Genomic DNA, 115,343 nt, shown 5'->3' with positions numbered 1-115,343 from the left:
GGGAGCCGGGCTGCGGCAGCGGTCAGGCCACGCGCGGACTGGCCGCGCGTTTCGCCTGGGTCCACGCCAGCGATCCCAGCGCCCAGCAGATCGCCCAGCACTGGGCGCAGGCCGGCGACGCGCGCGTAGAACTCGCGGTCGAACCCGGCGAGCGCACCGCCTTGGCCGATGGCAGCGTGCAACTGATCGCGGTCGCCCAGGCCCTGCATTGGTTCGACCGCGCGGCCTTCTTCCGCGAATGCGAGCGCGTGCTCGCGCCCGGCGGCGTGCTCGCGGCCTGGGGCTACGGCGACTTCCTGGCCCCAGAAGGCATGCTGGAACCGGTGGCCGCGTTCCGCGCCCAGATCGAGGCCTACTGGCCGCCGGAGCGCGCCCAGGTCGACGCCGCCTATGCCGGTTACGACTGGCCGTTCCCCGCGCTGCCCGCCCCCAGCCTGTGGCTGGAGGCCGAATGGTCGCTGGCGCGTTTCCTGGGGTATCTGGGCAGCATGTCGGCGACCGCGCGCTGCCGCGCCGACAGCGGCGACGACCCGGTCGCGCGGCATGCGCCGGCGCTGGCGGCCGCCTGGGGCGATGCGGGCGACCTGCGCTCGCTGCAGTGGCCGCTGTTTTTGCATTTGCGGCGTAAGGCTTGAAAGCAAATCCCCCCTAGGCCCCCTTTTTCAAAGGGGGAACAGCGCTCGTCTTCCCCTTTGAAAAAGGGGGATTGAGGGGGATTTGCTTTAGGCCGCGAACCCCCACCACCCCCGGAACACTGCATCCGGCCGGCCGGCCCCACCCCCGGTGCTAGAATGCCCGCGCCGGTTTCCGGCACCACAACGTAACGTCTTCAGGGCGGGGTGAGATTCCCCACCGGCGGTAGGCGCGGGCCAGTCCCCGCGCGAGCCCGCGAGCGCCTCCGGCCACGCCGGAGGGTCAGCAGATCCGGTCGGATGCCGGAGCCGACGGTCACAGTCCGGATGAAAGAAGACGGCTTTCGCATGGCGCGCGTCGCCGTGCGCTTGCCTCGTGCCTTGAGGCGTTTTTCGCTCACCATCATGCGGGAAACGTTTCATGTCCAAGTTCCACCTTAGCCACCGCGCGCTTGCTGTCCGGGAGACGCGCTGATGTTCACCGGCATCATCGAAGGCGTCGGCGCGCTCGCCGATCGCCAGAGCCTGGGCGGCGACGTACGCCTGCGCGTGGCCACCGGCAGTCTCGACTTCGCCGAACCCAAGCTGGGCGAGAGCATCGCGGTCAACGGCGTCTGCCTGACCGTGATCGCCTTCGGCGGCGACTGGTTCGAGGCCGACGCCTCCACCGAAACCCTGGGCCTGACCACCCTGGGCGGCCTGCGCGACGGCGCCATGCTCAATCTGGAACGCGCGATGCGCCCCAGCGACCGCCTCGGCGGGCACCTGGTCAGCGGCCACGTCGACGGCGTGGGTCGCGTGCTGGAAGTGCGCGAGGACGCGCGCGCGCAGCGCTGGCGCTTCGCCGCGCCGGCCGCGCTCACGCGCTACATCGCCAAGAAGGGCTCGATCTGCGTGGACGGCGTCAGCCTCACCGTCAACGAAGCCGACGCGCAGGGCTTCGAGGTCGCGCTGATTCCGCACACCGTCGCCCACACCGCGTTCGCGCAGACCTCGGTCGGCGATGCGGTCAATCTCGAAATCGACCTGGTCGCCCGTTACGTCGAGCGCCTGCTGGGCCACGCACAGGAGACCGGCGCATGAGTTTCGCCAGCATTCCCGAACTGTTGGAAGAGATCCGCAACGGTCGCATGGTGGTCATCGTCGACGACGAGGACCGCGAGAACGAAGGCGACCTGATCATGGCCGCCGAACTGGTGCGTCCGTCCGACATCAACTTCATGGTCACCCACGCGCGCGGCCTAGTCTGCCTGTCGCTGATGCGCGAGCGTTGCCTGCAGCTGGGCCTGGGCCCGATGGTGCGCGACAACACTTCCTCGCACCACACCAACTTCACCGTCAGCATCGAGGCGGCCGAGGGCGTCACCACCGGCATCTCCGCCTACGACCGCGCCCACACCGTGCGCACCGCGGTGCGTCCGGACGCCAAGCCTTCCGACCTCGCCCAGCCCGGCCACATCTTCCCGCTGATGTCGCAGCCCGGCGGCGTGCTCAATCGCGCCGGCCATACCGAGGCCGCCAGCGACCTGGCCATGCTCGCGGGCCTGGAGCCGGCGGGCGTGCTGGTGGAGATCCTCAACCCCGACGGCAGCATGGCGCGGCGCCCGCAGCTGGAATCGTTCGCGGCCGAGCACGGGCTCAAGATCGGTTCGATCGAGGAACTGATCCGCTACCGCCTGGCCACCGAGCACACCGTCGAGCGCGTCGACGAGCGCGAGATCGAGACCGAGTACGGTCCGTTCCGTTTGATCAGCTACCGCGACCGCCTCAGCCACGCGCTGCACTTCGCGATGCTGCGCGGCCAACCCGATCCGACCCTGCCCACCCTGGTGCGCGTGCACGTGCAGAACCCGTTGGCCGATGCGCTGCACTGGCGGCGCGCCGACTTCGGTCCCGCGGTCGGCGACGTGCTGGCGGCGATCGCGCGCGAGGAGCGCGGCGCGCTGGTGCTGCTGGGCGACGCTTCCGGCGCCGATGCGCTGCTGGCGCGGGTGCGCGAGCAGCCGGCCGTGCACGAGGCCGACCCGGTGGTCGCGCCCAGCCAGGGCCATACGCTGGCCGAATGGCGCCGCAACGGCGCCGGCGGCCAGATCCTGGCCGATCTCGGTCTGGCTCGCCTGCGCGTGCTCGGCACGCCCCGGCGTCAGATCGGCCTGGCCGGTTTCGGGCTGGAGGTCGTCGAATACGTCGATCCGGCCGCGCTGGGCTGAGCCCGGCCGAACCGCGCGTGCGCCCGTTCGCGGTCGCATGCGCGTACCGCGGCGGCTACGGCCTGGCCGATTCGTCGGCACGGGCCGCCCCAGCCGCTAAACTACCTCTTTCGTCCAGACGGTCCCCCCATGTCCCATTACGAAGGCGATCTGCGCAGCCCCGAAGGCGCGCGCTACGCCGTCATCGCCAGCCGCTGGAACCCGCGCATCACCGATACGCTGGTCGCCGGCGCGCGCCGCACCTTCGCCGAACACGGCGTCGCCGAGGACGCGATCGACGTGATCCGCGTGCCGGGCGCCTGGGAACTGCCGGTGGTGGCCGCGCGCCTGGCCCGCGCCGGCGCGCATGCCGCGGTGGTCGCGCTGGGCTGCGTGGTGCGCGGCGACACCCGCCACTACGAACAGGTCGCCGACGGTTGTTCCGAGGGCCTGATGCGGGTATCGCTGGACTACGGCCTGCCGATCGCCAACGGCGTGCTGGCGGTGGAACGCCACGAAGACGCCGAGGCCCGCGCCGGCGGCAGCCACGGCAACAAGGGCGAGGAGTGCGCATTGGCCGCATTGGAGATGGCGCACCTGCTCGCGCAGGCGCCGTTCGAGCAAGCATCACAGGAGCACAGCCGATGAACCGCCGCCGCCACGATGGAATCGATCCGGTCGCGCGCTCGCGCGCCCGTCGCCGCGCGCTGCAGGCGGTCTACGCCTGGCAGTTGTCGGGCGCGCGCGTCGAGGACGTGATCGCGCAATTCGCGCACGAACAGGCCCATGAAGTCGCCGACCTGATGTACTTCGAGGATCTGGTGCGCGGCGTCGACAAGTACCAGGAGGAGCTGGACGTCGCGCTGGCGCCGTTCCTGGACCGCGATATCGAGCAGGTCGATCCGATCGAGCGCGCGGTGCTGCGCATCGCCGCCTACGAGCTGCGCCGCCGCCCGGACGTGCCGTATCGCGTGGTCCTCAACGAGGCCATCGAAACCGTGAAGCGCTTCGGCGCCGAGCACGGGCACACCTACGTCAACGGCGTGCTCGACCATGCCGCCGCCGACTGGCGCCCGGTGGAAACGCAGGCGCCGCGCGCCAAGTAAGGCGCGACCTGCCGCGATGGCCGAATTCGACCTGATCGCGCGCATCCGCCAACGCGTGGCCGCGCGCGACGACGTCGCGCTCGGCATCGGCGACGACGCGGCGGTGCTGCGCGTGCCGGCCGGGCGCGAGCTGGTGGTGGCGATGGACACGCTCAACGCGGGCGTGCATTTCCCCGACGAGACCGCGCCGGCCGATATCGGCTGGAAGGCCCTGGCCGTGAATCTGTCGGACCTGGCCGCGATGGCGGCCGAGCCGGCCTGGTGCACCCTGTCGCTGTCCTTGCCGCAGGCGGATGCGGGCTGGCTGGACGCGTTTCTGGACGGCTTCCTCGGCCTGGCCGCGCAGCATGGCGTGGCCTTGGTCGGCGGCGACACCACCCGCGGCCCGCTGTCGGTGTGCGTGACCGTGCATGGGCTGATCGAACCGGGCCGAGCGCTGCGCCGCGACGCTGCGCGCGTCGGCGACACGGTCTGGGTCAGCGGCAGTCTCGGCGATGCCGCGGGCGCCTTGGCGCAGTGGCGAGCGGGTGCGGCGATGGAGGCCTTTCTGCGCGAGCGCCTGAACCGGCCGACGCCACGCCTGGCGTTGCTGCCCGTGTTGCGTCACGCCCACGCCGGTATCGACGTATCGGACGGTCTGTTGGCCGATCTGGGCCATGTGTGCGCGGCCAGCGGCGTTGGAGCGCGGATCGAACTGCCGACGCTGCCGGCTTCGGCCGCCTTGCGCACCTGCTTCGACGACGCGGACCGATATCGCTTGCAGGCCACGGGCGGCGACGACTACGAACTGTGCTTCACGGCGCCGCAGGCCGCGCGCGAGGCGATCCTTCACGACGCGGCCGAGGCGGGCGTGGCGGTGACGGCGATCGGACGCGTGGTGGCGGGCGAGGGCTTGTCGGCGTTCGATGCCGAGGGTTCGCCTTGGCAGGATGCGCGCAAGGGCTACGACCACTTCGCCGCGTAAGCGGTCGTGGTTCGCATCGGGCATCGCCGTCGCGCACCTGTGCGCGCTTACGCGACGATGCGGGTCGCCTGCGGTTCACCGCATCCTACGGCGCTGGAAGCCGCGATGCCCTCGCTCTTCTTCCCCCTTTGGAAAAGGGGGATTGAGGGGGATTTGCTTCTGCGCGATGAAAATCGCTCGCGCACGGCCCGACACCCTCGCTACCAGCGTCTCCCACGACCCCTCAATCCGGCAACAACTTCCCCGGATTGAGTATCCCCTCCGGATCGAACACCGCCTTGAGCTGCCGCATCAGCGCCAGCGTCGGCGCATCGATCGCCTGCGCCATGAACTCCCGCTTGGCCAGGCCGATGCCATGCTCGCCCGACAGCGTGCCGCCCAAGCCCAACGCGAGTGCGAACACGCGCGCCATCGCCGCGTTCGCGCGCAGGCTCTGATCGGCATCGGCGGGGTCGTAGAGCAGGTTGACGTGCAGATTGCCGTTGCCGGCATGCCCGAAACACACGATGGGCAGCGCGAACTCGCGCGCCAGCGCCTGCACGCCGTCGACCAGTTCCGGGATGCGCGACACCGGCACCACCACGTCTTCGTTGATCTTGCCCGGCGCGAGCGTGCGCAGCGCCGGCGACAGCGCCTTGCGCGCGGCCCAGAGCTTTTCGCGCGCGGCCTCGTCGGCCGCATCGTCCAGCGCCAGCAGGCCTTCGCCGGCGGCCGCGCGCTTGAGCGCCTCGATCGCCTGCGGCAAGGTGTCCGCATCGCCGTCGGCCTCGACCATCAGCAGCGCGCCGGCCTCGTGCGGCAGATCCGCGCCGCCGACGTCGCGCGCCAGGCGCAAGGCGTCGCCGTCCATGAATTCCAGCATCGAGGGCGTGACCGGCTGCGCCATCAGGCGCGCCACCGCCAGCGCCGCCGACGAGACATCGCGGTAGATCGCGCGCAGCGCGCGCCGCTGCGGCGCCGACGGCGTAAGCCGCAGGCTCGCCTCGACGATCAGCGCCAGGGTGCCCTCGCTGCCGACCAACAAGCGATGCAGGTCGTAGCCGGTCGAACCCTTGGTGGTCGCGGTGCCGCAGACGATGAGCTCGCCCGTGCCGGCAACCGCGGTGATCGCGAGCACGTTGTCGCGACTGGCGCCGTACTTGACCGCGCGCGGCCCGCCGGCGTTGCAGGCCAGGTTGCCGCCGACGGTGCTGAAGGCGGCGCTGGTCGGATCCGGCGGCCAGAACAGACCGTGCGGCTTGAGCGCGCTCTGCAGCTCGCCGTTGAGTACGCCGGGCTCGACCACCGCGCAGCGGTCGCCGGGGCGGATCGCGAGGATGCGGTCCATGCGTTCGAACGAGACCACCACGCCCGCCGCGACCGGCACCGAGGCGCCGGTGGTGTTGGTGCCGCGCCCGCGCGCGACCACCGGCACCCGATGCGCGCGGCAGGCGCGCACCAGCGCCTGCACCTGCTCGCGCGTGCGCGGCAGCGCGACCGCGTCGGGCAGCGCCTCGCGGCGCGAATTGTCGTAGGCGTAGGCCAGGCGTTCGCCCGGATCGGTGAGCCAGCCCTCGCCGAGCAGCTCGGCCAGCGTGCGCGCGAGCTCGGCCGGCAGCGCGCTCATGCGCGCGCACCCGCACGCCGGCGCGCGAGCCAGGCCAGCGGCGCGGCCGACAGCAGGGTCGGCAGCCACACCCATTGGATCTCCGACCACAGCACATGCAGGCCGCGCAGACTGAAGAAGCCCGCGCCGATCGGCGAGACCTCGATCGGCCGCCATGGCGCGAAGATGCGCGCGTCCGACCACGGCCACCACAGGGCGACGCCGAGCCCGCCGTCGGTGAACGCGTCCAGCACGGGATGCGAGGCCACGCACGCCGCCAGCCACAGCGCCGCCCACAACGGCGGCGTGCGCAACCAGCGGCTGGCGAGCGCAGCCAGCGCGCCGACCGCGGCGGCGAATACGAAGGAATGGCTGGCGCCGCGATGGCCGAAATCGTCGGCGTAGGCGATGCCCAACTTGAACGCGACCACGTCGGCGTCGGGCAGCATGGCGGCGAGCGCGCCGGCCACCAGCAAACGCCGGTCGATCCGGCGCGGTCCCAGGGCCCAGCCCAGTGCCAGCGGTACTACGGCGTGGCTGATGACGGTCGGCATGCGGGTCTAGATCTCGTCGGCGCGGAAGGCGTCGCGCAGCCAATGCAGGCGCGGCGCGTCGGGGTCGCCGTCGGCTTCGATCACGTCGAAGCGGCAGGGCGCGTTGCGGTAGGCACGGTGCGCGGCGAGGAAGGCTTGCGCGGCCTGGACCAGGCGCCGGCGTTTGCCGCGGTCGATCGAGGCCGCGCCGCCGCCGAAGGCCGCACTGCGGCGGTAACGCACTTCCACGAACACCACGCAGTCCTCGCTTGCGCGGGTGTCCAGCATCACCAGGTCGAGTTCGCCGAAACGGAAGTTGGCGTTGGCGGCGATGTCGCGCAGGCCCTGCGCGAGCAAGTGCGTGCGCGCGGCGGCCTCGACCGCCGCACCGCGGCTGCGTCGGTCGGTCGGCGCGGACATGCGGGCCGGTTTACTGGCGCGCCACGTCGCTCAGCGACACCGCGACGCCGCTGCTGAAGGTCGACCAGGCCGGCGTGCGCATCACGTTGCCGAAGCCGTCGATGCGCAGGGTGCCGGTGGCGCCGGTGACCTGGCCGTCGCTGGCGGTCGCCATGCGTTCCAGGTAGGCCGACAGCAGCCAGGCGTCGTAGCCGAACGCGAACAGGCGCGCGGCCGGCCCGCGCGCGGTCGGCAGGGTCTGGCCGGCGGAGGCCGCCGCCGGGAGTCCGCGCACACCGCGCGTGGTCCAGGCTTCGGACGGGAACACGATGCCGTCCAGCACGCGGTCCTGCTCCGGCTTGCCGGTACCCGACAGCACATAGGACGTCGCCACGCGCGGCTTGCCGCCCAGACCGGCCAGGGCCAGCTTGGGCATCAGGGTGCGCGCCGAGGCGCCTTTGACGGCGAGGAAGATCGCATCGACGCCGCCGTCCTTGTTGGCGAACGGCGCGAAATCCGCGGTGCCTTCGCCGACCACGTCGCTGACCGCGGCGCCGCGCTCGTTCAGGCGCGCGCGCAGCGCGGCCACCGCGCGGTTCTGGCCGTCGTCGCCGCCGCCCACCACCAACACGCGGCGCGCGCCGCGGCCGAGCAGGTAGTCGGCCGCCGCGATGCCTTCGTCTTCCGGCGACAGCGAGAAGCTGGCGTTGCCGGACGGCGGCGCGACCGTGCCGCGGTTGAGCGCGAGCACTGGCACCGGCAGCTCGCCCTTGCCGAACAGCGCGCTGACCTCGTCGCGGCCGAGCGGGCCGACCACGAAATCGTTGCCCTCGGCGGCGGCCTTGTCGTAGGCGGCGAGGGTGCCGCCGGCGGTGCCGAGGGTGTCGTAGAAGACCACGTCCGGGCGGCGGCGGTTCTCGCCGTAGTAGCCGGCCAGGAAGCCGTCGCGCACGGGCGAGGCGGCGGTGGCCAGGCCGCCGGACAGCGGCAGCAGCACCGCGATCTTGTTCGGCGGACGGTAGCCGTCGCTGTCGGCCGGCGGGCGGCTGGGATCGAGGCGCAGATTGCGATCGAACGGGCGCGGCAGCGGCAGACCGCGGCGCAGCAGGGCGCGGCCGGCGTAGTTGTAGAGCGGGTCGCCGGCCGGCAGGGCGGCGGCTTCGCGGGCCAGGCTGTCGTTGTCGAGCTGGTTGAGCAGGCGCTCGATCTGGCTGTCGTTCTCGCTGCGCGCCGCGCCGCTGAGGGCGGCGCCGTTGCGCGCCAGCTCGCCGGCCTGGACGACCAGCGGATGGCCGGCGGTGCGTGCCGGCGCCGGGCCGGTATGGGTGGTCACCGTGCCGCAGCCCGCCAGCGCGAGGCCCAACGCCAGGGCGGCGAAGGCGTACCGCGCACCGCGCCAGCCGACCCGGCCGGCAGCGGTAGGCGTAAGGGTGGATCCTGCGATCTCGAGCTGAAGGCGCATCGGCTTGCTTCCCGCCGCGACGCGGCGTTCCTTGGGGGACCGGTTAGGATTCTACCCGGCCCCGACACGGAAGCACGATGCACAGCCCCGGTACCCTACACATCGTTGCGACCCCGATCGGCAACCTCGGCGACCTTTCGCCGCGCGCGCTGGAGACCCTGCGCAACGTCGCCGCGATCTGCGCCGAGGACACCCGCCACACCCGTCAGCTGCTGTCCCACTTCGGCCTGGAGCGGCCGCTGCTGGCCCTGCACCAGCACAACGAGGACGCCCAGGCCGCGCAATTGGTCGCGCGCCTGCAGGCCGGCGACTCGCTGGCGCTGGTGTCCGACGCCGGCACGCCCCTGGTCAGCGACCCCGGTTTCCGCCTGGTACGCGCCGCGCGCGCGGCCGGCATCCGGGTCTCGCCGGTGCCCGGCGCCTGCGCCGCGATCGCCGCGCTCAGCGTGGCCGGGCTGGCCTCTGACCGGTTCGCGTTCGAAGGCTTCCTGCCGGCCAAGGCCTCCGCGCGCCGCGAGCGCCTGAGCCGGCTGGCGGCCGAGCCGCGCACCCTGCTGTTCTACGAATCCGCGCACCGCATCGAAGAAGCCTTGGCCGACATGGCGGCCGCGTTCGGCGACGAGCGCCCGGCGGTGCTCGCGCGCGAACTGACCAAGCTGTTCGAGACCGTGCTCGACGGCAGCCTGGCGCAATTGCGCGAACGCGTCGCGGCCGACCCCAATCAGCGCAAGGGCGAGTTCGTGGTGATGATCGAAGGCGCGGGCGAAGACGCCGATGCGCAAGTCGTCGAAGGGCGGCGGCTGTATGCGAAGCTGGTCGAGTATCTGAAGCCGTCGCAGGCGGCCAAGGTCGCCGCCGAGCTCAGCGGGGCGCCGCGCAAGGCGCTGTACGGCGGCGATTGAACCAAGGGCGTCCAAGGCGGCGCGAAGGGCGGGGCGATGGGGGCGAGGCGGAGGTTGCGCTGGCGTGCGGGCCTGGGCATGGCCGTGCTCGTGGCCGGCGTGGTGGTGGCCGCGCCGCAGGAGCGGCCCGACCGTGCGCAGGCGGCGGCCGAAACGGCGGCGGCGCTGGCCCACCGAGCCGAGCGCGAGCAAGCCAGGCAGCATGCGGCCCGCATCGCCGCGGACGCCTGCGAGCGCGGTGCGCGCTACGTGCAAGCGAGCGTGGCGATGTTGCACGAGAAGCCCGATCCGGCCAGCCAGGCGCGCGCGCAGCTTCCGATCGGAACCCAGCTCGAGGGCGGTTGCGACGAGGACGGCTGGACGCGGGTATGGGCGCAACACCACTCCGGCGTGATCGGTTGGGTGCGCAGCGATCTGCTCGGCGCGGCCGCACCGACCGTGGAGGCATTACGTAAGGACTACCTCGCGCTGCCGGCCGCCGATCGCGCTGGCCGCCGTCTGCTCGGCGCGCGCGCGCTGGCGCTGGCGCCATTCGACGAGCGCGCACACCGTCTGCATATCGACGCGTTGCGCGAGGCCGGCGATACCGAAGCGTTGGCGCAGGCCGAACTGGCCTTGGCGACCTTGCGCAAACCCCAGGTAAGCCGCGAGGCGGGCGAGCCGCGCCTGATTTTCGCCTATGACGGCCAATTGCTCAGTCCGCTGGCGGAGCTCAGCGAAGGCGGCTTGCAGGATGGGCCGTACACGGCCGGCGACGACAGCTTGCCGGTCGGCGACCCGCGTCGCGTGCCGGCGTATTTCCGGCCCGGCCGCGTCTATCACTATTACCGCCGCGGCATCGATGCCGGCCTGCTGCGCGTGCTCGGCAAGACCGAGCCCAGTTGCGAGTCGGACGTGGCCTTGGCGCAGCGCGTGGGCGCCGCCGCCGACACGCCGCTGGGCGCCGGCATCGTGGCCAATTTCCCGCTGCGGCCGCTGACGGCGAAGGCCGAGGCCGAACCCGATGCCAAGGAACGGGCCCTGCTGGAGCGACTGTTGCGCAAGGAACTGCGCGGACAGGGCCTGCCGCCGGCGAAGGTCGAGGCGGCGATGGTCGCGGCGCGCGCCGAGGCCGCGAGCGGCCTGCAGTTCGCCGCGGCGCGATCGCAAGGGCAAGGGCCGCGCGTGCTGATCGCCACGTTGTACGCCTATCTCGCTGGTGCCGACGACCGCGGCGACGATCCGCAAGCCGAGGTCTACGCGATGCTGATCGTGGAGTCGGACGGCAAGGGCGGGCACCGCGTCGCCCATCGCGATGCGGCGGTCGGCGAGGGCGGGGAAAGTTCGCGCTCGCACAGTTACCTGGACCACCTGGACCTGGACGGCGACGGTCGCAGCGAGCTGATCTTCATCGGCCGCGGTTACGAGAGCTGGCGTTATCAGGTGTGGCGGCGCGGCGAGCGCGATTGGAGCGTGGTCGCCAGCGGCGGTGGCGGCGGTTGCTGAATCGCGTTTGCGACAGGGCGGGGCAGGCAGAAGTGCCGAAGCGTGGACCGTTGAGCGGGCGGCTGTGCGCGAAGGCGGTGGTGTGGCCGCAGCCGCACCGATGACCTGCTTTTGGACTGGCGTTCGCGGGCCGCTAGTCGGTTTGCGTTGCGCGTGAGGGCGCGAGCGCCGCGACCAATCGATCCATGAGCGCTGGGCCGGCCAGCACCTGGAAGTTCCAGCTGTCCTCGGAAACGAAGATCGGCTGGCCGTTGAGCGCCAGCACTCGCTCGCCGCCGTCGATGCCCGACGAACGTTCCAGCTCGGTTTCGGTTTCGCGGATGGCGCGATACGCCGGCCAGAAGGCGTCGCGTAGTTGTTGCTCGGTCCAGTCGGGCAGGCGCTGGGCCAGGTCCTGGGCGCCGATCAGGCCGTGACGGCGCAACATGCCCAGCGGATACAGCGGGTAATGGTCTTCCGGGTCGTCGCTATGCATGGGTTCCAACCGATCCTTACCTGAGCGCGCGCTTTGTGCCTGTTCGCCAATTTAGCCCTGCCGCGTCGGCGTGGCGTCCCACGTGCGACAATACGCGCGGCGGAGTCGGCCAGGCAGTCGCGTCATCGGATCGCAGGATCGGGTGCCGAGGAAAGTCCGGGCTCCACAGGGCACGGTGCCAGGTAACCCCTGGGCGGCGCGAGCCGACGGAAAGTGCAACAGAGAGCAAACCGCCGAACGGCGTCGCAAGACGCGCGTGGTAAGGGTGAAACGGTGCGGTAAGAGCGCACCGCGAGTCCGGTAACGGACCGGCACGGCAAACCCCACCGGGAGCAAGGCCAAATAGGGAGACTATGCCGCGGCCCGCGGTGTCTCCGGGTAGGCTGCTTGAGCGTAACGGTGACGTTGCGCCTAGAGGAATGACTGCTCACGACAGAACCCGGCTTACGGCCGGCTCCGCCGCTTTTTTAGACGCCGAGGGCGTCTAAAAAAGCCCCAAAGTTTTCGTAGAAAACTTTGGGCCCCAGGCTATCGCTTCCAATCCCCGCGGCTGTCGCCGCGCCCCCTTACTAAGGGGGGCATTTCGTGCTGCGCACGAAATCCCAAACTTGCTGCGCAAGTTCGAGCCCCGCTATGTGCTTCCAATCCCCGCGGCTGTCGCCGCGCCCCCTTACTAAGGGGGCTCTTCACATCGTGGCGATGTCGGGGGGCATCTGTGCTTTGTATGGCTTGCGCTTTTGCTCCCTCTCCCGTTTACGGGAGAGGGCTGGGGTGAGGGCACGCGGGGCATCGGATTCGCGCCGAAATTCTCGTTTCGCGCGCTCTTTGTTTCGCGCATGCGCAGCAAAAAAATCGGCGTGCGGACTACTTCGCCAAACCGATCTGCTTCATGAAAGCCTGGTTGTCCCAGAACAGCCACTCTTCGACCATCACGCCGTTTTCCCAGCGGCCGACGGTGGCCATGTCGAGTTTGAAGGCCTTGCCGGTGGGGGCGAGGGTTTTGCCGCCGGCGATCGGCATCGGCTGAGTGAAGCTGCCTTCCATCACGCCGATGACCGCGGTCAGGTTGCCTTGCGCGACCTTGACCGGATGCACCTTGATGCGGGTGTCGGGCGCGAACACGAACTGCGGTTTGAGTTCGGCCAAGTGCGCGTCCAGGCCGGTGGTGGTGTGGCCGTCGGGGTAGTGGACCAGGATGTTGGCCGCATGGCTGCGGTGGAACTCCTCCCACTTGCGGCCGCTGTACACGTTGAAGTCCAGATCGTCGAAGTTTTCCAGGTGCTTTTGTTCCTGGGCTTGCTCGGCGCGCAACTGCGCGAGCGCGGCGCGGTCGGCGTCGTTCGCGGGCGTAGGCGTGGCGGCGGTGGGGGCCTGGCGGGGCGCGCAGGCGGCGGCGCCCAGGCACAGAAGCAGTGCGGTCAACGCGGGTCGCAGGGCGGTCATGGGCGGTTCCTGGGGTGGGCGGAACGCCAGCGTGGGCCCGGTTTGGTTAAGCCGGCGTTCGGTTACCTGGCTCACCGTTTGATGAGACGAAATGCTGCGACGCAGCACGACGGCGCAAATTCGGCTCCGGACTGCGACGACGGTCAAACTAATCGCCAGAATCTCAAAATATGAGACGAAACAAAGGTTAGTGGATAAGTCTTGAATAAAGTTCTGAAGATTGCCGCAAGCCATTGATGCGCCTAGCGAAATTCCGTCTCAAAAGTTGTTGACAACCTTGTGCGCAGTGCTAAGGTGGGCATCCGAGGGAAAACCGGGTTTTTTGTGGTTTTTTCGGAGGTCTTGGCCGCCGGTTGGCGGCCAGTACGCAGGTGATCCGTCGCGAGGCGGACCTAACCAGGCGACCCGTCCGGTAGAGAGGGGCGCCGCACAAGGTGGGCAATGTTCCAGGGCGAAACCGCCATCACGATCGACGACAAGGGCCGGCTAGCGGTGCCCACCGCTTACCGGGACCTCGTCGCGCGCGATTGCGGCAACCGTCTGGTCATCACCTACAACCCGTTCGAGGCCGGCAGCCTCTATCTCTATCCGCTGGCGATCTGGGAGCGCGTGCGCGACCAGGTCAACGCCCTGCCCAAGGCCAAGAAGGTCAACCGCAACATCCAGCTCAAGCTGGTCGGCGCGGCCTCCTTCGTCGAGCTCGACGGCAACGGCCGCATCACCGTGCCGGCCAGCCATCGCGCCGCCGTGGGCATAGAGAAGAAGGCCGTGCTGCTGGGCATGGGCGACAAATTCGAGTTGTGGAGCGAGCAGGCGCATCACGCCCAGATCCGTCAGACCATTACCGACGACGATCTGAGCGACGAGCTGCTCGACCTGCAGCTGTGACGGGCGGTGGCATGGAGCGCCCGGGTGCGCGGTCCGGCCACCTCCCCGTGATGTATCGGCAGGTCCTGGACGGCCTGCGCATCGACGGGAGTGGGACGTACCTGGATGGCACGTTCGGCCGTGGCGGTCACGCGCGCGGCGTACTCGATCAACTCGGCGCCGGAGGCCGGCTGCTGCTGATGGACAAGGATCCCGAAGCGATCGCGGTCGCCGAACGCGAGTTCGGCGCCGATCCGCGCGTGGCGATCTTCCGCGGCAGCTTCGCCGAGCTCGCCCATTGGGACGCGGCCGAGGCCGGCCTGGACGGCGTGCTGCTGGACCTGGGCGTGTCCTCGCCGCAGTTGGACGTGGCCGAGCGCGGTTTCAGCTTCGGCAAGGACGGCCCGCTGGACATGCGCATGGACCCCGACAGCGGCCAGAGCGCGGCGCAGTGGCTGGCCGAGGCCTCCGACCGCGAGATTGCCGACGTGCTGTGGACCTACGGCGAAGAGCGCCAGAGCCGCCGCATCGCGCGCGCCATCGTCGCCCGCCGCGGCGAGCAGCCGCTGACCCGCACCGCCCAGCTGGCCGACCTGATCGCCTCGGTGGTGCCGCGCGGCGGCGACAAGATCCATCCGGCCACGCGCAGCTTCCAGGCCATCCGCATCCACATCAACCGCGAGCTGGCCGATCTGGAGGCCGGGCTCGACGGCGCGCTGGCGCGGCTCAAGCCCGGCGGCCGGTTAGCGGTGATCAGCTTCCATTCGCTGGAAGACCGCATCGTCAAGCAGTTCATCCTGCGCCACAGCAAGGCTCCGCCGGCCAACCGGCGCATGCCGATCGAGCTGGCGTTCACGCCGACCTTGTTGGCGGTAGGCGGCGCCCAGAAGGCGCTGGACGACGAGACCGCCGACAACCCGCGCGCGCGCAGCGCGGTGCTGCGCGTGGCCGAGAAGCTGGGAGAGGCGGCATGACCCTGCGCCTACTCCTGACCGTGCTGGTGGTGGCCAACCTGGCCTCGGCCCTGGCCGTGGTCTACGCGCGCCATCAGCACCGCCAGTACTTCGTGCAGATCAACAAGCTCGACCGCGAGCGCGACGAGCTCAACATCGAATTCGGCCGCCTGCAGCTGGAGCAGGCGACCTGGGCCGAGAGCAACCGCATCGATCAGGTCGCGCGCGACCGCCTGGGCATGAAGTTTCCAGAAGGCGTCGAAACCGTGGTGATCAAGCCATGAGCGGCCGGCGCGACGACCACCGCAGCGGCCCGCTGGACCGTCTGCTCGGCGAGCGCGGCAAGCGCCAGGGCCCGTATTCGCGCGGTCCCTCCGATCGCGGCGCCGGCAAGCCGCGCGGGCGCGCGCGTTTCGATCTGCGCAACCGCCTGCTGATCGTCGGCGGCGCCCTGGGCCTGTGCGCGATGGCGCTGGTCGGGCGCGCGTTCTATCTGCAGGTGATCGGCAACGACTTCTACCGCCAGCAGGGCGATGCGCGCGCGCTGCGCGAGATTCCGATCCCGACCTCGCGCGGCATGATCACCGACCGCAACGGCGAGCCGTTGGCGGTGTCCACGCCGGTCGAGTCGATCTGGGGCAATCCCAAGGAACTGCTGAAGAATCCGGCGCGTCTGCCCGAGCTGGCGGCGGCGCTGGGCGTGCCCACCGATTACCTGACCCGCAAGCTCAGCCAGCGCTCGGGCAAGGAATTCCTGTACCTCAAGCGCCGGATCAATCCGGACGAAGCCCACCGCATCCTCGCGCGCAAGATTCCCGGCGTGTTCTCGCAGCGCGAGTTCCGTCGCTTCTACCCGCAGGGCGAAGCGATGGCGCATGTGCTGGGCTTCACCAATATCGACGACCGCGGCCAGGAAGGGCTGGAGCTGGCCTTCGACGATTGGTTGCGCGGCAAGCCGGGCGCCAAGCGCGTGATCCGCGACGGCGCCGGCCGCATCATCGAGAACGTCGATCTGGTCAAGTCGGCCGAGCCTGGTCACGACCTGACCCTGACCATCGACCGCCGCATCCAGTACCTGACCTATCGCGAACTGCGCCGCGCCCTGCTCGAAACCGGGGCCAGCAGCGGTTCGGCGGTGGTGCTGGACGTCGACACCGGCGAGGTGCTGGCGATGGCCAACCTGCCGACCTACAACCCGAATCTGCTGGGGTCCGGCAATCCGGACACCCACCGCAACCGCGCCGTCACCGACGTGGTCGAGCCCGGCTCGACCATGAAGCCGATCACCATCGCCGCGGCCCTGCAGGCGGGCCGGGTCACGCCCAACACCATCGTCGATACCCGGCCGGGCTCGATGCCCAATGGCCGTTACCGCATCAACGACACGCACAACTACGGCGTGCTGACGGTCACCGGCGTGATCACCAAGAGTTCCAACGTCGGCGCCGCCAAACTCGCGCTGCCGCTGCCGAACGACTACTACTATCAGTTCGTGAAGGGCTTCGGTTACGGCAGCAAGCCCGAAAGCGGCTTCCCCGGCGAGTCCTCGGGCGTGCTGATGCCGCCGGACCGCTGGAGCGGCACCACCAAGGCGACCATGTCCTACGGCTACGGCCTGTCGGCGACGCCCCTGCAGATCGCGATGGCCTACGCGGCGATGGCCAACGGCGGCAAGCTGATCGCGCCGACCTTCGTGCGCGGCCAGCGCAACGAACCGCACCAGGCGATGGATCCGAAGGTCTCGGCCGAGATCATGCGCATGATGCAGACCGTGACCGAACCCGGCGGCACCGCCAAGGCCGCGGCGATCCTGGGCTACCACGTCGCCGGCAAGACCGGCACCGCGCGCAAGTTCAGCGGCACCGGCGGTTATTCCAACAAGTACATCTCGCTGTTCGCCGGCGTGGTGCCGGTCAAGCGCCCGCGTTTCGCCATGACCGTGGTCATCAGCGAGCCGGATCCGTCGATGCGCGGCTATTACGGCGGCTCGGTGTCCGGCCCGGTGTTCCGCAATGTCATGGACGGCGCCCTGCGCCTGATGGACGTGGCGCCCGACGACATCGACACCTGGCTGGCGGCGCAGTCGGCGGCCGAAGCCAAGCGGCTCAAGGCCAACGGCGGCAAGCCCAGCGGCCCGGTGCTGCCGATCGACGCCGACAGCGTGAGCGAGAACATCGAAGAACTGCCCGCCGATCTGCCGCCGGTGGCGGCGGGCGCGGTGGCGCCGATCGGAGCCGGGCGATGAACGCCGCGCGCCGCGCCATGCCCTTGACCGAACTGCTGCCCGACGTGGCGGCGGTGCCGGCCGGCCTGAGCATCTCCGGGCTCACCCTGGACAGCCGCGCGGTGCGCGCAGGCGATGCCTTCGTCGCGATCGCCGGTTTCGGCGCGCACGGGCTGAAATTCGTCGCCCAGGCGCGTGCCGCCGGTGCCAGCGCGATCCTGTTCGAACCGCCCGCGCCGCAAGACCTGCCGGCGCCCGACGACGCCATCGCCGTGCCGGGCTTGCGCGCGCGCTTGGGCGAGATGGGCGACCGATTCCACGGCCGCGCCAGCGCCGCGATGACCATGGTCGGGGTGACCGGCACCAACGGCAAAACCTCGACCGTGCAGTTGCTGGCGCAGGCCTGGCACCTGCGCGGCCTGCGTTGCGGCACCATCGGCACGCTCGGCGCCGGGCTCTACGGCGAGATCGTGCCGACCGGATTCACCACTCCGCTGGTGCTGCAGCTGCACGAGCTGCTGGCCGACATGCACGACGCCGGCGCCCAGGCGGTGGCGATGGAGGTCAGCTCGCACGCGCTCGATCAAGGGCGCGTCGACGGCGTGCATTTCGATGTCGGCGTGTTCACCAACCTGACCCGCGACCACCTCGATTATCACGGCGACATGGCCAGCTACGGCGCGGCCAAGGCGCGGCTGTTCGCGTGGCCGGGCTTGCGCGCGGGCGCGATCAATCTCGACGACGCGTTCGGGCGCGAGCTGCACGCCGGCTTGTCGGCCGACGTGCGCGCGATCGGCCTGAGCTCGCGCGGCGCCGAGGGCGCGCAGCTGCGCGCCGAGCGCCTGAGCCTGGACAATCGCGGCATCGGCTTCGACCTGGTGGTCGACGGCCAGGCGCACGCGGTGGCCTCGCCGCTGCTGGGCCGTTTCAACGTCGACAACCTGCTGGCGGTCGCCGGCGCGCTGTACGCGCTGGGCGATGCGCCCGCGCAGATCGCCGCGACGCTGTCGCAACTGCAGCCGATCCATGGCCGCATGAACCGCCTCGGCGGCGACGGCCGCCCGCTGGTGGTGATCGATTACGCGCACACGCCCGACGCACTGGATCAGGCCCTGAGCTCGCTGCGCGGCCACGCGCGCGCGCGCCTGATCTGCGTGTTCGGCTGCGGCGGCGAACGCGACCGCGGCAAGCGCCCGCAGATGGCCGCGATCGCCGAGGCGCGCGCGGACACGGTCGTGGTTACCGACGACAACCCGCGCGGCGAGAGCGGCGACGCCATCGTCGCCGACATCGTCGCCGGCTTCGCCCATCCCGAACGCGCGATCGTGCTGCGCGACCGCGCCGCCGCGATCGCCCGCGCGATAGCCGCTGCCGGCGCCGACGACATCGTGCTGGTGGCCGGCAAGGGCCACGAGCCTTATCAGGAAATCGACGGCGTGAAGCACCCCTTCGACGACACCGACGTCGCGCGCGCGGCGCTGGAGGTGCGGGCATGAAGCCGCTGCGCCTGTCCGAGATCGCGCGCATGACCGCCGGCCGCCTGCATGGCGAGGACGCCGTGGTCGCGTCCGTGGTCACCGACACCCGTGCCCTGGCCGAGGCGCGCGAGGCGCTGTTCGTCGCGCTCAAGGGCGAGCGTTTCGACGGCCACGACCATGTCGCCGCCGCGGCCGCCGCCGGCGTGGCCGGCGCGCTGGTCTCGCGCCCGCTCGAGGTCGCGCTGCCGCAGGTGGTGGTCGCCGACACCGAGCGCGCGCTCGCCGCATTCGCCACCGCCGTGCAGCGCGAGCGCAGCGCCACGATCACCCTGGCGATCACCGGCAGCAGCGGCAAGACCAGCGTCAAGAACCTGACCATCGCGATCCTGGAGCGCGCCGGCCGCGCCTACGCCACGCCCGGCAACCGCAACAACGAGATCGGCATGCCGTTGGCGGTGCTGGCGGCACCCGAGGACGCGCAGTACGCGGTCTACGAGATGGGCACCGGTGCGCCGGGCGACATCGCCTACCTGACCGCGATCGCGCCCGCGCGCGTGGCCCTGGTCAACAACGTCGCGCCCGCGCATTTGGAGCGCATGGGCAGCCTGCTCGCGATCGCCGACACCAAGGCCGCCGTCTACGACTCGCTGCCGCCGGACGGCGTGGCGGTGATCAACGCCGACGACGCCTTCGCGCCGTATTTCGCCGAGCGCGCGCACGGCCGCCGCCTGATCCGCTTCGGCCTGGACGCGAGCGCCGACGTGAGCGCGCGCGACATTCGCCTGGGCGAGGAAGGCTCGCAGTTCGTGCTGACCTCGCCGCAGGGCGAGGCCGCGATCGCGCTGGCCATCCCGGGCCGCCACAACGTGCGCAATGCGCTCGCCGCGGCCTCGCTGGCGCTGGGCGCCGGGGTCGCGCTGGACATCACCGCGGCCGGGCTCAACGCCGCGCGTCCGGTGTCCGGGCGTCTGGTCACCCATCGCCTGCGCAACGGCGCGGTGCTGATCGACGACAGCTACAACGCCAATCCGGGCTCGGTCGCCGCGGCCATCGACACGCTCGCCGACGCCACCGCGCATGGCCGCGCGGGCGAGGGCTGGCTGGTGCTGGGCGACATGCGCGAACTCGGCCCGGACGGCGCGGCGATGCACGCCGAGGCCGGCCGTCGCGCCAAGGGCGCCGGGCTTAAGCGTCTGTTCGCGCTGGGCACGCTCAGCGCCGAAGCGGCGCGCGCGTTCGGCGACGGCGCCACCCATTACGACAGTCACGAGGCGCTGGCACAGGCGCTCGCGGCGGAGCTGCGCGAGGGTGTGCGCGCGCTGGTGAAAGGTTCGCGCGGTAGCGCGATGGATCGAATCGTGACAGCGCTGCTGGCCAGCGACGCGTCGCCGAACGGGGAGGAACCGACGCATGCTGCTTGAACTGACGCGCTGGCTGGAACAACTGCAGAGCCTGTTCGGCCTGTTCGGCTATCTGACCTTCCGCGGCATCCTCAGCGCCCTGACCGCGCTGGGCCTGTCGTTGTGGTGGGGGCCGGCGGTGATCCGCAAGCTCGCCCAGTACAAGGGCGGCCAGCCGATCCGCCAGGACGGCCCGCAGACGCATTTCTCCAAGGCCGGCACGCCGACCATGGGCGGCGCCCTGATCATCATGACCGTGCTGGCCTCGGTGCTGCTGTGGGGCGACCTGCGCAACCGCTATGTCTGGCTGGTGCTGGCGGTGATGCTGGCGTTCGGCGCGATCGGCTGGTACGACGACTGGATCAAGATCGTGCACCGCGACCCGAACGGTCTGAAGTCGCGTTGGAAGTACCTGCTGCAGTCCATCTTCGGCCTGGCCGCGGGCATCTTCCTGTACTACACCGCCGATGCGCCGGCCGCGACCACCTTCTATATCCCGATGCTGAAGTCGATCGCGCTGCCGCTGGTGGGCGTGACCTTCATCGCGATCGCCTATTTCTGGATCGTCGGCTTCTCCAACGCGGTCAACCTGACCGACGGCCTCGACGGTCTGGCGATCATGCCGACGGTGCTGGTGGCCTGCGCGCTGGGCGTGTTCGCCTACGCCTCGGGCAATGCGGTGTTCTCCAACTATCTGCAGATTCCGCAGGTGCCGGGGGCGGGCGAGCTGGTGATCATCTGCGCGGCCATCGCCGGCGCGGGATTGGGCTTCCTGTGGTTCAACACTTATCCGGCGATGGTGTTCATGGGCGACATCGGCGCGCTGGCGCTGGGCGCGGTGCTGGGCACGGTCGCGGTGATCGTGCGCCAGGAACTGGTGCTGGTGGTCATGGGCGGCGTGTTCGTGATCGAAACCCTGTCGGTGATGATCCAGGTCGCCTCGTTCAAGCTGACCGGCAAGCGCGTGTTCCGGATGGCGCCCATCCACCACCACTTCGAGCTCAAGGGCTGGCCCGAGCCGCGCGTGATCGTGCGCTTCTGGATCATCTCGGTGGTGCTGGTCCTCGTCGGCCTGGCGACCTTGAAGGTGCGCTGATGAACGACACCGCCGCACGCCAGGCAACACGACTGGACGCCATCCACGGACGTTACGATCCGTGGCTGCTGGCGGTGTCGTGCGCGCTGGCCTGCGTCGGTCTGGTCATGGTCGGCTCGGCCTCGATCGGCATCGCCGACGGGCTCGACGTCGGCCCGTTCTACTTCCTGGTCAAGCACGCGATCTTCCTGGCCGTGGGCCTGGTGGCGGCGGTGTGGCTGATGCGCACCGAGCTCAAGACCCTGGAGCAGTACAACCAGGTGCTGCTGCTGGTGTGCCTGGTGCTGCTGCTGGCGGTGTTCGTACCCGGCATCGGCAAAAGCGTCAACGGCGCGCGTCGCTGGTTGAACCTGGGCGTGTCGAATTTCCAGGCGGTGGAGGCGGTCAAGCTGCTCTACATCCTGTGGCTGGCGAGTTACCTCAAGCGCTTCAGCGAAGACATCTCGGCGACCTGGATGGCGATGCTGAAGCCGATCGGCGTGGCGGTGGTGCTGGTGGCCCTGCTGCTGCTGCAGCCCGACTTCGGCTCCTCCTCGCTGATTCTGGCGATCACCGCCGGCATGCTGGTGCTGGGCGGCGTGAACATGCCGCGCATGTTCGGCCCCGTCCTGATCGGTCTGCCGGTGCTGGCGATCGTCGCGATCGCCGAACCCTACCGCGTGAGCCGACTGACCTCGTTCCTGGATCCGTGGTCGGACCCGTTCAAGACCGGCTACCAGCTGACCAACGCGCTGATGGCGGTCGGGCGCGGCGAGTGGCTGGGCGTGGGCCTGGGCGCGTCGGTGCAGAAGCTGTCCTATCTGCCCGAGGCGCATACCGACTTCATCCTGGCGGTGATCGCCGAGGAATTCGGTTTCGTCGGCGTGTGCGCCGTGGTCGGCATGTATGCCCTGCTGACCGGGCGCGCGCTGTGGATCGGTCTGAAGTGCGTGGAGATGCGCCGCCATTTCTCCGGCTACGTCGCCTTCGGCATCGCCTTGTGGGTCGGCCTGCAGAGTTTCGTCTCGATCGGCGTGAACCTGGGCCTGTTGCCGACCAAGGGCCTGACCCTGCCGATGATTTCCTCGGGCGGTTCCAGCGTGATCATGACCTGCGCCGCCCTGGGCGTGCTGCTGCGCGTGTCCTACGAACTCGACCGCGCCCAGCGCCAGGTCGCGCGCCTGCGCACCGAGGCGGTGCAGCCCTCCGCCGGCGTGCCGGCGACCGCGAATCCGCTGCCGGCCGGCGTCGCCGCCGAGCCGGTGCGCGGCACCAGCCGCCTGCGCCAGCGCATCGAACCCAGCCTGGGGAGGACGGCATGAGCGCCAACCGCGCCGCCACCGACTCCGACCTGCGTCCGGTGATGATCCTCGCTGGCGGCACCGGCGGGCACATCTTCCCGGGCCTGGCGGTCGCGCGCGCGCTGATCGCGCGCGGCGCGCCGGTGTTGTGGCTGGGCGCCGATGGCGGCATGGAAACGCGTCTGGTGCCGCAGCACGGCATCGCGATCGACACCATCGCCGTGCGCGGCATCCGCGGCAAGGGCGCGGCCGCGCTGCTGGCGGCGCCGTTCAAGGTGCTGGGCGCGGTGCGCGCCGCGGCGCAGGTGCTGCGCCAGCGCCAGCCGCGCGCGGTGATCAGCTTCGGCGGCTACGCGGCCGGGCCGGGCGGCATCGCCGCGCGCCTGACCGGCATTCCGCTGATCGTGCACGAGCAGAACCGCGCCCCGGGCCTGACCAATCGCGTGCTCGCCAGGTTCGCGCGGCAGGTGCTGACCGGCTTTCCGGACACCTTCGCCAACGGCAAGGAAGAGGTCGTCGGCAACCCGGTGCGCGCCGAGATCGCCGCGCTGGCGCCGCCGGCCGAACGCTATGCCGGCCGCAGCGGTCCGCTGCGCCTACTGGTGCTGGGCGGCAGCCAGGGCGCGCGCGCGCTCAACGCGGCGGTGCCCAAGGCGATCGCCGGCCTGCGCGGGCGCCTGAGCTATGAAGTGCGCCATCAGTGCGGCGAGAAGCTGCGCGAGGACGCGGTGCGCGCCTATGCCGAGGCCGGCGTGGCCGCATCGGTGGAGCCCTTCATCGCCGACATGGCCGCGGCCTATGCCTGGGCCGACCTGGTGATCTGCCGTTCCGGCGCGCTGACCCTGGCCGAGCTGTGCGCGGCCGGCGTGGGCAGCGTGCTGGTGCCGTTCCCGCAGGCGGTCGACGACCACCAGACCAAGAACGCGCAGTTCCTGGTCGACCGCGGCGCGGCCCAGCTGCTGCCGCAAAGCAGCGACCTGGCCGAGCGCATCTCGGCCACGATCGAAATTCTCGGCGAGCGCGAGGGCCTGTTGCAGATGGCGCTGGCCGCGCGCGCGCTGGCCAAACCCGACGCGGCCGAACGGGTCGCGGACATCGTCCTGGAGCAATCGAACATGAGGAAGCCGGCATGAGTACGGCCCTGCGCCGCCGGCTGCAGCACACGGGCGATCTCGCCAAGGCCTTCCCGCGCGTGCATTTCGTCGGCATCGGCGGCACCGGCATGAGCGGCATCGCCGAGGTCATGTGCACGCTGGGCTATCAGGTGTCCGGCTCGGACATGGCCGACAACGCGGTGACCCGCCGCCTGGCGTCGCTGGGCATCGCCGTGCATCGCGGCCACGCCGCCGCCAACGTGCTGGGCAGCGACTGCGTGGTCGTGTCCAGCGCGATCAGGCGCGACAACCCGGAGCTGATGGAAGCGCGCGCGCAGCGCATTCCGATCGTGCCGCGCGCGGAGATGCTGGCCGAACTGATGCGCTTCCGCCGCGGCATCGCGGTCGCCGGCACCCACGGCAAGACCACCACCACCTCGCTGGCCGCCAGCGTGCTTGGCGAGGGCGGCATCGATCCGACCTTCGTGATCGGCGGCCAGTTGCTCGCCGCCGGCGCCAACGCGCGCCTGGGCGGCGGCCAGTGGCTGGTGGCCGAGGCCGACGAGAGCGACGGCAGCTTCCTGCGCCTGAATCCGCAGATCGCGATCGTCACCAATATCGACGCCGATCACCTGGAAAACTACGGCGGCGACTTCGCCAAGGTTCTGGCCGCGTTCGAGGAATTCCTGCACCGCCTGCCGTTCTACGGCCTGGCGGTGTTGTGCATCGACGACCCCAAGGTCGCCGCGCTGGCCGCGGAAACCCCGCGCCACGTCATGACCTACGGCTTCGACGAGGCCGCCGACGTACGCGCCGAGGACGTCGAGCAGCACGGCCCGAACATGCGCTTCACCCTGTGCCTGCCGGACGCGACCCGCACCCCGGTGACCCTCGCCTTGCCCGGCCGCCACAACGTGCAGAACGCGCTGGCCGCGGCCGCGGTGGGCTGGCAGCTGGGCGTGCAACCCGACGCGATCGCGCGCGCGCTGCAGAACTTCGCCGGTATCGGCCGTCGCTTCAACCTGCTCGCGCAATTGCGCACCGCCAAGGGCGCGAACGTGCAGCTGGTCGACGACTACGGCCACCACCCCAAGGAACTCGAGGCCGTGTTCGCCGCCGCGCGCGGCGGCTGGCCGGACAAGCGTCTGGTGGTGGCGTTCCAGCCGCATCGCTACAGCCGCACCCGCGACCTCTTCGACGAATTCGCAGCGGTGCTGTCCAGCGTCGACGCGCTGGTGCTGACCGAGATCTATCCGGCCGGCGAAGCGCCGATCGCCGGCGCCGACGCCAAGTCGCTGGCGCGCGCGATCCGCGCGCGCGGCCGCATCGATCCGGTGGTGGTCGGCGGCGCGGCCGAACTGGCCGCGGTGCTGCCCGACGTCCTCAACGACGGCGACCTGCTGCTGATGATGGGGGCCGGCGACATCGGCCACGCCGCGCAGCAGATCGCCAGCCAAGGTTTCCAGGGAGAATCCAAGTGAGTTCGCAGTTCGCACCGCTCCGCGTCACCGATCCTGTCGTGTTCGGACGGGTCGCCGTGCTCATGGGCGGCACCAGCGCCGAGCGCGAGGTGTCGCTGGATTCCGGCCGCGGGGTGCTCGAGGCGCTGCGCTCGCGCGGCGTCGACGCGTTCGCGATCGACGGCATTCCCGCGTTGATCGAGGCGATCCAGGCCGGCCGCGTCGATCGCGTGTTCAATATCCTGCACGGCAACAAGGGCGGCGGCGAAGACGGCGTGCTGCAAGGCGTGCTGGAAGCGCTGGGCGTGCCCTACACCGGCTCGGACGTGCTCGGCTCGGCGCTGGCGATGGACAAGATCCGCACCAAGCAGGTGTGGATGGCCGAAGGCCTGCCGACCCCGCGCTACAAGCGCATCGCCAAGGGCGAGGACGTGCACGCGGCGGCGCGCGAGATCGGCCTGCCGGTGATCATCAAACCGTCCAGCGAAGGTTCCAGCGTGGGCGTGTCGCGCGTGCTGGCCGACGCCGACATCGACGAGGCCGTGGCCCTGGCCGCGCGCTACCCGGGCGAGATGCTGATGGAGCAGATGGTGATCGGCGACGAGCTCACCGTCGCGGTGCTGATCGATGGCGACGGCTACACCGCGCTGCCGTCGATCCGGATCGTGCCCAAGGGCCCCTGGTACGACTACCACGCCAAGTACATCGCCGACGACACCCAATACCTGTGCCCGGGCCTGGAAGGCGAGGTCGAGGACGAGATCCGCCGCATCGCGATGCGCGCCTTCGTCGCCGCCGGCTGCAAGGGCTGGGGCCGGGTCGATGTGATGCGCGATCGCGTCAGCGGCCAGCTGTATCTGATCGAGGTCAACACCGCGCCGGGCATGACCAGCCATTCGCTGGTGCCCAAGGCGGCGCGTCAGGTCGGGATCGAGTACGACGAGCTGTGCTGGCGCGTGCTCGAGGCGACCGTGCAAGGAGGTGCCACGGCGTGAACGCCATGCTGCGCCTCATCGGTTGGCTGCTCGCGCTGGCGCTGGTCGCGCTGCCGGTGGTCGCCGTGCTCAACGGCTGGATCGGCGCGGGCCAATGGCCCTTGCGCAAGCTGCGCGTGACCGGGCAGTTCGATCGCGTCGACGAGGCGCTGTTGCGGCGCACGCTGCTGCCTTACGCGCAGCGCGGCTTCTTCGCGGTCGATCTGGCCTCGGCGCAGGCCGCGGTGGCCAAGCTGCCGTGGGTCGAGCACGCCGAGGTGCGCAAGCGCTGGCCGGACGTGCTGGAGGTGAGCGTGGCCGAGCACCGGCCGTTCGCGCGCTGGGGCACCGACCGCCTGCTGTCCGAGCAGGGCCGGCTGTTCCCGGCCCAGGGCATCGAGGTGCCCAAGGGCCTGCCGCAGTTCGCCGGCCCGGAAGCGCGGGTGGCCGAGGTGGTGGCTTTGTACAACGAGTCGCGCGCGATGTTCGCGCCGATCGGGATGGAGGTGCAGCGGGTCGAGATCGACCAGCGCGGCAGTTGCACCCTCGGCCTGGTCAACGGCGCCGCCCCAGGCGGTACCGAAGTCGTGGTCGGACGCGAGCAGGCGCGCGCGCGGCTGTCGCGCTTCGTGCGGCTGATGCCGCGCTTGCTGGCGCAACGGGTGCAGATCCTGGCCCGCGCCGACCTTCGCTACACCAATGGTTTCGCGCTGTCGTGGGCGCCGGTCACGGCGCCTTCGGCCGCAACGCAACAGCAGCAGGAAAAGTCATGAATCGCAAAGGCGACAAATCGCTGATCGTCGGCCTCGACATCGGCACCTCGAAAGTGGTCGCGCTGGTGGGCGAGTACTCGCCCGGCAACCCGATCGAGGTCATCGGCATCGGATCGCACGAATCGCGCGGGCTCAAGCGCGGCGTGGTGGTCGATATCGAGTCGACGGTGCAGTCGATCCAGCGCGCGATCGAGGAAGCCGAACTGATGGCCGGCTGCGAGATCCGCTCGGTCTACGCCTCCATTTCCGGCAACCACGTGCAGTGCCGCAATTCGCAGGGCATCGCGCCGATCCGCGATGGCGAGGTCACCTACGGCGATCTCGACCGCGTGCTGGAGGCGGCCAAGGCGGTCGCGATCCCGGCCGACCAGAAGATCCTGCACGCGATCCCGCGCGACTACGTGCTCGACGATTCGCAGGAAGGCATCCGCAACCCGGTCGGCATGAGCGGCGTGCGCCTGGAAGTGCACGCCCATCTGGTGGTGTGCGCGCAGTCGGCCGCGGCCAACATCAGCAAGTGCGTGCAGCGCTGCGGCCTGCAGGTCGACGACCTGGTGCTGAGCGTGCTGGCCTCCAGCACCGCGGTGCTGACCATCGACGAGCGCGAACTGGGCGTGGTCCTGGTCGACATCGGCGCCGGCACCACCGACATCGCGGTGTTCGTGCAGGGCGCGATCGCGCACAGCGCCAGCCTGGCGATCGCCGGCGACAAGGTCACCGAGGACATCGCCCACATGCTGCGCACGCCCACGCCCGAGGCCGAGCAGATCAAGGTCCGCTACGCCTGCGCGCTGGCGCAGATGGCCACCGCCGAGGAATCGATCCAGGTGCCCAGCGTCGGCGACCGGCCGCCGCGGCGCATGCCGCGCCACTCGCTGGCGCAGGCGGTGCAGGCGCGCTACGAGGAGATCTTCGAAATGATCCAGGCCGAGCTGCGCCGTTCGGGTTTCGAACAGCACGTGCGCGCGGGCATGGTCCTGACCGGCGGCGCCGCGAAGATGGAAGGCGTGGTCGAGCTGGCCGAGGAAATGCTGCAGATGCCGGTGCGCGTGGGCATTCCGCAGCACGTGACCGGCTTGGGCGAAGTGGTCGGCAACCCGGTCCACGCCACCGGCGTCGGCCTGTTGCTGATGGGCAGCCAGATCGAACACCCGCGGCGCAGCTCGGTGATTCCGACCGGCCGCGCCGGCAGCTTCTTCAACAAGATCAAGAACTGGTATCGCGGCGAATTCTGACCGGGCGAACGGTCGTGAGCGACGTGGGTTTCAAGGAATCGAGCCGGATGCGATCGGCGCCGATTCCGGATCCGGGCTGGGGCCCGGATCGCGCGGGCAGGCGAGGCGGCGGCGAAGGTTTTCATGCGGCACCAGCGATGTATCCATAACTAGCAATACATAACGAGGACGAGGACATGGCACATTTCGAATTGGTTGAAAAAATGGCCCCGAACGCGGTCATCAAGGTCGTCGGCGTGGGCGGCGGCGGCGGCAACGCCGTGGCGCACATGGTCAGCGGCAACGTCGACGGCGTGGAGTTCATCACCGCCAACACCGACGCCCAGGCGATCAAGAACTGCGGCGCCAAGCTGCAGCTGCAGCTGGGCAGCAACGTCACCAAGGGCCTGGGCGCGGGCGCGAATCCGGAAGTCGGCCGTCAGGCCGCGCTGGAAGACCGCGAACGCATCATGGACGCGCTGACCGGCGCCGACATGGTCTTCATCACCGCCGGCATGGGCGGCGGCACCGGCACCGGCGCCGCGCCGGTGGTGGCGCAGCTGGCCAAGGAGATGGGCATCCTGACCGTCGCCGTGGTCACCAAGCCGTTCCCGTTCGAAGGCCGTCGCCGCATGCAGGTCGCGCTCAAGGGCATCGAGGAGCTGTCGCACCACTGCGACTCGCTGATCACGATCCCGAACGAGAAGCTGATCACCGTGCTCGGCCGCAACGCGACCATGATCCAGGCCTTCCGCGCCGCCAACGACGTGCTGCTGGGCGCCGTGCAGGGCATCGCCGACCTGATCGTGCGTCCGGGCCTGATCAACGTCGACTTCGCCGACGTGCGCACCGTGATGAGCGAGATGGGCCTGGCGATGATGGGCACCGGCTCGGCGCGCGGCGACGATCGCGCCCAGGCCGCGGCCGAATCGGCGATCCAGAACCCGCTGCTGGACGACGTCAACCTGTCCGGCGCCAACGGCATCCTGGTCAACATCACCGCCGGTCCGGACTTCACCATGGCCGAGTTCGACGAGGTCGGCCGCACCATCGAGGGCTTCGCCTCTGAGGATGCGACTGTGGTCATCGGCACCGTGCTCGATCCGGACATGCAGGACGAGGTCAAGGTCACCGTGGTCGCCACCGGCCTCAACCGCGTCGCCGCCAAGCAGTCGGTGCGCGGCCAGGGCTACGAGCGCGAATCGCAGCGCGCCCCGATCCAGCTGGTGCGCAATGCGACCACCGGCCAGCCGGAGTTCTCGGCCATGGACGAAATGCCGTCCTCGCCGATGCCCAGCTTCGGCGGCAGCCTGCGCGGCGGTTCGCGCCCGGTCGAGACCTCGGCCCCGGCCGTGGCCGACTTCGGCAACGACAGCAGCTACCTGGACATCCCGGCGTTCCTGCGCCGGCAGGCGGACTGAGTAACGAGTAGTGAGCGCAGAGGAGTGAGGCGCGAGTAAGCGCAGCTTTCGCTCACTTCTCACTTCTCTCAGCTCGCTCCTGCAGTACACCCCCGGGCCGGACTCGTCCCCTGGCCCGGGGGGCAGCACTCCGCCGCACGCTCAGGCGCACGGCGTTTGGACCGGTCGACCCGTCCCTAGGCGGGTCGACCGGTCGGTTTCTCCGCGCGGGAATCCGGTATGGGAACCCGGGTAGGACACTGCGTCCTTTCCGTTCAGGTTCAGGGTCCTGCGTGCTACCCTTGCGCGGTTTCGACCCCGTCCCGATAGTGATGGCGTCGGCCGCAGAACCAGAATCCACGACCGGCCGCCGTTCCCCAGCAGCCCAGGCAGATCCTCCCCAGAACCATGTTGCGTCAGCGCACCCTCAAGAACGTGATCCGCGCCACCGGCGTGGGCCTGCACAGCGGCGAGAAGGTCTTTCTCACCCTGCGCCCGGCCCCGGTGGACAGCGGCATCGTGTTCCGGCGCGTCGACCTGGATCCGGTGGTGGAGATCCCCGCGGCCGCCCAGCTGGTCACCGAGACCGTGCTGTGCACCGGCCTGACCCAGGGCGCCGGCAAGGTCATGACCGTCGAGCACCTGTTGTCGGCCCTGGCCGGCCTGGGCATCGACAACATCTTCATCGAACTGTCCGCGGCCGAAGTGCCGATCATGGACGGTTCGGCCGGCCCCTTCGTGTTCCTGCTGCAGTCGGCGGGCATCGCCGAGCAGGAGGCGCCCAAGCGCTTCATCCGGATCAAGCGTCCGGTCGAAGTCCGCCACGGCGACAAGGTCGCGCGCTTCGAGCCCTACGACGGCTTCCGCCTGGGCTTCACGGTGGTGTTCGACCATCCGGCGATCCCGGCCTCGCAGTCGCGCGCGGAAGTGGAGTTCTCCACCGAGAACTACATCCGCGAGGTCAGCCGCGCCCGCACCTTCGGCTTCATGCGCGACCTGGAGTACATGCGCGAGCGCAACCTCGGCCTGGGCGGCTCGATGGACAACGCGATCGTGCTGGACGAGTTCCGGGTGCTCAACGACGACGGCCTGCGCTACGCCGACGAATTCGTGCGCCACAAGATCCTCGACGCGGTCGGCGACCTGTACCTGGCCGGGCACCCGATCATCGGCGCCTACGAGGGCTACAAGTCCGGTCACGCGCTCAACAATCAGCTGGTGCGCGCCCTGCTGGCCGAGCGTTCGGCCTGGGAAGAAGTCACCTACACCGACGTCGACGCGCCGCCGGTGGCCTACGGCGAGCCGGTCACGGCCTGAGCCTCGCGCCCGACCCGGCACAGCCCGGGAACACAGGGTGCACAAAGCATGACCCCAACGTGCGACGGATCACAGACGTGAACGTCCGGTGACGCTTTAACTAAATTTTAACGGATTTTTTCCGTTTCTTTAGTGCGTTCTTAACAAATTCAAGGGTTTAGGCCGTTAGCATGCCCCGACCCGGCCTCATAGCCGGCGGCGGCACGGACCGTGCCAGCCGTCGAACGGTGGTCAGGCGGCATCATCCGAACCCGATGGATCGGGTTCCTTGAGCGATGCCAGGGCGTCCGCCAAAGCTTTTTGCGCGTACGCCGACATGGGTAAGGCTTTCCGGGCCGGTTGCACAGGCGCAGCCGCCGGCGCTGTCGTTTTGACGATCAGTTCAGCTGCATCCAGCCCGACGGAACGGGCCGCGTCGAGTAGTTCAGGAGCCGCGAGCCGCAGCTTGGCCCGCCACACCGGAGCATCGACGACAAATACGAGCTTGCCGTTCTCGAAGTTAGCCAGTCGCGCGTGCGCGGCCAGCGAAGGCGGCAAGAGGGGGCGTAACCGTCGGTCCAGACCGTCCAGCCAGAGCGCTCGACGGATCGGGTTCCCCGCCGGCTCCGCGAGCAGCGCTTCGAGCGCGTCGCGAGGGGTCGAGGGGGGGCGCGTTGGTGGTTTGGACTTGGAATCAGACATAGAACAAATGACCTATCAATCCATCGTAAACAAATCGCGGGCGCAGCTGGGTACGTTCTTCCAGCACGTCGGCCACTTCGGCGGACGTCGCCCCGCGGTCGCGGTAGCCCTGCTGCTGGGCACCGGCGTGGCGCTGGGCGCCGGCGCCGGCATCGCCGACAACGCCATGCTGCGCGCCCAGGTGCGCGATCAGCAGGCCCAGATCGACGCCACCCGCCGCGACGCCCAGCGCGAGATCAACGCCCTGGCCGCGCGCATGGGCGAGCTGCAGGCCGAGGCCAACCGCCTCAACGCGCTCGGCGAGCGCCTGACCCGCATCGGTCAGCTGCAGGACGGCGAGTTCGACTTCAACAAGCCGGTCGGCCAAGGTGGTGCCGGCCCGGTCCGGGACATGCCCAAGGCCGAGTTATCGGTGGGTATGGCCAAGCTGGACGGCCAGTTCAAGGCCTCCGGCGAGCAGCTGTCGGTGCTGGAGTCGCTGCTGTTCAATCGTCAGCTCGACATGAACGCCGTGCCGTCGCGCGCGCCGATCGCCAACAGCTATATCACGTCGGGCTTCGGCGGTCGCGCCGATCCGTTCAACGGCGGTAGCGCCTTCCACAAGGGCATCGACTTCGAAGCCGACGTCGGCGATCCGGTGCTGGCCGTGGCCGACGGCGTGGTCAGCTATTCCGGCGTGCGTTCGGGCTACGGCAATGTGGTCGAGGTCGACCACGGCAACGGCTACGTGACCCGCTACGCGCACAACTCGCGCCTGCTGCTGAAGGTCGGCGAGCTGGTCCGCGCGGGCCAGGAAGTGGCCAAGGCCGGCTCCACCGGCCGCTCCACCGGCGCCCACGTGCACTTCGAGGTATGGGAGAACGGTCGGGTCGTGAACCCGGTCAAGTTCTTGAACCAGCAGTCGCCGCTGCGCGGCTGAGGCCGAGGCGGGCCTGCCTGCGAGCCACTGGCCCGCGGCCCGCCTAACGTCCGCCGCGCCGGACGCGCACTCAGGGCCCGGCGTCGGTTTCGAGCACCACACCGCTGCGGCGCCCTCGGGCGCCGTTCGCGTTTTCGGGCCGGTGCGCATGAATGCGCGACCCGTCGTCGGCCGGCCTTGCCCCTTGCAAGCGCGGGGGCGCGGCCCAAGCTAGAATGAGCGTTGGCTTAAGACCAGGCTCGATGCGATCGGGGCGCCACGCGCTCCGATTCCGTCTCTGGACCTTCCTCAATCGGGAACTCGCCGGCGGTTAAGCGTTCTTAACGCGTTCCGTCCCCGGATTCCTGTTTCGCTTCACGGACCCGTTCATGCTCAACAGCCTGCTTACCCGCGTTTTCGGCAGCCGCAACGATCGCCTGCTGCGCCAACTGCAACGCTCCGTCGTCAAGATCAACGCGCTCGAACCGGAGATGGAAAAGCTCTCCGACAGCGAGCTGCAGGCCAAGACTCCCGAATTCCAGCAGCGCATCGCCGCCGGCGAGAGCCTGGACAAGCTGCTGCCGGAAGCGTTCGCGGTCTGCCGCGAAGCGTCCAAGCGCGTGCTCGGCATGCGCCATTACGACGTGCAGCTGATCGGCGGCATGGTCCTGCACCTGGGCAAGATCGCCGAAATGCGCACCGGCGAGGGCAAGACCCTGGTCGGCACGCTGCCGGTCTACCTCAACGCGCTCGAGGGTAAGGGCGTGCACGTGGTCACCGTCAACGACTACCTGGCGCGTCGCGACTCGGCCTGGATGGGCCGTCTGTACAACTGGCTGGGCCTGAGCGTCGACGTGGTCTATCCGGGCATGGCGCATAGCGACAAGCATGCCGCCTACGCCGCCGACATCACCTACGGCACCAACAACGAATTCGGCTTCGACTACCTGCGCGACAACATGGCGCTGTCGAAGGAAGACCGCTTCCAGCGCGGCCTGCATTACGCGATCGTCGACGAGGTCGACTCGATCCTGATCGACGAGGCGCGCACGCCGCTGATCATCTCCGGCCCCGCCGACGAGTCGCCGGAGCTGTACATCAAGGTCAACCGCGTGGTGCCGTCGCTGATCCGCCAGGAGAAGGAAGACGGCGAGGGCGATTACTGGGTCGACGAGAAGGGCAAGCAGGTGCACCTGTCCGAGTCCGGTCAGGAACACGCCGAGGACCTGCTGCGCCGCGCCGGCATCCTGCAGGGCGACGAAGACAGCCTGTACGGCGCCAACAACCTCAGCGTCGTGCATCACCTCAATGCTGCGCTGCGCGCGCACGCGATCTACCAGCGCGACGTCGACTACATCGTGCGCGACGGCGAGGTCGTGATCGTCGACGAGTTCACCGGCCGCACCCTGGCCGGCCGTCGCTGGTCGGACGGTCTGCACCAGGCGGTGGAGGCGAAGGAAGGCGTGCCGGTCCAGCGCGAGAACCAGACGCTGGCGTCGATCACCTTCCAGAACCTGTTCCGCATGTACAAGAAGCTGGCCGGCATGACCGGTACGGCGGACACCGAGGCCTACGAATTCCAGAGCATCTACGGCCTGGAAGTGATCGTGATCCCGACCCATCGCACCATGGTGCGCAAGGATCACCCGGACCAGGTGTTCCTCAACCGCGCCGGCAAGTACCGCGCGGTGCTCAACGAAATCAAGGACGCGTACAGCCGCGGCCAGCCGGTGCTGGTCGGCACGACCTCGATCGAAGTCTCGGAAATGCTCAGCCAGCAGCTGCGCGAGGCCGGCGTGACCCACGAGGTGCTCAACGCCAAGCAGCACGAGCGCGAAGCCAACATCGTCGCCCAGGCCGGACGTCCCGGCGCGATCACCATCGCCACCAACATGGCCGGCCGCGGCACCGACATCGTGCTCGGCGGTTCGCTGGAGAGCGAGCTGGCCGAACTGGCGGCGCAGAACGAAGGCCAGCCGGTCGACGAAGTCACCCATGCGCGCCTGAAGGCCGAGTGGCAGCGTCGTCACGACGCGGTCAAGGCTTCCGGCGGCCTGCATATCGTCGGCACCGAGCGCCACGAATCGCGCCGTATCGACAACCAGCTGCGCGGCCGTGCCGGTCGCCAGGGCGATCCGGGTTCCTCGCGCTTCTACCTGTCGCTCGAAGACAATCTGATGCGCATCTTCGCGGCCGACTGGGTGCAGCGCGTGATGGCGCGCATGGGCCTGAAGGAAGACGACATCATCGAAAGCCCGCTGGTGACCAAGCAGATCGCCAACGCGCAGCGCAAGGTCGAGGCCCATAACTTCGACATCCGCAAGAACCTGCTCGACTTCGACGACGTCAACAACGATCAGCGCAAGGTGATCTACGGCCAGCGCGACGAGCTGCTGGAAGCCGAGAGCGTGCAGGACAACGTCGACGGCATCCGCGAGGACGTGGTCGCCGACCTGGTCGCGCGCTACGTGCCGCCGAATTCGGTCGACGAGCAGTGGGACCTGCCGGGCCTGGAAGCCGGCATCGCCGAGGAGTTCGGCGTGCAGGTGGAGATGGTCGATTTCGCCCGCAGCCACGACGAGCTCGACGCCGACGGCGTCGCCGCGCGCGTGGTCGAGGCGGTCAACCAGCACTTCGCCGATCGCGAAGTCCAGCTCGGCGCCGAGACCATGCGCATGCTGGAGAAGCACATCATGCTCAACGTGCTCGACCAGAACTGGAAGGAGCATCTGGCGCGCATGGACTACCTGCGCCAGGGCATCCATCTGCGCGGCTATGCCCAGAAGCAGCCGAAGCAGGAGTACAAGAAGGAAGCCTTCGAGCTGTTCTCGGACATGCTGGAGAAGGTCAAGCGCGAAGTGGTCACGCTGCTGTCGCGCGTGCGCATCCGCAACGAGGAAGAGATCGCGGCGATGGAAGCGCAGGAACGCGCGCAGGCCGAGGCACAGGCCCGGCAGATGCAGTTCCAGCACGCCAGCGCCGGCGGCTTCGGCGCCGACGAGGAGGCCGCGCAGGTGTCCGAGGAAGCCTTCGCCAACGTCGGCCGCAACGATCCCTGCCCCTGCGGCAGCGGCAAGAAGTACAAGCACTGCCATGGGCAGTTGGCCTGATACTCGACGCCCTCTCCCGTCCGCGGGAGAGGGTGGGCCGAGGTCCGAGCCCCCGCGACCGTCGCCGAAGCCGCGCCGGTCGCCGCAAGCCGCATGTCCATGAGCGATCCGATCGCCGCACCGTCGCCGCGGTCCGAACGCGTGGTCGAAGTGGTGGCCGGTGTGATCCGCGACGCGCGCGGCCGCATCCTGTTGACCCGCCGCACCGAGGGTCGCGATCTGGCCGGGCTGTGGGAGTTCCCGGGCGGCAAGCGCGAAGCCGGCGAATCGCCCGAGGCCGCGTTGCAACGCGAACTGCACGAAGAGCTGGGCATCGACTGCGAGGTCGGCGCGGCCCTGATCGATGTGCCGCAGGCCTATCCCGACAAGCGCCTGCGCCTGGACGTGCGCGAGCTCAAGCACTGGCGCGGCAGCGTGCGCGGCCGTGAAGGGCAGGCCCTGGTCTGGGTACCGCCGGCCAAGCTGGCCCGCTACCAGATGCCGCCGGCCGATCGACCGGTGGTCGCGGCGCTGCTGCAGCCCGATCGCTATCTGGTCACGCCCGCGCCCGGTGGTGCCGACGATGCGCGTTGGCTGGCGGCGCTGGAGCGTGCGCTGGCCGCCGGTGCGCGCCGGATCCAGCTGCGCGCGCCCGACACCGCGCCCGAGCGCTGGCGTGCGCTGGTGGCCGCGGCGGTGCAGCGTTGCCGCGCGGCGGGCGCCGAGGTCCTGATCAACGGCGACGTCGAGCTGGCCCTGGCCCTGTCGGTGGGTCTGCACCTGCGTGCCGCGCAACTGCGCGAGCACACCCGGCGCCCGCTGCCCGCGGAGTTGCCGCTGGCCGCGTCCTGCCACGACGCCGACGAACTGCGCAGCGCGCAGGCGTTGGCTTGCGATTTCGCCGTCGTCGGCGCGATCCGCGCCACGCCCAGCCATCCCGGTGCGGCCGGGATCGGCTGGGACGGCTTTGCGGCCCTGCGCGAGGCGGTGTCCCTGCCGATCTATGCGATCGGCGGGCTAGGTCCGGGCGACATCGCCGCCGCGCGTGCGCACGGCGCCCAAGGCGTGGCCGCGATCCGCGGCCTGTGGCCCGACGCGGTCGCCGAAGCGGCGGCCTGAAAGCATCGGCGGTACGGGCCGCCGCCTGCGAGCGGATACCGCTGAGGCGCTGCCTGATTCACAAGCCGCGATTCTTGAACGGTCGGTGCCGGCCTCGGCGCGATTCCGGCGACTGTGAAAGCGCCGCGATTAGCGCGCTTTGATGGCAAGCGCAGAGAAGCGATCGCGGCTCACGCCGCTCCCACACAACGCGGTGCCCCGGCTCAGCCGGCGGCCAAGGCCCGATAGCGTCGGTCCAGGGCCGCGACCTGGCGGTCCAGCGCGTCCAGCGGGCCGTCGTTGACGATCACGTCGTCGGCGATCGCCAGGCGCGCCGCGCGCGTGGCCTGGGCCGCGATCATGCGTTCGGCCAGCTCGGCCTCGACGCGGTCGCGCGCCATCACGCGCGCACGCTGGACCTCGACCGGCACGTCGACCAGCAGGATGCGCTGCAGCCAGGGGTAGGCCTCGCGGCCGCCGCCTTCGGTGAGCAGGGGAATGGCCGCGATCGCATAGGCGCCGGGCGCGCGTTCGCATTGTTCGCGCAGCAGGGCGCGCACGCGCGGATGGACGATCGCTTCCAGGCGCCGGCGCGCGTCGGGGTCGGCGAACACGCGGCGGCGCATCGCGGCGCGGTCCAGGCCGCCCTGGGCGTCCAGCACCTGCGCGCCGAACGCGGCCACGACCTCGGCCAGCCCCGCGGAGCCGGCTTCGACCGCCGCGCGGGCGGCCAGATCGGCATCGGCCACGCTCACGCCCAGCGCTTCGAAACGCCGGGTCACTTCGCTCTTGCCCGAGGCCACGCCGCCGGTCACCCCGACGCAGAACGCGGCCATGGCGGTCAGCGCAGCCCGGCGTAGCGCATGTACGCGCCGACCAGTTGCTCGCCCCAGAAGAACACGACCCAGCCGGCGATCGCGAGATAGGGCCCGAACGGTATCGGGGTGGCCTTGTCGCGTCCGCGCGCGGTCAGCCAGATCGAGCCGATGATGGCGCCGACCAGCGAGGACAGCAGGATGGTCGGCAGAATGCCCTTGAGCCCGACCCAGGCGCCGATCGCGGCCAGCAGCTTGAAGTCGCCGTGGCCCATGCCTTCCTTGCCGGTCAGCTGTTTGAACACCCACCACACCGACCACAGGCTCAGATAACCGGCGATCGCGCCGAGCAGCGCCGGCTTGGTGGTGAAGTACAGATTGTCGGAACTGGCGATCAGGCCCAGCCACATCAGCGGCAAGGTGAGCTGGTCGGGCAGCAGCTTGGTGCGGAAGTCGATGCCGGACAGCGCGATCAGGAAGGTGCTGAACACGATCGCGCCGAAGCCCTGCCAGCCGAAGCCGAAGCGCCACACGCAGGCCAGCACGGCCAGCATGGTCACCAGTTCGACCAGCGGGTACTGCGGCGAGATCGGGGTCTTGCAGCTGCGGCAGCGGCCGCGCAGGAACAGGTAGCTGAAGACCGGGATGTTCTCGTACCAGCTCAGCTGGTGCTTGCAGTGCGGGCAGTGCGAGCGCTCGACCACGATGCCGGGCGGCGGCGGGTCGTAGAGCTCGGGCAGCTCCAGGATCTCGCGGGCGTCGCGGTTCCACTGCCATTCCAGCCGCTTGGGCAGGCGCAGGATGACCACGTTGAGAAAACTGCCGACCAACAGCCCGAAACCGGCCGCGAGCGGAAAGCCGAGGCCGGGGTTCTGATCCAGGAATGCCATGCGTGAAGGATAACCCCGGGGCGGTCAGATCGTCGCGGCGAGCTTGAAGATCGGCAGGTACATGCCGATGACCATGCTGCCGACCACGACGCCCAACACCACCATGATCAGCGGCTCGAGCAGGCTGGACAGTGCGTCGACCGCGTTGTTGACCTCTTCCTCGTAGAACTCCGCGACCTTGAACAGCATGGTGTCGAGCGCGCCGGCCTCTTCGCCGATCGCGGTCATCTGGATCACCATGTGCGGGAACAGGTTGACCTGCTTCATCGACATGTTGAGCTGGTAGCCCACCGAGACGTCGTCGCGAATGCGGCGCACGGCTTGCTCGTAGACCACGTTGCCGGTGGCGCCGGCGACGGTGTCCAGCGCCTCCACCAGCGGCACGCCGGCCTTGAAGGTCACCGCCAGGGTGCGCGCGAAACGCGCGATCGCCGAGTTGTGCAGGATCTGCCCGACCACCGGGATCTTCAGCATCATGCGGTCGAGGAAGTGGGCGAAGGCCGGGGATCGGTTCTTGGCCATGATGAAGCCGACGATGGTGCCGACTATGATGAACAATACCGCCCACCAGTATTTGATCATGAAGTCGCTGGCGCCGATGATCATCAGGGTGAACGCCGGCAGCTCGGCGCCGAAGCTCTGGAAGGTCTTCTGGAACTGCGGGACCACGAAGATCAGCAGGATCGCGCTGACCAGGATCGCCACCGCGACCACCGTGGCCGGGTAGAACAGCGCCTTCTTGATCTTGCCCTTCAGGCTTTCGATGTTCTCCTTGTAGCTGGCGACGGTGTCGAGCACCGTTTCCAGCACGCCCGCCGATTCGCCGGCCTTGACCAGGTTGCGGTAGAGCTCGTCGAACTGGACCGGATGCTTGCTCAGCGCCTCGTGCATCGAGGAGCCGCCTTCGAGATCGGCGCGGATGGTATTGATCAGCGTCTTCATCTTCTGGTTCTTCTGGCCACCGGCCATGATCTCCAGCGAGGTCACGATCGGCACGCCCGACTTCATCATCGTCGCGATCTGGCGGCTGAAGATGGCGATGTCGCGAGGCGTGATGCGCTTGCCGGCGCCGCCCAGGAACGGCTTGCCCTTGGGCTTGACCGTGCCGGGCGTGATGCCCTGGCGACGCAGTTCGGCGCGCAGCATGTTGGCGTTCTTCGCCGACTGCTCGCCCTTCATGACGACGCCGCGCTTGTCCTTGCCTTCCCAGACAAAGATCTCGAGCGGATTGGGGCGGCGGACGGTCGGCTGCTGCTTGGTCGCGGTGCGGGTCGCGGACATGGTTTAGTCCTTGGTAACGCGGTTGATTTCGGAGAGGCTGGTGACGCCGTTCCTGACCTTCATTAACGCCGACTGGCGCAGGTCGCGGACGCCGGACTTCAAAGCGGCGGTCGCGATCTGCATCGCATTGCCGCCTTCCAGCACGATGGCCTGGATCTGTTCGGTCATGGGCATGACCTGATAGATGCCGGTACGGCCCTTGTAACCTTCGGTGCAGTCCGGGCAGCCGGCGGCTTCGTAGATCTTCAGGCCGCCGACGATCTCGTCGTGGCTGAAGCCTTCGGCCAGCAGCGCGTGTTCGGGCAGGTGGACCTCGCGCTTGCAGTCGTGCAGGCGGCGGGCCAGGCGCTGGGCGATGACCAGGGTCACCGAGGAAGTGATGTTGTACGGCGCGACGCCCATGTTCATCAGGCGCGCGATGGTCTGCGGCGCGTCGTTGGTGTGCAGGGTCGAGAGCACCATATGGCCGGTCTGGGCGGCCTTGATCGCGATCTCGGCGGTCTCGAGGTCGCGGATTTCGCCGACCATGATCACGTCCGGATCCTGACGCAGGAAGCTGCGCAACGCGGCGGCGAAGGTCATGCCGCGCTTCACGTTCATCTGCACCTGGTTGATGCCCGGCACGCGGATTTCGACCGGGTCCTCGACCGTGGAGATGTTGCGCATGTCGTCGTTGAGGATGTTCAGCGCGGTGTACAGCGACACCGTCTTGCCCGAGCCGGTCGGGCCGGTCACCAGGACCATGCCGTAGGGCTTGACCACGGCGCCGACGAACAGCTCCTTCTGGTCTTCCTCGTAGCCGAGCTTGTCCACGCCCAGGCGCGCGGCGCTGCCGTCGAGGATACGCAGCACGATCTTCTCGCCGAACAGGGTCGGCAGGGTGCTGACGCGGAAGTCGATCTGCTTGGTCTTGGACAGGTTGAGCTTGATGCGGCCGTCCTGCGGCACGCGCTTCTCGGCGATGTCCAGCTGCGCCATGACCTTCAGGCGCGCGGCGATGCGCGGGCTGAGCTTGACCGGTACCTTGGCGACCTGTTTGAGCAGGCCGTCGATGCGCAGGCGCACGCGATAATCGGTTTCGTAAGGCTCGAAGTGGATGTCCGAGGCGCCGCGGCGGATCGCGTCCACCAGCACCTTGTTGACGAACTTCACCACCGGGGTGTCGTCGCCCTTGGCGTCGACGCCGCTGTCGCCGGCGGCGGTCAGGTCGTCGTCGCCGCTACCGACGTCGAGCGTTTCCAGGCCCTCCTCGTTGACGCCTTCGCCGAGCGCGTCGGCCGACTCCAGCCACTGGTCCAGGCTGCGCCGGATCGTGTCCTCGTCGACCAGGATGGCCTCGATCACCAGGTTGGTCTGGAACTTGATCTCGTCCAGGGCGCGGGTGTTGGTTGGATCGGCCAGGCCCACGAACAGCTTGTTGCCGCGCTTGAACAGCGGCAGCACGCTGTGCTTGCGCACCAGTTCCTCGCTGACCAGCTTGATCGCCGATTGCGAGGCGTCGAGCGTGGCGGCGTCGAACAGCGGCACGCCGAACTCGATCGAGTTGGCGGCAGCCAGCTGCCCGGCCGAGACCAGGCGCTTTTCGGACAGGTAGGTCGCGATCGGCTTGCGTTCGCTGCTGGCCGTGGCCATGGCTTCGCGGGCCGCGGTCTCTTCCAGGGCGCCGTCCAGCACCAGGCGCCGGGCAATGCCGGTGATCCCCACCAAGTTGGCGGTAGCGACGCTAGACATCGCAGTCCTCGGTTTTTCCCCGGTCCGACTTTACCCCAATCCGTGGGCCACGCGAGCGGACAGATGTCGCCTTTTTGCTAGTCAGGGCTCGATTTTGGCCATTAACGTAGGCGTCTGGAATGATAGGACAGCCATTGCAGGCGACGGTTCAATGTTGCTCGATCAGACCTCGCAGCTGCCCCAGCAGGTGCTGACCGGCACGATCATAGGGCCGGACCCGGGCCTGCAGTTCGCGCCAGGTCCGCTCGGCCGCGTCGCGGTCGCCGTTGGCCAGATAGGCGCGGACCAGGATGTCGGCGGTCTCCAGGGGTGCTTGCGCGGCCCAGGCGCGCTCGGCCTGCTGTTGCGCCTCCGGCCAGCGCTGCGCGCGCGCAAGCAGCAGGGAGGCGATCAGGCGCATCTGGCGCTTGGGTTCGGCGGTGTCCGGCTGCTTCGAGGCGGCGGCCAGCAGGCTCAGGACCGTGTCGATGGTCCGTTCGGAGGTGATCCGCGGGCAACGGCCGACACTGGTGGCCTGGGACAGCAGATCGGCGACCAGGACTTCGTCCAGCGTGATTTGAGCCTGGGTGTCGGTCAAGGCCTGCTCGAGCGAAGCCGGGTCGGGGTCGCGTTCGCCTAGGCAGGCGATGGACACCGAATCGATTCGAGCCAACAGGCGCCGACGCGGTATCGGGCCGTCGGCCATCTGCGCCATCTGCGCGAGCGCCGCATCGATCCGATCGGCGCTGACGTCGATAAAGGCCTGGGTCTGGCGCGCCCGTAGCGAGTCCGGGTGGTGCAGCAAGGCATTCGACACGATCCCCTGTTTGCTACGCCAAGTCTGAACACGGCCCCAGGTGGAGGTGGCCAGCAAGGCGCACAGTCCGGCCGCGGCCAGGGTCAAAGGTAGCGGTCGCAAGCCCATCGACGCGCGTTTCGGCAGCAAGGCCAGCACGCCAATCAGGGCCAGGCCCAAGCCCAGCGATGGCAGGTAGTTGCGATGCTCGTAGTACATCTCCAGCGGCAGCACGCTGGACTCCACGGTGTGCGCGGCCAGGAACCAGAACCAGCCTGCGAACAGGCTGGGGGCGCGTCGACGGAGCGCGAATACCACGCCGCTGATGGTCGCGAGAGCAACCAGCGCGGGCAGCGGCGAAGGCGTCGAGAGCAGGCTGGTCGACAGGGCGAAGTCATCGCCGAACAAGCTCATCCGTTCGGCCCTTGGCCATAGCAAACTCCCCAGATAGCTTATTAGCGCGCGCGCCTGGGTGAGCAGGCGCTGCCCGAGGCTGAAGTCCCAATCCGCGTAACCGCGGGTCAGGAGTTCGGGCGACCAGAGCAGGGCTAGCGAGGCGGCGGCCATCGGAAGGGCCAGGAACACGGCGAAGAAGCACTTCACGGCGCGCGGTCGAGGGCCACGGAAGTAGGCCAGTTCCAGAACCAGGCACAGCAGCGGCGCGATCGCCGCGCTTTGTTTGCTCAGGACGCCGCAGACGAGCGACACCGGAAATGCCACGAATAGCAGCAGGGCCGCCGAGCGCGCTCGGCCGTTGACCAGTCGCGCTCGTCCGACCCAATAGGCCAGAACGGACACGAGCGCGAACAGCGCGGCCAGTTGCGCCATGCGTTGGACCGAATACAGCACCGTGCTGACCTGGATCGGGTGCAGCCACCACAAAGCGATCGCGATCGCAGCTAGCAGTCGGGCGCGCGCCGCCAATGCGGCGTCCTCGGACAGTGCGCGCTGCAGGACTCGGAAAGCCAACAGGCCGCAGGCCAGGTGAATCAACACATTGCCCAGCTTGTAAGGCATGGGGCCAGGGCCGCCGATACCAACCGTGAGCAGAAAACTGGCCATCGATACCGGTCTGGCGGACAGCAGATCGTTGCGTCCGAACACCGCGAAACGCCAGTCGACCCGGCCGTGATACCAATCGCGGAATACGGACAGATTGGCGGGATCGTCGAACAGGAAAGGGCCGTCCAAGCCGGACCAGTACACCGCCAGCGTCACCGCCGCCATGCAGCACAGCCACCATCGCGCCGCGTCCCAGCGTGCGCCGATACCGCGCGCGTCGCGCTTCAGTAGTTCGAGCCAAGACGACATTCGGAGCCCATGAGTTGGAGGTGTAGAAGAAGCCTGGGATTGCGGGCGTGGCGACGATCGTGAGGGCGACTTTAGCGTGGAGGCGGCCGTGCCAAGCGGATCGCGATCCCATGTCGATTGCCCGCCGGTCGCCTCGGCACGGGCACTGACGAGGAGCGGCGTTACGGCGCCGGCGCGGTCAACATGGCGCGAATCTGGGCGAGTTCGGACCGGCCTAGGCTGTCGTAGGGCTTGATGCGGGAGTCCAGTTCCAGCCAAATCCGCGCCGCATCCTCGCGCGCGCCGCGCGCAGCCAGAATCTTCGCCAGCAGTACGCCGGTGGGCAGATCGCCGCTGGCGCTCCAGCCGATGCGCGCCTGCGTTTCGGCGGCGGCAAGGTCGCCGGCGCGCGCGTAGGTCTCCGCGGCGAGTAGGCGGACCAACCACTTCGGCCGCGCCGATTCCGGCTGGGCGCCGGCGGTCTCGGCCGCTTGCGCGATCAGGTCTCCGAGTTCGTGCGCGGCGATGGCGCAGCCGCGACGTTGCTGCGTGACTGCCAGCGAGCGCAGCGCCTGTAGCTCGAAGATGGTCAGTTTCGGCAGCAGCAGAGGGGCGATCCCGGCATAGTCCGCGCGCACGACCGGAAGGCCCGCATCGCAGCGCGCGCGTATCACGTGCAAGCGGCCCAGCAGTCGATGCCGAGGGTCTTCGCTGGCAGCCAAGGACACCATCAGCGCGAGATTGCCCTGTATGTCCCCGCGCGCCAAAAGCACGTTGCCGCGATCGTAGATGGCGCGCAACGAATGCGGATGTTCGCGCAGACCTTCGGCGGAAATGCTGTCCAGGCTGCGCCAGACCGAAACCCGGCCGGCAGTGACCGTCGCCAGTGCGACGATAATCACCAGCGCCGCGCCCGCGAGTTGCATCCGGTAGGTCTTGCGCGTGGTCGCTCCGGCGGGCAGCAATGCGGTCGCGCCCACCGCCGCCAGGACCAATCCGGTCAGCGGCAAGTAGTTGCGGTGCTCGTAGTAAAGCTCAACCGGCAGCAGGCTCGACTCGACCGCATGCGCGGCCAGAAATGCGAACCATCCCGCGCACAGGCTGGGGGCGGCTTTCCGCCAGTACGCGGCACCCGCGCTGGCCGCCAGCAGCGCCAGGACCGACAGCGCGGTGGCGGGCGGCGAAAACAGCCCGGTCGAGAGCGCGAAATCGTCGGTGTAGACGCCCATGCCGGGGCCGCGCGGCCACAGGATCAAGCCCAGATACGAGGTCAGGGCGCGCGCTTCGCTGAGCAGGCGCTGCATCGGGCTGAAGTCCCATTCCGCATAGCCGCCCAGCAGCCAGTCCGGTGCGAGCAACAGCGAGGCCAACACCGCCGTCCCGGGCAGGAGCACGAAGGCGGCGAAGAATGCGCGCACCGGTCCCTTTCCCGCGAAGCCGAAGTAGCTCAACTCGATGGCCAGGCAGATCAGAGGCGCCACCGCTGCGTTCTGCTTGCTCAGCAGGCCAAGCACCACCAGCAGCGGGAAGGTCACGAACAATTTGAACAGCGCCGATCGCACCCGGCCTTCGGCGAGTTCGCGTCGCGCCAGCAGATAGAGCAGCACCGCGGCGAGCACCAGTGCGGTGCTGAGCTGGGCCATGCGTTGTACCGAGTACAGGACGGTGCTGACCTGGATGGGATGCAGGAGCCATAGGCCGCTCGCGATCGTCGCCAGGAACGGCGCGCGTGCCGCCAGTCGCGGGTCGAGTTCCAGCAGGCGACGGACCAACTGCCAGACCAGGAGGCCGCACAGCACATGCAGGATCAGATTGCCGAGCTTGAACGAGAACGGCGTATCGCCGCCCAGCATTGCGCTAAGCGCGAAACTCGCCATAGCGACCGGTCGCGCCGTGAGTTGCGAGCCCCGGCCGAGCACGGCTTCGGCGAGGCTGGCCTGCCCTGCCAGCCAGCGTTGGATCGGGGGGAAAGTGACCCCGTCGTCGAGCAGGAAAGGCCCGTTCAGGCCCGGCCAGTAGATCGCCAGAGTGGCCAGCGCCAGCAGTGCGAATCCGATGCTTGCCAGGCGCAGGTGCGCGCCGTCAGCGAGTAAGGCTGCTCGCCAGGAGCGAGGAGAGGTCGGGGATTGCATGGGATGGCGCTACCGCTGGGGCCGATTCCCGGTCGGGTGCACGGCGGCGAGGGGCGGAGCGTGACGCGCCCCGGAGTGCCGGAATCCTGCGTCATCGGCGCGGATCGTGTCCAGCACGAGACAGGCCCACAAGAAAACGGCCACAAGGTAAGTGGCCGTTTTCGTCGATCCGGTCACGTCCCCGAAATCAGGGGTTGCGGCACTCGGCAGGCAGCTGCGACGGCGGAACATTCGCTGCAGTGTTGCTGCAGGTCCAGTCGATGCGGCCTTGTGCGGCATTCGGAACCAGCGAGAACACGGCCGGAACGTCGGCGCCGGTGCTGCGGGTCGTCGCGGTGACCGTGCCGCCGTTGGCGATCGTCACCGAGGCGCAGTAGTCGCTACCGGCGAAGGTGTAACCCACGTTGCTGGAGGTCACGTTGGTCAGTCCGATGGCGGAATGAGCGGTTTCGCCCACGGCCAACTTGGCGCTGGCGGCAACCTGCAAGCACTCGGCATTCTTGGTGCGGATCGAGTAGTCCTGATAGGCGGGCAGTGCGATGGCGATCAAGATGCCGAGGATCGCGATCACGATCATCAGTTCGATCAGGGTGAAACCCCCGGTATGACGCTTATTCATGGCCCTCTCCGATAGTAGCGTTCGGATCGGCCGGCCTGAGCACAATGCTCCTGGTCGGGCGCAGATCCCCCCTAGTAGGAGAACGCTGCAAAGAACGTGCCAAGCCTGGGGGTGTGACGGCCGTCATGAACGCCGGCCCGGCAGGGCGATCGCGCGCTCGCCGATCAGCCTTCTGCGTCGTGATATGACGCAGTTCGGCCATTACGCCCAATGCCTTCCAGGCAGGCGCCTCAGGGAGCCTGGGGAGCGGGTGGCCGTGGACCGCCCTGGGCCAGGGATTTCCGCAGCTCGCGCAGGTTGTGTTGCCCCGGGGTGTCGTAGGGCTTCGTACGCTGCTTCAACTGAGCATAGGTGCGCTCGGCGTCGCTCAGGCGCCCGTTATGGATATAGATTCGCGTCAGCATCTCGCCGATGGCCAGATCGGCGCCCGGCTGCCATGCCAATTCGGCCTGCGCTTGCGCCTGCGACCAGCGGTCGGCGCGCGCATAGAGTTGGGCGGCGATCGCGCGAGTCACCCATTTCGATCGGACCGAGTCGGGTTGCGCATGGGCGGCGGCGAGCAGTGTCTCGGTGGTCCCGGCCATGTCCAGCAGAGAGATCTCGCCGCAGCCCTTGCCGGCGATGTTGGTCATTTGCAGTAACGACTGCGATTCGAAGATGGTCAGCTCCGGCTGCGCGTCTTTCTCGATGCGCTTCAGCAGGTCGGGGTCGGCGCTGTCATTGCGCAGGCATTGCGTGGTGATCAGGTTGATATTGGCCAGCAGTCGGTCGCGGGGTGTGGTGCTGGCGGCCAAGTCATTGAGTATGCGTTCGCTTTCATCGTAGCGGCGACCGAACAGGGCCAGGGTCGACAGGTCGAGATGCGCGCGCATCGAATTGGGATGGAAGCGCAACGCCTGCTCGACGATGGTATCGAAATGGCGCCAGACCAGGGCGCGGCCGAGCGTGGCGAACGCCAGCACCGCGGCCAGGCCCAGAGTCGCCGCCAGGACCAATCGGTTCTGCCGCTCCCCTTCCTTCGCGGCTGCGGGGACGAGCGCGGCCAGGCCGGCCACGGCCAGCAGCAGGCCGATGGACGGCAGGTAGTTGCGGTGCTCGTAGTACATCTCCAGCGGCAGAAAGCTGGATTCGACGGCGTGGGCGATCAGGAAGAACATCCAGCCGGCGAACAGGCTGGGTGCGCGCCGTCGCAATAGGATCGTAGCCAGCGTTATGCCGGCCAGCAGCAGCAGGCACAGCAGGGTGCTGGGCGGCGAAAGCAGGCCGGTGGAGGTGGCGAAATCGTCGGTGTACAAACCCATGCGTGGCGCATAGGGCAGCAGCAGCGTGCCCAGGTAATCGACCAGCGCGCGGGCCTGGGTCAGCAGCCGCTCTCCGAGGCTGAAGTCCCATTCGCCGTAGCCGCCTAGCAGGCGCTGCGGAGTAAAAGCCAGCAAGGTGGCGACGCCGGCTGCGGGCAGGGCCAGGAACACACCGAAGAACGCGAGCAAGGGCTTGGGGCGCGGGCCGCGGAAATAAGCCAGTTCCAGCGCGAGGCATAGCGCCGGGGCCACGACGCCATTCTGTTTACTCAGCACTGCGGCCGCGAACAGCAGCGGCGCGAGCAGAAACAACAAGGGCAGGGCGGCCCGGGTGCGTCCTTCGTCGAGGCGTTGACGGGCGGCGAGATAGCACCACAGCGAAGCCAGCGCAAACAACGCGGCGAGCTGCGCCATACGCTGAACCGCGTACAGCACGGTGCTGGCATGCAGCGGATGCAGCAGCCATAGGGTGGTCAGGATGGCGGCGATCAGGTCCGCGCGCGCGGTCAGGCGAGGATCGCGAGCCAGTAGACGCCGCAGGACCTGCCAGGCGAGCAAGCCGCACAGCAGATGAGCGGCGAGGTTGCCGAATTTGTAGGAGAAAGGCGTGCCGCCGCCCAGCGCCGCGGTGAGCATGAAGCTGGCCATGGACACTGGTCGCGCGTACAGCCACGACGCATTTCCGGGCAGCACTTCCTGCCAATTGGCTTTTCCGTGCAGCCAACTTTGCAGGGCGGCGAAGGAGGAAATGTCGTCGTGTACGAACGGTCCATTCAATCCGGGCCAATAGACGACCAGCGCGATCAGCATGGATGCGGCTAACAGCAGTCGTGCCTGCATGTCGGGACCTGGATGCCAAACGAAAGAGTATGAGCGGCCAAGCCTGCCTGTGCGATAGGCGCTTGCGACGATGGCACAAAAAAGCCCCGGCTTGTGGCCGGGGCTCGGGTCTTACGTGTTGCTTAGGTCGTGCTTACGGACGGCACTCGGCCGGCAGCTGCGACGGCGGAACGTTGGCAGCGGTGTTGCTGCAGCGCCAGTCGATACGACCCGAAGCGGCGGTCGGGACCAGCGAGAAGACGGCCTGGACGTCCGCACCCGTGCTGCGGGTGGTCGCGGTGATCGTGCCGCCGTTGGCGACGACGACCGTGGCGCAGTAATCGCTCTGCGAGAAGGTGTAACCGGTGTTGGTGGTGCTGACCAGGGACAGCGAGCCGCGGTCCTGGGCGGTTTCGGACACGGCCAGCTTGGCGGCCGCGGCGACGTTCAGGCACTCGGCGTTCTTGGTACGGATCGAGTAGTCCTGGTAGGCCGGCAGAGCGATGGCGATCAGGATGCCGAGGATCGCGATCACGATCATCAGTTCGATCAGGGTGAAGCCTTGCTGGTTGTTCTTCATTGGTGTTTCCCCTAGGAGTGGTGAACTTCACGTGCCTGCTGGCCCGGCTTGGCGGTCCGTCGGCTTGCCGTGCGTAACTGCACGTGCACGGAAAGCATACGCACAACCCATGCCAACAAGGCCAACTGAAGTCTCGAAAAGACTGCCTTGTAGGTGCCGGCACGACGAATGAGAGCGTAGTCGCAGTTAATTGGTGAACGACGGCAGGCATGAGGAGGGCACATTGAAGAATGGTTGCTCAACCAGGATTCAATATGGAATTAATGAATTATTTGTCCTGATAAGGACTTGTTTTTTTCAAAAACAAAAAAGCCCCGGCGAACCGGGGCTTGGGATCATCGGGTAGCGCGAGGGTTACTTCGGACGGCACTCGGCCGGCAGCTGCGACGGCGGAACGTTGGCGGCGGTGTTCTTGCATTCCCAGTCGATGCGGCCCTGTGCGCCAGTCGGGATCAGCGAGAAGATGGCCTGCACGTTAGCGCCTGTGCTCTTGGTGGTCGCGGTGATCGTGCCGCCGTTGGCGACGACGACCGAGGCGCAGTAGTCGCTCGCCTCGAAGGTGTAACCGGTGTTGGTGGAGCTGACCAGGGACAGCGAGCCGCGGTCCTGGGCGGTTTCGGACACGGCCAGCTTGGCAGCCGCAGAGACGTTCAGACACTCGGCGTTCTTGGTGCGGATCGAGTAGTCCTGGTAGGCCGGCAGAGCGATGGCGATCAGGATGCCGAGGATCGCGATCACGATCATCAGTTCGATCAGGGTGAAGCCTTGCTGGTTGTTTTTCATGACTTTTTCCTAGGGGTGGTGTGAGTCACGTGCCGACTCGCCCGGCCTGGCGATCCGTCGCCGGCCGCACGAGTAGCGCGTGCCCTAGGTATCACGCACAACTCGTGCCAGCCTATTTGGGACATAAAAATCTCTAAAAAGAAAATATCGTCACAGTTGGAGTCGCAGAATGGGGTGGGCGGACTGCCCTTTTTTGTCAGTCAGGGAGACGGTGGTGACCATGAGCGTCACATCCATGGCTGCGCCTGGCCCGGATTCCGTATGGGGCCGCTGTCGGTGAGCGGCGACGGTCTGCCCGTGCGGTGACCCAGGTCGCAGCTCGACGGTCGGCGTGTGGCAGGCCTAAGGCGAGCTTGCATACTAGATAGGCTGCATAGCCCCGGCGTCCGCCGCCGCCTTTGCCGTGGAACCTGCACGCGCAGGTGCTGAATCGTTGCCTGTACGCCTTGGGGGCTGAGTGATCCGCGAAATTTTCATGATCCTGTTCGTGAGCTGCTCGACCATCGGCAGCCAGTTGCTGATCAAGCGCGCCTTGCTGCAACTGGCCGTGCGCAGCCCCGACCTGAAGGGTTTCGACTGGCTGATGTCGGCCATGCTGTCGCCGGGCGTGCTGGCCGCGATCGCGATCCAGGGGCTGGGCTTCACCATCTGGGTGATCGTCGTGAGCCGGGTCAAGCTCGGCATGGCGTTCGCGATCTCCGGCGCGACCATGTACATACTGATGGCGACCGCGAGCTGGCTGGTCTATGGCGAGCGGCTCACGCCGGCGCAATGGGTCGGCGTCGCGCTGGTGTCGTCCGGGGTTTTGCTGCTGGCATCGGTGGGGCAGGGTTCCTGAGCGTCGCGCGCGTGTCCGAGTCGCTGCATTCCTTCGTGGTTCCCGCCTATGGGCGCTCGCCGCACCTGCGCGCGTGCCTGGATTCGTTGCGCGCGCAGAGTCTGCCCTCGCGCCTGCACCTGGCGACCTCGACGCCGTACGAGGGGCTGGCCGAGCTGGCGCGCGAGTACGGCGCCAGCCTGACGGTGCACGCGCCGAACGCCGGCATCGGCCGCGACTGGAACCAGGCCCTGGCCCAGGCCGACACGCCCTGGGTCACGGTCGCGCACCAGGACGACCTCTATCTGCCCGAGTTCACCCGCCGCACCCTCGATGCCGCCGCGGCGCATCCGGATGCGGCGCTGCTGTTCACCGGTTACGCCGAGTTGCTGGGCGACAGCGAGGCCGTGCGCGACGCCACCGCGATGCTGCGGATCAAGCGTGCGCTGCTGGAGTTGGCGTTCCTGGGGCGCGGCGCGATCGCGCGACCGGGCGCCAAGTTGCGCGCGCTGCGCTTCGGCTGCCCGATTCCGTGTCCTTCGGTGACCCTGGCGCGCGGCGCGAGCGTGCCGCGCTTTCGCGAGGACCTGCGCGTCAACCTGGATTGGGACGCCTGGGTGCGGCGCGCGCGGGAGCCGGGCGCGTTCGTGTACATTCGCGAGCAATTGATGCTGCATCGCATCCACCCCGGCAGCGAAACCAGCGCGGGCGTGCGCGATGGGGTGCGTGCGGCGGAGGACCAGATGATGTTCGATTCCCTGTGGCCGCGCCCGATCGCACGCCTGCTCGCGCGCGCCTATCGCCTGTCCTACGAAAGCGCCGCCTGATGAGCCAGCTCGCCGAACCGATCGCCGCCTTGCCCGGGCTGGAGCCCGCGACCGACGCGCCGCGTATCGCCGTGGTCGTGCCCTGCCATCGCGTGCGCGAACATATCCTGGGCGTGATCGAGGACGTGCCGGCGGCGGTGTGGCGCATCTACGTGGTCGACGACGCCTGCCCGGAGCAATCCGGCCGCTACGTCGAGAGCGAGTGCCGCGATCCGCGCGTGCGCGTGCTGTTCAACGAGGTCAACCTGGGCGTGGGCGGCGCGGTGATGGCCGGCTACCGCAGCGCGGTGGCCGACGGCGCCGATGTGGTGGTGAAGATGGACGGCGACGGTCAGATGGCCGGTGCGGCGCTGCCGCAACTGGTCGGGCCGATCCTGCGCGGCGACGCCGACTATACCAAGGGCAACCGCTTCTACGACCTGGCCCAGATCGGCCGCATGCCCAAGCTGCGCATCTTCGGCAACGCCATGCTGTCGTTCATGACCAAGATCTCGTCCGGCTACTGGGACGTGTTCGATCCGACCAACGGCTACACCGCGATCCACGCCAAGGTGGTGGCCAAGCTGCCGCTGAAGAAGATCAGCCGGCGCTATTTCTTCGAGACCGACATGCTGTTCCGGCTCAACATCATCCGCGCGGTGGTGGTGGACGTGCCGATGGACGCGCGCTACGGCGCCGAGACCAGCAATCTGCGCATCTCCAAGATCCTGTTCGACTTCCTGTTCAAGCACGTGCGCAACACCTTCAAGCGCGTGTTCTACAACTACTTCCTGCGCGACCTGTCGCTGGCCTCGATCGAGCTGGCGTTCGGCCTGCTGTTCATGGCGGTCGGTGTCGCGATGGGGCTGGGGTTCTGGATCGAGTCGTTCCGCAGCGGGGTGCCGACCAGCGCCGGCAGCGTGATGCTGGCGGCCTTGCAGATCATCGTCGGGATCCAGTTGCTGCTGGGTTTCCTGGCTTACGACATCTCCGCGGTGCCCCGGCGCGCCGTGCATCCGCTGCTGCGCGATGAATAAGCCGCTATCGATTTCGGGGGCTCCATGAGGATAGGTCCGCTATTGCGGGCGTGCATGCCCGCGTCGTTGGAGCGCGTGGCAGCCAATGCCTATCGCGCGATATTCGTCGACTTGGATCGGGTGGCCGCGAAGCTGGCCGAGGCCCTGCCGGCCGACGCCAGCGTGCTCGACATCGGCGGTGGCGACGGCGAGCTGTTGAACCGCCTGTTCGCGCTGCGGCCGGACCTGCGCGTGACCATGGTCGATGTGGCCGGCAGCGTGGGGCGGTTCCTGCGCCCGCAGTTCCAGGCGCGCGTCGCCCTGGTGCCCTCGACCACCATTCAGGACCACTTGCGGTCCCTGTCGCGCAAGTACGATGCGGCGATCGTGGTCGACGTCATGCATCACGTCGCGCCGGAGCAGCGCGAGGACTTCCTGCGCGCGGTCGCCAATGCGCTGTTGCCGGGGGCGCCCTTGCTGGTCAAGGACGTCGAGCCAGGCCATTACCGGGCGACCCTGGGTTTCCTGGCCGACAAGTACATCAGCGGCGATCGCGGGGTGATGCTGATCGGGTCGGCGCAGGTGGCGGAAATGGCGCAGCGCCTGCTGCCCGACAGCGCGCCGACCGAACTGGGTCTGCTGACGACAGACCGCCCCAACTATCTGGTGCGCATGCGCGTGCCGCAAGGCGCGATGCCATGCAGCCACTGAGCTATACGGCCCTGGAAGGCATCAAGGTGGACCGGCCGCGCGATCGCATCGCGCAGATCGAGGCGCATGCGCGCGACAAACGCGTGTTCGATCTCGGCGCTCTGGACGAGACGGCCTACGCGGCCAAGCAGGACAGCGGCCGTTGGCTGCATTCGCGCTTGTGCGCGGTGGCGAGCGAAGTGGTGGGCATCGACAATTCCGCACTGGTGCCCGAGCAGGGGCTGAAGACGCGTCCCAACGGCATCATCGTCAATGCCGACATCTTTGCCTTGTCGGACAGCGTGGCGCGCTACGGCCGGCCCGACCTGATCGTGGTCGGGGAGCTGATCGAGCACCTGCCGGACACGCTGGGTTTCCTGCGCAATCTCAAGGCCTGCCCGGAGCTGCAGGGGGTGGCGCTGGTGTTCTCGACGCCCAACGCCTGCAGTTGGCACAACCTCGCGATCGGGCTGGCTGGGCGTGAATCGACCCATCCCGATCATTTGCAGATCTACTCGTACAAGACCCTGCGAACGCTGTTCGACCGCGCCGGGATCGAGTTGCAATCGCTAGCCCCTTATGGGGCGCGTTTCGACGAAATGATCGATCGCAGTGGCGCGGCGGGGCGGGTCGCGGTGCGGAGCTTCCAGGCCGGCATCAACCTGCTGGAATGGCTCACGCCGATGCTCAGCGCGGGCTGGATCGGCGTGGCCCGGATCTGATCCGGGCGGACTCAGTCGATCCCGAGCTTCTTGAGCTTGTAGCGCAGCGCGCGGAAGGTGATGCCCAGCGCGGCGGCGGTGCGGGTCTTGTTGTAGCGGTTTTCCTGCAGCGCCTGCTGGATCGCGGCGCGTTCGATTTCCTCGATGTACGAGGGCAGGGCGCTGGTCGAGGTATCGCGCGGGTTCAGGGTGCGCGGATCGGCGCCGGCCGAGGGCGCGGCCGCGGCGGGCGCCGCGGGTGCGCCAGCCACGGGCGCGGGGCCCTGGGTCGACAGGCGCGGCAGGCGCAGGTCGGCGGCGTTGAGCAGCTCGCCCTCGGCCAGGGCCAGGGCGCGCTCGAGGATGTTCTCCAGCTCGCGCACGTTGCCGGGGAAGGCGTAGGCGCGCAGCGCTTCCAGGGCGTCGTCGCCCAGGCGCGGGATCGCGCGGCCCTGGGCGCCGGCGAGGCGCTCGAGCACCTTGCTGGCCAGGCCGGGCAGATCGTCCAGGCGTTCGCGCAGCGGCGGCACGCGCAGTTCGATCACGTTGATGCGGTAGTACAGGTCCTGGCGGAAGCGGCCGTCGGCGACCAGCGCGGCCAGGTCCTTGTGGGTGGCCGAGAGGATGCGCACGTCGACCACGACTTCGGCCTGGGCGCCGACCGGGCGGATCGACTTCTCCTGGATCGCGCGCAACAGCTTGACCTGCATCGGCAGCGGCAGCTCGGCGACTTCGTCCAGGAACAGGGTGCCGCCGTCGGCGGCCTGGAACAGGCCGGGCTTGTCGGCGTGGGCGCCGGTGAAGCTGCCCTTCTTGTGGCCGAAGAATTCGCTTTCCATCAGCTCGGCCGGGATCGCGCCGCAGTTGACCGGCACGAACGGACCGCTGGCGCGGCCGCCTTCGGCATGGATGGTGCGCGCGACCAGCTCCTTGCCCACGCCGGACTCGCCGGCGATGTAGACCGGCGCCTGACTGCGCGCGACCTTGCCGATGGTCTGGCGCAGCTTGGCCATGGCCGGCGATTCGCCGTACAGGCGCGAGGCGACGGTGTCGGCGGTGCTGCGGCGGCTCTCGTTCAGTTCCAGCGCGTGCCGGACCAGGTCGCGCAGCACGGTCAGTTCGACCGGCTTGGCGACGAAATCGAAGGCGCCGGCCTTGAGCGCTTCCACCGCGGCTTCGACATTGCCGAACGCGGTGATCATCGCCACCGGGGTGTCCGGATGCTTCTGGCTGATCTCGGCGATCAACTCCAGGCCGGAGCCGTCGGGCAGGCGCATGTCGGTCAGGCACAGATCGTAGCGATTGCGGGCCAGCTGGCTGCGCGCCTCCGAAACGCTGGAGGCGGTGTCGCAACGCAGGCCCATGCGGCCCAAAGTCATGACCAACAGCTCGCGAATATCGCGCTCGTCGTCGATCACCAGTGCACTACGAGTTTCTGCCATTGCATCCTCCGCCCGACACGATAGCTTAAGGGTGCGTCACGGCCAAGCCGGGAGCGTGCTCCAGGTCACGCCGGCAACATCGCGTTGGTGCCGGAGAGGTGGATACGGAAGCAGCCGCCGCCGCCCGGCATGGGCACGTAGTCGAGCGAGGCCTGGTTGGCCCGGCACAGCTCGCGCGCGATGTACAGGCCCAGGCCGGTGCCGTGGCTGGAGGTGGTGAAGAACGGCCGGAACAGCCGCGAGGCCACCGATTCCGGGATGCCCGGGCCGCGGTCCAGCACATCGATCACCGGCACGGCGCTCGCGTCCAGGTAGGCGTGCACGGTCACCCGCGCCGGCTCGCCCGGCATGCGCCCGTAGGTGAGGGCGTTGTGCACCAGCACGGTCAGGGCCTGGTGCAACTGGCGCGGATCGACCAGCGCCGGGATGCGCGGCTGCGTCGAGGTCGCGCGCAGGCTGTCCAGTTCGATCGGGTGGCTGGTGTTGTACTCGTCGACGAACTGGCGGTTGAACGCGACCAGGTCGACGTGCTCGGGCTTGGCCGGTTCGCGCCGCGCCATGCCCAGCACGTTCTCGACGATGCCGTTCATGCGCGTGCCCTGCTGGCGCACGATCTCGAGCAGGCGGCGGTCGGCCACGGCGATGTCGCGCGACTCTTCCAGCAACTGCACGGCATAGCTGATCGCGGCCAGGGGATTGCGGATCTCGTGGGCCAGGCTGGCCGAGAACCGGCCCAGCGCGGCCAAGGTGATCGATTCGGCGCGGCGCGAGACCAGCGAGGTGTCGTCCAGGAAGATCAGGGTCTGGTCGCTGCCGGCGAGCAGGCGGGTGAAGCGCGGCACCACCTCGGGCTGGTCCGGCGCCATCTGCAGCGGGGTCTCGTCGGGGACCGCATCGGCGCGCCAGCGGCCGAGCCGGCGCGCCAGCTCGGGCGAGGCGATCGCCAGGTTGCGATGGCTGTGATCGGAGTGCTCGCCCGGGTCGCCCAGCAGCAGCATCGCGGCCTCGTTGGCCAGGCGCAGGCGCCCCTCGCCGTCGACCAGCAGCACGCCGGTGCGCATGCGCCGGATGATGAGTTCGTTGATCTCGGCGTAGTTGGCGGCCTCGGCGCCGCGGCGCTCGGCCAGGGCCGAGCTGGCGCGCATCTCGCGCCCGAGCAGGCTGGTCAAGGTGGCGATGGCCATGAAGCCCAGGGCGAACATCACCGGCTCGCCGACCACGCGTTCGCTGCCGTTGCCGACCAGTTCGCTGAACGCGTACTCGCCCAGCAGCAGCGCCACCGCGATCACGGCCATGCTCAGGCCGTAGCGCATGCGCAGCAGCAAGGCCGCGGCGCCGACGTTGAACACCAGCATCAGGGCGATGCCGGTGCCGGCGGCGGGCAGGGCGTGCAGGGCCAGGATGCCGGCCAGCAGGTCGATGGTGATGCCGATCAGGGCCTGGGTGTGGAGGTCGCCGCGGCGCCCGGACACGAACAGCAGCATCGCCGCCAGCATGTAGCCCAGGACCACGGCGCGCGCGAGCAGGGGCAGGCTGGGGGCGCGGATCAGGACCTGGGCCGGCCCGAACACCAGCAGGGCCAGCAGGGCGGCCTCCAGCAGCCGGTACAGGGTGAAGAAGTACAGCTCGCGGCGCAGCGCGTGGTCGGCATCGGAGGCGGCGACGGGGGCGAGACCTGACGGCAAGCGGCTGACCCTAGTCCGGACGGAATGGCGCCGAGTATGCGCGAAAGCGCCCGGATCGCCCATGCGCCGGGCCTGCCGCGCGGCGCCTCCCGGGGCGGTCGCGGCCTGCTGTGGCGGGCTTTGCCGGGTCTGGCGGTGCCGGCCGCGTCCGGGCCCGGTTTTGCTCGCTCCGCCGCGATCGGCGACAATGCGGCCCCCTCGCGCTGGCCCGCCCAGCGGTCCGCTATTCGCGCGGGACGTCTTTCACTCCCCTCGGTGACGCATGAATTTTCACGAATATCAGGCAAAGCAGCTGTTTGCCGACTATGGCATTGCGGTGCCCGCCGGGCGCGTCGCGCGCACGCCGGATGAGGCCGTTGCGGCCGCCAAGGCCATTCCTGGCGACCTCTGGGTGGTCAAGGCCCAGATCCACGCCGGTGGCCGCGGCAAGGCCGGCGGCGTCAAGCTGGCCAAGAGCTACGACGAAGTGAAGCAGTACGCCACCGCCATGCTCGGCACCCGGATGGAGACCTACCAGTCCGCCGGCGTCGCCCTGCCGATCGACACGGTGCTGATCTCCGAAGGCACCGACATCGCCAAGGAGCTGTATCTGTCGGTGTTGGTCGACCGCTCCACCAAGTCGATCACCTTCATCGCCTCCGCCGAAGGCGGCGTCGAGATCGAGAAGGTCGCGGCCGAGACGCCGGACCTGATCAAGACCCTGCACGTGAACTACATCCAGGGCCTGCAGGCCTACCAGTGCCGCGATCTGGGCTTCGACCTGGGCCTGAACGCCAAGCAGGTCGGTCAGCTGACCAAGATCATGCAGGGCCTGTTCCGCCTGTTCAACGAGAAGGACCTGGCGCTGGTCGAGCTCAACCCGCTGGCCATCCTCACCAACGGCGACCTCGCCGTGCTCGACGGCAAGGTCAACAGCGACGACAACGCCACGTTCCGTCACAAGGACCTGGCCGCGATGCGCGACATCCGCCAGGAAGACGAGACCGAGGTGCTGGCCAGCCAGCACGACCTCAACTACGTCACCATGGACGGCAACATCGGCTGCATGGTCAACGGCGCCGGTCTGGCGATGGCGACCATGGACGTGATCGCGCTCAACGGCGGCTCGCCGGCCAACTTCCTCGACGTCGGCGGCGGCGCCACCAAGGAACGCGTGACCGAGGCCTTCAAGCTCATCCTGAGCTCGGACAAGGTCAAGGCGATCTTCGTCAACATCTTCGGCGGCATCGTCCGCTGCGACATGATCGCCGACGGCATCATCGCCGCGGTCAAGGAAGTCGACGTCAAGGTGCCGGTGATCGTGCGCCTCGAGGGCACCAACGTCGAAGCCGGCAAGGAACTGCTGAAGAACTCGGGTCTGGCCATTACCCCGGCGGACGATATCAACGATGGCGCTAAGAAGGCGGTTGCCGCCGTCGCCGGCAAGTAAGGGGCCACTGACATGTCCGTTTTGATCAACAAGAACACCAAGGTCATCGTCCAGGGCTTCACCGGCACGCAGGGCACCTTCCACGCCGAGCAGATGCTCGACTACGGCACCCAGGTCGTCGGCGGCGTGACCCCGGGCAAGGGCGGCACCCAGCACCTGGGTCTGCCGGTCTTCAACACCGTGCGCGACGCGGTCGCCGAAACCGGCGCCGACGCGTCGGTGATCTACGTGCCGCCGCCGTTCGCGGCCGACGCGATCCTGGAAGCGGCCGACGCCGGCATCAAGGTCATCGTCTGCATCACCGAAGGCATCCCGGTGCTGGACATGCTGCGCGTGAAGAACACCCTGGGCGGTTATCCGGACACGGTCCTGATCGGTCCGAACTGCCCCGGCGTGATCACGCCCGGCGAGTGCAAGATCGGCATCATGCCGGGCCACATCCACCTGCCGGGCAAGATCGGCATCGTGTCGCGCTCGGGCACGCTGACCTATGAAGCCGTCAAGCAGACCACCGACGCAGGCCTCGGCCAGTCGACCTGCATCGGCATCGGCGGCGACCCGATCAACGGCACCAACTTCATCGACGCGCTGAAGCTGTTCCAGAACGATCCGCAGACCGAGGGCATCATCATGGTCGGCGAAATCGGCGGTTCGGCCGAGGAAGAAGCGGCCGAGTTCATCGCCCAGCACGTGACCAAGCCGGTGGTCGGCTTCATCGCCGGCGCCTCGGCTCCGGCCGGCAAGCGCATGGGCCACGCCGGCGCGATCGCGTCGGGCGGCCAGGGCACCGCCGCCGGCAAGTTCGCGGCGATGGAAAAGGCCGGCATCACCACGGTCAAGTCGCCCGGCGACCTGGGCGCGGCGATCGCCAAGCGTCTGGCGAAGTAAGCCGGCGCTGGATGTGGTTGTCGAAAAGGCCGCCTTCGGGCGGCCTTTTCGCGTTTGAGGGCCTTGGCGATTGGGCGGCCCTCACCCCAACCCCTCTCCCGCTTGCGGGAGAGGGGCTTGGTGCGTCGCTTTGGGGCGGCCGGCACGATGGGGCGGAGCCACGTGATGGCCCGGATTTCCAGACGTCCCGGACTTCTATCAGAGCGACTTCCGATATTCCTACCCATGCCGCGGCTTAGCCCCTCTCCCGCTTGCGGGAGAGGGGCTCGGTGCGTCGCTTTGGGGCGGCCGCCACGATGGGGCGGAGCCACGTGATGGCCCGGATTTCCAGATGCCCTGGATTTCTATCAGAGCGACTTCCCATATTCCTACCCATAGCCGCGGCTTAGCCCCTCTCCCGCTTGCGGGAGAGGGGCTCGGTGCGTCGCTTTGGGGCGGCCGCCACGATGGGGCGGAGCCACGTGATGGCCCGGATTTCCAGAGGCCCCGGATTTCTATCAGAGCGACTTCCCATATTCCTACCCATGGCCGCGGCTTAGCCCCTCTCCCGCTTGCGGGAGAGGGGTTGGGGTGAGGGCCGCTTTTCCTACACGCGTGGAACCCCGCCCATCGCAAGCTGAGCTCTCCTGCCAAGAACCGCGCAAGGATGCGCCCCGGCCAGAAACGCGATGACGCACGCCGCTTGCGCCGGAGCATGACCGACGCCGAGTGCCGCCTATGGTTCCATCTGCGCAATCGCGCCCTGATGGGCTGCAAATTCCGTCGTCAGCACCCGATCGGGCCGTACGTCGCCGATTTCGCCTGTATCGAGCGCGGCCTGATCGTCGAAGCCGATGGCGGTCAGCACGCGGATTCGGGCGCCGACCGCGCCCGGACCCGCTTCCTCGCATCCCGCGGCTACCGCGTCCTCAGATTCTGGAACAATGACGTCCTGGCGCGGACCGAAGCGGTGCTGGAGCAGATCCATGCCGCGGTGGCCTGCGACGCTATCAGCCTGAGCTGACCTTCTGCCAACCGAGCGCCCATGTCCCAGACCCTCCGCATCGCCCTGGCCCAGTTCGATTTCCCGGTCGGCGCCGTCGAGCGCAACGCCGAACGCATCGCCGAAATGATCGTGCAGGCGCGCGACCAGCATGGCGCCGACGTGGTGCTGTTCCCCGAACTGGCGATCAGCGGCTATCCGCCCGAGGATCTGCTGCTGCGCCCGAGCTTCCTGGCCGACTGCGAGGCCGCGCTGCTGCGCGTGGCCAGCGCGGTGGGCGGCGGCATCACCGCGGTGGTCGGTTGGCCGCAGGCGGCCGGGGCGGTGGTCTACAACGCCGCCAGCGTGCTGCGCGACGGCCGCGTCGAAGCGACTTATCGCAAGCGCGAGCTGCCCAACTACGCGGTGTTCGACGAGCGTCGCTACTTCGACGTCGATCCCGACGGCGAGAGCTGCGTGTTCGAGGTCAAGGGCGTGCCGCTGGGCCTGGTGATCTGCGAGGACCTGTGGTTCCCCGAGCCGTTGGCGGCGACCGCCGCGGCCGGTGCCGAGCTGGTGCTGGTGCCCAACGCCTCGCCGTTCGAGCGCGATAAGCACGCCCAGCGCGACGCCCTGATCGCCCAGCGCGTGCGCGAAAGCGGCTGCGCGCTGGCCTATCTCAACGTGGTCGGCGGCCAGGACGCGCTGGTGTTCGACGGCGCCTCGGTGCTGGCCGACGGCGACGGCCGCGTGCACAACGCCGCGCGCGCGTTCGAGGACCATTGGCTGGTCGCCGACTACGACGCGGCCACGCGCGCGTTCGCGCCGGTGGCCTGGCCCGAGGAAACCGACGACGGCCGCGACTCGCTGGCCTGGCGCGCGGTGGTGCGCGGCACCCGCGACTATTGCCGCAAGAACGGCTTCGACTCGGTCTGGCTGGGCCTGTCCGGCGGCATCGATTCCTCGCTGGTGCTGGCGATCGCGGTCGATGCCTTGGGCGCGGACAACGTCACCGCGGTGCGCATGCCCTCGCGCTACACCGCCGGCCTGTCCAACGACCTGGCCGCCGAGCAATGCCAGGCCCAGGGCGTGCGCCTGATCGCGCTGCCGATCGAAAAGCCGTTCCAGGGCTATCTGGACACCCTTGCCGAGACCTTCGCCGGCAAGGCCGTGGACGTGACCGAGGAGAATCTGCAGTCGCGCACGCGCGGCGCGCTGCTGATGGCGCTGAGCAACAAGTTCGGCGGCCTGCTGCTGACCACCGGCAACAAGAGCGAGTACGCGGTCGGCTACGCCACCATCTACGGCGACATGTGCGGCGGCTACGCGCCGATCAAAGACCTCTACAAGACCGAGGTCTACGATCTGGCGCGCTGGCGCAACGCGGTCGCCGGCGCGCCGCTGATTCCGCCGGGCGTGATCGACCGCCCGCCCTCGGCCGAGCTGCGCGACAACCAGAAGGACCAGGACTCGCTGCCGCCTTACGACGTGCTCGACGCGATCCTGCTACGCCACGTCGACCAGGAGCAGTCGCGCGACGAGATCGTCGCGGCCGGTTTCGCCGCCGACACCGTCGACCGGGTGCTGCGCCTGGTGCGGATCAGCGAGTGGAAGCGCCACCAGGCCGCGCCGGGCCCGAAAGTCTCGCACCGTGCGTTCGGGCGCGAGCGCCGCTATCCGATCAGCAACGGCTACCGCGGCTGACCGCTCCCGCGCCGGCGCAAACGCCTTAGCATTGCCCGTCCCCCATCAGGATCCCGTCCATGTCCAAAGAGATCATCAACACGGCCAATGCGCCCGCCGCGATCGGCCCGTACTCGCAGGCCGTGCGCGTCGGCGCCACCGTCTATCTGTCCGGCCAGATTCCGCTCGATCCGGCCAGCGGCCTGGTCATCGAGGGCGATATCGAGGCCCAGGCCCATCGCGTGTTCCTCAACCTCAAGGAAGTCTGCGAGGCCGCCGGCGGTTCGCTGGAGCAGATCGTGCGTCTGGGCCTGTTCCTGACCGACCTGGGCAATTTCGGCAAGGTCAATGCGGTGATGGGCGAGTACTTCAACGCGCCGTACCCGGCGCGCTCGACCGTGCAGGTTTCCGCGCTGCCGCGCGGCGTGGCCTTCGAGGCCGACGCGATCATGGTGTTGGACTGATCCCCGTCGCGATCGGGGCGATGCGCCGCGCGCATCGCTCCCAGGCGGTGGGGCGTGCCGCCCCGCTAGCCGCTGCGGCGGAGCCGCTGGTGGCGAGCGTGTCCCCGCATGCCGCGCCCGCGTCGAACGCGATGCGCGCATTCACCCCGGCGCGGTCTTGCGCACCGCCGCCTCTTCCAGCAGCCGTTCGCGCGCCTCGCGAGGGGTGGTCTGGGTCAGGCGCTTGAACGCGCGCCGGAACTCGCGCGGGTCCTTGTAGCCGATCGCCGCCGCGATGCTCGCGATCGGGCGTTCGCGGTCGCGCAGCAGGGCATAGGCCTGATCGATGCGCAGCCGGTCGTGCAGCGCGTTGTAGCGCGTGCCTTCGGCGCTGAGCTGGCGGCGCAGGGTGCGCTCGCTCACGTGCAACTGCGCGGCGATGTCGGCCAGCTTGGGGTCGCTCGCCAGTTGCGCGCGCAACAGCCGCTCCACCGCCGCCGTGGTCTCGCCCGGGGCCTGGGTCGCGGGCATCTGCGCGCGCAACAGCGCCAGCACCTGCTGCGCCGCGATCGGGTTGTGGGTGCTCAGCGGATGCGCCAGCCAGCGTTCGTCCAGCACCAGCCGGTCCTGCGGCTGGTCGAAGGCGATCGGGCACTCGAACACCTCGCGATAGCGTTCGGCGTAGTCCGGCGCCGGGTAGCTGAACTCCAGGCGCAGGGGTTTGAGCGCCGCGCCGACCAGCCCGCGCGCCAGCGCCAGGCAGCTGGCGAAGAACTCCTCGCACACGAAGCGATGGATGGCCGCGTTGGCCACGATCATCTCGCCGGCCAAGGCGATCTCGCCCGGCGCGGCCGCGCTTTCGACGAAGCGCATCAGGCTGCCGACCACGGGGGTGAAGCGCAGGCCCAGCGCGATCGCCTCGCCGAAGGTGGCCGCGGTGGTCATGGCCAGTCCGAGCAGGCCGAAGTTGCCGACGTTCTGCTGCGCGCCCAGGTCCAGTCCGATCGAGGGCGGCAGCACCCGCAGCGCGCGTTCGACCACGATCGCGGTCTGGCGATCGGGCAGGCGCACGCCGGGGTCGTCGATCTGGGCGCGGGTGAGCTGGGTGCCCAGCAGCCAGTCGGCGCTGGACACGCCGTGTTCCTCCGCGCTCCGGAACAGGCCCCACAGCAGATTCGGCGACATCAGGGCGATGTCGGTGCGTGGCGCTTCCTGGATCCGATGCGGCATCGTTCTCGCAACTTGGCCGTTAATCCCCCCTTAGTGTGCCGCAACTGCCCTCACGCGCGCGCGTGACCGCGGCCGAGACTCGTGAACGCAGTGCGGCGCCGGCCAGGGGAAGCGGCGCGATCCGAGCACGGTCACTCGCGACGTGCCAATAACGACCAAACGGGGAGCGCAAGACTCGATGAGCAGACTGACCCTGGCATTCGCGATCGTGATCGCCCTGACCGCCTGCGGCCGCGAGGCCGGACCGGCGCACGTGCCCAGCGCGCAGGTCGCGGCCGGCGACCCGGCCTACGCCGAGACCCTGCGCACCCGCCTGCTCGACGCCAAGCCCGGCGACGTGATCGAGGTGCCGGCCGGCCGTTACAGCTTCGACCGCAGCCTCAGCCTGCGCGTGGACGGCGTGACCATCCGCGGCGCCGGTCCCGACAAGTCGGTGCTCTCCTTCAAGGGCCAGAAGGCGGGCGCCGAAGGCCTGCTGGTCAACGCCAGCAACTTCACCCTCGAGAACATCGCCATCGAGGACAGCAAGGGCGACGGCCTCAAGGTCAACGAAGGCGAACACATCACCATCCGCAACGTGCGCGTGGAATGGACCGGCGGGCCCAGCACCAAGAACGGCGCCTACGGCCTGTATCCGGTCAAGACCCGCAACGTGCTGATCGAGAATTCGGTGGCGATCGGCGCCTCCGACGCCGGCATCTACGTCGGCCAGTCGCGCGACGTGATCGTGCGCAACAGCCGCGCCGAGTTCAACGTCGCCGGCATCGAGATCGAGAACACCATCAACGCCGACGTCTACGGCAACACCGCCACCAACAACACCGGCGGCATCCTGGTGTTCAACATGCCGGCGCTGTCGCAGCAGGGCGGGGCGATCCGGGTGTACAAGAACCAGGTGTACAAGAACAACACCGCCAATTTCGGCGCCAAGGGCACGCCGGTGGCCAGCGTGCCGGCGGGCAGCGGCGTGGTCGTCAATTCCAACGACGACGTCGAGATCTTCGACAACGACATCCGCGACAACGCCACCACCAACATCATCATTTCCAGCGTCTATTCGACCGGCTACAAGGACGAGCAGGCGGCCAAGGATTTCGATCCCTATCCCGAGCGCATCTCGGTCTACGGCAACCGCCTGTCCGGGGGCGGCGACGCACCCGACGGCTTCGACCTGAAGGCGCTCAAGGTCGCCAGCTACGGCCTGACCGGCAGCCTGCCCGACGTGCTCTGGGACGGTTACCGCAATCCCAAGCCGGCCAAGCCCGGCGACCCGCACCTGTGCCTGCGCGACGTGTCGGGCGTGCTCAACGCCGACGGCCCCGGCGGCTACAAGAACCCGAGCAAGGACATGGCGGCCTACAACTGCACCCTGCCCAAGCTGCCGGCCATCGACCTCAAGCGCGGCTGAGCGATGACGGCAACGCGAACGCGCATCGCTCTGCTGTTGTTGTTGTCGTGGCTGGTCGCCGCCTGCGAGCGCGCGCCGGCGCCGGTGCGCTTCCATGCCGAAGGCCAGCCGGCCCTGCTCAGCGAATGGGGCGTGCTGCGCGTGGCCGATCGCCAGCTGCGCCTCAACGAAGGCGTGGTGCCCTACGAACTCAACACGCCGCTGTTCAGCGACTACGCGCACAAGCTGCGCACGGTGTGGATGCCCAAGGGCGCAGCGGCGCGCTACAGCGCCGAGGGCGCGTTCGAGTTTCCGGTCGGCACCGTGGTCAGCAAGACCTTCTACTACCCGCGCGTGCCCGGCGAAGCCGCCGGCAGCGAGGTGGTCGCGCGCAGCGGCAGCGCCGGCGAGTTCCGCGACGGCGCGCTGGACCTGAACCAGGTGCGCCTGATCGAAACCCGCCTGCTGGTGCGGCGCCAGGACGGTTGGATCGCGCTGCCCTATGTGTGGAACGCCGAGCAGACCGAGGCCAAGCTGATGCGCGGCGGCGAGCTGGTCGCGCTGAGCCTGCAGGACGCCGACGGCAGCCGCGAGAGCGCGACCTATCAGGTGCCGGATCAGAACCAGTGCGGCGGCTGCCACGGCACCGACATCAAGAGCAAGGCGCTGCAGCCGATCGGCTTGAAGGCGCGCCATCTCAATCGCGATTTCGACTACCCGGACGGACGCGCCAACCAGCTCGCGCAATGGCAGCGCCTGGGCTATCTGCGCGACGCACCGGCGCCGAGCGCCGCGCCGCATGCGGCCGACTGGCGCGATAGCGCGCGCGCCAGTCTGGACGCGCGTGCGCGTGCCTACCTCGACATCAACTGCGGCCATTGCCACAGCCCCAAAGGGCCGGGCAACACCTCGGGCCTGTGGCTGGACGCGGCGACCGCCGAACCCTTGCGGCTGGGCCGCTGCAAGCTGCCGATCGCGGCCGGCAAGGGTACCGGCGACCGCAGGCACGACATCGTGCCGGGCGATCCGGACGCGTCGATCCTGGTCTACCGCATGGACAGCGACGACCCTTCGGCGATGATGCCGGAGGTCGGGCGCAGCGTGGTGCATCGCGAAGGCGTGACGCTGATCCGGGAATGGATCGCGGCGCAGCAGGGAGATTGCGGCTAGCGCCCGGCGAGGCGCGTGCTGCTGGGGAGGGCGACGAACGTGTCCGGGGGGAACGCGTCGTCCATGTCGAAAACGAGCGTGAGGAAAGATCCGATGCTCTTGCGTAAACACAAGTTGGTCACCGCGATCGCCGCACTGTGCGGCGGTGCCGTCCTCACTTTCGGCATGCCGGCAACGGCGCAGGCGCAGACCGCCGCGCCCGAGCCGCAGCCGCGCGCCGAGGCCAAGGACCTCGACGCCATCACCGTCACCGCGCAGAGCCGCGAGCAGGAACTGCAGGACGTACCGATCGCCCTGCAGGTGGTGAGCGACCAGCTCATCGACGACGTCGCCGCCAAGGACCTGGGCGATCTCGACAGCTTCGTGCCGGGCCTGGTGGTGAACAGCCAGCAGCCGACCCAGCCCAGCTTCCAGCTGCGCGGCATCAGCACCGACGACTTCGGCATCGGCACCGACCCGGCGGTCGGCATCTACGTCGACGGCGTCTACGCCGGCCGCGGCGGCGGCGTGCTGCTGCCGTTCACCGACGTGGAGCGCATCGAAATCCTCAAGGGCCCGCAGGGCACCTTGTTCGGCCGCAACACCGCCGCCGGCGCGGTGTCCATCATCACCCGCAAGCCCGGCAGCGAAACCGAAGCCGCCGCGCGCCTGCGCCTGGGCAACGAAGGACGCGTCTACGCCGACGCGATGGTCAACTTGCCCACCGGCGAGGACGCGGCCCTGCGCGTGAACGCGTTGTTCAATCACAGCGACGGCTGGATCCAGGACGCCAACACCGGCCGCGACCTCAATCCTGAGAACAACTGGGCCACGCGCGCCGCGTTCCGGCTGGGCCTGGGCGAGCGCACCACCGCCACCTTGAGCTGGGACCACGAGAACCTGGACCAGCTCGGCCAGGCCACCACCGGCATCGTGCCGCTGCCGCCGCGGCCGGGCCTGCCGACCCTGCCGGTGGACGAGCTGGGCTACCTGGATCCGCGCAAGGTGCCCACCGCCTCCGACGCCGAAGGCAACGAGGAATCGCGCCGCTTCGACGGCGTCACCCTGATCGTCGACCACGGTTTCGACTGGGGCACGCTGACCATGACCAGCTCCTGGCGCGACTACGACTCGGTCAACCGCGTCGAAGAGGACGGTACCGACCGCAATTACCTCTACGTCGATTCCACCAACACCGAGAGCAACGAAAGCCTGTACCAGGAGTTCAAGTTCGCCGGCAGCACCGACCGCATCGACTGGGTCGCCGGCGCCAGTTACTTCAAGGAGGAGGCCGATCAGACCAGCGAGGTCAACGCCCTGACCGACTCGGTGGACACCATCGTCCACAACCTGGGCCTGGCGCCCACGCCCACCGGCTATCTGTTCGGCTACGTCGACCAGCAGCTGGCCGCGTTCGGCATTCCGATCCGACTGCGCGGCCACCGCTGGAACGAGAAGTTCATCAATACCCTGGAGACCCAGTCCTACGCGGTGTTCGGCGACGTGATCTGGCATGCCACCGACAAGCTCAACCTGACCTTCGGCCTGCGCTACACCCGCGACGAGAAGGACTTCAGCTGGCTCAACAACCCGCGTTCGGCGCCCGAGCTGGATGCGGCGCTGGACCAGTTGGAAGCGATGGGCTTCTTCGCCCTGGCCGGCATCCCGCGCGAGACCTTCGTCTTCGACGTGGCCTTCATCGACCCGCCGGCCATGCTCAACAAGGGCGTGACCAACCGCGCCAAACGCTCCTGGAGCGATGTCAGCCCGCGCTTCGTCGCCGACTACCATTTCAACGACAACACCATGGGTTACGCCTCGCTGGCCAAGGGCTACAAGGCCGGCGGGTTCAACTCGCTGCAGATCGGCAGCCGCTTCGACAACGAGGACGTGTGGAACCTGGAGTTCGGCCTGAAACAGTCCTTCCCCGAGCATCGCCTGCAGTACAACCTGTCGGCCTATTACTACGTCTACGACAACCGCCAGGCGGTGGTGCTGGACATGAGCACCACCATTCCGCGCTTCGTCGTCGACACCTCGGACATGGAAGCCTACGGCGTGGACTTCGATGCGCGCTGGCAGGTCACCGACGGCCTCGGCCTGGACTTCAACGCCGCCTTCATCGACGCCACCTACAAGAACTACGAATCGATCAGCGGCCTGGACCTGTCGGGCAAGCCCACCGGCGTGCCGCACTGGTTCCTGGCCGGCGGCATGAACTACCAGTGGTACCTGCAGGAGCACGGCGACCTGCGTCTCTCGTTGCGCCATGCCTACCGCAGCAAGAAGCGCTGCAACACCGAATCGGTGGCGCAGGGCGACTGCGGGCCCAGCCCGGCGCTGGACCTGGACGAGTCGCGCAACCGCACCGACGTGCGCCTGGCCTGGACCGCGCCCAACGGCCATTGGGGCCTGGCCCTGTTCGGCAACAACGTGTTCGACAACCAGTACATCAATTCCCTGGGTACCTACGGCAAGACCGTACTCGGCACCGTCGGCGCGCGCGTGACCGAACCGCGCACCTTCGGTGTGGAGTTCAACGCGAAGTTCTAAGGGCGCCGCAGCCCGGCCGCGCGCCGGGCGACGACACCGAACCCCGGCGCCGCGAGGCGTCGGGGTTTTGGTTTGCGCGCGTTGCCGTCATGCTTAGCGCATGCCGAAGCGCAAGGGCGGGGCGTCCGTCGATCTCCAATTGCAGCCGCTCTCCAGCCTGCCCGGGGTCGGCCCGAGCGTGGCCGAGAAACTCGCCGCGCGCGGTCTGAACAGCCTGCAGGACCTGTGGCTGCAATTGCCGCGGCAGTACGAGGACCGCACCTCGATCACCCCGATCCGCTTGCTGCAGCCCGGCGTGCCGGCGCAGGTCGAAGGCCGCGTCGAAGCGGTCGAGCGCGGATTCCGCTATCGACCGCTGCTGCGGGTGGCGATCGGCGACGACAGCCGCGGCACCCTGGTGCTGCGCTTCTTCCATTTCCGCGCCGCCCAGGTCGCGCAGTTCCGGGTCGGCGCGCGCGTGCGCTGCTACGGCACGCCCAAGCCCGGCCAGATCGGCTTGGAGATCGTGCATCCCAGCTATCGCGTGCTCGACGATCACGACGACAGCGCGCTGGGCGAACGCCTGGATCCGGTCTACCCCGCGGTCGAGGGCATCGGCCCGGCCTCGCTGCGGCGCCTGATCGGCCTGGCCCTGGACCGCCTGCCCGACGAGGACGCGCTGGAACTGTTGCCGCGCGAGCTGCGCGAGCGCCTGCAACTGCCGACCCTGCGCCAGGCCCTGCTGACCGTGCACCGGCCGCCGCAGGACGCCGACGTGGCCGCGCTGATCGCCGGCACCCATCCGGCCCAGCGCCGCCTGGCGCTGGAGGAACTGCTGGCCCATCACCTCAGCCTGCGTCGTCAGCGCATCGCCCAGCAGGCGCACAAGGCGCCCGCCTTGAAGGGTCTGGCCCTGGCCGAGCGCCTGCGCAAGGCCCTGCCGTTCGCGCTCACCGGCGCCCAGCAGCGCGTGTTCGCGCAAATCCGCGCCGACCTCGCCAAGCCGTCGCCGATGCTGCGTCTGGTCCAGGGCGACGTCGGCAGCGGCAAGACCGTGGTGGCGGCGATGGCGGCGATGATCGCGGTGCATGCCGGCCGCCAGGCCGCGCTGATGGCGCCGACCGAACTGCTGGCCGAGCAACACCTCAACAACCTGCGCGGCTGGCTGGAACCGCTGGACGTGCGCGTGGCCTGGCTGGCCGGCAAGGTCACCGGCCGCGCGCGCGCCAAGGTGCTGGAACAGGTGGCCTCGGGCGAGGCCCAGGTCGTGGTCGGCACCCACGCGCTGATGCAGGAGGGCGTGGCCTTCCGCGATCTGGCGTTGGCGATCGTCGACGAGCAGCACCGCTTCGGCGTGCACCAGCGCCTGGCGCTGCGCGACAAGGGCGCGGGCGGGGAGGTCGGCGCGAACGCGATCGTCCCGCACCAGTTGGTGATGACCGCCACCCCGATCCCGCGCACCCTGGCGATGGCGGCCTATGCCGATCTGGACGTGTCGGCGATCGACGAACTGCCGCCCGGGCGCACGCCGGTGCAGACGGTGGCGCTCAGCGAAGAACGCCGTCCGGAGCTGGTCGAGCGCATACGCGGCGCCTGCGCCGAGGGCCGCCAGGCCTATTGGGTCTGCACCCTGATCGACGATTCCGACGAGGTGGTGGCGCAGGCCGCGCAGACCACCTTCGAAGAACTGTCGCGGCAGCTGGCCGAGTTGCGCGTGGGCCTGGTCCACGGCCGCATGAAGGCCAGCGAGAAGCAGGCGACCATGCGCGCGTTCAAGGACGGCGACATCGACCTGCTGGTCGCGACCACGGTGATCGAGGTCGGCGTGGACGTGCCCAATGCCTCGCTGATGATCGTCGAGAACGCCGAGCGCCTGGGCCTGGCGCAGCTGCACCAGCTGCGCGGCCGGGTCGGGCGCGGTCGCGCCGCGTCCAGCTGCGTGCTGCTGTACCGCGCGCCGCTGTCGGGGCTGGCGCGGCAACGCCTGGAGACCATGCGCCAGACCCACGACGGCTTCGTGATCGCCGAGAAGGATCTGGAATTGCGCGGCCCCGGCGAACTGCTGGGCACGCGCCAGACCGGTCTGGCCGGCTTCCGCGTCGCCGATCTGGTCCGCGACGCCGACCTGCTGCCGCAGGTGCAGGCGCTGGGCGAGCGCCTGCTCGCCGACGCGCCCGAGATCGCCCAGCGCATCGTCGAACGCTGGGTCGGCGGCGCCGCGCGCTACGCTTCGGCGTAGGCGGGCAGGCGCCCCCATGCGCCGCGGTATCCGGGCGGCGCAGCTGAATTGACGAAATCGGCTGGTTTTGATCGATACAAATGCGCGACGGCTTGGTCGATAATCGGGCCAACCCCCTGGGAAGCAGGCCATGCCCGCCGTCCGCTCCAACGCCGCCGTCCTGCCCGCGCCGGCCACCGCCGACACTCCGGTCCCTCGTCGCGGCGAGACCGCGCTAGCGGTGCACGTGTCGGAACCGGCATGCTCGCCGGCTATGACGGTCCATCCCAAGTGCGCGCAACTGCGCGATCTGATCGCCGCCGATGTCGGCGGCACCCATGCCCGGGTCGGACATGTGCGCGTCGGCGACGACGGCACGCTGTCGGTACTGCGCTTTCGCCAATACGCCTGCGCGCAGGCGCCCAGCCTGGCCGCGATCCTGCGCGACTTCGCCGAAGAGGCGCAGGTGGTGCCGGAGCACGCGGTGGTCGCGATCGCCGGGCGCCTGGACGGCGACCGCCTGCTCAACAGCAATCTGCCCTGGCCGGTGTCGCTGGAGCGCACCCGGCTGGAGGCCGGCTGCGGACAGTTGGCCCTGCTCAACGATTTCGAAGCCGTGGCCTATGCGGTGCCGCGCCTGGACCCGGCGCGCATGCTGCACATCTGCGGCGACGCCGCCGCCAACGCCGGCGCGGCGCTGGTGCTGGGCCCGGGCACCGGCTTCGGCGCCGCGCTGTACGTGCCGGGCTCGCCCGCGCGCGTGCTGGCCAGCGAAGCCGGCCACGCCGCGTTGGCCGCGGGCACGCCGCGCGAGCTGGATCTGCTGCGGCAACTGCTGCAACGCTGGCCGCACGTGGACAACGAACGCGTGCTGTCCGGCCCCGGCCTGGTCCATGCCTACGAGGCGCTGTGCGCGCTGGACGCGACGGCGCCGCGGCTGGACACGCCGGAGGCGATCACCGCGGCCGCGCAGCGCGGCGACGATGCGCAGGCGGTGGAGGCCTTGTCGATCTTCTGCGCCATGCTCGGCAGCCTGGCCGGCGACCTCGCCGTGACCTTCGGCGCGCAGTCGGTGTACCTGGCCGGCGGCATCCCGGCGCAGATCGCGCCGTTCCTGCTGGCCAGCGATTTCGCCGCGCGCTTCCGCAACAAGGGCGTGTTCGCCGAGCTGATGGCGCGCACGCCGGTGCGGCTGGTCGAGCACGGCCAACGCGGCCTGCTCGGCGCCGCCGCCTATTACCTGGAGCGCCACGCCGGCGACTGAGTTCGCACGGCGCGGCGGCGTCCGCCGACCGACTTCCCATCGAGACCACGTCATGAGCACGCGCCGCCAATTCCTCCAGTCCTCGTTATTGGCCGCGGGCGCCCTGGCCGCGCCGCGCGTGGCGCGGTCCGCGCCCGCCAGCGGCGCCAAAGTGGTGTCGACCTGGGATTTCGGCGTCGGCGCGAATGCCGCGGCCTGGCCGGTGCTCGCGCGCGGCGGCGACGCGCTGGACGCGGTGGAGGCCGGCGCGCGCTGGGCCGAGGCCGACCTGTGCAATCCCACCGTGGGCCGCTGCGGCAATCCCGACCGCGACGGCGTGCTGACTCTGGACGCCAGCATCATGGCCGGCGACGGCCGCTGCGGCGCGGTCGCCGCGCTCGAGGACATCCTGCATCCGGTATCCGTGGCGCGCGCGGTGATGGAGAAGACCCCGCATGTGATGCTGGTGGGCGAGGGCGCCCAGCAGTTCGCGCTGGCGCAGGGCTTCCCCAAGCAGCCGCTGCTGACCGATACGGCGCGCAAGGCCTGGCGCGAATGGCTGAAGACCAGCGAGTACCGCCCGCAGATCAACGCCGAACGCGTCCAGCGCCCCGGCGACGCCAGCAACCACGACACCCTGGGCATCCTGGCGATCGGCGCGGACGGCAAGCTCGCCGGCGCCTGCACCACCAGCGGCATGGCCTGGAAGCTGCACGGTCGGGTCGGCGACAGCCCCATCGTCGGCGCCGGCTTGTACGTGGACAACGAGGCCGGCGCCGCCACCGCCTCGGGCGTGGGCGAGGAGATGGTGCGCAACGCGGCGAGCTTTCTCGTGGTCGAACTGATGCGCCAGGGACGTTCGCCGGCCGAGGCCTGCCGCGAGGCTATCGAACGCGTGGTGCGCAAACGGCCGGAAGCCAGCAAGCAGTTGCAAGTGTGCTTCCTGGCCTTGAACAAACACGGCGACGTCGGCGCCTACGCCCTGCACCAGGGCTTCGTCTACGCCGTGCACGACGGCGGCGCCGGGCCGCACCAGCGGCTGCACGAGTCGGCCTCGGTCTACGCCACGGCACGCAAGTGAGCCGCATCGCCCTGGAGATCGCCGCCAACTCGCTGGCCTCGGCGCTGGCGGCGCAGGACGGCGGCGCCGACCGCATCGAACTGTGCGAGAACCTGGGCGAGGGCGGTTGCACGCCGTCCTACGCCAGCATCGCGATGGCGCGCGAGCGCCTGCGCATTCCGCTGTACGTGCTGATCCGCCCGCGCGCCGGCGATTTCCTCTACGACGCGCTGGAGCGCGAGCGCATGCGCCGCGACATCGAACTGTGCGTTCGCCTGGGCTGCGACGGCGTGGTGATCGGCGCGCTGGATGCCGACGGCGACGTCGACCGCGCGGTCTGCGCCGAGCTGATCGCCGCGGCCGGCGCGCTGGGGGTCACCTTCCACCGCGCCATCGACGCCGCGCGCGATCGCGCGCGCGCGCTGGAGGACGCGATCGCGCTGGGCTGCGAGCGCGTGCTGAGCTCCGGCGGCGCGGCCAGCGCGCCCGCCGGCGCGGCGGCCATCGCCGCGCTGGTGCGGCAGGCGCGCGGACGCATCGCGTTGATGGCGGGGGCGGGCCTCGATCCGGGCAACGTGCGCGGCCTGCTGGCCGCGACCGGCGTAAGCCAGGTGCACGCCTCGGCCAAGGCGCCGCAGCGCTCGCGCATGCGCTGGCGCAATCCAGCCCTGGCCGGGCTGGATCCGGATTGGAGCGCGAGCGAGCGCGGCCGGGTAGCGGCGCTGCGCGATGCCCTGGACGCCGGCGCCGTCTGACCCAGCCCGCAGGCTGTGGCGAGCCACCGGCGAGCCGCACCACCGCGCCGATCTGCGCTCGCGCCGCTGCGGTCGCTCCCGCACCCTGCGCCGCCGTGCAGCGCGACCCCGGCGCCGCGCTCAGGCCGCACCGCGCTCACGAAAGCGGCGCGCCTGGAGCCGACCGCGTTGGCGGGTGCCAAACCCATCCGGCTCAATCACTTAAGCGCCGAAGGTTAAAGATTTGTTGCAGCGCAGAATGCAATTCGGCAAAGCCTGTGCTGAATTTAGATCGATCCAGTTTTGTAGGGGGAAAGGGATGGCCGGGCCGGCGTCCCTTTTAAACGACCTGATTTTTAGATCGTGACAAAAGCTGGAGATCGCTGTCCGCGTGTCCCGTTGCAGCCCACCTTTCGAGATAGCCGTGATGACTCACTCCACGCTTCACCGCAATGCGTTGACCAGCGCGCTCGCGCTCGCTTTGTTCGCACCGTTGGCCGCGCAGGCCCAGGACGCGCCGCAGGGGACGGCCGCCCAGGACCAGGTAACCGAAGTCGAAAAAATCACCGTCACCGGTTCGCGCATCAAGCGCACCGAAATCGAAGGACCGGCGCCGGTCACGGTGATGACCGCCGAGCAGATCAAGGCCGAAGGCTTCGTCACCGTGCACGACGCCCTGAGCACGCTCAACGAGGCCATCGGCACCGTCGAGGCCGACGTGCAGTGGGGCTCGCACACGCCCAACGCCAGCCCGCTCAACCTGCGCAACATGGGCCCCAACCGCAGCCTGCTGCTGGTCAACGGTCGCCGCGTCGCCGATTACCCGCTGCCCTACGGCGGCCAGAGCAACTTCGCCAACTACTCCAATATTCCCGCCGCCGCGGTCGAGCGCATCGAAGTGCTGACCGGCGGCGCCTCGGCGATCTACGGTTCCGACGCCATCGCCGGCGTCATCAACGTGATCCTGAAGAAGAACTACAGCGGCGACGAAGTGCGCGTGCGCGGCGGCACCTCCACCGAGGGCGGCCGCGATACCTGGGACCTGTCCTGGGCCGGCGGCAAGACCGGCGAGCGCTGGAGCGTGAGCTACGCGCTGCAGTGGACCAAGCGCGACCCCTTGTTCGGCCGCGACCGCCCCGAGATGGACGACTCCGACGATGCCGCGCCCAGCTCCTGGAACACCGAGCAGCGCAAGGTCGGCTTCCGTCCGTTCACCGGCCTGGCCCTGCTGGACGCCGGTAACGGCAACCGTCGCCTGGCCCCGCCCCCCGGCGCCTGCGAGCAGTTCCGCGGCGAGTACTACCGCGCCGATCGTCTGGTCTACAACTACAACACCAACACCGTCAGCAACACCGGCCAGTTGTGCGGCAAGAGCGCCGACTTCGGCGATTGGCTGCTGCGCAGCGGCAGCGAGGACTGGTCGGCCTACGCGCATGCCACCTGGGATTTCGAGAACGGCATGCAGGCCTGGGTCAACGTCGCCCTGTACGATTCCAAGGCGCAATGGGGCACCTCGCCGCCTTCGCTGCAGCTCACCGACGGCCTGGACGGCGGCGCCTTCATCGACGCCAACACCGGCCGCCAGCTGATCGGCGTGCGCAGCTTCACCCCGTTCGAGGTCGGCGGCATGGACAACATGCGCAACCTCAACAAGGAACAGTCCTGGGACCTGAGCGCCGGCCTCAGCGGCACCGTGTTCGACGGCCGCTTCAACTGGGACGCCTCGGTCGGGCGCTCGCGCTACACCGTGCACGAGCGCATCGCCACGGTCGATTGGGACGCGGCCGAGAACTTCTTCCTCGGTCCGCAGATCGGCACCCAGGGCGGCCTGCCGGTGTACAACTTCAACGAAGCGCGCTGGTGGGCGCCGGTGACGCCGGAGCAGTACCGCCAGTTCGGCGTCAACTCGATCAACAACGCCGCCTCCTGGGTCAATCAGGCCCAGGCCTCGATCAGCGGCGACCTGTTCGAAGGCTGGGCCGGTCCGATCGGCTTCGCCGCGGTGCTGGAAGCGGCCAAGCAGGGCTACCAGCTCGATCCCGATCCGCGCGGCAACCAGGACTACTGGGTGCAGAACATCGATCGCGGCGGCGGCGAGCGCACGCGCTATTCGGCCGGCGTCGAGTTCAAGGTGCCGCTGCTGGAATCGGTGACCCTGACCGCGGCGGCGCGCCGCGACCACTACGGCAGCTACCACGCCTTCGATTCGGCCGCGCGTCTGGCGATCGGCTCGCAGGCGGAGACCACCTGGAACGCCGGCATCGAATGGCGCCCGCTGTCCAACCTGCTGCTGCGCGGCAGCTACGCCACCAGCTTCCACGCGCCGGACATGCATTTCCTGCTGGCCCAGCCCAGCACCTCCGACGTCGGCATGAGCGACCCGCTGCGCTGCATTCAGAGCGGCGCCTATCTGACCAACGACTGCGGCAGCGGCAACCCCGACGTGTTCTACGCCTTCGGCGCCAACCGCCGCGGCACCCCGGATCTGAAGTCGGAACTGGGCGAGTCGTGGACGGTCGGTCTGGTCTGGGACCCGATGGACAACCTGTCGCTCTCGGCCGACTACTGGTCGATCGACCTGGACGACGAAATCCGCGACCTGCCGCTGGACGTGATCCTCAATGACGAGGCCGGCTGCCGTACCGGCAAGACCGTCGATCCCTCGGTGCCGTGGTCCAACCCCAGCGGCGCGGAGTACTGCGCGACCATCCTGGCGCGCGTGAACCGCGACGCCAACGGCCGCCTGCTGTCGGTGGAAACCGGTCCGATCAACATCGCCCAGCGCAGCGTCGCCGGCGTCGACGCCTCGCTGCGCTACCGCCTCGATACCGCGCGCTGGGGCAACTTCCAGTTCGGCCTGAACTACACCAACCTGGTGTCGATGAAGGAGCAGGTGTACGCGACCGATCCCAACCCGGAACGGCGCGATCGCGACGTGCGCAGCAAGATCCGCGGCAGCGTGAGCTGGCAGGGCGAGAAGTGGAACTGGACCGTGTACGGCGACCGCATCGGCTCGGTGCCGGGCGTGCGCTACCACTGGGGCACCGACCGCCTCGACAACCCCGGCGGCTGCCGCCCGTTCCCGGACGGTTACGTGCCCAGCGACAGCCTGGACGCCAACTGCTCCGTTCCGCCCGGCAGCGGCAACCCCAACGCCGGCAAGAGCACCTCGCGTTACTACGGCCGCGTCGGTCCGGCGATCACCTGGAACTTCAACGTCGGCTACAAGGTCACCGACCGCGCCAAGATCAACTTCTACGTCAACAACGTGTTCAACAGCACCGGCTGGAACCACAAGGACCCGTACAAGCTCGACTACGAGTTCTACAACAGCCGTCTGTTCAGCCCGGTCGGCCGCGAAGTTTCCTTGGAGTACGTGTTCAACTTCGATTGATCTCTCCCGCCCTCCCCTCGGGCCCTGGGCCCGGCCGAACGGCCGGGCTCCTTTTCTTCCAGGGCGGCGGCCGCTCGCAGGCCGTCGCACACTCCTCGCCTACGGGCCGTAGGCACGCATCCGGAACGCGTTCGACTTGGGTATCCGCCTCGCCACGCTGCTGTTGTTGCTGCTCGCGCCGGCGTTCGCGTGCGCGCAGTCGCTGATTCCGCAGCCGCGGCATTGGCAGCCGGGCGAGGGCAGGTTCGTGCTCGACAGCGACGCGGTCCTGGTCGTGCCCGCCGATACCCGCAGCCGCGAGATCGCCGACTTCCTGCGCCGTGCGCTGGCCGACGACCACGGCCTGTGGCTGACCGGCCGTGGCGGGCGCGGCGCGCGCACGATCGAACTGCGTCTGGATGCCGCGGTGGCCGGCGAAGAGGCCTACCGCCTCGAGGTCGCGCCGCAGCGCATCGTGCTGAGCGCCGCGCGACCGCGCGGACTGTTCTGGGCGGTGCAGAGCCTGCGTCAGCTGCTGCCGCCGGGCCGCGCCACGCGCATCGAAGTGCCGGCGCTGCGCATCGAGGATGCGCCGCGCTACGGCTATCGCGGGCATATGCTCGATGTCGGCCGCCACTTCATGCCGGTCGACTTCGTCAAGAAACAGATCGACCTGCTGTCCTACTACAAGATCAACACCTTCCGCTGGCATCTCACCGAAGACCAGGGCTGGCGGATCGAGATCAAGCGCTATCCCAAGCTGACCCAGGTCGGCGCGTGGCGCGACGAGGAAGACGGCAGCCGCTACGGCGGCTACTACACCCAGGCGCAGATACGCGACGTGGTCGAGTACGCGCGCCAGCGCAACATCATGGTGATTCCCGAGATCGAGATGCCGGGACATGCATCGGCGGCCCTGGCGGCCTATCCGGAACTGTCCTGCCGCAAGCAGCCGATCGCCGTACCCACCAGTTGGGGCGTGTTCGAGGACATCTACTGCGCCGGCGACGAAGCCACCTTCGAATTCCTGCAGCAGGTGCTCGACGAGGTGATCGCGCTGTTCCCCGCGCCCTACGTGCATATCGGCGGCGACGAAGCGCCGAAGGCGCGCTGGAAGGAAAGCGCGTCCTCGCAGCGGCGCATGCGCGAACTCGGCTTGAAGGACGAGGGCGCGTTGCAGGCCTGGTTCGTGCACCGCATCCAGCGCTACCTCGCCGGCAAGGGCAAGACCCTGATCGGCTGGGACGAGATTCTCGATGGCGGTCTGGGCAAGGACGCCATCGTCGAAGTCTGGCGTGGCGACGAGCCGGCCGCGCGCGCGCTGCGCAACGGCAACCGCATCGTCGTGGCCAGCCCGTTCTATCTGGATCGGGCGCCGAGCGATCTGAGCCTGGAAAAGCTCTATCGCACCGATTTCGCCGCCGCGCCGGCGTTCGCCGAGCATGCCGCACAGGTGCTGGGCGCCGAGGCGCCGCTGTGGACCGAGCGGGTGACGCCGCGCAATGCCGAAGCGATGCTGTATCCGCGTCTGCTCGCGTTCGCCGAGAACACCTGGAGCGGCGTCGGCGACTACCCGGATTTCCAGCGCCGACTGAGCCAGCATTACCCCAGGCTCGATGCCTGGCGGGTGGGCTATGGCCCCGAATCGACCGAGCTGGTGGGCTATCGGCTGGAGCGCGATCCGGCGCGACGGGTGTGGCGCGTGCACGCGCAACGCGGCTTCTCCGACCTGCGCATCCACTACAGCCTGGACGGCCGCGAACCGGACGCGACCTCGCCCTGGTTCGAGGACAGCCTCGAGATCGCCCGGCCGGGCACGCTGAAGCTGACCCCGTATCGGCACGGCCGCGCCTATGCGCGCAGCCGCGCCTACAGTCTGGTGGCGCACCGTGGTCTGGATCGCGAAGTGCGCTATTCGTTGCCGGCGCACCCGCGTTACCGCGGCACTGCCGACGGCGCGACCCTGAGCGACGGCGTGTTGGCCGGCGACGAGCATGCCGACGGCCGCTGGACGGCCTGGGTCGGCGGCGACGTCGAGCTCAGCCTCGACCTGGGCGCGCCGACCCTGGTGCGCGCGGTATCGGCGCGCTTCCTGCAGCAGACCCAGAGCTGGATCCTGCCGCCGCGCCGCCTGCAGCTGTTCACGTCCGACGACGGCCGGCGCTGGACGCCGGGCGCGGAGCTCGCGCTGGACGTGGATGCCGCCGAGTTGCGCCAGCGTTATCACACGCCGCGCCTGACCCTGCCGCAGCCGATGCGCGCACGCTACCTGCGCCTGCAGATTCAAGGCTATGGCGACCTGCCCGCGGGCCATCCCGGTGCCGGCAGCCCGTCCTTCTATTTCGTCGACGAACTGGTGATCGAATGAGTCGCTCGCACACGCCGCCGCAGACCGCCCGTGCCGCCCTTCGCTTGCGCGCGGGCCTGCGCTGGCTGGGTTTGGCCCTGGCCTTGACCGCTGCCGCCGCGCAGGCCGCGCCCGCGCGCGAAGACCTGGCCGCCACAGTCAACACCTATATCGGCACCAAGGACGACGGCAACACCTATCCCGGCGCGTCCGCGCCGTTCGGCCTGATCCAGGTCTCGCCGATCGGCGATCACTACGCCGGCTGGCGCTACGACGAGCCCAAGATCCGCGGCTTCGGCCATTCCTTCCTGTCCGGTGCCGGCTGCTGGGAGCAGGGCGGGCAGTTGTCGGTGCTGCCGGTGACCGGCAGCATCGCGCCGGGCGGCACCTTCGACACCGCCAAGGCCGAGAGCTTCGACCAGCGCAAGTACGCCGCCGCCTATACCCACCAAGGCGAGGTCGGGCAGGCGGGTTACTACAAGGTGCGCCTGACCGACTACGGCGGCATCGACGTCGAAACCACCGCGCGCACCCGCGCCGCCGCCGAGCGTTACACCTTCGGCGTCGACGCGGCCACCGGCCACGTGCTGGTCAACACCGGCCAGGCCAACAACCGCCATTGGGTGGTCGGCAGCGCGCTGCGCGTGGTCGACGAACGCAGCGTCGAAGGCCGCATCACCACCAAGAGTTTCTGCGGTGGCCAGAACTACACCACCTGGTTCGTGCTGCGCTTCGACCGCCCGTTCCAGAGCCACGGCACCTGGGACGAGGAAGGCGGCCACCCCGGCGGCCGCGGCGCCATGCAGGGCGACGGCCGTCCGGCCGGCGCATGGTTCAGCTTCGACCTCAAGCAGGGCCGCGCGGTGACCGCGATCAGTGCGATCTCGCACGTCGATCAGCAAGGCGCCTGGAACAACCTGCGTGCCGACGCCATGGCCGGCGACCAGGCGCTGGGATTCGAGGCCATGCGCACGCGCGCGCAGGACGCCTGGCGCAAGGAACTGCAGAGCGTGCGCGTGCGAGGCGGCAGCGGCGACGACCGCACGGTGTTCTACACCGCGCTCTACCACACCTTGTTGCAACCGCTGACCGGCAGCGACGCCGACGGCCGCTACCGCGGCTACGACGATCGCATCCACCCGGCCGACGGCTGGACCTATTACGAATACTTCTCGCTGTGGGACACCTATCGCTCGCAGAACCAGCTGCTGGCGATGCTGCGTCCGCAGCGCGCGCGCGACATCGCCCAGTCGGTGCTGAAGATTCGCGAACAGGGCGGCTGGCTGCCGCGCTGGGGCTACGCCAGCTTCGAGACCAATGTGATGACCGGCGACCCGGTCACGCCTTTCCTGGTCGATCTATGGAAGTTCGGCGCGCTGCAGGGCCGCGAGCGCGAGGCCTGGACCACGCTGCGCGAGAACGCCTTCGGGGTGCCGCCGTTCGGCTCGCGCAGCAGCGGTCGCGCCGGCAATCCCAGTTATCTGCAGCGCGGCTTCGTCCAGTACGACCGCGCGTTCCCGGTCAAGAGCATGGACATCGATCCGCATCACGGCGGTTCGGCCACGCTGGAATACGCGCTCGCGGATTGCTCGCTCGCGAGCTTCGCCCAGGCCCTGGGCGAGGACGCGGACGCGCAGGCGCTGCGCACGCGCGGCGGCAACTGGCGCCATGTCTGGGACGCGCAAGCCAAGGACGCCGAGCTCGGCTTCACCGGCTTCCCGCGGCCGCGCCTGGACGACGGCGGCTGGTACACCGGGCCGGACGGACGCTACAACCCGCGTTCGCATCATGGCTTCCACGAAGGCACCGCCTGGCAGTACCAGTGGCTGGTGCAGCAGGACGTGCCCGGCCTGGCCGCGGCGATGGGCGGCGAACCCGAGGCGCTGCGCCGGCTGGATGCGTTCTTCGCCTATGACGCGCTGGTGGCGGACCCGGTCAACGCCGCGCGCAAGCAGTGGGTGGTGGGGCCCTACAGCTATTACAGCCAGTACCGTTACAACCCCAACAACGAACCCGACCTGCACGCGCCCTGGCTGTACGCGTTGCTGGGCCAGCCGTGGAAGACCTCGGCGGTGCTGCGTTCGGCGCAGACGCTGTTCACCAACGCGCCCAACGGCGTCACCGGCAACGACGACCTGGGCACCATGTCGGCCTGGTATCTGTTCAGCGCGATCGGCCTGTACCCGCTGATGCCGGGCAGCGGCGAACTGGTGCTGCACGCGCCGCGTTTCGAACGCGTCGATCTGGACCTGGGCGAGGGCAAGACCCTGCGCATCGAGGCGCCGGGCGCCGACGGTCGCACGCTGCAGTACCCGCAGTCGGTGCGTTTCGGCGGCGCCGCGGTCGACCAGGCCTGGCTGGACTGGTCGCGCGTACGCGACGGCGGAACCCTGCGCTTCGAGCTCGGTCCCGCGCCGTCGGCCTGGGCCACCGCCGCCTCGGCGCGTCCGCCCGCGGCTTGCGGCGCGCCAACCGGGAGCGCGCCTTGAGTGCGGTCGCGGCCTCCTTGCGCCGCCCGGCGGTCCGCAGCTGCCGCGGGTCGGCCGGCGTGCGCCTTGCCGCCGCAAGCGGCCAACTTGGATCGATCCACTTGGTGAATAATCGGGCCACAGCACGAGTCCAAGGACCCGGGATCTCCGATGACCACCCACAAGCCCGGCACCGGCCGGTCCAACCGCAAGCAGGTCACCGTGACCGACATCGCCCAGGCCTGCGGCGTGTCGCGGGCGACGGTGTCGCTGGTGCTGCGCGGCAGTCCGCTGGTGCATGCCGATACCCGCGCGCGGGTGGAAGCGGAGCTGAAGCGGCAGCGCTACGTCTACAACCGCGCCGCGGCGAACCTGCGCCGGCAGACCTCCAGTTCGGTCGCGCTGGTGATCAACGACCTGTCCAATCCCTTCTTCGCCGAGTTCGCCGCGGGCGTGGACGAAGCCTTGGGCGAGGAGGGCTACGTCACCCTGTTGGGCAGCACGGCCGAATCGCCGCAGCGCCAGTTGGCGGTGCTGGGCTCGCTGGTCGAGCACGGGCCGGCCGGCATCATCCTGTCGCCGGCCGAGCACAGCGACGGCGCGGCGCTGCAACGCTTGCTGGGCGCGCACACGCCGGCGCTGGTGTTCAACCGCGCCTTGCCGGGCGTGGACTGGGACTTCCTGGCGCTGGACAACGAGCACGGCGCGCGTCTGGCCACCGAGCACCTGCTGTCGCTGGGCCACCGGCGGATCGCGTTCTTCGGCGGGCATGCCGATTCCAGTTCCTGCCGGCAGCGCCGGCAGGGGTACAGCGACGCGATGCGCGCGGCCGCGATCGAGCCTTCGCCGGATTGGCTGGTCGAATGCAGCCCGACCCGCGTCGAAGCCGCCTCGCGCACCGCCGAGCTGTTCGAGCACGCGCCGGATGCGACCGCGGCGGTTTGCTACAACGACACTGTCGCCCTGGGCCTGATGCTGGGCCTGAGCGCGCGCGGGATCCGGCCGGGACTGGACTTCGCCCTGACCGGATTCGACGACATCACCGAGGCGGCGCTGTCGACGCCGTCGCTGACCACGCTGGCGGCGCAGCCGCGCGCGTGCGGGCGCCAGGCCGCCGAGCTGCTGCTGCAGCGCGTGCGCGATCCGGGCGCGTTGTCGCGGCGCGTGATCGCGCCGGTGAAGCTGGTGGTGCGCGGCAGCAGCGGAGCCGCGGCCATGTGAGTTCCCTCTTCCGGCGCCGACCGCACGACGCCTCCACCGAGCAGTCGACGCCATGAGCACTCACGATCCCAACGCGCCGGCGTCCGCCGCGCGCAACCGCGCGGCCCTGATCGCGATGACCGCGATCTTCTTCATGTGGGGCTTCATCACCGAGCTCAACGGGGTGCTGATTCCGCACCTGCAGTCGGTGTTCCAGCTCACCCACGCGCGCTCGATGCTGCTGGACTCGGCCTTCTTCGGGGCCTACTTCGTGATGGCGGTACCGGCCGGGCGGGTGGTGGCCCGGGTCGGCTACAAGCTGGGCATCGTGATCGGCCTGCTGATCGCCGGCGGCGGCGCGCTGCTGGTGCTGCCGGCGGCGCAGGCGGCCTCGTTCGAACTGTTCCTGCCGGCCTTGTTCATTCTGGCCACCGGCATCGTCCTGCTGCAGGTCTCGGCCAATCCCTACGTGAGCCTGCTGGGCGTGCCCGAGCGCGCCGCCAGCCGCCTCAACTTCGCCCAGGCGGTGAATTCGCTGGGCCACACCATCGGCCCCTACGTGGCCGGCCTGCTGATCTTCAGCGCGACCCTGCTCAGCGCCGAACAACTGGCCAAGTTGCCGGCGGCCGAACGCGTGCAGACCGTGCAACCGCTGTACATCGGCGTGGCCGTGGCGCTGATCGTGCTGGCGGCGGCGGTGTACTTCTTCCGCATGCCGGCGCTCACCGAGGCCACCGAACAGGCCGACACGCGCAAGCACGGCTTCGTCGACGTGCTGCGTCATTCGCATCTGCGTTGGGGCGTGCTGGCGATCTTCTTCTACGTGGGCGTGGAGGTCACGGTCGCCCACTTCATGGTCAAGTACGTCTCGCGCCCGGAGATCGGCGCGATGAGCGAAGGCCAGGCTTCGCTGTACCTGTCCTACTACCACGGCGCCGCGATGATCGGCCGCTTCCTCGGCGCGGCGCTGCTGATGAGCGCCAATCCGCGCCGGCTGCTGCCGTTGTACGCGGCGATCAACATCGTGCTGCTGCTGGTCACCATGAACACCCTGGGCGGCGTGGCCTTGTGGTCGGTGGTGCTGGTGGGCCTGTTCAACTCCATCATGTTCCCGACCATCTTCACCCTGGCGATCGAGCGCCTGGGGCCGATGACCGAGAAGGCCTCCAGCCTGCTGGTGATGGCCATCGTCGGCGGCGCGGTGATTCCGCCGCTGCAGGGCGCCTTGGTCGATCTGCTCAAGGGCACGCTGGGCGACGAGACCCGCGCCCTGCAGTACGCCTTCGTCGTGTCCGCGCTCTGCTACGCCTACATCGTCTGGTACGGCCTGCGCGGCTCGCGCCTATCGCCGTCCGCCAACACCGCACAGGGGCAGGATTGAACCGCATGCGCAACATCGTTTGCTTCGGCGAGGCCTTGATCGATTTCCTCGCCCAGCCCGCGCCCGTCGACGACGCGCCGCGCGCGTTCCTCAAGTACGCCGGCGGCGCGCCGGCCAACGTCGCCGCCGCCGCGGCGCGCCTGGGCGCGCCGACCCAGTTCGTGGGCATGCTGGGCCGCGACATGTTCGGCGATTTCCTGCTCGACAGTCTGCGCGGCTGCGGCGTGTCCACCGACTACGTGCTGCGCACCGACGCGGCCAAGACCGCGCTGGCCTTCGTCGCCCTGGACGAGCACGGCGAGCGCAGCTTCAGCTTCTACCGTCCGCCGGCGGCGGATCTGCTGTTCCGCAGCGAGCACTACGCCGCCGACTGCTTCGCCCGGGCCGGCGCCTTCCACGTCTGCTCCAACAGCCTGACCGAGGACGAGATCGCCGAGGCCACCTTGCAGGGCATGCGCCTGGCGCGTGCGGCCGGTGCCCTCGTCAGCCTGGATCTCAACCTGCGCCCGATGCTGTGGCCGCAGGACGTGCAGCCGCGGCAGCGCCTGTGGCAGGCCTTGGCCCAGGCTGACCTGGTCAAGCTGGCGCGCAACGAACTGGATTACCTGGCCGAGCCCTACGGCGGCGGCGAGACCGGCGAACGCGCGGTGCGCGAACGCTTGTTCGCGGGCGCGGCGCGCTGGCTGGTGGTCACCGACGGCGGCGCGCCGATGCGCTGGTACAGCGCCGACGGCGAGGGCGAGGTGCGCGGCTTCCGGGTCAAGGCGGTCGACACCACCGCCGCCGGCGACGCCTTCGTCGGCGGCCTGCTGTCGCATCTATGCGAACGCGGCGTGGATGCGGCGGGCCTGCCCGCGTTCCTGGCCGACCGCGCCGCGCTGGAGGACGCCCTGCGTTTCGCCGCCGCGGTCGGCGCGCTGGCGGTGACCCGGCACGGCGCCTTCGCCGCGATGCCCACGCGCGCGCAGGTGCAGCAATTGCTCAAGGATCAGTATGAACACGCTGCCTGACCCCGTCGCCCCGGACTTCCGTTCCGCCGACTTCCTGCGTGCGCATATCGCGCGCACCATGGCCTTCTATCACCCGCGCTGCATCGATCCGTCCGGCGGCTTCTTCCATTACTTCAAGGACGACGGCGGGGTCTTTGATGCCTCGCACCGGCACCTGGTCAGCAGCACCCGTTTCGTCTTCAACTACGCCATGGCCGCGCGCGAGTTCGGCGAGGACGCGGCCTTGCGCGCGCAGTACCTGGACGCGGCGCGTCACGGCCTGCGCTATCTGCGCGAGCGCCATCGCAACCCGGACACCGGCGGCTATGCCTGGACCCTGCGCGACGGCCGGGTCGAGGACGAGACCTACCACTGCTACGGCGTGGCCTTCGTGCTGCTGGCGTATTCCACCGCGCTCAAGGCCGGCATGGACGAGGCGCGCGCCTGGATGGACGAGACCTGGCAGCTGCTGGAGCGGCGCTACTGGGAACCGCAGCACGGCCTGTACCGCGATGAGGCCGACGCGCAGTGGAACTTCAGCGGCTACCGTGGCCAGAACGCCAACATGCACATGTGCGAGGCCATGCTGGCGGCGTTCGAAGCCAGCGGCGAGCGCCGCTACCTGGATCGCGCGCTGGGCCTGGCCGAGCGCATGACCCGCCACCACGCCGCCCAGGCCGGCGGGCTGGTGTGGGAGCACTACGGCGCCGACTGGAACATCGACTGGACCTACCACCTCGACGATCCCAAGCACCTGTTCCGCCCCTGGGGCTTCCAGCCCGGCCACCAGACCGAGTGGGCCAAGCTGCTGCTGATCCTGGACCGGCATGTCGAAGCCGATTGGCTGCTGCCGACCGCGCGCCATCTGTTCGACACCGCGCTCGCGCATTCCTGGGACGGGCAGCGCGGCGGCATGTATTACGGTTTTGCGTTCGAGGGCCTACGGCAGGCGTTGAGCGAAGCAAACGCTTTGGATCGTCCGCTCATGGATGGCCGGGCTCTTGCGGAGGGACCCGCGTATGTATGCGACGACGACAAGTATTTCTGGGTTCAAGCCGAATCGCTGGCCGCCGCCGCGCTGCTGGCCGCGCGCACCGGCGAAGATCGCTATTGGGATTGGTACCAGCGCCTGTGGGCCTACGCCTGGGCGCATCTCGTCGATCATCGCCACGGCGCCTGGTTCCGCATCCTCGATGCCGACAACCGCAAGTACAGCGACGAGAAGAGTCCGGCCGGCAAGACCGATTACCACACGATGGGCGCGTGCTACGAAGTGCTGAACCTGGTGCGCGGGAGCTGAGGGCGACGATGCGGCCGGCCAAGCTCGGGCAGGGATGGCGTAGCGGCGCGGCGGTCGTATCGATCGCCGTGGCGGCGCTGTTCGCCACGGCCGCGTCGGCGACGCAGCCCGAGGTGCGCCACCTGCATCAGGGCTGGGAGTTCCGCTTGCTGCCGGACGACCCGCAGGCGCGCGAGCACTTGCCTGCGACGCAATGGCGCGCCGCGCGCGTGCCCGGCCATGTACATACCGACTTGCTCGCGCAGGGGCTGATTCCCGATCCCTACGTCGGCGCGCCGGAAGCGCAGCTGCAATGGATAGGCCTGGGCGCCTGGGAATACCGCAGCCGCTTCGATCTGAGCCAGGCCACGCTGCGCCAGCCTCATGCCGAACTGGTATTCGAGGGCCTGGATACCTACGCCGACGTCTACCTCAACGGCGAGGCGCTGCTGTCGGCCGACAACGCCTTCCGGACCTGGCGGGTGCCGGTGGCCGGCAAGCTGCGCGCGCGCGGCAACGAGCTGCGGGTGCTGCTGCATTCGCCGATCCGGCGCCTGCTGCCACGCGTGGAGGCGATGCCGCACAAGATCGCCGGCAACTACCCCTCGCCCTACGGCGACGAGCCCAAGGAGGCGATGACCGGCAACTTCGCGCGCAAGCCCGGCTACCACTACGGCTGGGACTGGGGCCCGCGCTACGTCACCGCCGGCCTATGGCGCGACGTGAAGCTGGAGAGTTGGAGCGGCCCGCGCATCGACGAACTGCACCTGCGCCAGCTGCGCATCGATGCCGATGTCGCCGAGCTGCGCGCGCAGGTCCAACTGCGCGCCGACGCCGCCGGCAGCGCGACCCTGGCACTGGATTGGCTGGACCCCGACGGTCGCCGCGCGCGCACGCTGCGCCAGACCGTGCAACTGCAAGCCGGCGCGCAGACGCTGAATGTGCCGGTACGGATCGAGCGGCCGCGCCGCTGGTACCCGTTCGGCTACGGCGAGCAGGCGCTGTACACCTTCCGCGCGCGTCTGCTCGGCGCGGACGGCCAGCGCGTCCAGGCGCAACAGCGCACCGGCCTGCGCCGCGTCGAGCTGCGCCGGCCGCGCGACGCGGCGGGGCAGGGCTTCGCGTTCGCGGTCAACGGCATCGAGATCTTCGCCAAGGGCGCCAACGCGATCCCGTTCGACATGTTTCCCGCGCGGGTGCCGCGCGAACGCCTGCGCAAGACCCTGGAGGACGCGCGCGCGGCCAACATGAACATGCTGCGCAACTGGGGCGGCGGCTATTACGAAAGCGACGACTTCTTCGACCTGGCCGACGAGCTCGGCCTGATGGTGTGGCAGGACTTCATGTACGGCGGCGGCATGCAGCCGGGCTTCGATCCGGATTTCCGCGCCAATGCCGTGGCCGAGGCGCGCGACCAGGTCCGACGCCTGCGCCGCCATCCCAGTATCGTGCTGTGGTGCGGCAACAACGAGGAGGAGACGGCCTGGAAGGACTGGGGTCATCGCCGCAAGCTGATGGATGCCGATCCGCGCTACGCGCAATCGGTCTGGGACGGCTACGTGCAACTGTTCGGGCGCGACTTGCGCGAGGTGGTCGCGCAGGAGGCCGGCGATCTGCCGTACTGGTCCAGTTCGCCCGGCAACGACCTGGACGAGAAGGCCAACGATTCGAGCAAGGGCGACAAGCACTACTGGGACGTGTGGGCCGGCTCCAAGCCGATCGCCGCTTACTTGGACGAGACCCCGCGTTTCATGTCCGAGTTCGGCCTGCAGGCCTGGCCGTCGCTGCGCACCGTCGACGCCTTCGCCAGCGCGGCGGAGCAGGGCATCGATACGCCGGTAATCCGCGCCCACCAGAAGTTCCTGGCCGGCGCCGGTAACGAGCGCCTGCTGCACTACATCCGCGCCGGCTACGGCGAGCCGCGTGATTTCGCCCAGTTCGTCTACCTCAGCCAGGTCATGCAGGCCGAGGGCATCGAGCTGGCCGCGTTGCACCACCGCGCCAGCCGGCCGCACACCATGGGCTCGCTGTACTGGCAGCTCAACGACGTCTGGCCGGGCGCGTCCTGGTCCAGCCTGGACTATTACGGCCGTTGGAAGGCCCTGCATTTCCACGCACGCCGTTTCTTCGCCCCGGTCGCGGCGGCGGCGCTGCGCAAGGACGGACGCACCACGCTGAGTCTGCTATCGGACCGCACCCAGGCCCTGCCGGCGCGATGGACGCTGCGCGTGATCGATTTCGACGGCCGCGAACATTGGCGTGCGCAGGGCGAGGTCGCGCTGACGCCGCTGGCCGTCGCCGCCGCGGGCGCCTGGAGCGATGCCGAACTGCTGCGCGGCGCCGACCCGCGCCGTACCGCGGCGGTGTTCGAGCTGCAGGCTCAAGGCGAGGCGGTGTCGCGCCGTGTGATCTATTTCGACGAAGCCAAGGCGCTGGCACTGGACGATCCGCGCCTGCGCACGCAGTGGCGCCGCGACGGCAAGGCCGCGGTGCTGACGCTGCAGGCCGATCGCCTCGCGCGCGGGCTGTGGATCGAGTTCGACGGCCTGGACGCCGAGCTGTCCGACAACGCATTGACCCTGCTGCCCGGCGAAACCGTGCAACTGCGCGTGCGCGCCGACGCCGATCCGGCGCGCTTGCGCGAGGCCTTGCGGCTGCGCTGGCTGGGCGCGCCCTGAATCCGGTTTCCGTTTTCCCGCGCCGTACGCCGGTATCGGCGCGGCCACCCAACCGACCTTGGTGATCCTGATGACTCCACGCACGCTCGCCTGCCTCATCGCCGCCGTCCTGATCGCCGGCTGCGCCCGTCCCGCCGCCGACACCGCAACGGCCGCCTCCGCTCAGGCGCCGGCCGCGGCCGCGCCCGCACAGAGCGCGGACGCCGCCGACGCCGCACGCATGGCCGAACGCGTGAAGGAGGAGACCCGTCATGCCTGGCAGGGCTACAAGCGCTACGCCTGGGGCCGCGACGCGCTCAAGCCGCTGAGCAAGAGCGGCCACGACTGGTACCCGCACTCGCTGCTGATGACGCCGGTGGACGCGCTGGACACTCTGCTGCTGATGGGCCTGAAGAGCGAGGCCGACGAGGCGCGCGAGCTGATCGCGACCCAGCTGAACTTCGACCGCGACATGGTCGTGCAGAACTTCGAGGTCACCATCCGTCTGCTCGGCGGCCTGCTGTCGGGTTACCAGGCCACCGGCGACGAGCGCCTGCTCAAGCTCGCCGACGACCTGGGCACGCGCCTGCTGCCGGCGTTCGACTCGCCCACCGGCCTGCCTTACACCCACGTCAATCTGCGCACCGGCAAGACCCGCGGCAAGGTCAGCAACCCGGCCGAGACCGGCACCCTGCTGATCGAGTTCGGCATGCTGTCCAAGCTCACCGGCAAGCCGGTGTACTACGACCGGGCCAAGCGCGCGTTGGTGGAGACCTATAAGCGGCGCGACCCCAAGACCGGCCTGGTCGGGTCCTGGATCGACGTGGAGAGCGGGCGCTGGACCGATACCGGCTCGCACATCGGCGGCGGCATCGATTCCTATTACGAGTATCTGTACAAGTGCTGGCGTTTGTTCGGCGACCAGGAATGCAAGGCGATGTGGGATCAGAGCATCGTCGCGGTCAATGCGCATCTGGCCGACGAAGTGCGCGAGCGCGAGCTGTGGTACGGCCATGCCGACATGGTCACCGGCAAGCGCACGGCCACGCGCTACGGCGCACTGGACGCGTTCATGCCGGCGCTGCTGGCTTTGGGCGGCGATCTGGATCGCGCCCAGCGCCTGCAGGATTCGGGCTTGAAGATGTGGCGCCTGCACGGCATCGAGCCCGAGTCGCTGGACTACGCCAAGATGCAGGTCGCGTCGCCCGGTTACGCGCTGCGGCCGGAGATCGTCGAGTCGGCCTATTACCTGCATGTGCTGACCGGCGATCCCAAGTACCGCGCGATGGGGCGCGAGTTCTTCGACGACTTCGTGCGCCACTGCCGCACCGAAGCCGGCTACGCCGCGCTCAAGGACGTGACCAGCAAGCAGCAGGACGACTCGATGGAGAGCTTCCTGTTCGCCGAGACCTTCAAGTACTACTACCTGCTGTTCGCGCCGGCGCAGACGCTGGACTTCGAACAGGTGACCTTCAATACCGAGGCGCATCCTCTGCGTCTGCCGGCGGCCAAGCCGCAGTGAGGTTGCGCGCGGCGCTGGCGCTGTGCGCGCTGTGGCTGACGGCCTGCGCCGCCACGCCGCCGCGCACGCCGCCGGCCGCCGCGCTCCATCCGCGCGCGATCGTTTTCTACTACAACTGGTACGGCAACCCCGAGCGCGACGGCGCGCGCCTGCACTGGGCGCATCCGGTGCTGAAGCTGCGCGCCGAGGACGCGGGCGCGCCGGACATCCCGGGCGGCGGCGACATCGCCGCCGACTTCTACCCCGCGCTGGGCGAGTACAGCAGCGCCGACCCGGCGCTGGCCGAGCGCCACATGGCGATGATCGCGCAGGCCGGCATCGGCGTGGTCGCGGTGACCTGGCTGGGGCGCGCGGACCCGAGCTATCGCAGCCTGCCCGCGCTGTTCGACGCCGCCGCGCGCCACGGCCTGCGCATCTGTTTCCAGATCGAACCGGCCTCGCGCCCCGACATCGTCGCGGCGCGCGCGCAGCTCGTCGCCGCGATCGACGACTACGGCCGGCATCCGGCGTTCTATCGCGATCCCGGCAGCGGGCGTCCGTTGTTCTTCGTCTACGACTCCTACCAACTGCCTGCCTCCGACTGGGCGCGGCTGCTGCGCGCGGACGGCGCCGATACGCTGCGCGGCGGCGCTTACGACGCCGATGTGATCGGCCTGTGGGTGCGGGCCGACGAGGGCCGGTTCTTCCTCGATGGCGGGTTCGACGGCGTCTACACCTATTTCGCCAGCCGCGGCTTCACCTGGGGCTCGACGCCGCAGCACTGGCCGCAACTGCAGCGCTGGGCGGACGAGCACGGCCTGCGCTTCGTTCCCTCGGTGGGGCCGGGCTACAGCGACCGGCGCGTGCGGCCCTGGAACCGCGCCAACGAGCGTGGCCGCGACGGCGGCGCCTATTACGACGCGATGTTCGGCGCGGCCGTGGACAGCGGCGCCCGCTGGGTGTCGATCACGTCCTTCAACGAATGGCACGAGGGCACGCAGCTGGAGCCGGCGCGCGCGGCCGACCGCGATGGGCGCTATTTCGACTATGCGCCGCTGGCGCCGGATCACTATCTGCGGCGTACGCGGTATTGGCTGTCGCGGTTTCCGCGGGGCTCGCCGTAGCGTGGCGACGAGGCCGCAGCCGCTCGCCCCTGATCCGCCCTACAGACACCTGCCCAGCCTTGCACTTCCTTCGGTCGCCGCAAGCGGGAGTTAGGGACGGCAGAGTCTCCCTCCCGCTCGGTTCCGGATCCCGCTCTCGCTAGCGGGAGCGGGCTTGGGGTGAGGGCCCGGCGCAAGCGAGCATCCCGCGATCCCTAACCTTGTCTCGAGCATCCGGGCCCCCTCCCACCCCCTCGCCACACAAACCGCCAAAACTCTGGCTATAGTGTCCCGCCGCCAGGAGCGCACCCCCCGGATGCCGGGAGCCCCTTACAACGCGGCCACGCAATGGTTCGGCCCGGCTTTCGAGCGGCTGCACCCCCTGCTGCAAGCGCTGCACCGCAGCGGCGGCAGCTTGAGCGGCGAAGTCGCGATCTCCACCGGTACCGGCCTGGCCGGGCGCCTGGGACGGCGCCTGGCGCGACGCCTGGGCATCCCCCTGGATCGCCCGCGCCGCGGCTTTCAGGTGCGCATCGTCCACGACGGCCAGGCCATGCACTGGCGCCGCCGTTTCGACGACGGCAGCGAACTGGTGTCGACATTCCGTCCGGTCGGCCATTACCCCGACGGACACTGGCTGGAAACCACCGGCCCGGCGCGGCTGCGCCTGGGCGTGGACCTGGCCGACGGCGGCTGGCGCTGGCGCGTGCGGTCGGTGGCCCTGCGCGGCCTGCCGCTGCCGCGCTTCCTGTTCCCGCGCACCGACGCCTACAAACGCATCGAGGACGGCGACCGCTATCGCTTCGCGGTCGCCTTCTCCCTGTTTCCCTTCGGCGAGCTGCTGCGCTACGAAGGCGCGCTGCACGCCATCCCGGCCGATCCGGCCGTCAATGTCGAAAGAGTGGCTACATGACCGACCGCATTCCCCTGCTAATCGATACCGACCCGGGCGTGGACGACGCGCTCGCGCTGCTGATGGCGTTCAACGACCCGCGCCACGAGCTGGTCGCACTGACCATCGCCGCCGGCAACGTCGGCCTCAAGCACACCGTCGCCAACGCCCTGAAGCTGTGCGAGGTCGCCGGCGTCGAGGTGCCGGTGTTCGCCGGCGCCGCCGCGCCGCTGCTGCATCCCTCGCCGGACGCGGGCTACGTGCACGGCCAGGACGGCTTCGGCGACGTCGGCTACCAGGCCGCGCGCCGCCAGGTCGAGGCCGAGCACGCCGCCCTGGCGATCCTGCGCCTGTCGCACGAACACGCCGGCAAGCTGCTGCTGGTGGCGCTGGGCCCGCTGACCAACATCGCGCTCGCGCTCAAGCTGGACCCGACCCTGCCCGAGCGCGTCGCGCGCTTCGTGGTCATGGGCGGCGCGGTCACCTGCCGCGGCAACATCACCCCGGCGGCGGAGTTCAACATCTACTTCGATCCGGAGGCCGCTCACATCGTGTTCGAGGCCTTCGAGCGCATCGAACTGGCCGACTGGGAGGCGGTGATCGCGCACGGCTTCCTGCACGACGACGTGGTGCAGTGGCTCCAGGCCGACAGCGATCGCGCCCGCTTCTACGAGCGCATCTCGGAGAAGACCCGGCTGTGGTCGGCCGACCGCCGCGGCGCCCATTGGCATGCCGCCGACGCCCTGGCGATGGCCTTCGCGCTGGAGCCCGAGGGGGCGCTGGAGGTGCTGGACCGGTCCCTGGCGATCGAGCTGGACGGCCGCCACGGCCGCGGCGCGACCGTCGTGGACTGGCGCGGGGAGGGCGGGGCCCCGGCCCGGGTCGCGATCCTGATGCGTTACGACCAGGAACGCTTCCAGGGCCTGATCCGGGGCGCTCTGGCGGCCGCTTAGACCGGTACTTGCCTCGGCCGCGAAGGGGCGGCTATAATGCCGCTCTTTCCCGCATCAATTTGTGAGTGCCATGAAGGCAGGTATCCATCCCGAGTACCGCGACGTCGTTTTCCAGGACGTCACCACCGACTTCCAGATCCTGACCCGTTCGACCCTGTCGAGCAAGGAAACGGTCAAGGTCGACGGCGCCGAGTACCCGCTGATCAAGGTCGATATCTCCTCGGCCTCGCACCCGTTCTACACGGGCAAGCACAAGATCATGGACACCAGCGGTCGCGTCGACAAGTTCCGCAAGCGCTACGCGCAGAAGTAATCGCGCCGCCAGGTTTCGCGCACAACGGCTGCCCTCTGGGCGGCCGTTTGCGTTTGGGTCGCGTTCGTCCTGAGGGGCGCCGCGGGCCCCGTCGATCCGCTTGCGCGCGGCGCATCCCGCGCCGGGCCCGCACTCCGATCGACCCCGCCGGCGGAACAGCCCGGCCCGTCCCCGCGACCAAAGTCAGAGCCGGTGCTCCATGCCGGTGTGCGATAATTCAGGCACGCGGCGCGTCCGCGATTCCCTGTCCCCACCTCGCCCGCGGCCATCCCTGCGCGGCGCAGACATGAGGAGCTGTTCGTGTCCGGTACTGATAAGTCCGCCCCTGAAAAATCCGCTGCTGAAAAGGCTGTCCCGAATAAACCCGGCTTCGACCAGGTCACCCTGGCCGCCGGCGACAAGAGCGTGACCCTTCCGGTCCAGCATCCGACGCTCGGTGCCTCCTGCATCGACATCGCCAAGGTGCCGAAGGAAACCGGTCTGTTCACCTACGACCCGGGCTTCACCGCAACGGCCAGCTGCAAGTCGGCGATCACCTACATCGACGGCGACGAGGGCGTGCTGCTGTACCGCGGCTACCCGATCGAGCAGCTCGCCGAGAAGTCGAACTTCCTCGAAGTCGCCTACCTGCTGATGAACGGCGATCTGCCGACGGCCAACGAGTTCAGCAAGTTCGAACACGAGGTCACGCATCACACGATGATGCACGAGGCCTTCCGCACCTTCCTGTACGGCTTCCGCCACGACGCCCACCCGATGGCGATGCTGGTCGGCATGCTCGGCTCGATGGCGAGCTTCTACCACAACGAACTCGACCTGGAAGATCCGGAGCAGCGCCGCCTGGCCGCGATCCGTCTGATCGCTAAGGTGCCGACGATCGCCGCCGCCTGCCATCGCTATTCGATCGGCTGGCCGATCCGCTATCCGAAGAACAGCCTCGACTACACCACGCGTTTCCTGCACATGCTGTTCGAGGTGCCGAGCGAGCCGCTGGAGCTCAATCCGGTCGCCGCCAAGGCCATGGACCTGTTGTTCATCCTGCACGCCGACCACGAGCAGAACGCGTCGACCTCGACCGTGCGTCTGGTCGGCTCGACCGGCGCCAACCCCTACGTCAGCGTCGCCTCCGGCGTCGCGGCGCTGTGGGGTCCGGCGCACGGCGGCGCCAACGAGGCCGTGCTCAAGATGCTCAACGAGATCGGCCGCCCGGAGAACGTCAAGGCGGCGGTCGACAAGGCCAAGGACAAGGAATCGGGCTTCCGCCTGATGGGCTTCGGCCACCGCGTCTACAAGAACTACGATCCGCGCGCGGCGCTGGTGCGCAAGATGACCCACGACGTGCTGGGCGCGCTGGGCGTCAACGATCCGCTGCTGGAAGTGGCGATGAAGTTGGAAGAGGCGGCGCTGCAGGACGAGTACTTCGTGCAGCGCAAGCTCTATCCGAACGTCGATTTCTACTCCGGCATCATCTACAAGGCGCTGGGCATTCCGGTCGAGATGTTCACGGTGATGTTCGCGATCGCGCGCACCGCGGGCTGGGTGTCGCATTGGCTGGAGCAGCAGAACGATCCGGAGAACAAGATCGGGCGTCCGCGTCAGATTTATACCGGTCATGGTGTGCGCGACTACGTGGCCAGCGACAAGCGCTGAAGCCGCATCGCAGCGCATGCGAAACGCCCCGCCTAGTGCGGGGCGTTTTCGTTTGGGGCGTGGGGATGGAATGGGTAGCAGGGCTCGTTCTCGGCTCCCCCTTTGAAAAGGGGCGAAGGCGTGCGGCTTGCGAACCGCAGGTTCGTGCACGGCTGAACGCCAGCAGGCTGTGCCTGCTGGCCGGGCGGGTTGGGGAGGATTTGCTTTTGTTGTTGCTTCGTCGGCTCGGCCCGAAGGTCAACGGCTTCCGCCTGCTGCGCATGCGGGTCACTTTCTCTTGCTAGCCCAAGAGAAAGTAACCAAAGAGAAGGGCTAGCTTGACCAAAGCTCCCCTGCGGGTTCGGGGCTGGCGCGGGGATTTTTCGAATGGACGTCCCTGTCCATTCGAAAAACGGCGCGCGTCCTGCGCGCCGCCCTTCGGGTCTACGGTTGTCTGTGTGAGTGCGGTGCTTTTGGACTTCAATGCCGCGGCAACGGCAACGGCAACGGCAACGGCAACGGCGACGGCAACGGCAACGGCGACGGCAACGGCAACGGCGGGTCGCGGCGTCAGGGGGCTCGGTAGGGTGTGGGGAGCCGCAGGCGAACCGCGCCGTGGCGTCCGCTCGCTTCTCGCTTCTCCACGCTCACTCCTGCCTCAAACCCTCATACCCCGCGATCTCCTCGTCCGCCAGCAACTGTCGCAGTTGGGCGGCCGAGGCGCGCTTCATCGGCTTCTCGTCCACGCCCGACAGCGGGGCTTGGCGCAGCACGTCCAGCGGCAGCACGGTGAGGTCGAAGCTCAGGTCTTCGGCGCTGAAGATCCAGACCGGGAAGTCGTCGCTGCGTTCGCGGTCCAGGCGCAGGCGGCGGCTGCGGGCTTCGGCGGGGATGCCGTGCTGATCCAGGAAGCGCGGGGCGGCGTCGGCGTCGTCGCTGTATAGCTGCAGGGCGACCGGGCTGCGCGCGTCGGCGGTGCCGTCCAGGACCGGGCCGACCAGGCGCGGCTCGAACGCGGCGAAGAACTCCATCGCGCGCAGCGCGGCCTCGCGGCGCTGACGCAGGCCGGCCGCGTTGTCGCGTTGGAACAGGCGCTGGTACTCGCGTAACGCATCCTCGATCTCGCGGTTACGCGGCAGCGAGGCGTCGTCGAAGATGCCCAGGCGCTCGGCGGCCTTGAGCTTGGCCTGGTGGTAGTCGCGGATGCCGCCCTCGGCCATCAGCCGCGCGGCCTCGTGGGCGAGGCGGTGGCGGCGTTCTCGGGTGCGGGTTTCGGCGTGCTGCTGTGCGTGCTGACGGGCGTGATGTGGCATGACGACCTCCGCGGCGGGCACGGCGTCGGCGAGGGGACTCGCCGCGGCCGGCGACGCGCGCCGGCGATTCAACGCTATCACGCCGACGTGGTGTTGCTCATCACGCCGGCGCCGGAACGGTGGACGCCCGCGCCGGGGCGGGCGTCCCTTGCGGCCCGGGCTCAGAAAATGTCGAAGGACTCTTCCGAGGGCGCGGCTTCGGCCGGGCCGTAATCGACATAGGACTGCATCTTGTCCAGGTCTTCGGCCTTGACCCACTCGGTGATACCGCCGCCGCCGTCCGGGATCAGCGCGCCGTTGGCGCCCACCGAGACCTTGACCATGCCCTGCGGCGGCTCGTTGGGGGCGATCGGCTTGTCCTTGAGCGCGGCGCGCATGTAGTCGATCCAGATCGGCAGCGCGGCCTTGCCGCCGTACTCGCGGTAGCCCAGCGACTTGTAGTTGTCGCGACCGACCCAGACCGTGGTCACCAGCGGGCCGCCGAAGCCGGAGAACCAGGCGTCGCGGTGGTCGTTGGTGGAACCGGTCTTGCCGCCGATGTCCTCGCGGCCGAGCACCTTGGCCGCGGTGCCGGTGCCGCGCAGGACCACGTCGCGCAGCATCGACACGATCTGGTAGGCGATGCGGTCGTCGATCGCGCGCGGCGCCATCACCAGGTCCGCCGGCGGCTTGGCCGCGGGCTTAGCCGGTTCGGAGGCCTTGGCGCTGGCCTTGGGATCGGGCTTGGCCTCGCCTTCGGGGCCGAAGTTGAAGCCGTCGACCACGGTGCTGGAGCGCACGCCGGTGCCGGGGCCGCGACCGCCGCATTCGGGACAGGCGGTCGCCGGCTTTTCCTTGAACACCACCGCGCCGGCGCGGTCCTTGATCTCGTCGATGAACCAGGGCGTGATGCGGAAGCCGCCGTTGGCGAAGGTGGCGTAGCCGCGCGCGACCGACAGCGGGGTCAGCGAGGCGGTGCCCAGCGACATCGACAGGTTGGGCGGCAACTGCTCGATATCGAAGCCGAAGTTGGCGATGTACTTGCGCGCGAAATCGACGCCCATGGCGTCGAGCAGGCGCACCGAGACCAGGTTGCGCGACTGCACCATGGCTTCGCGCACGCGCATCGGGCCGGCGAAGTTGCCGCTGTCGTTCTGCGGGCGCCAGACGTGGCCGCGGCGGTCGCGGAACACCACCGGGGCGTCGAGCACGATCGAAGCCGGGTTGTAGCCGCGCTCGAACGAGGCTGCGTAGACGAAGGGCTTGAAGCTGGAGCCGGGCTGGCGGCGGGCCTGGGTGGCGCGGTTGAACTTGGCGCCGGCGAAGCTGAAACCGCCGGACAAGGCGCGCAGGGCGCCGTTGGAGGGTTCCAGCGAGACCAGGGCGGCCTGCGCCTGCGGCAGCTGCTCCAGGCGGTAGCCCAGCGGCGCGCCGACCACCGGCGGGGCCGCCACGACCGGGGCGTCGGGATTTTTGGGGTCGGGCTTGGGCGCCGGCGGTTCGATCCGCTCGATCCGGACCAGGTCGCCGCGCTTGACCAGGCTGCCCGGGCTGCGTCCGCCCCAGCCCTGGTTGGGCGCCAGCGCGACTTCGCTGCCGTCGGCCAGGGCCAGGCGCGCGCCGCCGCCTTCGTTGCCCAGCACGATCGCGGGCAGCAGGCCGGCCTGGGCCGGGATCGAGCGCAGGCGCTGCTTGGCGGTGGCTGCGTCCTCGTTGGCGGCCAGGTCGAAGTGCTGCTCGACCCCGTGCCAGCCGTGGCGGCGGTCGTAGACCTTGAGGCCGTCGCGCACCGCCTTGTCGGCCGCGGCCTGCAGGGTCGGGTCGATGGTGGTGGTGACGTGATAGCCCTTGGTCAGGGCCTCGGCGCCGTAGCGCTCGATCATCTGCTGGCGGACCATTTCGGCCACGTAGGGCGCGTAGACCTCGACCGGACGCTCGTGCGGAGTGGCGTGCATGGGCACCGCCTTGGCCACGGCGGCCTCGGCGGCGCTGACGTACTTGAGTTCGGCCATGCGGTCGAGGATGTAGTCGCGGCGCTCCTTGGCGCGCTCCGGGTTGCTCAGCGGATTGCCGCTGGAGGGGAACTTCGGAATGCCGGCCAGAGAGGCCATTTCGTCGAGCGAAAGCTCGCTCATCTTCTTGCCGTAGTAGAACTCGGCGGCGGCGCCGACGCCGTAGGCGCGGTTGCCGAAGAAGCTCTTGTTCAAGTACAGCTCGAAGATCTCGTCCTTGCTCAGCTCGCGCTCCATGCGCATGGCCAGCAGCATTTCGCCGAGCTTGCGCTTGTAGCTGTATTCCGAGCTCAGGAAGTACTGGCGCGCGACCTGCTGGGTGATGGTGGAGCCGCCCGGGACGCGCTTGTCGTCGGTGGTCGCCAGCAGCCAGACCGCGCGTCCGATGCCCTTGTAGTCGATGCCGTGGTGCTTGTAGAAGCGGGCGTCCTCGATCGAGATGAAGGCCTGCTTGAGCCGCAGCGGCACGTCCTCGATCGCCACCGGGTAGCGGCGGGTCTCGCCGAACATGGCCATCAGGCGGCCGTCGGCGGCGTAGACGTACATCGGCTCCTGCAGCTCGATGCTGCGCAGGGTCTCCACGTCCGGAAGCTTGGGGGCGATCAGGTAGTACAGGGTGCCGGCGGCGATCACCCCGAGCAGGGCCAAGCCGGCGAACGCGTAGAGCGCCCAGCGCAGAAGACGGCGGAGACGGGGCATCGAAGCGGGTTCCGATTGCGGGTTGTAGTGGCCGTGGAGTATAGAGGAGCGGGGACACGGACCGCCCCGGGGGGCAGGCGGCCGGTGATTTCCGCTAAGGCCGTTACGCAAAAAAGGCGGTCTAGGTTGGCATTCCTGAAAGAAATGGTTGCCAGCCTGTGAAAAGTCCGTTATCTAAGGCGGGGCCACACGAAGTGCGCGTAAGCGCTTGTGGCATGGGGAGAAAACAGTGGGCGTCATCACAAAAAGCCAGCCGGCCCTCGTCGGCGTGGATATCAGTTCGACCGCAGTGAAGCTGTTGCAGCTCTCCCGAGCCGGCAACCGCTACCGGGTCGAGCATTACGCCGTCGAGCCGCTGCCGCCGAACGCCGTCGTCGAGAAGAACATCGTCGAGGTCGAGGCGGTGGGCGAGGCGATCAAGCGCGCGGTCGCGCGGTCCGGAACCCGGGCCAAGCACGCCGCCGCGGCGGTGGCCGGGTCCTCGGTCATCACCAAGGTGATCCCGATGCCGGGCGACCTGGACGGCGAGGAACTCGAGTCCCAGGTCGAATTGGAGGCGGTGAACTACGTGCCGTATCCGATCGAGGAAGTGAATCACGACTTCGAGGTCCTAGGCCCGATGCCCAACAGCCCGGACATGATCCAGGTGCTGCTGGCCGCCTCGCGCTCGGAGAACGTCGAAGTGCGCGCCTCGGCGCTGGAGATCGGCGGCCTGACCCCCCGGGTCATGGACGTCGAAGCCTTCGCGGTCGAGAACGCCTTCGCGCTGATCGCCGACCATCTCAGCACGCCGCGTGACGGCATCGTCGCCCTGATCGACTCGGGCGCGACCATGACCACGCTCAACGTGCTGCGCAACGGCCGCAGCCTGTACAGCCGCGAACAGGTGTTCGGCGGCAAGCAGCTCACCGACGAGGTGATGCGCCGCTACGGTCTGAGCTACGAGGAAGCGGGCCTGGCCAAGCGCCAGGGCGGCTTGCCCGAGAGCTACTCGGCCGAAGTGCTGGAGCCCTTCAAGGAAGCGATGGTGCAGCAGGTCAGCCGCCTGCTGCAGTTCTTCTACGCCGGTAGCGAGTTCAACCGCGTGGACCAGATCGTGCTCGCCGGCGGCTGCGCCTCGATCCCCGGCATCGCCGAGATGGTCGAAGAGCAGTTGGGCGTGCCCACCATCATCGCCAATCCGCTGGCGCACATGACGCTCGGTCCGCGCGTGCAGGCGCACGCGCTAGCGCAGGACGCGCCGGCGTTGATGATCGCGTGCGGCCTCGCCCTGAGGAGCTTCGACTGATGGCACGCATCAATCTTCTCCCGTGGCGAGCCGAACGCCGTAAGCAGCGGCAGAAAGAGTTCGTCACCATGGTCGTGGCGGCCGTCTTCGGCGCCCTGGTGCTGTCCGGCCTGATCGTGATGTTCTACAACGGTCAGATTGCCGGCCAGAACAACCGCAACAACTACCTCAAGGACCGCATCACCGAGGTCGACAAGCAGATCAAGGAGATCGAGGAGCTCGACAAGAAGAAGTCGAAGCTGCTGGCGCGCAAGGAAGTGATCGAGCAGCTGCAGTCGAACCGTTCGCAGATGGTGCACCTGTTCGATTCGCTGGTGCGCACGATCCCCGACGGCGCGGTGCTGACGGCGATCAAGCAGGATTCCGACACCCTGACCCTGGAAGGCCGCGCGCAGTCCAACGCCCGCGTCAGTACCTACATGCGCAACCTGGAAGGCTCGGGCTGGATGACCAATCCGGACCTGTCGATCATCGAGGCCAAGGGCACCGACAAGGGCCTGCCGTACGAGTTCAAGCTGCAGGTCAAGCTGGCCAACCCGAACGCGCCCAAGGACGAGAACGGCGACGGCCAGCCCGACGCGCCGGCTGCTGGCGCCGATGCCGCGACCGCCGCCGCCGCGGCCAACGCGACCGCTCCGGCTACGGCACCCGCCGCCGCCGCACCGGCCGCGAACGCACCGGCCGGCGCCGCCGCGCCGGCCGCGATCGCCCCGGTGGCGCCGGCGACTCCGGCCGCCGCGCCCGCCGCCGCACCGGCTCCGAGCAACGCTCCGGGCGGCGTCCCGACGCCGGTCCAGGAGCAGCCCGCCGCGGCTCCGGCCGCAGGCAACAACAAGGGGGCCGAATCGTGAGCCAGAAGAAGATGTCGCTCAAGGACCTCGACTTCAACAACATGGGGTCGTGGCCGCAGCAGGCCAAAATCGGTTTCTGCGTGATCATCGGTCTGGTGATCGTGGGGCTCGCCTGGTACCTGTTCGTCAGCGATAAGCGCACCCAGCTTGCAGGGTTGGAGCGTACCGAGAACGACCTGCGCGCCGAGTTCGAAACCAAGCAAGGCCGCGCCGCCAACCTGGAACCGCTGAAGCAGCAACTGGTGCAGATGGAGCAGCAGTTGCAGCAGATGCTGCGTCAGCTGCCGAGCAAGACCGAAATGCCCGACCTGATCGTCGACATTTCCCAGACCGCGCTCGCCACCGGCATCACCAACGAACTGTTCCAGCCCGGTCCGGAGCAGCCCAAGGACTTCTACGCCGAGAAGCCGATCGCGCTGCGCATGGTGGGCACCTACCACCAGTTCGGCGGTTTCGTCAGCGGCGTGGCCTCGCTGCCGCGCGTGGTCATCATGACCATGCACGACATCTCGCTGCGTCCGCGCGGCGCCGCGGCCGGCGACAAGTCCGCGGTGATCACGCCCAACAGTCCCCTGGAATTGGCCGGCACGGTCAAGACCTACCGTTACCTGGACGAAGAAGAAGTGTCGGCGCAGGAACAGGCCAACGGCGATCCCAATGCCGCGGCGGCCGCACCTGCCGCGCCCACTGGCGACAAGAAGGAGGGCGGCTGATGCGTACGACATTCAACGCGGGCGCTCGTGGCCGTCTCCTGATCGCGGCGACGATGCTGCTGGCGGCCACGGCCTGCTCGCGCGGCATCACCAGCACGCCGGGCGACGCGCCGAACCTGGAAAAGTGGATCGCCGAAGTCAAGGCGCGTCCGGCGCCGCCGCTGGATCCGCTGCCGGTGATGCAGCAGTTCGAAACCTTCGAATACGCCGCGCAGGCAATGCGCGATCCGTTCAGCAACGCGTTCACCGACCAGGGCGGGGGCAGCGGCCCGCGTCCGGACGCGACGCGTCGCAAGCAGACCTTGGAGCAGTTCCCGCTCGACAGTCTCGACATGGTCGGCACGCTCGGCCGCGGTCCTGGGGTGATCGCCCTGGTGATGGCGCCCGACAAGGTGACCTATCGGGTACGGCCGGGCGCGTACATGGGCCAGAACGACGGCCGGGTGACCAGCGTGTCCGAAGACCGGATCGAGCTGGTGGAACTGGTGCCGGATGGCGCGGGTGGTTGGCTGGAACGTCCGGCCACCGTGGCGTTAGAAGACAATTGATTGGGGGATAGCACGATGACCGTATTCAACGCCAAATGCTCGCGGCCGGCCCGGCGCCCCTTGGCTTTCAGCACGCGTGGCGCCGGCCTGGTGGTCGGCCTGCTCGCGGGACTCAGCGCCGCGCACGCCGCGACGCCGGCGTCCGAAGCCGCGGCACCGGTCGCGGCTCCCGCCGCGCCCGTGGTCGCTCCCGCCCACAGCCTCGATCCGGCCAAGCAGCTGCCGGGCGCGATCTCGGTCGCGAACATCGACTTCAAGCGCGGCGACGGCGGCTCCGGCAAGCTGATCCTGAAGTTCAGCGGCGACGGTGCCGCGCCCGACCTGCGCAGTCAGGGTTCGAGCGTGGTCATCAATGTCGGCAACGCCCAGTTGCCGGCCGCGCTGCAACGGCCGCTCAACGTCACCGACTTCGCCACGCCGGTCCAGCGCATCGATGCGCGCGCCAGCGGCAACGGCACCCAGCTGGTGCTCAACACCAGCGGCGGTTTCGAGTCGTTGGCCTACCAGACCGGTCGCGAGTACATCGTCGAGATCGTGCCCAAGTCGGCGGCCGCGGCGTCCAGCCGTGCGGTCGGCGCCAGCACCATCAGCAGCACCACCGACGCCAGCAAGCGCGGCTACAGCGGCCGCCCGGTGACCTTCAACTTCCAGGACGTGCCGGTGCGCACCGTGCTGCAGTTGATCGCCGAGGAGTCCAACCTCAACGTGGTCGCCGCCGACACGGTCCAGGGCAACGTCACCCTGCGCCTGGTCAACGTGCCCTGGGACCAGGCCCTGGACATCGTCCTGCAGGCCAAGGGCCTGGATAAGCGCCGCAGCGGCAACGTGGTGTGGATCGCGCCGCAGGCCGAAATCGCCAAGTACGAGCAGGACAAGGAAGACGCGCGCATCGCGCTCGACAACCGCGTGGATCTGGTCACCGAGTACATCCAGGTCAACTACCACAATGCCAGCGCGATCTTCAAAGCGCTGACCGATGCCAAGGGCGTCGGCGGCAGCGGTGGCGGCGGCAGTGGCGGTCAATCGCAGAACGAGAACGGCTTCCTCTCGCAGCGCGGCCGCCTGGTCGCCGACGAGCGCACCAACACGCTGATGATCAGCGACATCCCGAAGAAGGTTGCGCAGATGCGCGAACTGGTTCGGGTGATCGATCGCCCGGTCGACCAGGTCGTGATCGAGGCCCGCATCGTGATCGCGACCGAATCGGTCTCGCGCGAGCTCGGCGCCAAGTTCGGCATCAGCGGCAACAAGGACAATTCCTACTTCAGCGGCAACCTCGACGCCAACACCGCGACCCGCAACTCGCAGGTCGCCGCCGATACCGCTTACGCCAACGCCTTCCGCGACTGGCTCAACGGCGGCTCGGTCGGCTCTCCGCCGGTGCGCACCCTGGGTTCGATCACCCGCGGTCTGATGACCAACCTGGGCGTCGACAACCCGGCCGGTTCGCTGGCGCTGTCGATCCTCAACGCCGGCTACCTGCTCGACATCGAGTTGTCGGCGATCCAGGAAGAAGGCCGCGGCGAAGTCATCTCCAACCCGCGCGTGGTCACCAGCAACCAGCGCGAAGCGGTGATCAGCCAGGGCCAGGAAGTGGGCTACGTGACGATCTCCCCGCAGCAGGGCGGCAACAACACGCCGATCCCGAACGTCCAGTTCAAGGACGTGCTGCTGGAGCTCAAGGTCACCCCGACCATCACCAACGACGGCCGCGTGTTCCTGAACATGGCGGTCAAGAAGGACGAGGTCGACGGCCAGCTCAACACCTCGATCGGTCAGGTGCCGATCATCGCCAAGCGCGCGGTCAACACGGCCGTGCTCGTCGAAGACGGCCAGACCGTGGTGATCGGCGGCGTGTACGAGTTCCGCGACCGCAGCGACATCACCAAGGTGCCGTTCCTGGGCGACATCCCCTTCCTGGGCAATCTGTTCAAGAAGAAGGGCCGTTCCAAGGAAAAGGCCGAGCTGCTGATCTTCGTCACCCCGAAGGTGCTCAAGGTCACGCAGCGCTAAGCGCCCGTTACCGCAGCCGCAGCACGCGAGAGGGCCTACGGGCCCTCTTCGCGTTTACGGGGCAGGGCGGGGCGGCCGGGAACTGAACGTGCCATCGGTTGGGTGAACCCGCGCCGCCAAGTTCGGTCAAAATCGGACCTCGCCCCGCGTCGGAACATCGATGGATACCCCCGAAAGCCTCGCCGGCCTCGCGCCGGACCGTACGCCCGCCCTTCCCGACGCCGAGCTGGCGCGTCTGCACGACGCCTTCCGCGGCCTGCGCGAGGCGCTCGCGGCGGAGATCGTCGGACAGGCGGCGCTGATCGAGCGCCTGCTGATCGCCCTGCTCGCCGACGGCCATCTGCTAGTCGAGGGCGCGCCCGGTCTGGCCAAGACCAGCGCGGTGCGCGCGCTGGCGGCGCGGCTGGAGGCCGACTTCGCGCGCGTCCAGTTCACCCCCGACCTGCTGCCGGCCGATCTCACCGGCACCGAGGTCTGGCGCCCGCAGGACGGCCGCTTCGAGTTCCAGCCGGGCCCGATCTTCCATCCCATCCTGCTCGCCGACGAAATCAACCGCGCTCCGGCCAAGGTCCAGTCGGCGCTGCTGGAGGCGATGGGCGAGCGCCAGGTCACGGTGGGGCGCGCGACCTATGCGCTGCCGTCGCTGTTCCTGGTGATGGCGACCCAGAACCCGATCGAGCAGGAGGGCACCTTTCCCCTGCCCGAGGCCCAACTCGACCGCTTCCTGATGCACGTGCGCATCGGCTATCCGGAAGCCGCGGCGGAGGCCGAGATCCTGCGCCTGGCGCGCGAACGCGCGCGCGACTCGCTGCGCGCGACGGCGCCGATCGAGCAGCGGATGCCGCTCGACGACGTGTTCGCCGCGCGCGCGGCGGTGCTGTCGCTGCATGTGGCGCCGGCGGTGGAGCGCTACCTGATCGAACTGGTGCTGGCCTCGCGCGACGCCGCGCGCTACGACGCCGCGCTCGCGCGCCGGATCGCCTGGGGCGCCAGCCCGCGCGGCTCGATCGCCCTGGAACGCTGCGCACGCGCGCACGCCTGGCTGGCCGGACGCGACTACGTGACCCCGGACGATGTGCGCGCGATCGCGCCCGAAGTCCTGCGCCATCGCATCCTGCCCAGCTACGAGGCCACCGCCGAGGGCTGGGACGGCGATCGTCTGGTCGCCGAGCTGCTGCAGCGCGTGCCGCTGCCCTGATGGTCGGGAGCGCGCGTTCGTGATTCGCGATCGAGCCCTGCGGGGCGACGCATGAGCGACGGCATCGTCCCCAGCCTGGCCGAGCTGGTCGCCTTGCGCGCCGCCGTCGGCGGGCGCCGCGGCGCCCGCCTGGGCCGGCACGGCGTGAGCGGGCATGCGCTGTCGCCCCTGCGCGGGCGCGGCATGGAATACGCCGAGTCGCGCGAATACTCCAACGGCGACGACGCCCGCCACATCGATTGGCGCCTGACCGCGCGCACCGGACGCGCCCACACCAAATTGTTCCAGGCCGAGCGCGAGCGCCTGAGCCTGATCGTCGCCGATACCTCGCCGGCCTTGTATTTCGGCACGCGCGTGCGCTTCAAGTCGGTGCAGGCTGCGCGCGCGGGTGCGATCGCGGCCTGGGCCGCGGCGCGCGACGGCGACCGCATCGCGGCCTTGCGCGGCAGTCTGCGCGAGGCGCCGGTGCCGCCGGCCTCGGGCCCGCGCGGCGCCTTGCGCGCGCTGGACGCGCTGGTGCGCTGGTACGCGCGTCCGCCCGAGGACGACGCCGGGCTCGCGGTCGCGCTGGATCACGCCGAGCGCCTGCTGCGGCCGGGTTCGCGCCTGGTGGTGCTGGCCGACCCGCGCAGCCTCGCGCTGGTGCCGGAACGGCGCTGGCCGGCGCTGGCCCAACACCACGAAGTGATCGTGCTGCTGCTGACCGATCCGCTGGAACACGCGCCGCCGTCGTCCGCTCTGGCCTTCCGCAGCGGCGAACGCCGGATCGAACTGGACCTGGGCGTGTCCGCGCAGCGCCAGCGCTGGTCCCAGGAGTTCGTCGCGCCGGTCGCGGCGGCGCTGGAAAAACTGCCGCTGCGCGGCGTGCGCGCACAGGCCCTGTCCAGCGACGCGCCCAGCGAATCCTGGCTGCCCCTGCTGGGCCGGGCCCGGCCGCTGGTGGCGTGATGGCCGACCCGACCCTGCTGCTGCGCGATGTGCACGACAGCGCGGCGCCCTCGTGGTGGCCGCCGGCGCCCGGCTGGTGGATGGTGTTCGCCGCGGTGGCGCTGATCGCCGCTGCGGTGTGGTTCCTGCGCGCGCGCCGCCTGCGCAAGCGGCGCACGGCCGAGCGTTTGTTCGACGACGCGATCGCCGCCGCGGTCACACCGGCGGCGCAGGTCGCGGCGATGTCGGAGCTGCTGCGCCGCGCCGCGCGCCGGCGCGACGGCGCGGCCGATCGTCTGCAGGGCGAGGACTGGCTGGCCTTTCTCGACCGCGGTGCGAAGTCGGCGCAATTCGTCGAGGCCGCGGGCCGGCTGCTGCTGGACGGCGGTTTCCGCCGCGACGTCGATCCCTTGCACGTCGAGGCCCTGCGCGAGCCGGTGCGCGCGCGCTTCCTCGAACTGATGGGCGTGCGCTGATGGACGCGCTGATGCGAGCGCTGAGCGATGCGCGCGATGTGTTCGCCTGGCCGTGGTGGCTGCTCGCGCTGCCCTTGCCGTGGCTGGCGCGCTGGCTGCTGCCGGTCGCGCGCGACGGCTCGGCGGCTTTGAAGGTGCCGTTCGGAGAGCGCCTGGACGCGGTCGCCGCGGTCGGCGGCCACGGCCTGCGCGGGCGCGGCCCGGGCTGGCTGATGTGGGCGACGTGGATCCTGCTGTGTGTGGCCGCCGCGCGCCCGCAGCAGCTCGGCGACGCCGTGCAGCCGCCGCAGGTGGGACGCGATCTGATGCTGGCGCTGGACCTGTCGGGCAGCATGCGCGAGCCGGACATGGAGCTGGGCGGGCAACCGGTGGACCGCCTGACCGCGGCCAAGGCGGTGCTGTCGGACTTCCTCGACCGCCGCGTCGGCGACCGCGTCGGCCTGCTGGTGTTCGGCCGGCGCGCCTACGCGTTGGCGCCACTCACCCTGGACCGCGCGACGGTGCGCGACCAGCTCGCCGACAGCGTGGTCGGCCTGGCCGGGCAGGAGACCGCGATCGGCGATGCGATCGCGCTGGCGGTCAAACGCCTGCGCACCCAGCCGGCCGAACAGCGCGTGCTGATCCTGCTCACCGACGGCGTCAACACCGCCGGCGCGATCGAGCCCAAGAAAGCCGCCGAACTCGCACTGGCCGACCAGGTGCGCGTGCACACCATCGCCTTCGGCGGCGACGGCGCGCTGTCCCTGTTCGGCATCAAGCTGCCGATGCCCGGCGCTGGCGACGACATCGACGAGACCACCTTGCGCGCGGTCGCCAAGCAGACCGGCGGCCGCTTCTTCCGCGCCCGCGATACCTCCGAGCTGGCCGGCATCTACGCCGAGATCGATCGCCTGGAACCGATCCGGCGTCCGGGCCAGGCGGTGCGTCCGCGCATCGAACGTTACGCCTGGCCGCTCGCGGGCGCGTTCGTGCTGGCGCTGCTGGCGTTCGCGCTGCAAGGGAGGCGACGCGCATGAGCGAGTGGCTGAGCGCGTTCTCGCAGTTGCATCTGCTGCGGCCGCATTGGCTGTGGGCCTTGCTGGCGCTGCCGGTGCTGGCCGTGTGGTGGCGCGCGCGCCGGCGTCGCGCCAATGCTTGGCGCGACGCGGTCGATCCGCATCTGTTGCCGCACCTGCTCGAGTCCGGGCAGGACCGCCGCACGCGCTACGGCCTGTGGCTGGCGATGCTCGGCGGGGCGCTGGCCGTGCTCGCGCTGGCCGGCCCGAGCTGGCGCCAGACCGAACAGGCCTTGTGGCAGAGCCGCGCGCCGCTGGTGATCGCGCTGGACCTGTCCAGCGCGGCGCTCGCGGCGGATCTGCCGCCGTCGCGCCTGGCCCAGGCGCGCGCCAAGATCGCGGCCCTGCTGCGCGAGCGCGACGGCGGGCAGGTCGGCCTGGTCGCTTACGCTGGCGACGCTTTCACGGTTGCTCCGCTTACCGACGACGCCGCCAACGTGGCGCTGTTCCTGGACGCGCTCAGTCCCGATGTGATGCCGGTCGATGGTCAACGCGGCGACCGCGCGATCGCCTGGTCGGCGCGGCTGTTGCGGCGTGCCGGCTTCGAGCGCGGCGACATCCTGCTGCTCAGCGACCACAGCGATGCGCGCACCCGCGCGGCCGCGGCGGAAGCGGCGGGCGAGGGCTATCGCGTGTCCGCGCTCGGCCTGGGCAGCGTCGCCGGCGCGGCGATCCGGCGCGGCGACGGCAGCATCGTCGGGGTCAAGCTCGATCCCGGCTCGCTGCGCGATCTGGCCGCGGCCGGCGGCGGCGCCTATGCGGCCGTGACCGGCGGCGACGAGGACCTGCAGGCGCTGGGCGTACTCAAGCCCAAGCCCACCGACGCCACCGCGGCCAAGGGCGAGAAGGGGCGGATCTGGCAGGACGAAGGTTATTGGCTGTTGCCGCCGCTGCTGCTGCTCGCGCTGTTCGCGTTCCGCCGCCGCGGCGCGCTCGCGGTGCTGCTGCTGTGCGTGTGGTGGCCGCTGCAGCCGGCGCGCGCCGCCGATCTGTGGCAGCGCCCCGATCAGGTCGAGCACAAGCGCATGCAGGAAGGCAGCCGCGCCTACCGCGGCGGCGACTACCCGCGCGCGGCGCAGCTGTTCCGCGGTTCCGACACGGCCGACGCGCACTACAACCTCGGCAATGCGCTGGCCAAGGCCGGGCAGTACCCGCAGGCGATCGCGGCCTACGATCGCGCGCTGCGCCTGCAGCCGGGCATGCCCGACGCCCTGGCCAACAAGCGCGCGGTCGAGGCGGCGATGAAGCGCAAGCTGCCGCCGCAGGACAAGTCCAAGCAGAACCAGTCCTCGCAGGGCGGCAAGGGCCAGCCCCAGCAGCCGCAGCAGGATCCGCAGCAGGGTCAGCAGAAACCGCAGAAGCCGGCCCCGGGCCAGCAGAAACCCGAGCGCGACGAGTCCGCCTCCAAACCCGAGCAGGATCCGGCTGCCGCGGCCAAGGCCCAGGAGCAGGCCGACCGCGCCCAGCGCGAGCGCATGCAGCGCGCGCTGCAGCAACGGCCGCGCGGCGAGCAACCGCCGCAGGCGCGCGCGCGCGGCAAGGAAACGCCGCAGCAGCGCGAGATCCGCATCGCCAACGAAGCCTGGCTCAAGCGCGTGCCCGACGATCCGGGCGGGCTGCTGCGCGAGAAGTTCCGTATCGAGCACGAACGCCGCCAGGTCCTGGGCGAGCAAGGAGATTGACCGCGATGCCGCGCATGCCGTCCTTCCACGTCCGCACCGCCGCCGCGCTCGCGCTGTGGCTGCTGTGCGCCGTCAGTTTCGGCGCGATGGCGCAGCCGCGCGCCTGGCTGGATCGCGACAGCATGAACGCCGGCGAGACGGTCACGCTCAACATCGAGACCACCTCGCTCAGCGGTGCCGGCCCGGACTACGCGCCGCTGGCCAAGGACTTCGAGGTCAGCAACAACACCAGCCGGCGCTCCTTCGAGCGCAGCAACGGCCAATTCGTCACCCGCTCGCTGTACGGCGTGGCGCTGCGTCCGCGTCGCGACGGGCGCCTGACCGTGCCGGCGCTGAGCGTGGGCGGCGAGCGCACTTCGCCGCTGACCTTGGTGGTCGCGCCGGTGGCCGCGCGCGCGCCGGCGCGCGCGGGCGACGACGTGTTCATCGAGAGCGAAGCCGACGACGCCGATCCCTATGTGCAGCAGGCGGTGGGCTGGGTGGTGCGGCTGTACTCGGCGGTGCCGATCGTGGCCGGCCAGCTCGACCAGCCGGCGCCGGAAGGCGCCTCGTTCCAGCGCGTCGGCGACGACGCTCAGTACTCGCGCGAGCTCGGCGGGCGCCGCTACAACGTGGTCGAGCGCCGCTATCTGCTGGTGCCCGAACGCAGCGGCGAGGTCACGGTGCCGGGCGCGCGTTTCGAGGGCCGCGGCGCGCCCAGCTTCTTCGATGACATGTTCGGCAGCAACGGCGACAGTCTGCGCACCGCCGCGGCGGCCAAGCGCCTGCAGGTGCGCGCGATGCCGGCCAACGCGCCGCAGCCGTGGCTGCCGTTGCGCGATCTGCAACTGCGCTACCAATCCGCGCCGCAGGACCTGCGCGCGGGCAGCGCCGCGACCCTGACCATCGAGGCCAGCGCCGACGGCGCCACCGCCGCGCAGCTGCCGGAGCTGCAACTGCCGCCGATCGACGGCGTGCAGGTGTTCGCCGAACCGCTGCAGTCGGACGAGAACTTCGTCAACGGCCGCCCGCGGGTCAAGCTCACGCGCAAGTTCTCGCTGGTGCCCTCGCGCACCGGCGACGCGCGCCTGGACGGACTGCGCCTGAGTTGGTGGGACGTGGGCAGCGGCACGGCGCGCACCGCGCAGTTGCCGGCGCTGAGCTGGAAGATCGCGGCCGCCGACGGCTCGAAGCCGGCACCGCTGCCGACGCCGGCCGCCGATGCCAAAGCCGCCTCGACCGCCTCGCCGATCGCGGCGATCGCCCAGGATCCGGCCGCGCGCTGGTGGGCGCTGGCGGCGCTGGTGTTCGCGGCGCTGTGGCTGGCGACCCTGGTCTGGGCGCTGCAGCGACGCGCGCATCCGGCGCCGGCACGCACCGGCGCGGCGGCCTTGCCCGCGGCCACGGGGGAGGGCGCCGCGCCGCCGATACCGAGCTCGGGCCGGCGCGGCTCGCTCAAGCAGGTGCTGGACAGCGGCGATTTCGGCGAGGTCGCGGCCGCGCTGTGCGCGCTCGCGCAGCCGCCGGCGGCCGACGTCGACGAACTGATCCAGCGCCTGGACGATCCCGCTCAGCGCGCCGCTCTGCAGGCCATGCAACGCGCGCGTTGGGCCGGTGGCGACGGCCCGGCTGCGCGTGCGCAATTGCGTGCCGCGTTCGCGCAGGGCCCGCGCTGGCGCGCCACAGCCACGCACCTCGCCTCGCCCTTGCCGCCGCTGTACCCGCCGGGACGGTGACCGGGCTGGTGTACTCTTTCCGGCTGACGCACCCGGGAGTACCGCATGAGCCACGCCAGCCTGCCTGACGCCACGCCGTCCAAGGGCATCCCCCTGCACATCAAGGTGTTGATCGGTTTCATCCTGGGCGCCGTGATCGGCCTGGTCGCGCACTTCGTCGCGCCGGGCTCGCCGCTGGTGCTGGGACTGGTCGGCTACGTCGCGCAGCCGATCGGCCAGATCTTCCTGGCGCTGCTGTTCATGCTGGTGCTGCCGCTGATGTTCTCGGCGCTGGTGCTGGGCGTGGCCGAACTGGGCGACGTCGCCAGTCTCGGCCGGCTCGGCTGGCGCACCCTGCTGTACACCGCGGTGGTGACCCTGATCGCGGTCGCGATCGGCCTGCTGATGGTGAACCTGATCGGACCCGGCCACGGCCTGGACCGCGCCATGCTCGACCAGGCCATGGCCCAGGGCGCGCAGAAGGCCGGCGAGATCGCCGCCACCGGCCAGCAGATGGATTTCATGAAGCTGCTGCTGGGCATCGTGCCCAAGAACGTGGTCGCCGCCGCGGTCGACGACAAGCAGAAGCTGGGCGTGATGTTCTTCGCCCTGATGATCGGCATCGGCCTGGTGATGACGCCGACGCCGGCCACCAAGGCCTTCAAGACCGCGCTGCAGGGCCTGTTCGAGATCTGCATGCGCCTGATCGGCATGATCATCAAGCTGGCCCCGTACGCGGTGGCCTGCCTGATGTTCGCCCTGTGCGCGCAGTTCGGCTGGGAGCTGCTGCTGGTGCTGGGCAAGTTCGCCCTGACCGTGATCCTGGCGATCGCGGTGCACATGTTCATCGTGCTGCCGCTGTGGGTGAAGTTCGCCGGTGGCATGAGCCCGCGCGCGTTCTTCCGCGGCAGCGAGGAAGCCCTGCTGACCGCGTTCGCGACCGCGTCCTCGACCGGTACCCTGCCGATCACCCTGCGCGTGGCCGAGCAGAACCTGCACCTGCCGCGCAAGGTCTCGCGCTTCGTGCTGACCGTGGGCGCCTCGGCCAATCACCACGGCACCGCGCTGTTCGAGGGCATCACCGTGCTGTTCCTGGCCCAGGCCTTCCAGATCGAGCTGACCCTGGTCCACCAGGTCATGGTGCTGGGCCTGTGCCTGCTCGGCGGCATCGGCACGGCCGGCGTGCCGGCCGGTTCGCTGCCGGTGATCGCGATGATCTGCGGCGTGCTCGGCATCCCGCCCGAGGGCGTGGGCATCATCCTCGGCGTCGACCGCTTCCTCGACATGTGCCGCACCGCCCTCAACGTCACCGGCGATCTGGCGACCGCGGTGGTGGTGGCCAATCGCAGCGGCGAACTCGCCGACGAGGCGCCGGAAGCGCCCGAAACCGTCGCCTGAGCCCGGCGCCGCCGTCCGGCGGCGTTCAGCCAGGATGCGCAAAGCCCGCTACGGCGGGCTTTGCCGTTTTCGGGCCCGGTCCGCGCCGATCCGGCGCGACAGGGCGGCGCGCGGATGGGACAATGGCCGGTCCGCCCGGCTGGTCCAGCCGCTCGCGCGGGCGCCTCCCGCCTCCAGAAGACCCCGTGCCCGACGCCATGACGACGCCCAGCCGCCGCGACCTCGCCAACGCCATCCGATTCCTCGCCATCGACGCGGTGCAGGCCGCCAACTCCGGTCATCCGGGCATGCCGATGGGCATGGCCGACATCGCCGAAGTGCTCTGGAACGATTACCTCAACCACAATCCGAACAATCCGAAGTGGTTCAACCGCGACCGCTTCATTCTCTCCAACGGTCACGGTTCGATGCTGCAGTACGCGCTGCTGCACCTGGCCGGCTACGACCTGTCGATCGAAGAGCTCAAGCGCTTCCGTCAGCTCGAGTCCAAGACGCCGGGCCACCCGGAAAACTTCATGACCCCGGGCGTGGAAACCACCACCGGTCCGCTCGGTCAGGGCTTCGCCAACGCCGTCGGCATGGCGCTGGCCGAGAAGCTGCTCGCGCAGCGCTTCAACCGTCCCGAGCTGGCCGTGGTCGATCACCGCACCTGGGTGTTCATGGGCGACGGCTGCCTGATGGAAGGCATCTCGCACGAAGCCGCGTCGCTGGCCGGCACCTGGGGCCTGGGCAAGCTGGTCGCGTTCTGGGACGACAACAAGATCTCGATCGACGGCAACACCGACGGCTGGTTCACCGACGACACCCCGGCCCGCTTCGAGGCCTACGGCTGGCGCGTGATCCGCAACGTCGACGGCCACGATCCGGTCGAGATCAAGACCGCCATCGACACCGCGATGGCCAAGACCGACAAGCCGACCCTGATCTGCTGCCGCACCACCATCGGTTTCGGTTCGCCGGCCAAGGCGGGCAAGGAGTCCTCGCACGGCGCGCCGCTGGGCAAGGACGAAGTGGTCGCCACCCGCGAGGCCCTGCAGTGGCCGCACCCGGCGTTCGAGATTCCCGAGCCGATCTACGACGGCTGGCGCGCGCGCAGCACCGGCCAGGTGCGCGAGGACCAGTGGAACCGTCTGTTCGACGCCTACGCCGCGCAGTACCCGAACGAATCGGCCGAACTTGTGCGCCGCTCGCACGCCGAACTGCCGCAGACCTTCGCCGCCGATGCCGACGCCTACATCGCCAAGCTGCAGGCCGACGGTCAGACCATCGCCTCGCGCAAGGCCTCGCAGATGGCGATCGAGACCTTCGCGCCGCTGCTGCCGGAACTGATCGGCGGCTCGGCCGACCTCGCCCATTCCAACCTGACCCTGTGGAAGGGCAGCAAGTCGGTCGCCAGCGACGACCCGAACGCCAACTACATCTACTTCGGCGTGCGCGAGTTCGCGATGACCGCGATCAGCAACGGCCTCAGCCTGCACGGCGGCTTCATTCCCTACGACGCCACCTTCCTGGTGTTCAGCGACTACGCGCGCAACGCCGTGCGCATGAGCGCTTTGATGGGCGCGCACGCGATCCACGTCTACACCCACGATTCGATCGGCCTGGGCGAGGACGGCCCCACCCACCAGCCGATCGAGCATCTGGCCAGCCTGCGTTACATCCCGCACAACGACGTCTGGCGTCCCTGCGACGCGGTCGAATCGGCGACCTCGTGGCGCGCCGCGATCGAGCGCAAGGACGGTCCGAGCTGCCTGATCTTCTCGCGCCAGAACCTCACCCATCAGCCGCGCAGCGACGAACAGCTCAAGCAG

The 115,343-nt window shown here is 69.4% G+C and carries 91 protein-coding genes, 1 other RNA gene, 1 pseudogene and 1 riboswitch (2 of these 94 running past the window's edge); of the genes and pseudogenes, 71 read left to right on the top strand and 22 right to left on the bottom strand.

The annotated features are described in order from the left end of the window. From BMZ45_RS03795 to thiL, 6 genes are all read left to right on the top strand, one after another. Positions 1-635 carry the 3' portion of a class I SAM-dependent methyltransferase gene (locus tag BMZ45_RS03795; protein WP_091632592.1) on the top strand. It extends 127 nt beyond the left edge of the window, so only the last 635 of its 762 coding nucleotides appear in the window; its start codon lies beyond the left edge, outside the window; the stop codon is at positions 633-635. 186 nt (positions 636-821) lie between these two features. Further along, positions 822-975: riboswitch (FMN riboswitch) on the top strand. Between the two features lie 131 nt (positions 976-1,106). Further along, complete coding sequence (locus BMZ45_RS03790; protein ID WP_091632590.1) at positions 1,107-1,715, top strand: riboflavin synthase; 609 nt, start codon at positions 1,107-1,109, stop codon at positions 1,713-1,715. After that, positions 1,712-2,842 (top strand): 3,4-dihydroxy-2-butanone-4-phosphate synthase, encoded by a 1,131-nt coding sequence (gene ribB, locus BMZ45_RS03785; protein WP_091632587.1) that lies wholly within the window; start codon positions 1,712-1,714, stop codon positions 2,840-2,842. Before BMZ45_RS03790 ends, ribB begins: the two co-directional genes overlap by 4 nt. Positions 2,843-2,971: 129 nt before the next feature. Next, entirely contained in the window at positions 2,972-3,469 is a 498-nt protein-coding gene (ribH, locus tag BMZ45_RS03780; RefSeq protein WP_091632584.1) for a 6,7-dimethyl-8-ribityllumazine synthase, read from the top strand. Continuing rightward, positions 3,466-3,927: a transcription antitermination factor NusB gene (gene nusB, locus BMZ45_RS03775; RefSeq protein WP_091632582.1), complete on the top strand. Its 462-nt coding sequence runs from the start codon at positions 3,466-3,468 to the stop codon at positions 3,925-3,927. Before ribH ends, nusB begins: the two co-directional genes overlap by 4 nt. 16 nt (positions 3,928-3,943) lie before the next feature. Further along, a complete protein-coding gene (thiL, locus tag BMZ45_RS03770; RefSeq protein ID WP_091632577.1) occupies positions 3,944-4,891 on the top strand; it encodes a thiamine-phosphate kinase in 948 nt (315 codons plus the stop codon). A 223-nt stretch (positions 4,892-5,114) separates the two neighbouring features. On the opposite strand, the gene BMZ45_RS03765 is transcribed toward thiL, so the two are convergent. The 4 genes and pseudogenes from BMZ45_RS03765 to BMZ45_RS03750 form a co-directional block, all read right to left on the bottom strand. After that, a complete protein-coding gene (locus BMZ45_RS03765) occupies positions 5,115-6,497 on the bottom strand; it encodes an FAD-binding oxidoreductase (RefSeq protein ID WP_091632575.1) in 1,383 nt (460 codons plus the stop codon). After that, positions 6,494-7,030 carry a metal-dependent hydrolase gene (locus tag BMZ45_RS03760; RefSeq protein WP_091632572.1) on the bottom strand — a complete coding sequence of 179 codons (537 nt, stop codon included), beginning with the start codon at positions 7,028-7,030 and terminating at the stop codon, positions 6,494-6,496. Before BMZ45_RS03760 ends, BMZ45_RS03765 begins: the two co-directional genes overlap by 4 nt. A gap of 6 nt (positions 7,031-7,036) precedes the next feature. Further along, a complete protein-coding gene (locus BMZ45_RS03755) occupies positions 7,037-7,429 on the bottom strand; it encodes a YraN family protein (RefSeq protein ID WP_091632569.1) in 393 nt (130 codons plus the stop codon). 10 nt (positions 7,430-7,439) lie between these two features. After that, a pseudogene (locus BMZ45_RS03750) lies at positions 7,440-8,708 on the bottom strand (penicillin-binding protein activator); the annotation flags it as partial. Positions 8,709-8,947: 239 nt separating this feature from the next. On the opposite strand from BMZ45_RS03750, the gene rsmI reads away from it, so the two are divergent. Both rsmI and BMZ45_RS03740 read left to right on the top strand, forming a co-directional pair. Then, positions 8,948-9,772 carry a 16S rRNA (cytidine(1402)-2'-O)-methyltransferase gene (rsmI, locus tag BMZ45_RS03745; protein ID WP_091632563.1) on the top strand — a complete coding sequence of 275 codons (825 nt, stop codon included), beginning with the start codon at positions 8,948-8,950 and terminating at the stop codon, positions 9,770-9,772. A gap of 78 nt (positions 9,773-9,850) precedes the next feature. Further along, positions 9,851-11,257, top strand: a complete 1,407-nt coding sequence (locus BMZ45_RS03740) for an SH3 domain-containing protein (protein WP_139215374.1) — start codon at positions 9,851-9,853, stop codon at positions 11,255-11,257. Positions 11,258-11,390: 133 nt separating this feature from the next. On the opposite strand, the gene BMZ45_RS03735 is transcribed toward BMZ45_RS03740, so the two are convergent. After that, positions 11,391-11,732, bottom strand: coding sequence for a hypothetical protein (locus BMZ45_RS03735; RefSeq protein WP_091632557.1), 342 nt, complete (start codon positions 11,730-11,732; stop codon positions 11,391-11,393). A gap of 101 nt (positions 11,733-11,833) precedes the next feature. Here BMZ45_RS03735 and rnpB point away from each other — a divergent pair. Beyond that, an RNA gene (gene rnpB, locus BMZ45_RS03730) (RNase P RNA component class A) lies at positions 11,834-12,194 on the top strand. Between the two features lie 402 nt (positions 12,195-12,596). Here rnpB and BMZ45_RS03725 read toward each other — a convergent pair. Next, on the bottom strand, positions 12,597-13,175 hold the full coding sequence (locus tag BMZ45_RS03725; protein WP_091632554.1) for an ester cyclase: 579 nt from the start codon (positions 13,173-13,175) through the stop codon (positions 12,597-12,599). A 441-nt stretch (positions 13,176-13,616) separates the two neighbouring features. Between BMZ45_RS03725 and mraZ the strand changes: the two genes are divergently transcribed. The 15 genes from mraZ (at position 13,617) to lpxC (ending at position 30,705) form a co-directional block, all read left to right on the top strand. Further along, complete coding sequence (mraZ, locus tag BMZ45_RS03720) at positions 13,617-14,063, top strand: division/cell wall cluster transcriptional repressor MraZ (RefSeq protein ID WP_057160503.1); 447 nt, start codon at positions 13,617-13,619, stop codon at positions 14,061-14,063. Between the two features lie 11 nt (positions 14,064-14,074). Continuing rightward, entirely contained in the window at positions 14,075-15,016 is a 942-nt protein-coding gene (rsmH, locus tag BMZ45_RS03715; RefSeq protein WP_091632553.1) for a 16S rRNA (cytosine(1402)-N(4))-methyltransferase RsmH, read from the top strand. Beyond that, the gene (ftsL, locus tag BMZ45_RS03710; RefSeq protein WP_091632551.1) at positions 15,013-15,279 is read left to right on the top strand and encodes a cell division protein FtsL; all 267 of its coding nucleotides are present in this window, start codon (positions 15,013-15,015) and stop codon (positions 15,277-15,279) included. Before rsmH ends, ftsL begins: the two co-directional genes overlap by 4 nt. After that, on the top strand, positions 15,276-17,240 hold the full coding sequence (locus tag BMZ45_RS03705; protein WP_091632549.1) for a peptidoglycan D,D-transpeptidase FtsI family protein: 1,965 nt from the start codon (positions 15,276-15,278) through the stop codon (positions 17,238-17,240). Before ftsL ends, BMZ45_RS03705 begins: the two co-directional genes overlap by 4 nt. 17 nt (positions 17,241-17,257) lie before the next feature. After that, positions 17,258-18,715 (top strand): UDP-N-acetylmuramoyl-L-alanyl-D-glutamate--2,6-diaminopimelate ligase, encoded by a 1,458-nt coding sequence (locus BMZ45_RS03700; RefSeq protein WP_091634050.1) that lies wholly within the window; start codon positions 17,258-17,260, stop codon positions 18,713-18,715. Then, the gene (gene murF / locus BMZ45_RS03695) at positions 18,712-20,118 is read left to right on the top strand and encodes a UDP-N-acetylmuramoyl-tripeptide--D-alanyl-D-alanine ligase (RefSeq protein ID WP_091632546.1); all 1,407 of its coding nucleotides are present in this window, start codon (positions 18,712-18,714) and stop codon (positions 20,116-20,118) included. The genes BMZ45_RS03700 and murF overlap by 4 nt, the downstream gene beginning before the upstream one ends. After that, a complete protein-coding gene (gene mraY, locus BMZ45_RS03690; RefSeq protein ID WP_091632543.1) occupies positions 20,108-21,193 on the top strand; it encodes a phospho-N-acetylmuramoyl-pentapeptide-transferase in 1,086 nt (361 codons plus the stop codon). Before murF ends, mraY begins: the two co-directional genes overlap by 11 nt. After that, positions 21,193-22,494 (top strand): putative lipid II flippase FtsW, encoded by a 1,302-nt coding sequence (gene ftsW, locus BMZ45_RS03685; protein ID WP_091632541.1) that lies wholly within the window; start codon positions 21,193-21,195, stop codon positions 22,492-22,494. Before mraY ends, ftsW begins: the two co-directional genes overlap by 1 nt. Further along, positions 22,491-23,606, top strand: a complete 1,116-nt coding sequence (gene murG / locus BMZ45_RS03680; protein ID WP_254776520.1) for an undecaprenyldiphospho-muramoylpentapeptide beta-N-acetylglucosaminyltransferase — start codon at positions 22,491-22,493, stop codon at positions 23,604-23,606. Before ftsW ends, murG begins: the two co-directional genes overlap by 4 nt. Positions 23,607-23,614: 8 nt before the next feature. Further along, a complete protein-coding gene (gene murC, locus BMZ45_RS03675; RefSeq protein WP_091634044.1) occupies positions 23,615-25,048 on the top strand; it encodes a UDP-N-acetylmuramate--L-alanine ligase in 1,434 nt (477 codons plus the stop codon). Continuing rightward, positions 25,045-26,022 carry a D-alanine--D-alanine ligase gene (locus BMZ45_RS03670; RefSeq protein ID WP_091632538.1) on the top strand — a complete coding sequence of 326 codons (978 nt, stop codon included), beginning with the start codon at positions 25,045-25,047 and terminating at the stop codon, positions 26,020-26,022. Before murC ends, BMZ45_RS03670 begins: the two co-directional genes overlap by 4 nt. Then, positions 26,019-26,774: a cell division protein FtsQ/DivIB gene (locus BMZ45_RS03665; RefSeq protein WP_091632536.1), complete on the top strand. Its 756-nt coding sequence runs from the start codon at positions 26,019-26,021 to the stop codon at positions 26,772-26,774. The genes BMZ45_RS03670 and BMZ45_RS03665 overlap by 4 nt, the downstream gene beginning before the upstream one ends. Continuing rightward, complete coding sequence (gene ftsA / locus BMZ45_RS03660) at positions 26,771-28,009, top strand: cell division protein FtsA (RefSeq protein WP_091632533.1); 1,239 nt, start codon at positions 26,771-26,773, stop codon at positions 28,007-28,009. The genes BMZ45_RS03665 and ftsA overlap by 4 nt, the downstream gene beginning before the upstream one ends. Positions 28,010-28,185: 176 nt before the next feature. After that, the gene (ftsZ, locus tag BMZ45_RS03655) at positions 28,186-29,409 is read left to right on the top strand and encodes a cell division protein FtsZ (protein WP_056179188.1); all 1,224 of its coding nucleotides are present in this window, start codon (positions 28,186-28,188) and stop codon (positions 29,407-29,409) included. A 387-nt stretch (positions 29,410-29,796) separates the two neighbouring features. Continuing rightward, a complete protein-coding gene (gene lpxC / locus BMZ45_RS03650; protein ID WP_056179191.1) occupies positions 29,797-30,705 on the top strand; it encodes a UDP-3-O-acyl-N-acetylglucosamine deacetylase in 909 nt (302 codons plus the stop codon). Positions 30,706-30,936: 231 nt separating this feature from the next. Here lpxC and BMZ45_RS03645 read toward each other — a convergent pair whose 3' ends face one another. Further along, complete coding sequence (locus BMZ45_RS03645; RefSeq protein ID WP_082576486.1) at positions 30,937-31,386, bottom strand: DUF721 domain-containing protein; 450 nt, start codon at positions 31,384-31,386, stop codon at positions 30,937-30,939. A 7-nt stretch (positions 31,387-31,393) separates the two neighbouring features. On the opposite strand from BMZ45_RS03645, the gene BMZ45_RS03640 reads away from it, so the two are divergent. From BMZ45_RS03640 to BMZ45_RS03630, 3 genes are all read left to right on the top strand, one after another. Next, positions 31,394-32,305, top strand: a complete 912-nt coding sequence (locus BMZ45_RS03640; RefSeq protein WP_091632530.1) for a M23 family metallopeptidase — start codon at positions 31,394-31,396, stop codon at positions 32,303-32,305. A gap of 368 nt (positions 32,306-32,673) precedes the next feature. Next, positions 32,674-35,394, top strand: a complete 2,721-nt coding sequence (secA, locus tag BMZ45_RS03635) for a preprotein translocase subunit SecA (protein ID WP_091632527.1) — start codon at positions 32,674-32,676, stop codon at positions 35,392-35,394. Between the two features lie 99 nt (positions 35,395-35,493). Next, the gene (locus tag BMZ45_RS03630) at positions 35,494-36,492 is read left to right on the top strand and encodes a Nudix family hydrolase (RefSeq protein ID WP_091632525.1); all 999 of its coding nucleotides are present in this window, start codon (positions 35,494-35,496) and stop codon (positions 36,490-36,492) included. A gap of 203 nt (positions 36,493-36,695) precedes the next feature. Here BMZ45_RS03630 and coaE read toward each other — a convergent pair whose 3' ends face one another. The 10 genes from coaE to BMZ45_RS21920 all read right to left on the bottom strand — a co-directional run bounded on the left by coaE (position 36,696) and on the right by BMZ45_RS21920 (position 49,487). Then, positions 36,696-37,307: a dephospho-CoA kinase gene (coaE, locus tag BMZ45_RS03625; RefSeq protein WP_091632522.1), complete on the bottom strand. Its 612-nt coding sequence runs from the start codon at positions 37,305-37,307 to the stop codon at positions 36,696-36,698. Between the two features lie 5 nt (positions 37,308-37,312). After that, complete coding sequence (locus BMZ45_RS03620; RefSeq protein ID WP_091632519.1) at positions 37,313-38,176, bottom strand: prepilin peptidase; 864 nt, start codon at positions 38,174-38,176, stop codon at positions 37,313-37,315. 24 nt (positions 38,177-38,200) lie between these two features. Next, entirely contained in the window at positions 38,201-39,457 is a 1,257-nt protein-coding gene (locus BMZ45_RS03615) for a type II secretion system F family protein (protein ID WP_091632517.1), read from the bottom strand. A 3-nt stretch (positions 39,458-39,460) separates the two neighbouring features. Further along, positions 39,461-41,188 (bottom strand): type IV-A pilus assembly ATPase PilB, encoded by a 1,728-nt coding sequence (gene pilB / locus BMZ45_RS03610; RefSeq protein ID WP_091632514.1) that lies wholly within the window; start codon positions 41,186-41,188, stop codon positions 39,461-39,463. Positions 41,189-41,336: 148 nt separating this feature from the next. Then, the gene (locus BMZ45_RS03605; RefSeq protein WP_091632511.1) at positions 41,337-43,274 is read right to left on the bottom strand and encodes a hypothetical protein; all 1,938 of its coding nucleotides are present in this window, start codon (positions 43,272-43,274) and stop codon (positions 41,337-41,339) included. A 161-nt stretch (positions 43,275-43,435) separates the two neighbouring features. After that, a complete protein-coding gene (locus tag BMZ45_RS03600) occupies positions 43,436-45,385 on the bottom strand; it encodes a hypothetical protein (protein WP_139215373.1) in 1,950 nt (649 codons plus the stop codon). A gap of 187 nt (positions 45,386-45,572) precedes the next feature. Further along, on the bottom strand, positions 45,573-46,004 hold the full coding sequence (locus BMZ45_RS21940; RefSeq protein WP_057163816.1) for a pilin: 432 nt from the start codon (positions 46,002-46,004) through the stop codon (positions 45,573-45,575). A gap of 230 nt (positions 46,005-46,234) precedes the next feature. Then, positions 46,235-48,145 (bottom strand): hypothetical protein, encoded by a 1,911-nt coding sequence (locus tag BMZ45_RS03590; protein ID WP_139215372.1) that lies wholly within the window; start codon positions 48,143-48,145, stop codon positions 46,235-46,237. Positions 48,146-48,278: 133 nt separating this feature from the next. Continuing rightward, positions 48,279-48,704, bottom strand: coding sequence for a pilin (locus tag BMZ45_RS22090; RefSeq protein ID WP_091632502.1), 426 nt, complete (start codon positions 48,702-48,704; stop codon positions 48,279-48,281). Between the two features lie 354 nt (positions 48,705-49,058). Then, a complete protein-coding gene (locus BMZ45_RS21920; protein WP_091632500.1) occupies positions 49,059-49,487 on the bottom strand; it encodes a pilin in 429 nt (142 codons plus the stop codon). A gap of 475 nt (positions 49,488-49,962) precedes the next feature. Here BMZ45_RS21920 and BMZ45_RS03575 point away from each other — a divergent pair, with 475 nt between their 5' ends. The 5 genes from BMZ45_RS03575 to BMZ45_RS03555 are packed head-to-tail and all read left to right on the top strand — an operon-like array spanning position 49,963 to position 53,538. After that, the gene (locus tag BMZ45_RS03575) at positions 49,963-50,325 is read left to right on the top strand and encodes an EamA family transporter (protein WP_157489411.1); all 363 of its coding nucleotides are present in this window, start codon (positions 49,963-49,965) and stop codon (positions 50,323-50,325) included. An 11-nt stretch (positions 50,326-50,336) separates the two neighbouring features. Next, positions 50,337-51,131, top strand: a complete 795-nt coding sequence (locus BMZ45_RS03570; RefSeq protein ID WP_175488903.1) for a glycosyltransferase family A protein — start codon at positions 50,337-50,339, stop codon at positions 51,129-51,131. Beyond that, positions 51,131-52,147: a glycosyltransferase gene (locus BMZ45_RS03565; protein ID WP_091632494.1), complete on the top strand. Its 1,017-nt coding sequence runs from the start codon at positions 51,131-51,133 to the stop codon at positions 52,145-52,147. The genes BMZ45_RS03570 and BMZ45_RS03565 overlap by 1 nt, the downstream gene beginning before the upstream one ends. Positions 52,148-52,201: 54 nt before the next feature. Then, positions 52,202-52,837: an SAM-dependent methyltransferase gene (locus BMZ45_RS03560; protein WP_175488902.1), complete on the top strand. Its 636-nt coding sequence runs from the start codon at positions 52,202-52,204 to the stop codon at positions 52,835-52,837. Further along, entirely contained in the window at positions 52,825-53,538 is a 714-nt protein-coding gene (locus BMZ45_RS03555) for a methyltransferase domain-containing protein (RefSeq protein WP_091632489.1), read from the top strand. Before BMZ45_RS03560 ends, BMZ45_RS03555 begins: the two co-directional genes overlap by 13 nt. An 11-nt stretch (positions 53,539-53,549) precedes the next feature. Here BMZ45_RS03555 and BMZ45_RS03550 read toward each other — a convergent pair whose 3' ends face one another. Beyond that, positions 53,550-54,959, bottom strand: a complete 1,410-nt coding sequence (locus tag BMZ45_RS03550; RefSeq protein ID WP_091632486.1) for a sigma-54-dependent transcriptional regulator — start codon at positions 54,957-54,959, stop codon at positions 53,550-53,552. Between the two features lie 65 nt (positions 54,960-55,024). Further along, positions 55,025-56,644, bottom strand: coding sequence for a sensor histidine kinase (locus tag BMZ45_RS03545; protein WP_254776519.1), 1,620 nt, complete (start codon positions 56,642-56,644; stop codon positions 55,025-55,027). A gap of 262 nt (positions 56,645-56,906) precedes the next feature. On the opposite strand from BMZ45_RS03545, the gene sucC reads away from it, so the two are divergent. The 5 genes from sucC to BMZ45_RS03520 all read left to right on the top strand — a co-directional run bounded on the left by sucC (position 56,907) and on the right by BMZ45_RS03520 (position 62,069). Further along, positions 56,907-58,073, top strand: a complete 1,167-nt coding sequence (sucC, locus tag BMZ45_RS03540; protein ID WP_091632481.1) for an ADP-forming succinate--CoA ligase subunit beta — start codon at positions 56,907-56,909, stop codon at positions 58,071-58,073. Between the two features lie 12 nt (positions 58,074-58,085). Then, positions 58,086-58,961, top strand: coding sequence for a succinate--CoA ligase subunit alpha (gene sucD, locus BMZ45_RS03535; protein WP_091632478.1), 876 nt, complete (start codon positions 58,086-58,088; stop codon positions 58,959-58,961). Between the two features lie 646 nt (positions 58,962-59,607). Beyond that, a complete protein-coding gene (locus BMZ45_RS03530; RefSeq protein ID WP_091632475.1) occupies positions 59,608-59,964 on the top strand; it encodes an endonuclease domain-containing protein in 357 nt (118 codons plus the stop codon). Positions 59,965-59,985: 21 nt separating this feature from the next. Next, positions 59,986-61,626 (top strand): NAD+ synthase, encoded by a 1,641-nt coding sequence (locus BMZ45_RS03525; protein WP_091632473.1) that lies wholly within the window; start codon positions 59,986-59,988, stop codon positions 61,624-61,626. A gap of 59 nt (positions 61,627-61,685) precedes the next feature. Beyond that, positions 61,686-62,069, top strand: coding sequence for a RidA family protein (locus tag BMZ45_RS03520; protein ID WP_091632470.1), 384 nt, complete (start codon positions 61,686-61,688; stop codon positions 62,067-62,069). Between the two features lie 141 nt (positions 62,070-62,210). On the opposite strand, the gene BMZ45_RS03515 is transcribed toward BMZ45_RS03520, so the two are convergent. After that, positions 62,211-63,278: an AraC family transcriptional regulator gene (locus BMZ45_RS03515; protein WP_091632465.1), complete on the bottom strand. Its 1,068-nt coding sequence runs from the start codon at positions 63,276-63,278 to the stop codon at positions 62,211-62,213. 178 nt (positions 63,279-63,456) lie between these two features. Between BMZ45_RS03515 and BMZ45_RS03510 the strand changes: the two genes are divergently transcribed. The 21 genes from BMZ45_RS03510 to BMZ45_RS03410 all read left to right on the top strand — a co-directional run bounded on the left by BMZ45_RS03510 (position 63,457) and on the right by BMZ45_RS03410 (position 95,707). Then, positions 63,457-64,686, top strand: coding sequence for a parallel beta-helix domain-containing protein (locus tag BMZ45_RS03510; RefSeq protein WP_091632463.1), 1,230 nt, complete (start codon positions 63,457-63,459; stop codon positions 64,684-64,686). 3 nt (positions 64,687-64,689) lie between these two features. Then, positions 64,690-65,835 (top strand): SO2930 family diheme c-type cytochrome, encoded by a 1,146-nt coding sequence (locus tag BMZ45_RS03505; RefSeq protein WP_091632460.1) that lies wholly within the window; start codon positions 64,690-64,692, stop codon positions 65,833-65,835. Positions 65,836-65,928: 93 nt separating this feature from the next. Then, positions 65,929-68,367 carry a TonB-dependent receptor gene (locus BMZ45_RS03500; RefSeq protein WP_175488901.1) on the top strand — a complete coding sequence of 813 codons (2,439 nt, stop codon included), beginning with the start codon at positions 65,929-65,931 and terminating at the stop codon, positions 68,365-68,367. A gap of 100 nt (positions 68,368-68,467) precedes the next feature. Beyond that, entirely contained in the window at positions 68,468-70,585 is a 2,118-nt protein-coding gene (recG, locus tag BMZ45_RS03495; protein WP_091632455.1) for an ATP-dependent DNA helicase RecG, read from the top strand. Between the two features lie 130 nt (positions 70,586-70,715). Continuing rightward, positions 70,716-71,828 carry a glucokinase gene (locus tag BMZ45_RS03490; RefSeq protein ID WP_256374522.1) on the top strand — a complete coding sequence of 371 codons (1,113 nt, stop codon included), beginning with the start codon at positions 70,716-70,718 and terminating at the stop codon, positions 71,826-71,828. A gap of 52 nt (positions 71,829-71,880) precedes the next feature. Then, positions 71,881-72,888 carry a N(4)-(beta-N-acetylglucosaminyl)-L-asparaginase gene (locus BMZ45_RS03485; RefSeq protein ID WP_091632452.1) on the top strand — a complete coding sequence of 336 codons (1,008 nt, stop codon included), beginning with the start codon at positions 71,881-71,883 and terminating at the stop codon, positions 72,886-72,888. Beyond that, a complete protein-coding gene (locus BMZ45_RS03480) occupies positions 72,885-73,622 on the top strand; it encodes a copper homeostasis protein CutC (RefSeq protein WP_254776518.1) in 738 nt (245 codons plus the stop codon). The genes BMZ45_RS03485 and BMZ45_RS03480 overlap by 4 nt, the downstream gene beginning before the upstream one ends. Before the next feature lie 472 nt (positions 73,623-74,094). After that, the gene (locus BMZ45_RS03475) at positions 74,095-76,995 is read left to right on the top strand and encodes a TonB-dependent receptor plug domain-containing protein (RefSeq protein ID WP_254776556.1); all 2,901 of its coding nucleotides are present in this window, start codon (positions 74,095-74,097) and stop codon (positions 76,993-76,995) included. A 136-nt stretch (positions 76,996-77,131) separates the two neighbouring features. After that, positions 77,132-79,342 (top strand): glycoside hydrolase family 20 protein, encoded by a 2,211-nt coding sequence (locus tag BMZ45_RS03470; RefSeq protein ID WP_091632447.1) that lies wholly within the window; start codon positions 77,132-77,134, stop codon positions 79,340-79,342. Then, a complete protein-coding gene (locus BMZ45_RS03465; RefSeq protein ID WP_091632444.1) occupies positions 79,339-81,810 on the top strand; it encodes a GH92 family glycosyl hydrolase in 2,472 nt (823 codons plus the stop codon). The genes BMZ45_RS03470 and BMZ45_RS03465 overlap by 4 nt, the downstream gene beginning before the upstream one ends. Positions 81,811-81,960: 150 nt before the next feature. Beyond that, positions 81,961-83,010: a LacI family DNA-binding transcriptional regulator gene (locus tag BMZ45_RS03460; protein ID WP_056179285.1), complete on the top strand. Its 1,050-nt coding sequence runs from the start codon at positions 81,961-81,963 to the stop codon at positions 83,008-83,010. Positions 83,011-83,062: 52 nt separating this feature from the next. Then, on the top strand, positions 83,063-84,370 hold the full coding sequence (locus tag BMZ45_RS03455) for a sugar MFS transporter (RefSeq protein ID WP_091632442.1): 1,308 nt from the start codon (positions 83,063-83,065) through the stop codon (positions 84,368-84,370). Further along, positions 84,367-85,380, top strand: coding sequence for a carbohydrate kinase family protein (locus BMZ45_RS03450; RefSeq protein ID WP_175488900.1), 1,014 nt, complete (start codon positions 84,367-84,369; stop codon positions 85,378-85,380). Before BMZ45_RS03455 ends, BMZ45_RS03450 begins: the two co-directional genes overlap by 4 nt. Next, complete coding sequence (locus BMZ45_RS03445) at positions 85,364-86,659, top strand: AGE family epimerase/isomerase (protein ID WP_091632439.1); 1,296 nt, start codon at positions 85,364-85,366, stop codon at positions 86,657-86,659. Before BMZ45_RS03450 ends, BMZ45_RS03445 begins: the two co-directional genes overlap by 17 nt. Before the next feature lie 8 nt (positions 86,660-86,667). Continuing rightward, positions 86,668-89,316 (top strand): beta-mannosidase, encoded by a 2,649-nt coding sequence (locus BMZ45_RS03440; protein WP_091632437.1) that lies wholly within the window; start codon positions 86,668-86,670, stop codon positions 89,314-89,316. 70 nt (positions 89,317-89,386) lie between these two features. Continuing rightward, the gene (locus BMZ45_RS03435; protein ID WP_091634033.1) at positions 89,387-90,817 is read left to right on the top strand and encodes a glycoside hydrolase family 47 protein; all 1,431 of its coding nucleotides are present in this window, start codon (positions 89,387-89,389) and stop codon (positions 90,815-90,817) included. Next, positions 90,814-91,920, top strand: coding sequence for a glycoside hydrolase family 99 protein (locus tag BMZ45_RS03430; RefSeq protein ID WP_217643138.1), 1,107 nt, complete (start codon positions 90,814-90,816; stop codon positions 91,918-91,920). The genes BMZ45_RS03435 and BMZ45_RS03430 overlap by 4 nt, the downstream gene beginning before the upstream one ends. Before the next feature lie 295 nt (positions 91,921-92,215). Next, the gene (locus tag BMZ45_RS03425) at positions 92,216-92,812 is read left to right on the top strand and encodes a DUF4166 domain-containing protein (protein ID WP_091632434.1); all 597 of its coding nucleotides are present in this window, start codon (positions 92,216-92,218) and stop codon (positions 92,810-92,812) included. After that, positions 92,809-93,744 carry a nucleoside hydrolase gene (locus BMZ45_RS03420; RefSeq protein ID WP_091632432.1) on the top strand — a complete coding sequence of 312 codons (936 nt, stop codon included), beginning with the start codon at positions 92,809-92,811 and terminating at the stop codon, positions 93,742-93,744. Before BMZ45_RS03425 ends, BMZ45_RS03420 begins: the two co-directional genes overlap by 4 nt. 70 nt (positions 93,745-93,814) lie before the next feature. Further along, positions 93,815-94,057 carry a type B 50S ribosomal protein L31 gene (locus tag BMZ45_RS03415; protein WP_091632429.1) on the top strand — a complete coding sequence of 81 codons (243 nt, stop codon included), beginning with the start codon at positions 93,815-93,817 and terminating at the stop codon, positions 94,055-94,057. A 384-nt stretch (positions 94,058-94,441) separates the two neighbouring features. Further along, complete coding sequence (locus BMZ45_RS03410) at positions 94,442-95,707, top strand: citrate synthase (RefSeq protein ID WP_091634028.1); 1,266 nt, start codon at positions 94,442-94,444, stop codon at positions 95,705-95,707. Between the two features lie 626 nt (positions 95,708-96,333). On the opposite strand, the gene BMZ45_RS03405 is transcribed toward BMZ45_RS03410, so the two are convergent. Both BMZ45_RS03405 and BMZ45_RS03400 read right to left on the bottom strand, forming a co-directional pair. Then, positions 96,334-96,999 (bottom strand): hypothetical protein, encoded by a 666-nt coding sequence (locus BMZ45_RS03405; RefSeq protein ID WP_091634025.1) that lies wholly within the window; start codon positions 96,997-96,999, stop codon positions 96,334-96,336. A gap of 161 nt (positions 97,000-97,160) precedes the next feature. Beyond that, positions 97,161-99,689: a penicillin-binding protein 1A gene (locus tag BMZ45_RS03400; RefSeq protein WP_091632427.1), complete on the bottom strand. Its 2,529-nt coding sequence runs from the start codon at positions 99,687-99,689 to the stop codon at positions 97,161-97,163. Positions 99,690-99,918: 229 nt separating this feature from the next. Between BMZ45_RS03400 and BMZ45_RS03395 the strand changes: the two genes are divergently transcribed. From BMZ45_RS03395 to tkt, 13 genes are all read left to right on the top strand, one after another. Further along, the gene (locus BMZ45_RS03395; protein ID WP_056179307.1) at positions 99,919-100,977 is read left to right on the top strand and encodes a pilus assembly protein PilM; all 1,059 of its coding nucleotides are present in this window, start codon (positions 99,919-99,921) and stop codon (positions 100,975-100,977) included. Continuing rightward, positions 100,977-101,828 (top strand): PilN domain-containing protein, encoded by an 852-nt coding sequence (locus BMZ45_RS03390; protein ID WP_091632425.1) that lies wholly within the window; start codon positions 100,977-100,979, stop codon positions 101,826-101,828. The genes BMZ45_RS03395 and BMZ45_RS03390 overlap by 1 nt, the downstream gene beginning before the upstream one ends. Further along, positions 101,825-102,541 carry a type 4a pilus biogenesis protein PilO gene (gene pilO, locus BMZ45_RS03385; RefSeq protein WP_091632423.1) on the top strand — a complete coding sequence of 239 codons (717 nt, stop codon included), beginning with the start codon at positions 101,825-101,827 and terminating at the stop codon, positions 102,539-102,541. Before BMZ45_RS03390 ends, pilO begins: the two co-directional genes overlap by 4 nt. Positions 102,542-102,594: 53 nt before the next feature. Continuing rightward, on the top strand, positions 102,595-103,089 hold the full coding sequence (locus tag BMZ45_RS03380) for a pilus assembly protein PilP (protein WP_091632420.1): 495 nt from the start codon (positions 102,595-102,597) through the stop codon (positions 103,087-103,089). A 15-nt stretch (positions 103,090-103,104) separates the two neighbouring features. Next, complete coding sequence (locus BMZ45_RS03375; protein WP_091632417.1) at positions 103,105-105,102, top strand: type IV pilus secretin PilQ; 1,998 nt, start codon at positions 103,105-103,107, stop codon at positions 105,100-105,102. Between the two features lie 160 nt (positions 105,103-105,262). Next, positions 105,263-106,300: an AAA family ATPase gene (locus tag BMZ45_RS03370; protein ID WP_091632414.1), complete on the top strand. Its 1,038-nt coding sequence runs from the start codon at positions 105,263-105,265 to the stop codon at positions 106,298-106,300. Between the two features lie 51 nt (positions 106,301-106,351). Further along, positions 106,352-107,248, top strand: a complete 897-nt coding sequence (locus BMZ45_RS03365; protein WP_091632411.1) for a DUF58 domain-containing protein — start codon at positions 106,352-106,354, stop codon at positions 107,246-107,248. Next, entirely contained in the window at positions 107,248-107,703 is a 456-nt protein-coding gene (locus tag BMZ45_RS03360; RefSeq protein ID WP_091632408.1) for a DUF4381 domain-containing protein, read from the top strand. The genes BMZ45_RS03365 and BMZ45_RS03360 overlap by 1 nt, the downstream gene beginning before the upstream one ends. Positions 107,704-107,714: 11 nt before the next feature. Further along, positions 107,715-108,719 (top strand): vWA domain-containing protein, encoded by a 1,005-nt coding sequence (locus BMZ45_RS03355; RefSeq protein ID WP_254776517.1) that lies wholly within the window; start codon positions 107,715-107,717, stop codon positions 108,717-108,719. After that, positions 108,716-110,440, top strand: coding sequence for a tetratricopeptide repeat protein (locus BMZ45_RS03350; RefSeq protein WP_091632403.1), 1,725 nt, complete (start codon positions 108,716-108,718; stop codon positions 110,438-110,440). Before BMZ45_RS03355 ends, BMZ45_RS03350 begins: the two co-directional genes overlap by 4 nt. A gap of 14 nt (positions 110,441-110,454) precedes the next feature. After that, a complete protein-coding gene (locus BMZ45_RS03345; protein WP_091634022.1) occupies positions 110,455-112,155 on the top strand; it encodes a BatD family protein in 1,701 nt (566 codons plus the stop codon). A gap of 45 nt (positions 112,156-112,200) precedes the next feature. Beyond that, on the top strand, positions 112,201-113,532 hold the full coding sequence (locus BMZ45_RS03340; protein ID WP_091632400.1) for a dicarboxylate/amino acid:cation symporter: 1,332 nt from the start codon (positions 112,201-112,203) through the stop codon (positions 113,530-113,532). A gap of 197 nt (positions 113,533-113,729) precedes the next feature. Then, on the top strand, positions 113,730-115,343 hold the 5' portion of the coding sequence (gene tkt, locus BMZ45_RS03335; protein WP_091634019.1) for a transketolase. The gene runs 387 nt beyond the window's last position; only the first 1,614 of its 2,001 coding nucleotides appear in the window; the start codon lies at positions 113,730-113,732; its stop codon lies off the right edge, out of view.

Source organism: Lysobacter sp. cf310 (genome assembly GCF_900114355.1).
Lineage (GTDB): Bacteria > Pseudomonadota > Gammaproteobacteria > Xanthomonadales > Xanthomonadaceae > Lysobacter.
This window is presented reverse-complemented; position numbering and strand designations above follow the sequence as displayed.

What these genes read in the sequence shown, in the direction of transcription:
- BMZ45_RS03380 (WP_091632420.1), top strand. Translation starts at nt 102,595, where the DNA reads ATGCTGCTGGCGGCCACGGCCTGCTCGCGCGGCATCACCAGCACGCCG.
- BMZ45_RS03420 (WP_091632432.1), top strand. Translation starts at nt 92,809, where the DNA reads ATGACCGACCGCATTCCCCTGCTAATCGATACCGACCCGGGCGTGGAC.
- BMZ45_RS03600 (WP_139215373.1), bottom strand. Translation starts at nt 45,385, where the DNA reads ATGCAATCCCCGACCTCTCCTCGCTCCTGGCGAGCAGCCTTACTCGCT.
- BMZ45_RS03520 (WP_091632470.1), top strand. Translation starts at nt 61,686, where the DNA reads ATGTCCAAAGAGATCATCAACACGGCCAATGCGCCCGCCGCGATCGGC.
- recG (WP_091632455.1), top strand. Translation starts at nt 68,468, where the DNA reads ATGCCGAAGCGCAAGGGCGGGGCGTCCGTCGATCTCCAATTGCAGCCG.
- BMZ45_RS03355 (WP_254776517.1), top strand. Translation starts at nt 107,715, where the DNA reads ATGCGAGCGCTGAGCGATGCGCGCGATGTGTTCGCCTGGCCGTGGTGG.
- BMZ45_RS03630 (WP_091632525.1), top strand. Translation starts at nt 35,494, where the DNA reads ATGAGCGATCCGATCGCCGCACCGTCGCCGCGGTCCGAACGCGTGGTC.
- BMZ45_RS03375 (WP_091632417.1), top strand. Translation starts at nt 103,105, where the DNA reads ATGACCGTATTCAACGCCAAATGCTCGCGGCCGGCCCGGCGCCCCTTG.
- murG (WP_254776520.1), top strand. Translation starts at nt 22,491, where the DNA reads ATGAGCGCCAACCGCGCCGCCACCGACTCCGACCTGCGTCCGGTGATG.
- sucD (WP_091632478.1), top strand. Translation starts at nt 58,086, where the DNA reads ATGTCCGTTTTGATCAACAAGAACACCAAGGTCATCGTCCAGGGCTTC.
- BMZ45_RS03555 (WP_091632489.1), top strand. Translation starts at nt 52,825, where the DNA reads ATGCAGCCACTGAGCTATACGGCCCTGGAAGGCATCAAGGTGGACCGG.
- BMZ45_RS03725 (WP_091632554.1), bottom strand. Translation starts at nt 13,175, where the DNA reads ATGACCGCCCTGCGACCCGCGTTGACCGCACTGCTTCTGTGCCTGGGC.
- BMZ45_RS03360 (WP_091632408.1), top strand. Translation starts at nt 107,248, where the DNA reads ATGGCCGACCCGACCCTGCTGCTGCGCGATGTGCACGACAGCGCGGCG.
- BMZ45_RS03435 (WP_091634033.1), top strand. Translation starts at nt 89,387, where the DNA reads ATGACTCCACGCACGCTCGCCTGCCTCATCGCCGCCGTCCTGATCGCC.
- BMZ45_RS03490 (WP_256374522.1), top strand. Translation starts at nt 70,716, where the DNA reads ATGCCCGCCGTCCGCTCCAACGCCGCCGTCCTGCCCGCGCCGGCCACC.
- BMZ45_RS03390 (WP_091632425.1), top strand. Translation starts at nt 100,977, where the DNA reads ATGGCACGCATCAATCTTCTCCCGTGGCGAGCCGAACGCCGTAAGCAG.
- BMZ45_RS21920 (WP_091632500.1), bottom strand. Translation starts at nt 49,487, where the DNA reads ATGAAAAACAACCAGCAAGGCTTCACCCTGATCGAACTGATGATCGTG.
- mraY (WP_091632543.1), top strand. Translation starts at nt 20,108, where the DNA reads ATGCTGCTTGAACTGACGCGCTGGCTGGAACAACTGCAGAGCCTGTTC.
- BMZ45_RS03400 (WP_091632427.1), bottom strand. Translation starts at nt 99,689, where the DNA reads ATGCCCCGTCTCCGCCGTCTTCTGCGCTGGGCGCTCTACGCGTTCGCC.
- rsmH (WP_091632553.1), top strand. Translation starts at nt 14,075, where the DNA reads ATGGAGCGCCCGGGTGCGCGGTCCGGCCACCTCCCCGTGATGTATCGG.
- BMZ45_RS03530 (WP_091632475.1), top strand. Translation starts at nt 59,608, where the DNA reads ATGCGCCCCGGCCAGAAACGCGATGACGCACGCCGCTTGCGCCGGAGC.
- BMZ45_RS03455 (WP_091632442.1), top strand. Translation starts at nt 83,063, where the DNA reads ATGAGCACTCACGATCCCAACGCGCCGGCGTCCGCCGCGCGCAACCGC.
- BMZ45_RS03365 (WP_091632411.1), top strand. Translation starts at nt 106,352, where the DNA reads ATGAGCGACGGCATCGTCCCCAGCCTGGCCGAGCTGGTCGCCTTGCGC.
- BMZ45_RS03700 (WP_091634050.1), top strand. Translation starts at nt 17,258, where the DNA reads ATGCCCTTGACCGAACTGCTGCCCGACGTGGCGGCGGTGCCGGCCGGC.
- BMZ45_RS03645 (WP_082576486.1), bottom strand. Translation starts at nt 31,386, where the DNA reads ATGTCTGATTCCAAGTCCAAACCACCAACGCGCCCCCCCTCGACCCCT.
- BMZ45_RS03705 (WP_091632549.1), top strand. Translation starts at nt 15,276, where the DNA reads ATGAGCGGCCGGCGCGACGACCACCGCAGCGGCCCGCTGGACCGTCTG.
- BMZ45_RS22090 (WP_091632502.1), bottom strand. Translation starts at nt 48,704, where the DNA reads ATGAAGAACAACCAGCAAGGCTTCACCCTGATCGAACTGATGATCGTG.
- BMZ45_RS03565 (WP_091632494.1), top strand. Translation starts at nt 51,131, where the DNA reads ATGAGCCAGCTCGCCGAACCGATCGCCGCCTTGCCCGGGCTGGAGCCC.
- nusB (WP_091632582.1), top strand. Translation starts at nt 3,466, where the DNA reads ATGAACCGCCGCCGCCACGATGGAATCGATCCGGTCGCGCGCTCGCGC.
- BMZ45_RS03440 (WP_091632437.1), top strand. Translation starts at nt 86,668, where the DNA reads ATGCGGCCGGCCAAGCTCGGGCAGGGATGGCGTAGCGGCGCGGCGGTC.
- BMZ45_RS03415 (WP_091632429.1), top strand. Translation starts at nt 93,815, where the DNA reads ATGAAGGCAGGTATCCATCCCGAGTACCGCGACGTCGTTTTCCAGGAC.
- ftsA (WP_091632533.1), top strand. Translation starts at nt 26,771, where the DNA reads ATGAATCGCAAAGGCGACAAATCGCTGATCGTCGGCCTCGACATCGGC.
- BMZ45_RS03640 (WP_091632530.1), top strand. Translation starts at nt 31,394, where the DNA reads ATGACCTATCAATCCATCGTAAACAAATCGCGGGCGCAGCTGGGTACG.
- BMZ45_RS03735 (WP_091632557.1), bottom strand. Translation starts at nt 11,732, where the DNA reads ATGCATAGCGACGACCCGGAAGACCATTACCCGCTGTATCCGCTGGGC.
- BMZ45_RS03575 (WP_157489411.1), top strand. Translation starts at nt 49,963, where the DNA reads ATGATCCTGTTCGTGAGCTGCTCGACCATCGGCAGCCAGTTGCTGATC.
- ftsL (WP_091632551.1), top strand. Translation starts at nt 15,013, where the DNA reads ATGACCCTGCGCCTACTCCTGACCGTGCTGGTGGTGGCCAACCTGGCC.
- BMZ45_RS03370 (WP_091632414.1), top strand. Translation starts at nt 105,263, where the DNA reads ATGGATACCCCCGAAAGCCTCGCCGGCCTCGCGCCGGACCGTACGCCC.
- BMZ45_RS03560 (WP_175488902.1), top strand. Translation starts at nt 52,202, where the DNA reads ATGCCCGCGTCGTTGGAGCGCGTGGCAGCCAATGCCTATCGCGCGATA.
- BMZ45_RS03765 (WP_091632575.1), bottom strand. Translation starts at nt 6,497, where the DNA reads ATGAGCGCGCTGCCGGCCGAGCTCGCGCGCACGCTGGCCGAGCTGCTC.
- BMZ45_RS03620 (WP_091632519.1), bottom strand. Translation starts at nt 38,176, where the DNA reads ATGGCATTCCTGGATCAGAACCCCGGCCTCGGCTTTCCGCTCGCGGCC.
- pilB (WP_091632514.1), bottom strand. Translation starts at nt 41,188, where the DNA reads ATGTCTAGCGTCGCTACCGCCAACTTGGTGGGGATCACCGGCATTGCC.
- murF (WP_091632546.1), top strand. Translation starts at nt 18,712, where the DNA reads ATGAAGCCGCTGCGCCTGTCCGAGATCGCGCGCATGACCGCCGGCCGC.
- BMZ45_RS03550 (WP_091632486.1), bottom strand. Translation starts at nt 54,959, where the DNA reads ATGGCAGAAACTCGTAGTGCACTGGTGATCGACGACGAGCGCGATATT.
- BMZ45_RS03505 (WP_091632460.1), top strand. Translation starts at nt 64,690, where the DNA reads ATGACGGCAACGCGAACGCGCATCGCTCTGCTGTTGTTGTTGTCGTGG.
- secA (WP_091632527.1), top strand. Translation starts at nt 32,674, where the DNA reads ATGCTCAACAGCCTGCTTACCCGCGTTTTCGGCAGCCGCAACGATCGC.
- BMZ45_RS03460 (WP_056179285.1), top strand. Translation starts at nt 81,961, where the DNA reads ATGACCACCCACAAGCCCGGCACCGGCCGGTCCAACCGCAAGCAGGTC.
- BMZ45_RS03350 (WP_091632403.1), top strand. Translation starts at nt 108,716, where the DNA reads ATGAGCGAGTGGCTGAGCGCGTTCTCGCAGTTGCATCTGCTGCGGCCG.
- BMZ45_RS03790 (WP_091632590.1), top strand. Translation starts at nt 1,107, where the DNA reads ATGTTCACCGGCATCATCGAAGGCGTCGGCGCGCTCGCCGATCGCCAG.
- lpxC (WP_056179191.1), top strand. Translation starts at nt 29,797, where the DNA reads ATGTTGCGTCAGCGCACCCTCAAGAACGTGATCCGCGCCACCGGCGTG.
- BMZ45_RS03425 (WP_091632434.1), top strand. Translation starts at nt 92,216, where the DNA reads ATGCCGGGAGCCCCTTACAACGCGGCCACGCAATGGTTCGGCCCGGCT.
- BMZ45_RS03500 (WP_175488901.1), top strand. Translation starts at nt 65,929, where the DNA reads ATGCTCTTGCGTAAACACAAGTTGGTCACCGCGATCGCCGCACTGTGC.
- coaE (WP_091632522.1), bottom strand. Translation starts at nt 37,307, where the DNA reads ATGGCCGCGTTCTGCGTCGGGGTGACCGGCGGCGTGGCCTCGGGCAAG.
- BMZ45_RS03340 (WP_091632400.1), top strand. Translation starts at nt 112,201, where the DNA reads ATGAGCCACGCCAGCCTGCCTGACGCCACGCCGTCCAAGGGCATCCCC.
- ftsZ (WP_056179188.1), top strand. Translation starts at nt 28,186, where the DNA reads ATGGCACATTTCGAATTGGTTGAAAAAATGGCCCCGAACGCGGTCATC.
- BMZ45_RS03605 (WP_091632511.1), bottom strand. Translation starts at nt 43,274, where the DNA reads ATGTCGTCTTGGCTCGAACTACTGAAGCGCGACGCGCGCGGTATCGGC.
- sucC (WP_091632481.1), top strand. Translation starts at nt 56,907, where the DNA reads ATGAATTTTCACGAATATCAGGCAAAGCAGCTGTTTGCCGACTATGGC.
- mraZ (WP_057160503.1), top strand. Translation starts at nt 13,617, where the DNA reads ATGTTCCAGGGCGAAACCGCCATCACGATCGACGACAAGGGCCGGCTA.
- BMZ45_RS03525 (WP_091632473.1), top strand. Translation starts at nt 59,986, where the DNA reads ATGTCCCAGACCCTCCGCATCGCCCTGGCCCAGTTCGATTTCCCGGTC.
- ribH (WP_091632584.1), top strand. Translation starts at nt 2,972, where the DNA reads ATGTCCCATTACGAAGGCGATCTGCGCAGCCCCGAAGGCGCGCGCTAC.
- BMZ45_RS03740 (WP_139215374.1), top strand. Translation starts at nt 9,851, where the DNA reads ATGGCCGTGCTCGTGGCCGGCGTGGTGGTGGCCGCGCCGCAGGAGCGG.
- BMZ45_RS03755 (WP_091632569.1), bottom strand. Translation starts at nt 7,429, where the DNA reads ATGTCCGCGCCGACCGACCGACGCAGCCGCGGTGCGGCGGTCGAGGCC.
- BMZ45_RS03445 (WP_091632439.1), top strand. Translation starts at nt 85,364, where the DNA reads ATGAACACGCTGCCTGACCCCGTCGCCCCGGACTTCCGTTCCGCCGAC.
- BMZ45_RS03615 (WP_091632517.1), bottom strand. Translation starts at nt 39,457, where the DNA reads ATGTCCGCGACCCGCACCGCGACCAAGCAGCAGCCGACCGTCCGCCGC.
- rsmI (WP_091632563.1), top strand. Translation starts at nt 8,948, where the DNA reads ATGCACAGCCCCGGTACCCTACACATCGTTGCGACCCCGATCGGCAAC.
- ftsW (WP_091632541.1), top strand. Translation starts at nt 21,193, where the DNA reads ATGAACGACACCGCCGCACGCCAGGCAACACGACTGGACGCCATCCAC.
- BMZ45_RS03405 (WP_091634025.1), bottom strand. Translation starts at nt 96,999, where the DNA reads ATGCCACATCACGCCCGTCAGCACGCACAGCAGCACGCCGAAACCCGC.
- BMZ45_RS03760 (WP_091632572.1), bottom strand. Translation starts at nt 7,030, where the DNA reads ATGCCGACCGTCATCAGCCACGCCGTAGTACCGCTGGCACTGGGCTGG.
- BMZ45_RS03515 (WP_091632465.1), bottom strand. Translation starts at nt 63,278, where the DNA reads ATGCCGCATCGGATCCAGGAAGCGCCACGCACCGACATCGCCCTGATG.
- BMZ45_RS03510 (WP_091632463.1), top strand. Translation starts at nt 63,457, where the DNA reads ATGAGCAGACTGACCCTGGCATTCGCGATCGTGATCGCCCTGACCGCC.
- BMZ45_RS03345 (WP_091634022.1), top strand. Translation starts at nt 110,455, where the DNA reads ATGCCGTCCTTCCACGTCCGCACCGCCGCCGCGCTCGCGCTGTGGCTG.
- ribB (WP_091632587.1), top strand. Translation starts at nt 1,712, where the DNA reads ATGAGTTTCGCCAGCATTCCCGAACTGTTGGAAGAGATCCGCAACGGT.
- BMZ45_RS03485 (WP_091632452.1), top strand. Translation starts at nt 71,881, where the DNA reads ATGAGCACGCGCCGCCAATTCCTCCAGTCCTCGTTATTGGCCGCGGGC.
- BMZ45_RS03590 (WP_139215372.1), bottom strand. Translation starts at nt 48,145, where the DNA reads ATGCAGGCACGACTGCTGTTAGCCGCATCCATGCTGATCGCGCTGGTC.
- BMZ45_RS03465 (WP_091632444.1), top strand. Translation starts at nt 79,339, where the DNA reads ATGAGTCGCTCGCACACGCCGCCGCAGACCGCCCGTGCCGCCCTTCGC.
- BMZ45_RS21940 (WP_057163816.1), bottom strand. Translation starts at nt 46,004, where the DNA reads ATGAATAAGCGTCATACCGGGGGTTTCACCCTGATCGAACTGATGATC.
- thiL (WP_091632577.1), top strand. Translation starts at nt 3,944, where the DNA reads ATGGCCGAATTCGACCTGATCGCGCGCATCCGCCAACGCGTGGCCGCG.